The following is a 90676-nucleotide window of genomic DNA, read 5'->3' as shown; positions in this document are numbered from 1 at the left end:
AAAGCCGAATATATGGCAGCAATGAACTTTGAAATTCTATCAATTACTGTCTTGCAATCGGAGATAGTCCATATATGGTATTAAAAAGCCCTGCCTAAAGGTGGCAAGGCTTTTATGGGTATGTTTAATTACAGCTCAAAGTTGTAGCTAAACTTCATACCGATAGTACGAGGCGCGGTGGTGTAGTGGCCATAAACACGCTGTAGCTCAGGTAGCTCTTTATTAAGCTCAGCATATTGCGACATACCAGCCCAAGACTTATCACGACGTACAGAAGTGAATGCATATTTATCGAATAAGTTGTCTACGTAAAGCGTTGCAGACCACATATCGCCAGTAATTTTGGCAGATAAGTTACTTAGTGCATAACCCGGTAATACTTCGCCGTCTGCTTTTAAGCCTACTTTGGTGATCACATCGCTTTGCGCTGTAATACCGTAGTTTACGCTTAATAGTTTATCGCCTAGGATATCTTGCTCGTAACGAAGACCAAATGAGAATTGATGCTCAGGAGCACCCGGTAAACGGTCGCCTTTGGCACCATCATAGTAGCTTTGGTATTGCGCTAGGTCGTCGCCTAATACACCAAATAAGTAAGGCGCATCTTCGGTCAATTCAGCCTTTGCATACGCATATGTTGCATACGCTGCCCAGTTATCACCAATCATTGCGCGAGTAGAAAGTTCAACACCTTTAGAATTAGCAGAGCCTGCGTTCGAGGTAATTAATTCTTGGCCATTTACAGTGCTGCTACCAACTTGCGCATCTTTCCAATCAACATTAAATAGCGCTGCATTGAAGTGTAGGCGGTTACGTAACCATGACGACTTAAAGCCTAGCTCATAGTTGACAGTTGTATCTGGCTTGTAATCTTCTTCGTTTGGTAGAGCACAAACAATTTGTTGTTCAGGTAGTACATCAGGGCAAGGGGCAATACCGTTACCACCACCAATACGGAAACCCTCACTCACGGTAAAGTAAGCAAGCACACCATTATCGAATGTATAGTTAGCATTAAACTTGAATAAGTTTCCGTTATCGCTGGCGCTTACATTTTCCATAACTAGATTATCGAGTGAATCAAAATCCCCTGAGTAAAGCGGTGTTGCAGAACCTGATGTTGTTGATACATCGTATTCGTAAAAACGAGCACCCAAAGTTACATCAAACTGATCTGTGATGCTGTAGCCGATTTCACCAAAAAGTGCTTTTTCAGTGGTTTCACTATCTGAAATTAGAATGTACTCAAGGTCTTGTTCAACATTTGGAATGCCGCCACCCCAGTACTCAGTCAGACCCGGCGTGTACTCACGATCATCTGAGTAGCTTTCTACTTTGTTATAGAAGCCACCTACAATCCAGTTAAAAGCACTACTGCTATTTGAAACTAAACGAAGTTCTTGCGTAAACGTATCACGGTCTGAGGTGTCGTGTGTATAGCCAACAAAAGAAGGGAAGTCGGCATAACCTGACCAAATATCGTAAAGAAGATCAGTTTGATCGCGCTGACCAGACTGTTCATAGCTAGACCAACCAGATGCAGATACCAGCTCAGCAAAACCAAGATCTGCTTTTACTTCTAAGCTTAATAAATCGTTTTCTTCTTCGCCAGGCTCAAGTACACGAGCTACGTTTTCGTACTTTCCTGGGATGCCTTGTAGTGCACTACTATCAGCAAGTGAGCCGTATTGCGATGTCGAGTTACCGCCATTTTCTTGCTTTTGATAAAAGTAGTTTAGCGTTGCATCAACATCTTCGGTTGCAAGCCAACGCAGTGATAGACGTGCTGTGGTGATTTGCTCATCGTTAACATCGCTTACGCTTTTTAAGTTGGCATTTACATCGCTGCTGTCTGAAAAGTCAGGGTTTGGGTTTGATACACCCGGTTCTTGAACCACGTGAGTGTAGTCAATGTAACCAGGGTTATCGTAATAGTTTAAGCTGGCACGAAATGCGAGTTTTTCTTCAATAAGCGGAGTGTTGAATACCACGCCAAACTCACCGCCGGTGCCGTCGCTTTCGTTGATACTAAATACATCGCCTGTAACCTGACCTTCTGTTAGATCTAGATCGGGCTGCTTAAGTAAGTAACGGATCGCACCGCCTAAAGTTCCCGCGCCATAAAGTGTACCTTGTGGACCAATTAACACCTCTACACGGTCAACATCAGTTAAACGTAAGTCGATGCTAAGTGGAATTTCACCAACATAAGTGGCCACTGTGCCACTATCAGAAATACGATCAGAGGTATTTGTGTTTAAACCACGAACGATTATCGGAGAACCTTCACGGCCACCTTGATCAGAAATTGTTAAGCCTGGTACCCAGCGCGCGACATCTTCAAGATCACCAATGTTTTGGTCGCTAATTACATCGCCATTTAGGGCTGTGATATTAAGCGGTGCATCTTGCACTGAACCTGCACGTCGTGTTGCAGTGATTTGAATAGTTTCAATTGATTTATCAACTTCTATAGCATCTTCAGCTGCAAACGCCATATTGCTATTGATTAAAACCGCAGAAATTGCACTTGCAAGTAGAGCAGGCTTAAAGGTGTTCATGATTGATTCCGATTATGTTGTAGTAAATTTATGCTCAAAAATTAAACAAAGTTAATAATTTAAGCGTAATTCTAGAGTGAATTAGTGAATTTATATCCAATTATAATGTATTTTTATTCTTTTCGTCATGTCTTGTTTGCAAAAAAATTCACGTTATTTGAATAAATACTCTAGTGAGGAGTCGTTAGTCATTGAAGGGACAATGAGTACACCCGTTGGTGCAGCATTTACCACGCTTTAAAAAGAACCAGCGGCTAAACACCATATAGTTGTTTTCTAATGTGTAATCGAGATTTTCAATCAAATTACCATGCTGGTAAAAGGGTTTCGCAAAGGCTATTTGTTCAGCCAGAGGCTGTTCATATAGTTTTGATAAAAAGATATTTATCTGTTTTATAGTACACTCACGACATAAGCAGGATGTTGCATTATTAATAGGTAAGATTGCAGGCAGTTCGTTACACCAGCAGGCATTTATATCATCAGCACGACATGTTAATGAGGCACCGCAGTGTGAGCAGGTAAGGGTTGTCATTGAGTCAAGGATTAACCGGTCAGTTTAAAAGGTAAGCATAGCAAATGGATAAATTACACGCATTAAGTCAGTTCGCTTGTTTTGGGGAGCTTTGGGATGAGGCTATCACTGTAATTGCTGTCTGCCCAGATAGCCAAGAGGGTGAATATATATTGACCAAGGCAGTATTTCGCCAAGTTCTAGAGCGAGCCATTAATGGTGAAATTGATTTTGACGATCTGGTGCTTTGGGCCAGTGTTTTAGAGTCTCGACAAGATATAGATGAGAGTGCCGTTGAAGGTGCTGTGTATGCTTTAAGTAATCATGAACAAATGGGTGAACTTACAAAGATGACATTAGTAAGGTTGTTAGCCTTGGTATAAAAATAACTCATCATTAGATGGTAGATTTCTATTACCATTAATTTTAGCTACAATATGCGCCGTTTAATTTTTCGGTAATCACAGTGGCTAATATTTTTAATAACGCAGTTTTAGTGCTTCGCGCACAGCAAATGAGCGAATCAAGGCGCGAATTTAAAGCACGAGGTGCAAAGCTTACTCGTTGTGAGCGTTGTTTATTAGCTGAAAACTATTGCATTTGTGAAGGTGTTGAACAAGCGCAGTGTAATGCTGCAGTGTGTTTACTGATGTATCATAATGAAAGCTTTAAACCATCGAATACAGGGCGTTTGATTGCTGAAATTATTCCTGAAAACTATGCCTTTAAGTGGGACAGAACAGAACCTGATCACGCATTATTAGCCTTATTACAAGACCCACAATATCAGCCTATGGTGATTTTTCCGGCGAGCGATGTTGAAGATGAAACGCGAGTAATCGATGAAGTATCGCCACAGCAAGGTAAGCGCCCATTGTTTATCTTTTTAGATGGTACTTGGCGAGAAGCAAAAAAGATGATTCGCAAAAGCCCTTATTTAGATAACTTACCTGTATTGTCTATTACCCCAGAAAAGCTTTCAGATTATCGTTTACGAGTTGCTCCACATGAGCATCAACTTGGTACAGCTGAGGTCGCGATAATGGTGCTTGCGCTTGCTGGTGAAGTAGATGCTACACAAAAGCTCGAAACGCACTTTATAAAGTTTAGGGATGCATATTTACTAGGAAAGCGAAATAAAGGACGCCCAGAGTAATACTAATTTGCTTAATTAATCCCTCAAAATGATTAAGTATTGTTGCGGATTGGAATAACTATTTTCAGGCAAAAGAAAAGCGCGAACTATTGCTAGTCGCGCTTGCGGAATCTTCTTAATTTTTTGCATCCTGCAATTGAATCTAATCAACTCCCTAAACTTTGCCTATCCATGCGATTGCACTTTACTTTTTGGTTCTATGCAATGTAAGGCTTTCCAGCCTTGTTTCCTTGTCACTCCTTTACATCCATGCGGGTAATTTCTTTACCTATCCTTTACGCGTCGTCCTGACACTATCCATATGTTAGCAATTCCATTGCGATACCTTTCGGCCTGTCCTTTAATCCACTTTTGAAACATCCTGTATAACAACGTCCTGTTGTTATGCCATTTCACATCATCCTGATGTTGTCCTTAGTGTGTCATTCCATTGCGTTACTCTTCCTGAGCCTGTCCTTAGTTCCTTTTTATCCTAATGAACCTTATTCCGCGGTTTTATGAGTAATACTTCCATATCCGTTTACTCATTAAGCTTCTTGCTTAGTTGTTGTATATAAGTATAGGGAATTAGTGAGCATCGAATAGGTCAAAATCGCAATTAAAATAACGGTTACATTATTGTAATTAATAATAAATCACTATTTATCAATGTTTTAAGATTTTTTAGGGGCGGTTTTTCGAGTTTTTTTACTCAATAACTGCCATTTAGGTGAGATATATCTTACAAGTAAGTTCTCAAATGGCAGTACATAAAGTTATAGAGGGAATATAAACGGGTGCACTTTTAGCAGAGTATAGGTAAAATATTTTGATAATTGTTATTATTTAGGTGCCAACAATGAAAAAAACAGCCTTACTGATTTTGACTACTTTAATGAGTACCTCAGCACTTTCTGCCGATGTGGTTAATATTTATTCGTTTCGTCAACCATTCTTAATTCAGCCAATTTTAGATGACTTCACCAAGCAAACTGGTATTAAAACCAATGTGGTGTTTGCGAAAAAAGGTTTAATTGAACGTGTGAAACGTGAAGGTAAGCACAGCAAAGCTGATTTGGTGCTTACTTCAAACTTTAGCGCACTTATTCAATTAGAAGATCTTGGCTTAACTCAATCAATAAAAAGCGATGTTATAGATGAAAATGTTCCTAGCACATTTCGTGATGCTGATGGCCAATGGATCGCTTTAACGAAACGAGTTCGTAATGTTTACTCTTCAAAAGAGCGTGTTGGCGCACTCGCTGATTTAAGTTATGAAGATTTGGCTGATCCCAAATATAAAGGCAAAATCTGTACTCGCTCAGGTAAGCATCCATACAATTTAGGTTTAGTTGCTTCTATGGTTGCGCACCATGGCGAAGCAAAAACTAAACAATGGTTAGAGGGCGTTAAAGCCAATTTAGCACGTAAGCCACAAGGTAACGACAGAGCGCAAGTCAAAGCTGTGAAAGAAGGATTATGTGATCTGGCATTAGGCAACAGCTACTATTTTGGTAAAATGATGCAAGATGAGCAGCAAAAGTCATGGGCCGAAGCAGTTAATATTAACTTTCCAAACCAAACCAATCGTGGCTCACATATTAATGTTTCGGGTGTTGTTATGACGCGATACGCTAAAAATCCGGAAAATGCCTTGAAACTGATTGAGTATATGACCGACAATAAAGCGCAAAATATGTATGCTTCGGTCAATATGGAATACCCAGTAAAGCAAGGGGTTGCATTGTCTGAGATGGTTGCGTCATGGGGTGAGTTTAAAGAAGATAGTCTTGCTCTTGATGAAATAAGTAAATACCGTCCTGTTGCGTTAAAGCTAATTGACGAAGTAAAGTTTGACTTATAACGAGGTTTTTCCTCGTCTTTTATAAAAGCTGTTTTTTAACAGCTTTTATTTTATCTGGTATTAATCCACTTATGCATGTGAAGTTTTCGTTGTCGCGTTGGCAAGTATTGGCTTGGCTAATCGGTTTGCTACTTGTTACGCCGCTAGGTTTTTTATTGTTTGAATCTCTGCAAGGTGGTTCGGATGTCTTTCAGCATTTATTTGATACGGTTTTGTGGGACTACACGCGTAATACCCTTGTACTCATAGCAGGGGTTGGGTTATTGAGCTGTGTTATTGCGCTGCCGCTTGCGTGGTTGACTGCGTACTGTGAATTTCCTGGTCGAAAACACTTTGAATGGGCACTGATGCTGCCTTTGGCAATGCCAACTTATCTCATTGCTTATGTTTATACGGACTTACTTGATTATGCTGGGCCTGTGCAAATTGCGCTCAGGGACTGGTTTGATTGGCAGTCACCCGATGATTATTGGTTTTTTGATATTCGAACTTTGCCGGGGGCAATTATTATGATTGCATTAGTATTGTATCCGTATCTTTATCTTATTTTTAAAACGGCCTTAAGAGAGCAATCTTTTAAATTAGTGCAAGCTAGTCAGTTAATGGGGTTATCGCCATTACAAAGCTTTTTACGGGTAAGTTTACCGCTTGGTCGAGGGGCAATTGTGGCAGGAGTTACGTTAATCAGTATGGAAGCTATGGCTGATTTTGCTACTGTTAATTACTTTGCAGTGAGCACACTAACGACCGCTGTTTACGATACCTGGCTTGGCTATTATTCATTAACCGCTGCGGCAAAAATATCAGGCATTATGCTGCTTATTTTGTTTCTCACTATTATGGTTGAGCGCTTTAGTCGTCGTAATCAAGCTGTGTATGAACGCCAGTCGAGCATTAACAGCGCAACCTTATATCGCTTAAAAGGTAGCACAGCATGGGCTGCAAGTTTAGTCTGCACAGTTGTGTTGGTACTTGCTTTTGTCTTGCCAGTTGGAGTGCTTGTTAAATACGCCATTGTTTATGCGGATGAAGCATGGAATGGGGCATTTTTTAATTATGCTTGGCAGAGCTTTAAAGTCGCCATTGTTGTCAGCCTAGTGACAATCCTTCTTAGCTTGTTGGTATTGTTTTATCAGCGTATTGCTAAACAAGCGTATCCACTCATTCCGGGGCGTTTAGCAAGTACGGGTTATGCGCTACCGGGTACGGTACTGGCGATTGCGGTATTGTTACCACTTACACAAATTGATGATGCACTTAATCAATGGCTTGAACCAATAGGTTTATCGCCGGGTTTACTTCTGAGTGGGACATTATTTGCGATGATTTTTGCGTATATTGTGCGCTTTTACGCGATTGCACATGGCGCCCTTGAAAGCAGCTTTTTACGTATTAGCCCTTCTCTTGATATGGCAAGTCAATCTATGGGTAAAAGTGCATTTCAAACCTTGTATAAAGTACATCTGCCTTTACTTAAACGTGGCATTTTAACCGCTGGGCTTCTGGTATTTATTGAATGTATGAAAGAGCTACCCGCGGCCTTGTTATTACGACCGTTTAATTTTGAAACTCTTGCAACTCATGTTTTTCAATATGTTAGTGATGAGCAGTTAGAGTTAGCGTCTATCTCAGCCCTGTTTATTGTGTTAGTCGGGCTTATTCCTTTGTATTTCGTTAATCGTTCGATGGAGCAAAATCATTCATGAGTCATTTGATAATTAAAAATTTAGCTTATCAATACAATGGCACTAAGGTATTGGATGCGCTTAATTTGAATGTTGAACAAGACGAAATCGTCTGCCTGCTTGGGGCAAGTGGTTGCGGTAAAACAACGACTTTAAAAGCGATTGCCGGAATTATAGAGCCCTCACAAGGTTTTATGAGCATTGATTCGCTTGTCGTTAATGACGACAAGCATTTTGTTGCACCAGAAAAACGTAATATTGGCATGATGTTTCAAGATTACGCGTTATTTCCTCACTTATCGGTGAGCGACAATATTGCATTTGGTTTAACCAATATGAGTAAGTCGCAAAAGCGTGAGCGCGTGGATGAAATGCTGAGCTTAGTTAAGTTAACTGGCTGTGCAGAACGTTATCCGCATCAATTATCAGGTGGTCAACAACAGCGTGTTGCAATTGCTCGTGCGCTTGCTTATAAACCCAGCTTGTTATTACTTGATGAGCCATTTTCTAATATCGATACGCAGGTTCGCTTTGAGTTAATTGCCGACATCCGCCGTATCATTAAAGCTCAGCAAGTATCAGCAGTGTTTGTTACCCATTCGAAGGAAGAGGCGTTTGCGTTTGCTGACACCTTGGCTGTAATGCATGGTGGAAAAATAGCCCAACAAGGCTCATCAGAACAGTTATTTAGCCAACCTAACTCAAAGGAGGTTGCAGAGTTTCTTGGTACAGGCATATACTTAACGGCGAAAGTCTTAACGCCAACTGAATACGAAACGGCGTTTGGTGTAATACATTCACTCACAGTAAATAACAGTGCTCACAAACAAGGGCAAGTTTATGTACGGCCTCATTATATTCAGTTATGTGAAGCTGAACAGAGTGATGAAAATAGCCTGACAATTTTGCACAGACGCTTTATAGGCACACGTTATGTTTATCGTGTGAATATAGCGGGGCAGGAGTGTGAAGTCGCTGCAGAGCAAGACCGCGTGTTTGCAGTTGAGCAGCCTGTAAAAATAAAAATAATGCCGCACACAGTCAATTTTTTTCATGATTAGTACTGCTTAACAATCTTGAATTCTTGGCTAGGTGCAAATAACGAGAAGCTAAGGATTCACTATGGCGCAAGCGCAATCTGGGATTTGTGCTGAAGCAAACTTACATGGTTTGCACCTGTTTTTTAATGTTTATGATGGCCATGACGAGTCATTACGTAAAAAGTTAAAACGCGTGAGCGTCATTCAAGATGAGTTTGCGGATCAGTTCTCAGAAGCCATGCTGTCGTGCGTGGTTGCGCTTGGTGCGCAATATTGGCCGCATATTTTGCCTGAGTTTATTCCAAGTCAATTACAAAGCTTTCCTAATGTGACTCATAGTGAACATGTTATGAGTGCACAGCCATTTGATTTATTTGTACAAATTCGTTCAGACCGTGAAGATGTTAACCATCTTTTTGCCCTACAGATCCTGAAATTATTTACGCCAGATGTAGAGCTTGTGGAGCAAGTGCGTAACTTTCGTTTTTTAGATGGCCGCGACTTTAACGGCTTTATTTATGCGGGTGACACCCCTCATGGTAGACAAAAGCGCAGTACGGCATTGATAGACAGACCGGGGCATTTTGAAGATCAAGGCAGCTACATTCATGTTCAGCGCTTTGTGCACGATTTAAGTGTTTGGCAACATTTGTCGTTATCAGAGCAAGAGCAAATTATGGGGCGTACTCGGCTTGATAACACCTTAATTATGCCTGCACTCGAAACTAGTCATGCAGTGCGTAGTGAACTAAAAGATGAAAATGGCCAGCCGTTGATACTTAATCAGAGCATGCCGTTTGGTGATGTTCATAAGCAGGGTATTTTAATGGTGTCATGTGCCGCGCAAGGTGATGCGTTTGAGCAGGTATTAAAGAGTCGCTTGGGGCAGGGCGATTGCTACGACCATTGGCTTGATTTTACTCAAGCCGATATGGGGTCGGCGTTTTTCGCCCCGTCAGTAAACTTTTTGAAGCAGCTTTAAACTGTATCGAATAAAGTGCGCACGCGATCAAGCGTGACATCTATTTCAGAAATCTTTGCAGGAGCGATAAAAATTGTGTCGTCACCTGCAATTGTACCAAGTACCCCATCGGCTTTACCTAATGAGTCTAGTAAGCGCGCGATAAGTTGTGCTGCACCTGGGCTGGTACGAATAATAATCATCATTTCGTTATGCATAATATCGATAACGAGTTGACGCAATGGGCTTTTCGCTGTTGGTACTCCCATTTCAGCGGGTAAGCAATACACCATTTCTTGTTTTGCATTACGTGTGCGTACCGCGCCAAACTTGCTTAACATGCGAGAGACTTTACTTTGGCTTATGTTGTCGAAGCCTTGATCTTTTAATGCTTCGACAATCTCACCTTGTGAGCCGAAGTTTTCTTCTTTTAATAGCGCTTTGAACGCTTTGATTAGTGCTTCTTGTTTGTCTTGTGGTTGCATGTTGCCGTATCTGTAGTCATAAAACGTGAAGTAATTCTACACAACTCTGCATACTTATGCAGTACTAGTTTACATTTCTCGCCCTAAATGCTGTGTGTTTACAGTATAGTTTACAACTATGGTCGAAATTATACGCGAAATAAGCAGGATAAATTTGTTTTTAGTCGCTAATTTCATTATCTTTAGGGCCACAAATATTTCCTACCTCAAATTACGGAGAATTCCAATGAAAGTTGCTGTTTTAGGCGCAGCTGGCGGTATCGGCCAAGCATTGTCTTTATTATTAAAAACAAGTTTACCTGCAGGTTCTGAATTATCATTATACGATGTTGCCCCTGTTGTTCCTGGTGTAGCGGTTGATCTTTCTCACATCCCAACAGACGTTAAAGTTGAAGGTTTCGGTGCTGATAACCTAGACGATGCTTTAGTTGGTTGTGATATCGTTCTTATCCCAGCGGGTATGCCGCGTAAGCCGGGTATGGACCGTGCGGACCTTTTCAACGTAAACGCAGGTATCATCAAAACATTAGCTGAAGGCATCGTTAAAAACTGTCCTAAAGCGTTAGTTGGTATCATTACTAACCCAGTAAACGGCACTGTGCCAATCGTTGCTGAAGTATTCAAAAAAGCGGGTACTTACGATGCTGGCCGTGTATTCGGTATCACAACACTTGACGTGATCCGTTCAGAAGCATTTGTTGCTGAACTTAAAGGTTTAAGCGCTACTGACGTTAAAGTTCCAGTGATCGGTGGCCACTCAGGCACTACAATCCTTCCTCTTCTATCTCAAGTTGAAGGTGTTACTTTCACTGACGAAGAAGTGGCAGCATTAACTCCACGTATCCAAAACGCAGGTACTGAAGTTGTTAACGCTAAAGCGGGTGGCGGTTCAGCGACTCTTTCAATGGGTGCAGCAGCAGCACGTTTCTGTATGTCTTTAGTTAAAGGCTTACAAGGTGAAGAAGTGGTTGATTACGCATACGTTGCAGTTGAAAACGGTGACGCAGCATACTTTGCACACCCAGTACGTTTAGGTAAGAACGGTGTTGAAGAAATTCTTTCTTACGGTGAATTAAGCGCTTTCGAAGAGCAAGCTAAAAACGACATGCTTGAAACGCTTAATAAAGACATCCAAGAAGGTGTTGATTTCATCAACGGTTAATTCCGATAGATGATAGGTGCTATTAAAGCACCTAAAACAAAAAAGCCTGCATATGCAGGCTTTTTTAATGGCTCGAATAAATAGCGTTTAATGATCGCGGGCAACGGCGATGCGTGCCAAGCTCTCTAATGCTTGCTTGTATGGCGTTTCTGGTAAAAATGCAATACAGGCGATGGCTTTATCTGCCTCTTGCTCTGCCTTTTGCATTGTAAACTCAAGTGCTTTGGTATCAGCTAACGCCTCAAGAATGCTGTCTAGGTGATCCATACCATTGCCAAGTTCAATTGCTTCACGAACGAGCTTGATTTGCTCTGGCGTGCCTTTTTGCATGGCATAAATAAGCGGTAAGGTAGGTTTACCCTCGGCTAAATCATCACCAATATTTTTACCAAGTTGCTCAGCATCGGCGTTGTAATCAAGCACATCATCAACAAGCTGAAAGGCTGTTCCTAAATGCATGCCGTAAAGGTTTAATGCCTCAAGCGTTTTATCATCTTGTTCAGTGATAATTGCTGCAAGGCCTGTTGCTGCTTCAAATAACTTAGCTGTTTTGCTGTAAATGACCTGCATATAGCTTTGTTCTGTAGTGTCAGGATCGTTACAGTTCATTAGCTGTAATACTTCACCTTCAGCAATGACATTCGTTGCATCAGCTAAAATTTCCATGATTGGCATTTTACCAAGACCAACCATCAACTGAAATGAGCGTGTGTAAATAAAATCACCAACTAGCACGCTAGCGGCATTGCCAAACTCAGCATTTGCTGTAGGCGTACCACGACGTAAATGTGACTCATCAACAACATCATCATGCAGTAAAGTTGCAGTGTGAATAAATTCGATGATAGTGGCCAGTGTAATGTGGTCTTTACCTTCATAGCCTAAAGCTTTTGCTGCTAAAATGGCCAACATAGGGCGAACACGCTTACCACCGCTGTTTACTATATATAAACCGAGTTGATTGACCAATGCGACATCTGAGCGCATTTGGGCATGTATAAGTTGATTGACGTCATTCATCTCATGATCGATTAACGTCTGGATAGCTTTTATATCCATTGATCTCCGAGCCAATATTTATGGGTATACGAGGCTGATTGTACAACAAAAAAAGCACTTGCTCGATATTTTGTGCTGATTCAGTAAAAAAACACTGTAAAGTTTTTTATTTTAAATCAAATTTGAACAGTTAATTGTAGTTGTTTGGTTGAATAGTAAACATACTTGCATTTATTTAACGGCGCTTTTGACGTGTTAATTTAATTGTCATGAGATCGTAAAAACCGCTTGGCATACGGTGTTTTTAGGATAGAATAAGGAAAAATATTGAATTGCTCTCAATGCAGCTATTTTTTATTCATTTTATAGCAAAAGAGGCTTGCTAGTTTTTGCGCATTAGCGTAAACTTCGCGCCCTATTGAAGAATATTTTAGTTGCGTCGATTTGAGGGCGCACAGACGGAGTTAATTATGTACGCGGTTTTCCAAAGTGGTGGTAAACAGCACCGTGTGACTGAAGGTCAAACAATTCGTCTTGAAAAATTAGACGTTGAAACTGGTGCAGCAGTTGAATTTGATTCAGTACTTTTAGTTGCTGATGGTGAGAAAATCGAGATCGGTGTACCGTTCGTAAACGGTGGTAAAGTAACAGCTGAGGTTGTTTCACACGGTCGCGGTGAGAAAGTGAAGATTGTTAAATTTAGACGTCGTAAGCATTCTCGTAAGCAAATGGGCCATCGTCAATGGTTCACTGAAGTTAAAATCACTGGCATTAGCGCTTAATTAGAGGTACTGAGAAATGGCACATAAAAAAGCAGCTGGTAGTACTCGTAACGGTCGCGATTCAGAAAGCAAACGCCTAGGTGTTAAGCGTTTTGGTGGCGAATCAGTTCTAGCGGGTAGCATCATTGTTCGTCAACGTGGTACTCGTTTCCACGCTGGCGCAAACGTAGGTATCGGTAAAGACCACACTATCTTCGCAAAAGCAGATGGTAAAGTTCAATTCGAACAGAAAGGTCCTTTAAACCGTAAATACGTAAATATCGTAGCTGAGTAATCATCTCGATATTTGAAAAACCCCGCCTTTGCGGGGTTTTTTGTTTTAAGGCAAATAATAAGGCGTGTAAATATATATCTAAGCTAAGCCTGCAATCAGAAGGGCTTAGGTATATAATAGAGTTATTAACAAGCCAATCTTAAAGTGAGTAATCATGAAGTTTGTAGATGAAGTAGAAATTCGTTGTGACGCGGGTGATGGCGGCAGCGGTGTCGTATCTTTCCGACGTGAAAAATATGTACCAGACGGCGGTCCTGATGGCGGCGATGGCGGCGATGGCGGCAGCGTTTATCTACAAGCCGATGAAAACTTAAATACCTTAATTGACTATCAATTTGAGCGTTTTCATAAAGCAGAGCGCGGCACAAATGGCCAAAGCCGTAACATGACAGGTAAAAAGGGCGCTGATTTGACGCTTAAAGTACCTGTAGGTACGCGTATCACTGACGTTGACACTGAAGAGTCACTAGGTGATTTAACTAAACATGGTCAAAAAATTGTAGTTGCGAAAGGTGGTTTCCATGGCTTGGGAAATGCACGTTTTAAATCAAGTACTAACCGCGCACCACGTCAAAAGACACTAGGTACACCTGGTGAAGTTCGCAGCCTACGTTTAGAGTTAATGTTACTTGCAGATGTTGGCTTACTTGGCTTACCAAATGCCGGAAAATCAACGTTTATTCGCAGTGTTTCAGCAGCGAAACCAAAAGTGGCGGATTATCCGTTTACGACGCTAATTCCTAACTTAGGCGTGGTTCGTCCTGATGCAAATAAATCATTTGTGATTGCTGATATTCCTGGTCTTATTGAAGGGGCTTCAGAAGGTGCAGGCCTTGGTATTCGCTTCTTAAAGCACTTAGAGCGTTGTCGTGTATTACTACACATTATTGATATTATGCCAGTTGATGGCACCAACCCTGTTGATAATGCCTTTGCAATTATTAACGAGCTGCACCAATACAGCCCTAAACTTGCAGAAAAGCCGCGTTGGTTAGTTTTCAATAAGATTGATTTATTGCCGGAAGATGAAGCTGAAGCGCTATGTAATGAGATTGCTCAAGAGCTAGGTGAAGAAACTAATGTTTACCGCATCTCTGCAGCGAATAAGCAAAATACCCAAGCATTATGTCATGACATCATGGCGCTGCTTGATAGTATGCCGAAAGAAAAATTCGCTGAAGAAGAGAAAGAAGAAGTTGAATTTAAGTGGGATACTTACCATCAGAAAGCAACATCTCAAGACGATGATGATTGGGATGACGACTGGGACGATGATGACTACGATGTAGAAGTTATCTACCAACGATAAAATTTGAAACTGAAAAGGAGCCATGCGCTCCTTTTTTATTAATAAGAAAAAAGTATTAAGGTTTAGTGTGAAAATTTCAATGATTGCTGCTATGGCAAATAACCGAGTAATAGGTCAAGACAACCAAATGCCATGGCATTTACCTGCCGATCTGCAACACTTTAAAAAAGTAACCATGGCAAAGCCGGTGATCATGGGGCGTAAAACGTTTGAATCAATTGGTCGTCCATTACCTGGCCGTCAAAACATTATTATTACTCGTAATGCAGATTACAGTGCACAAGGCATTGAGGTAGTCACTTCGCCTGAGGCAGCCTTGGCATTAGTCGCAGATGTTGAAGAAGTCATGATTATTGGTGGCGGAAATATCTACGAACAGTTTTTACCTCAGGCCGAGCGATTGTATTTAACGTTCATCGATCTTGAAGTTGAAGGTGACACTCAGTTTCCAGATTACGAAAGTGTTGCTAATTGGACGGTTGCTGAGCAAGAACAGCATCAGCCTGATAACAAAAACCCTTATTCGTATACCTTTGTAACCCTGTATAAAAATTCGTAACATTATTGCGGTAAAACTAATTGGTTGGTATAATAATGTCCGATATTTCTACGAAGAAAGTATTGCATAAGGGCAAAATATGATGAAGTTATCTAACTTATTACTCGTGGCGGCAGTTGTTTCGGCTTCGGTTGCGTATACCGCACCAGCGAAAGCTGATGACCAATTAGCTGTATCTATCTGTGAATATATCGCGGCAGATGATAAAAACCGTTTACGTGATAAGCTTAAGAGCTCACGTGTTAAAATTCGTAACATTTTTGACGCTGTAAAATGTAATGGTAATAATATGCTTCGTCATGCTATCGAGAGCGGTGCTGCTGATACTGGTGAGTACATTGTTAAGAACTTATCAAAAAGCTCTTTAGAAGATGGTGCTGACATCGCATGGGCTGAAGCAAATGGCCATGGTGGTTCACCACTAATCGCTGTTATTAAGGACCGCGCAGGTCTTTAATACTAAAAGTAAACATATTTTGAAAAAACCGCACAGAGTGCGGTTTTTTTATTTGTATTATGCCAATACGTAATAATGCTTAATCATGCTGAGACAATAAAAAGAGTAAGCCCAGCGATAGGCTAGGCTTTAGTCAACATTCGTGTTTTTAATCGTTAACTAAACTTATCAGTTTCCTTTTCTAAATCAGTTGTTAGACCTTTAATTAGGTCAGTTGCTGTGTGCGCTTGATTAGAAACATCTGCCGTTTGTGATGCTGTATCAGAGATGATAACGATACGTTTGGCAGTGTCTTCGCCTGCATCGAGCTGTTCTTTAGCGGCAATTGCGATTTGGTCGCTCATTTGTGCTATGGCACTTAGTGAGCTGGCAACACGCTTTAACTCATCATTGGCTTTTGTGGATTTTTGCACGGTTTGTTCACTGGTTGAAATACTTAGCGAGACAGCAGATTTGGCATCCTGAGTTGCTGCTTGTAACTTGCCAATCATATTACGTATTTCTTCTGTGCTGGTTTGTGTGCGCTGAGCAAGTCCGCGAACTTCGTCGGCAACCACAGCAAAGCCTCGCCCTTGTTCGCCGGCGCGCGCAGCTTCTATTGCCGCATTAAGCGCAAGTAAGTTAGTTTGCTCAGCAATACCTTGAATAACGCTGAGCACATTTGCGATGTTATTTACTTCATCATCAAGCACTTGAATATTATTACCAGCGCTGTCAATTTGTTGCTCTAAAAGCGCGATAGTGTCAGCAGCCTCGCTGGTTAAGTGGCTGGCACTTTGACCTTGTTGCTCCGCCTCTTGCACTGAGTAAGCCGCTTGTTCTGCATGTTCAACAACTGTTTGCGCCGAAGCTGTTAACTCAGTGATAGCAGAAGCAACCATTTGAGTTTCTTCGTTGAGGCTACGAGTAAGTTTATCGAGCTCAACAGAGCGTGATTCGTTATCAACACTTTGGTTCTTTAGGCTATCTGTAACGCCTTTTATACCGTCCACAACGCCACGTAAGCCTTGCTGCATGTAATGCATAGCAGCAATAATGCTTTCAGGTGGGGCATCTTGGCGAATATGTGAGTTTAAGTTGCCGCGAGAAACGTTTTTAACAATACCAATTACTTCGTCAATTTCGCCGCCTAAGGCATTGGTGAGTGATGAGCCAAAGCGAGCAATAGCAAAAGTAAGTGCAATAGTGATGAGCATTGATAAACCCAGCAACCACTTTGCGGTATTCCAATAACGTTCATCAACTTCCTTGGCGCTAATGCCTGTACCAACATACCAGCCAAACAGCGGTGTTTTTTGTACTACAGAGGTTAAATCAACGGTTTCTCCATCTCGCACTGAATCCCAGTGATAGGTGATGATTTTATTGGTTGTATTACCCACGAGGTTTTCGACCATACGGCCGATGCTGTTGCCACTGGCATCTTTAAAATCGTTAAAGCTGGTGCCGTGCAGTTCAGGGTCGTGAGGAGTCGCAACAAAATCTAAGTTGTTGTCGACAACATAAACATATTCTGATTCGTGGTATTTATTTTCACGAAGCACCTGAATAGCGAGTTGTTTTGCTTGTGCTTCTTCGAGTTGATTGTTTTTAACCATCAACTCAAATTGCTCAACAATATTGGTGGTGCTCTTCATGAGCTGGTTGATACGCGCGATGTTGTCGCTTTCGCTGGCATGGCGTAAAGATTGTAAGCCAAGTAAAGCTATCGCAGATAACGCAATAAACATAGCGATAGCAAATAAGGTGATTTTTGTTTTTAAAGCTAATCCTGATAACACAGTCAGCCTCCTTTATTATTTCCCCTTATTACTTCTACCACGTTTGTATTATTTTATTAAGTAAAAATGACAGCGTTATCATGATATTTGCTCAAGTACCTATTTAGAGCTTCAGTTCGGCTTCTGTAAGCGCTCGATATTCACCGCTTGCAAGGCTTTCGTCGAGGGTGATGTCAGCTATTTTTTCACGATGTAATTCAACAACTTTATTACCTACAGCGGCAAGCATTCGCTTAACTTGATGGTATTTACCTTCGCAAATAGAAAGGCGTAAGCTGTAGCTTGCAAGTTTTTCAACAATAGCAGGGCGAGTTAGCTCTTTTTCGTTGTGCAATTGCACCCCTTGCTCTAACGCCGCAATTGCCTCGTCTTCAATAGGTTCTTGAGTTTCAACTAAATACGTTTTGAATTTGTTATGCTTTGGCGCAGTAATTTTATGCGACCAGTCGCCGTCATTAGTGATCAGCACTAAACCTGTGGTATCGATATCTAATCGACCTGCAACATGAAAGTCGCTCATGTTTGGCTCATCGATTAAATCAAATACAGTAGGGTGAAGGTCATCTTTATTAGCGCATACATAACCTGCAGGCTTATGTAGCATGTAGTAGCGTTTACCTAAAAATACTAGTGGCTCACCTTGCCAGCGAATATCATCATCTTGTGTTACAGACAAATCGAATGAGGTAATCACCTCACCATTAACAGTGGCGTATTTGCGTTTAATACCAGCTCTGGTCTTACTGCGCGGTAACTCAGCAATATGGCTAATAAATTTATCTAAACGGCATGGAAATTTCATTGGGATCACATTTTTAGTCAGCTACAATGGCGGCGAGTATAGCGGATACTAGTTACCTATGACAGTACAGCAAGGACAAATATTACAGCACTACCAAACAGAGATAGCGAATGGCAACTTAACTGAGGATGTCGCTCAAAGAGCAGCTATAACCGCACTGGATCAGTTATCACAATTGCTAACTACGCCAAGTCATTGGTGGCAAAGAGCAAAGCCGATTAAAGGTGTGTATTTGTATGGCTCTGTTGGTCGCGGTAAATCAATGCTAATGGATATATTTTATCAACGAGTTAGCATTGAGGGTAAAATCCGTTTGCATTTTCACCATTTTATGAAGCAAGTGCATGAGCGTTTAAGTGAGTTGCAAGGGCAAAAAAATCCGCTAAATGTGATTGCTAAAGAATGGGCAGAGCACATTCGCTTGATTTGTTTTGATGAGTTTTTTGTGTCTGATATTGGCGATGCCATGATCTTAGGTGGCTTATTTAAAGCCTTGTTTGCGCAGCAAGTCGTGTTAGTGGCAACGTCGAACTGCCAACCGGAACAGTTGTATCGTAATGGTTTACAGCGAGCTCGCTTTTTACCCACTATCGATTTATTAAATAATCATTGCCATATTCTGAGTGTTGAAGGCCATACAGATCATCGCTTTCGCTTTGGTAAACAAACCGAACATTACTTTATTGATAATAAAGAGGCGCTAACAGAGCGCTTTTTAAAACAAGAGCAAGCAATACAGAGGCAAACAACGATAGAGGTTTGCCATCGCAAGCTTAGCTGTGTAATGCAAGCTCAAGACGCCATTATGTTTGATTTTATGACACTTTGCTCAGGACCCAGAAGCACCGCGGATTACATTTATTTGGCAGAGTGTTTTCAGCGTGTTTATTTACTCAATGTGCCGGTAATGGGGCGTGGAGCAACGGGAAAACAAATTGTGCATGGCATTGAAGATAGTTATCAGCGAGAAAAACAGGATTTACAAGAACACTTTTTAGATGATGAAGCACGGCGCTTTATTGCTTTAGTTGATGAGTTTTATGATCGCAACCGATTACTGGTGATCTCGGCCGAGGTCGGTATAAGTGATTTATATCAAGGACAAAAGCTGGCATTTGAGTATGCACGTACCGAGTCTCGACTAGTTGAGATGCAAAGTTGGAAAAGATAAAAGGCGCATTTTAAATGCGCCTTTGTTGTCAGCCTAGCTGGGGATCTTCATATGAAACGGTTAAAAGCTATATTGAGCACCTACATACACGTAGCGACCAGCACCACCGCCGTATGCGCTATAGTAGTTACCACGGCCATATGGATAAAAGTCACCTTTATTATCAAACACGTTATTTACACCACCGAATACGCGCAGTTGGCTCTGTTCACCAAGTGACATGGTGTAAGACGCTGAAAGGCTGTGCTTTAAGAACGAGCCATAATCTTGATAAGCAAGTTTTTCTGGGTTACTGATACAGGTATCTTCACCAGCCTCACAGCGGGCATCGTTTTCGGCAATATACTCTTGATAGTCTTCTTCAAGACTCTGGCTTGCTTTAAACGAGCCTAAGTAATTTGTGCGCCAGCGAATACGTAAGTTATCGTTACGCCATGTAACTGACATTGATGCTTTATCTTTGCTGCTGCCATAACCTGCGTAGTGACTGGTTACCAAGCTGCCATCAAGGCCTTCATAAGTTTGCGAGTTTTCGATTACATGGTTGTAATCTAGTTTAAACGACAACTGACCCAGGTTATCTAAGTCTAATTTGTACTGTGCAACCACGTCATAACCGCGCGCTGTTAGCTCATCGAGGTTATATTGGCGTTGTAAGATTTTAATAATATTACCTTCGCTGTTACGGGTAATGTCATTACAAAATACGTTGTCTTCGCCCCATGCTGCTTCTGAGTTGTAGCACTCACGCATGATGTTTTCATTACTGATCTGCGAAATCGCATCAACAATGGCGATATCATAGTAATCAACGGCAAGATTAAAGTTTTCTAAAAAGGTTGGAGCCACTGTAACCCCAAAGGTATAGGTATCAGCGGTTTCTTCTTTTAGGTTTTCGTTACCAGTACCCGGTGAATAGCTGTTGTTCTCATCGCTAAACTCAAAGTTAGGATCAGCCGCAAGTTGTGCAGCTAATGTAGGCTCCTTACGGCAGTTATCGTGACCTGGTTTAGTCGATGTTGCCGTTAAACCATCACAAATATCATCATAGCTGTCGTAATCGCCACGTGGAGGTGACATAAGCTCGGTGATCGTTGGCGCACGTTGAGCACGGGCGTAGTTTGCTCTAAATGCATAGCCTTCGATTGGCTCCCAAAATACACCTAGCTTGTAGCTGGCAACGGTGTTGACGTTTTCCATGCTGTAGTTAGCTAAACGTAATGAAGTTTCTGCGCTTAAGCTTTTTGCTAAAGGAGCATCTTTTAACAGTGGGATCGCAAGCTCTGCAAAGGCTTCGTAGACTTCAACTTCACCATAAAAATTTGGTACATAGTTAAAGGTAATACCGCCAGCTTTCATGTCATCGCTGGTTGATAAGTCTTGGCTGTCTTTACGGTATTCGCCACCAAATACTGCGGATACTGAGCCTGCTGGTAATTCAAATAAATCACCCGTTATGTAGCCAACCACACCGTATTGCTTTATTTCGGTATCAATAATTGGGTTAGTGCGGATCCAAGCGGCCATCTCTTCGGTGATAGATCCCTCACCAAATAAGTTAATTGGCACACAGCCTTCAGCACGAGCTGCTTCATCAATACATTGAATGGTGCCATCCGCTAACTGTTCAGCTTGCAAAGCTTGATTAAGTTTTACGGTATTTAATTCATTGCTGCGAATTTGGTGCTGGGTAAAACGACCATAACTTGCAGATAGATCCCAGTCCCACTCATCGTTAAATAATGTGCCTTGGAGACCTGCCCAGCTACGAATCGTTTTACGGGTATTATCTGTGCTGATATTACCAACTTCGCTGAAGCGGCGATCCCAATAAATGCGATCTTTATATGGGTTGGCATCGAGGATTTCTTGCGGCACATACGGGTTGTCGATTGGGATATAGCCCGGTGCTACATCTGCAAGGGGCTCGCCAGTAGTAGGGTCGTAACGTGGTACATACGCACCTTCGTATTCATCTTCAGGCGACTTATTGTTAAACGAGCCACTTTCGCTGTATTGAACTTGTGCGTAAAACATCACATCGTCAGTTAAGTCATAATCAATTTTAACTGCCGCAGACACGTTATCGCTTGGAACATCAAGCATGACGTATTGATTTGAGTTAATACCGTAAATTTCTTCATTGCCTTTCCAGTCATCACGTAGAGTTTGACCGTCATACCAAAACTGCGTGTCGTTGCGGCTGTTTTCTAAGAATACACCGCCCGGAATACCATCACTTTTGCTAACCCAGTCAGCTTGTGTGATGTCACGCATACATTGATCGCCATCTGCTGTTTGCATTACATTACACATGCGATCTGGATCGTAATCGTAACTATCTTCAATTTGTGCGCGTTTACGATCGTAAAAAGTCATACCAAAATCACGGTCCCAGTTGGCACTGAAATAAGCGTAGCCACGCTCATTAGCAAACGAGGTACCGTAGTTTAAATCAAGGGTAAATTCTTTACCGCCGCCATCAGTGGTTTCACCTGTGTTCGCTTTAAAATCAAAGCCTTCTTTTTTTGATTGGGTGATAATATTCACCACACCTGCTACGGCATCAGCACCATAGGTTGCCGATGCACCGCCACTGATTATCTCCACGCGCTCTACCATGCCGCTTGGAATGGTATTTAAACTAACATAGTTGCCGCTGTAGCTATTTGATACAACACGACGGCCATCAATCAGTGTTAGAGTGCGGTTAGCACCTAAATCTCGTAGTTCGACGGTAGATAACCCCGTTGCTGAAACACTTGATTGGCTGGTGGTGTTACCTATGCTCTCACTTAGAGCTGGCATGTTATCAACAAGAATATCTGATAAATTGGTTAAACCGGTATCGGCAATGGCTTCACGGTCCATTGTGACCAGTGGTGTAGGAATTGAAAAGCTATCACGCTTAATACGCGAACCCGTTACAACAATTTTTTCAGGCTCTTCAGTTTGTTCATTAGCTGTTGGGGTGGTGTTGGCGGTGCGGGCAATCTCAGCTTCATTGGCAAATGCATGTTGGCTAAAACCACTGGCAACAGCAAGTGCAATAGCACAGGGTTTGGTTAGTAGATTTCTCACAGGTGTTCCTAGTTGTTTTATTTTTAATTTTTAGAACCAGAGTGATGCTCTTTTTAAGGGCAGTTAAAATTTACAGTGAGCAACACTCTGGCTGGTCGGTATTGACGTAAAAATATTTATAGAAATGTGAACTTAACTACAATCTTAGGTGGCTCGTTTATGTCTCTATTTTATATCTACTGAATATCTATTCATTTAAAATCAGCGGCTTAAGAAATGGTCATTGTTAACTGTTTTGCAACGTTAAAGCTGGTGAAAGAAACGCTTTTAAGATAAATTGATAGGGCTTTATACTGCTGTACTTCTAAAATGGGGTTTTATTTAGAGTTAATGGAAACATCTAATCGCGCGTATCGGCTGGGTTCTTGTGTTATTAACCCACTCGAAAACAAACTTAACTGTAATGGTATTGAACAGATACTACAGCCTAAGTTTGTTGAACTATTAGGGTGTTTAGTCGCACGGTATCCTGAGCCCATCACACGCGAAGAGCTTATTAATAATGTGTGGGATGGTAACTTTTATGTTGGTGAAAAAGCCTTAACAAATGCTATTTGGCATCTACGAAAAGCATTTAAAGAACTCGACCCAGAACAAACTTACATAGAGACACTACGTAAAACGGGCTATCGTGTTTTGTTAAAGCCTGAGCCAATAGATACAGCTGATAAAGAAAAGTCAGTGGGTATTAGCATCACTACTGCGCAAATTCGTCAGCTGTTTGTGGCAATGTGTGTAATTAGTCTTGTGGTAATGTATTGGCTGTTCTCTTCGCCTGCAACGCAAACTAAGTCAAGCTTTGTGTTACCGCTTAATAGCATCGAAAGTGTTACTGCAAGCCCAGGTCGCGAGATTTACCCTTCAATTTCTGATGATCAGCACTATTTGGTGTATTCATGGCGACAACTTGGTAAACCAAATAACTTATATTTACGCGATTTACATTTTCCTGAGCATCCAGCCAAGCAACTAACTGACTCTCCTTATACAGAAGGGCGCTCTGTGTTCAGCCCAGATGCAAATACTTTGTACTATTACCGCATGGGGTCTGATGTCTGTGAAATTGTTAAGTTGTCTTTGATTAATGCCACCAGTGTCGTATTAGGGGAGTGTAGTAATAAATATCCGACTGATCTCGATATTAGTAGTGATGGTAAAACCTTAGTCTATATTGCTGATCACACCACGCAATCAGGTGACTATGTCACTCGTATCAAACTGCTCGATTTACAGGCAAAACAAACAAGTGAAACGTTTATTCCTTGTAATGATGACTGCGAAACTGTGTATGAGTCTGTGTCGTTTTCGCCAGATGCACAGCGAGTTGTGGTTACGCGTAATGTTAAAAACAACCAAAAAGCGCTGTTTTTAATTGATGTAAAAACAGGGCAAAGCCAACGCCTAACTCATGATTTTGTTGATATTCATGGTGTAGATTGGCATCCATCTAAAGCGCAATTGGCGTTTAGTGCAGTTGAGGGTGGCAAACGTTATGGCTACTTCTACGATATTGATAATCAAACCCTAATCAACACGCAAATCGCTGGCATGAGCTCACCTAACTACAGTAGCGATGGCAGTGTTTATTATCATCAGTGGGATTTAGATAAGGTGATCACGCGTCTGAAAATAGACGAGCAAGTGGCCAGTTCACCGTTTTCTATGTTATCGACCAATTTTAGCTCGCTATTCCCAGAATATAATCAGCAGCAAAACAAACTGCTGTATGTGTCGAATGAATCGGGCAGTTCACAGCTTTGGATTGTTAACCCCGATAGCAGCTCGCGAAAGCAGCTTACTGACTTTGCACATAACACGGGGGAAGTTCGTGATCCAACCTGGTCAGCCGATGGACGCTATATTTTGTTTTCATTGTATGACAATGGCAGTACCCACTTATATTTTTATGATTTCAAAGTAGAGCAAAGCCAACAAATCAAACTGCCATTTAGTCATGCTGTTAAACCCAAGTTTAGTGCTGATAGCCAGCATATTTTAGTCTCTGATGGAGACTATCTTTACCGTTATGACTTAACAGCAAAAAGCTTCGGTAAAGCAGTTGAAGTGCCAGCGCAGTATGGTGTTGAAACACAAACAGGTGATATTTTATTTACTAACTCGCGCCATGCTATTTGGATTAAACATCATGATACGGGTGTAGAAGAAATGCTGGTGAATGATATTAAATTAGCGCGCAGTTATGCCTGGTTGCTAGTGGCAAAGAATGCTTATCATGAGGGACGTATTTATTACTATAAAGAACGCTTAGGTGATTACCGTATTAGCTACTATGACTTAGCAAGTAAGCAGCATCATGATTTAATTGCTTTACCAGAGCGTGCTTATAGTCGCTCATCGGGCCTGACCTACATACCCAATGAGCGTTGGCTGGTTTACACTGCGTATTTATCGCCTGAGATAGAAATCAAGCGCTTACCCGCAGCCTATTTACCAAAGTAATTAACACTTACGGTAGATATCAGCATCCATATCGTAAATATTAACGCTTAGGCTATAGGAGCGGCGACAGTATGTTCTTAAGCAACTTAGTAATTGCTCACTGAGCATTTGCTTTTGCTCTATGGTTCTGCCTGCCATAATTGATGCGCCGATGTGAATAAAGCCATCTTTGCCTTCACCTAATTCGTAATGCTGATAAGCAATTGCACGAGTCTTTATGGTCGAAAGCTCAAATAAGCCAGAGTCAAAAACGGCTTGGTGAACTTTTTCAACTAACACTTGTGGCAGAATTGGCAAATCTTCTGAGTGTTCTATAACAATGTGCGGCATGGGGTCTTCCTTAAAAGCGGTAACTAAAACCGATGTTTGTCTGAAATTGGTTTAACACATCACCATCAAAGTGCCATAGACATTGATTGTCTTCTGATGTTGGTAAAGTGCACGATACGTTACTTGCATTATTTACAATAGTTGCCAGCCAGCGAGTTTCAACATAAACCCGTGCTTGTTCAGTAAATAAATAATCGACGCCTGCATAAAGGCCCGAGGTAAAATACGTATCTGAGTCGGCAAAGTCAGTGCTTACGTGGTTTGCGCCAATTTGGGCGCCAACAAAGCTAACCACACGATTAGCCAGTGGCACTTCTATGGCACTTTGAAATAGCAGGTATTGCATCTCGACTTGCTTGTTGGTTTGGTCTTTCATATCAAGCTCGGTTGCCGAATAGAAGAAGCCATAGCGAGCATTATCAATGGTTCTATCGAAGCTGACAGTAAAATGGCTGTCATCCTCAAGCTCAATCTTTAGATTTTCTTCGGTTTGCACCGAGTTAGTAAAGTTTTTGCCGAAACCGGCGCTAATTGAGTAGCCAGCTTGAGCTGTACTACTTAAGAACATGAAACACAGTAAACCAAGCGATTTTTTCATTGTTTAGGTGCTCGTTGTTGAAGATATTTTGAGATAGTATTGAAACATAGCAAGCAAATCGTTGTAAACGGACAACTATCGCTTTTTAATAAGGAACACTAGGATGAAGTTACTAAAATTAGCCGGACTTACTGCGTCACTTATTTTGTTGAGTGGCTGCTCGGATGATGCTGCTTCGGTAAGTTTAGGGTTATTTACTACAAAAGACATTAAAGTAGTATCACAACAAGACCCAATTATTAGCGGTGTAACCTGTCACATCAGCCACATTGAAGCCAACCTAGACTTTGCTGATCCTTCTGATATGTCTATTGCCTGTCGTCAAACAGGGCCTATTACAGCGGAACAATTACAAAAAATAGATCGTAGTAAATCGGGTGAGGTGGTTTTTAAATCATCAAAAAGTATTTTATTTAAGTCGTTAAAAGTGCGCCGTATTTATGATGCGCCAACACGTACACTTTTATATTTGTCGTATTCAACAAAAGAATCAAGTGGCAGTCATCATCATGCTTTATCAACAGTGCCTTTGTATAACACTGATGCATGGCAATGGGCACAATCACAAGAGTAATTTATGTTAGCGTTATTTAAATCAAGTCCCCTTATTGATGAGCAAGAGCAGCAGTGGCTAATTGATACCTTTTTGTGGGCTGTTGAGCACTTTGATAGTGATTATTTTTTAAAGCATACGAAAATCATTTTACCTAATGGGCAGTTCTTTCCTGATAGGGTATCGAGTGTAGCCGAAATGGCTGAAAAGGTATTTAGTCGGGTGGTTGATTATGCGGGTATGCAGGCGTGGCCAATTAACTTGGTTGCACCTTCTGGGCTGACACCTCAGGTGTTTCCACACTTCGAATTTTTAGACGCAATACGCGGCGAAAATGTACAGTTGATCGTTCCTGCAAATCATCACGTGAATATTTCATATAACCCGAACCAAATAAATCAGCCACAAGATTTAGTCGCTAGTTTTGCAGGGACATTAGCGACGATTTTGATTCACCATGTGGGTGTGTTACCACCCGGCGGTAAAGAGTATTTACCGCAGGCAAGTGATGCGTTGGCATGTTATTTAGGCTTTGGGGTGATGATGAGCAATACGGTGTATCAATTTAAAGGAGGTTGTGGCTGCGGTTATAACCCATATGCTAATCGTCAAGCGGCGCTGACTGAGCCACAAACGCTGTTTATGCATGCGCTGGTTACGCATTTTAAAGGGGACAGTCAGTCGAAGACGTTTTTAAAGCCACATCTTCGCAGCCAATATAAAAAAGCGCAAAAACAAATTAAAGCTCTCATGCATGACAGTGCTAATCCTATGTTATTGGCATTAGATCAAAAAGCGATAGGGTAAGTAGTTGTGCAGTATCTAGATGAGTTTTTATTGATTGCCATTGCCCATTTTTTTGCGGTAGCCAGTCCTGGACCTGACTTTGCGATAGTGCTTAAGCAAAGTATTCAGCAAGGACGTAAAAATGCACTTTGGACTAGCGCTGGTGTTGGCGCAGCTATTTTGTTGCATATTGCCTACTGTGTATTAGGTGTAGCGTTAATTTTATCGCAGTCGCCTAGCTTATTTATGGCTTTAAAATACGTAGCGGGGGCTTATCTGGCTTACTTAGGCGTACAAGCTTTACGCAGTGCCAAGCCGAGCGATAGTAAACAGCAACCCCTTGCTCAGGCTGAGCCAGAATCGGTGTATAAAGCATTTCGACGCGGGTTTTTTACCAATGCACTTAACCCTAAAGCAACCCTGTTTTTTATGTCGTTATTTACCCTCGTAATTAGCCCTGAGACACCCGTTTTAGTACAAGCTGGTTATGGCTTATATATGGCTATTGCAACTTGGCTATGGTTTTCATTTTTATCTTTGGTGCTATCAAAAGCATCGGTTCGTTCATTTTTCTTAAAAAGCGGGTACTGGTTTGATAGAGGCATAGGTATTGTGCTTATTGCGTTAGCTATTCGCGTTGTTGTGTGAGGTGACTATGACTATTTATAACTTTTCATTTGGGTCAAATATGTCTTCGAGCCGTTTGCTTGCAAGGCTTCCAGAAGCAAAGCGTATTGGCACAGCTATTTTAAAAGGCTATGAGCTTACGTTTGATATGGTCAGTACCGACGGCTCTGCAAAGTGTAGTATTCGCGAAACAGATAATACTGATGCCTTGGTGTATGGCGTGGTATATCAGCTCAATGAGATGGAAAAGTCGATTCTTGATGAAATTGAAGGCCCGCGTTATGACTGTATAGATATCACCGTTGAGCTTATTGATGGCGAGCGTGTATCAGCTCATTGCTACATTGCCAATACCGTTGATGACTCACTTTTACCATTCGACTGGTATCTTCAGCATGTTCATCGCGGAGCGCTTGAAGCGGGCGTACCAAATCATTACAGTGAAGCAATACTCGCAAGACAAAGTTGCGATGATCCAGATAAAACCCGGGCAGCGAGAGAATTCGCTATTCACAACAATAAAAATCACCAAGGGACATTATGATATTCCGTAAATTAGCCGTTGCAGCGGCATTGTTATCAAGCTGTTCATTTTACAGTTATGCCGACATTGATACTAAAAAAATAGAAGACGTTATCGAAACCTCAATGGCGCGTTTTGATGTGCCGGGTATGGCAGTGGCGATTGTTGAAAATGATAAAGTCGTGTTAGCAAAAGGCTTTGGTATCGCAAACCTTGATACTGGTAAAAAAGTGAATAAAGATACCTTATTTGGTATCGCGTCAAACACCAAAGCATTTACTGCCGCAGCGTTAGCTAAATTGATTGATGAAGGTAAGCTCAGCTGGGATGACAAAGTAATCGATCACTTACCTGAGTTTCGTTTATATGACCCTTATGTAACCCGTGAAATGACCATTCGCGATTTATTAAGCCATCGCAGCGGATTAGGTTTAGGGCAAGGCGATTTAATGATTTGGCCTGATACTGACAAATCAATTGATGAAATTATTGCGGGCCTTAAGTATTTAAAACCGGCGAGTAGTTTTCGTAGTAAATACGCGTATAACAACCTGATGTTTGTAACCGCAGGTGAAGTGGTTGCGCGTGTATCTGGTATGAGCTGGAATGATTACATTGAGAAAAATATTCTCGAGCCACTCGATATGAAAAACTCACGTGCAGGTTTTTCACGCATTCCTAGTAGTAATAAAAACTGGGCGACGGGCCATATTCCAATGGATGGTCAATTACATCCATTTTTTGTGAACTACCTTGAAGATTTCCGTGGTGCAGGTGCAATCGCTTCTAGTGTGAGCGATATGAGCCAATGGCTACGCACGCAGCTTGCGCATGGTAAAATGCCAAATGGTCAGCAGTTATTCACTGAAAAGCAGCAACAACAAATGTGGCACCCGCACATTACCTCACTGGCATCAAAAAGCGCTTACGAAGCTTATCATCAACAATTTAGAGGTTATGGTTTAGGCTGGAGCATTGAAGACTTTCACGGTATTAAAAAACTGGGTCACGGTGGCGGCATCTTAGGCATGGTGTCTCAAGTGACGCTACTACCAGAGAAAAACCTTGGTATTGTTATTCTAAGTAACCAGCAAGCATTTAGTGCGCTATCTGCGGTGACCTATGAAGTGCTCGAAGATGCGTTAGATCTTGAAGACAAAGATTGGGTCGAAGAGTTGGCTAAAAAGCATTTCGAAAACAAAGAAAAAGCGTACGCAAATGCAAAACCAGAAACGCCAGCAGATTATCAACCAAAACTGCCAAACATCAACTACACAGGCACACTACATGACAACTGGTATGGTGATGTGGTCATTGAAGAATTAAATGGTCAGTTACGTATTGATTTTACTCATACAAAGCGTTTGAAAGGCCAGCTTGAGCATTACACCGGCAATACCTTTATTGTTAAGTGGGATGAAAAGTTACTTGAGGCCGATGCCTTTATTGAGTTTCAAATGAGCCCAGATAACCGTGTGAGTAGTGCGAAAATGCGGGCTGTCTCTACTGAAGTAACTGACTTTAGTTTCGATTTTAGAAATCTAGAGTTACACGCTAAAAAGTAAACAAAAGTCGCAAAGCCACCATCAGGTGGCTTTGTTATACTGGGGGAAAATAATCCAAGGAGTGTATTATGAGAACGGCTGTAATAACTCACCCATTTTGCCGTAAGCATAAAATGATTGACGATCACCCTGAATGTCCAGCACGCTTAGATGTGATCACAGACCGTTTACTCGCCAGTGGTGTTGATGTTGCAATTACTCACTTACAAGCTCCTAAAGCTACCCGAGACGATTTTTTACGTGCTCATGACGAATCTCTCGTTAACCACGTCGAGCAGACTATTCCTGATGAAGGGCTCGCTGAATTAGACGGCGATACTTGGTTATGCCCAGATTCAATGAAAGCAATTGAACGCGCTGTAGGCGCTGGATTATTAGCGGTTGATGAAATTCTTGCTGATAATCTCGACGCGGCTTTTTGCTCCGTTAGACCGCCAGGCCATCATGCAAACCGCAGCACCTCTGCAGGGTTTTGCGTTTTTAATAATCTAGCCATTGCGGTGAAATACGCGCAAAGCAAAGGCGTTAAGCGCATTGCTATTTTGGATTTTGATGTACACCACGGTAATGGTACCCAAGATATCTTTTTAGATGACGACAATGTGTTGTTTTGCTCTTTGTTTCAACATCCGTTTTATCCTAATACTGCCGTTGAAAATAATGCGACTTTAGTTAATTCGCCGCTGCCGATAGCCAGTGATGGTAATGATCTTAAAGCTGTTTACCTTGAGCAGTGGCTACCAAAACTTAATGATTTTAAACCTGAACTGTTGTTTATTAGCGCCGGTTTTGATGCTCACTTAGAAGATGACATGGCAAGCCTCAAATTTGTTGAAGACGATTACGCATGGCTAACTACGCAACTTGCTGAGTTTTGTCAGCAGCAAGAATGCAAGGGAATTGTTTCGTTTTTAGAGGGGGGCTATGCCTTATCAGCCCTTGGTCGAAGTGCCGTGGCGCATATTAAAGCGCTGGTGGACGCACCTTAATCTGCCAGCATCGCAAAGGCTTGCGTTGCAGTAAGCCTAGTTACTTTACTTAAACAGCACACACCTTCTTGTGCTAGATGCTCAGTCACTTTATTAGCAAGCTCTACGTCAGTTAACGCTTTAACACTTTCTCCCTGCAAGTTGACATAGTGCCCTGTTGCTAAAAGTATCCTCGCTTCTTGTTGCTGCTCTTCACTTAAACCATAAATAAAGCTTTCTATATCGGCTTCATCTTCAACTAATGCCAATTCATTAGATGAAAAAATTATCTTAGGAAAAGATGTGTGCATTTATTGTCCTGCGTCAAAGTTGCCAAGGATGAAATGATTATAATTGTCAGTCCATGCAAGAACTAGGATTATTTACCTATGAATCAACCAAGACGACATCAAAAGGTGTGCGATGTATTTTCGCAAAAGCTCGTTTCATGTCCTGCGCATACGCCTTTGGTTGATGCCGTAAGGTTGATGCATGTGCATGGTGTAACCGCCATTTTTATTAAACATGAAAAGTCGATTGTTGGTATCTGGACTGAAGCTGATTGCTTAAAGGTAGATATAACTAATCCCACTTACAAGAATCTTGCAATTCACGAAGTGATGTCGGCACCGGTTATCTCAGTGCCAAGTCAGTATCCAGTAAGTGATGCAACATTACGTTTTCAACAACACGGTATTCGTCATTTATTGGTAATTGATGATAATAGCCAGCCTTTAGGGATGTTGAACCTTTCTGATATCGTTCACAACCAAGGTTTAGACCACTATTTGCAGTTTAGGCCCATTCATGAGCAGTATTGTACAGAATTAGAAGTGGTTGATGCCGATACGCCTATTGAGAAAGTGGTTGAACTGATGCGCATGAAACACCTTGAAAGTGTATTGGTTTATAATCAATCACTTGAAATTTATGGCATCATTACCCAGCGTGACATCGTTGAGTTGATTTTACAAACAGAGTGGTTAAACCCGTGCTGGGAATACGCGAGTTATCCACTTATTGAAATTGATAATAAAAGTAGTCTTTTTGATGCTTATCGAGTCATGACAGAACGCAATGTGCGTCATTTGGTGGTCAGAGACACCGCTATTTGTGGAGTGATTTCATTTGCTGATTTAATAACAGAGATTGAGTCGGCTTATTGCTGCGAGCTTGAGCGAGCGATTGAACAGCGTGACATTGCTTTGCAAAAATCACAGCGAAACCTTTTTCTTGCAAATAAAATTATTGATGCCTCACTCGATGGCATTATGTTAACCCGTAAAGACGGCACTATTATTCAAGTTAACCCTGCTTTTACTAAACTGACTGGCTTTGCTGAGCATGAAGTTATTGGCAAGCGGCCCAACATTTTAAGTTCAGCAAAACATAGCCGTTCCTTTTATCAAAAAATGTGGCATGCCATTGAATACGAAGGGGTTTGGCAAGGAGAGATCTGTAATCGTAGAAAAGATGGCGAAGAGTATGTTGAGTGGCTAACGATCATTCAGATCAAAGATCCCAATTTTGACGAAGTGCTCTATGCCGCTATTTTTAGTGATATTACAGAGCGCAAACGTGCCGAAGAAAAGATTGCCCAACTTGCCTATTACGATGAGCTGACTGGTCTGCCTAATCGGCGTTTGTTTCATGATAGGTTATCAATTGCATTGAGTGCTGCAAAACGAAATCATGACCTACTGGCGGTGATGTTTATTGACTTAGATCGCTTTAAAGAAGTGAATGATAGTTTAGGGCACGATGCTGGTGATAACTTGCTTGAGCAAGTTGCTGAGCGAATTTTATCGATCCTTCCGGATGGAGATACCTTGGCGCGGTTAGGTGGTGATGAGTTTGTTTTACTATGTGAAGTAAATCGTATTGAAGACTTGCTAAACTTTGCTGAGCAAGTACTTCAACAAGTTAGTATGCCTTTGGCTATTAACGAGCATGTTGTGGCCATTACGGCATCGATTGGCGCAGCGGTTTACCCTGATGATGGTGTGGATAGTGCTACCTTGCTGAAGCACGCCGATATTGCGATGTACCGTGCTAAAGAAGTTGGTCGTAATTCATTTCAATTATTCAAACCTGCGATGAATGCGCGCTCTTTAGAGAGACTTGCAATGATGAGCCGGTTACAAAATGCAATTGAGAGTGATGAGTTTGAGCTGTATTTCCAACCTAAGCAGCAGTTAACTTCAGGCAAAATTTTAGGGGTAGAAGCACTCCTACGTTGGCACGAACCAAGTTTAGGGGTGATTTCTCCAGCAAAGTTTATTCCTTTGGCTGAAGAGTTAGGTCTTATTGTAAAGCTAGACTTGTGGGTGATAGAAGAGGCTTGCAAAGAGTTAGTTAATTGGCAGCAACAAGGCATTGAAGCAGGGCGCTTAGCCATTAATATTTCGGCGAATCATTTACGTCAGGGGCAACTTGCGTCGAATGTAGAGCGGTTACTTGAGCACTATGAGGTTAACCCCTATCAGTTAGAGATAGAGCTCACAGAAAGCTGTTTTATTAGTCACTTTAGTGAAGCGAAACAAGAACTCATGGCACTGAAAAAACTCGGTGTGCATATAACTCTTGATGACTTTGGTACGGGTTACTCTGCGCTTAGCTATTTGACTAAATTGCCAATCGACACACTAAAAATTGATGCCAGTTTTATCGCTAAAGTGCCTGATGAATACGGCAATAGTGAAATTGTAACGGCAATCGTCACATTAGCTAAAAGCCTTAATATGCATGTGGTTGCAGAAGGGGTTGAGAAAATAGAGCAGTTAAATTACTTACGTTCACTTAACTGCGATACCATTCAAGGTTATTACTATTGCCGCCCAATTACGAAGCAGCAATGGTATGCCTTTTACCTCAATACCGAAAAAAGTGCCTAAGCTAGGCTAATTTCGTAAGAAGTAAACTTACGAATATTAATGACGCCAGTATCAAAAATTAAGTACTGGCCTTTAATACCTTTTAAAATGCCCGATACTTCTGGCGCTTTATCAAAATTGAAAGAGCTGATTTTGCTAGGGTATTCACTCACTGGATACTCTAGCTCAACAACATCTTCATCTAGTTTTTCAATGGCTGTGGCCCCAAATAGCTCAGCGAGTTCACTGAGTTTTTCATCAATTTGTGGGATAAGCTCTTTGGCAGCGGCTTTCAAATCAATTGCTTCTGATGGGCCTTTTAGCATGTTTCGCCAATTCGTTTTATCAGCAATAAACTTGGCTAGTGCAACTTCAACTAATCCTGATTGCAAGCGAGTTTGTACTTTAAAAATAGGCAGTGCTTGTGTTGCACCTTGGTCAATCCAACGCGTTGGAATTTGTGTATGGCGAGTAATCCCTACCTTTAACCCTGATGTATTCGCTAAGTATACATAGTGTGGGATCATACAGTTTTCTTCGCCCCATTGTGGCTCGCGGCAGGTACCTTTATCGAAGTGGCAGGTTTCAGGCTTCATAATACACATATCACAGCTAGCTAATTTGCGCATACATACAAAGCAGTGTCCTTGTGAGTAACTCTTTTTGGTTTTTTTCCCACAGTTACAACAAAAAATATTGCCCGTAAACGTAAGTGTTAGTGGCTTACCAATATAGTCATTTAATGAAACTAGCTCATCACCAATAGGTAATTGATATTCGACTGGAGAGGTGAGGGTCGACTTTAATTTTCTGAGCGTACCTTGCATCTTCACTTGGCCCCTAAAGATGTTAAAAGAGGCAAGTGTAACATGGTCTATTTAAATTGTGTGGCAATAAACGTTAGATACTCACTTAATGGTATCGCTTTGCTGTAATAATAGCCTTGGCCTTGATCTGCGCCCATTTTTATAAGCATCTGTTCTGTTTCTTGATCTTCTATGCCTTCAATGGTGATATTCATATCGAGGTTATGGGCCATATCAATGGCTGTTTTCACGATAACTTGGTTGTTGTCGTTAGTTGTTAAATCAAGGGTAAATGATTTATCTACCTTGATAGTGCTAAATGAATAATTAACCAGATAATTGAGCGATGAGTAACCTGTACCAAAGTCATCTAAAACCACTTGGCTACCTAGTTTATTGAGCTCATTGATGAAAGATACCATTTCATTATGGTTTTTAATTAGCGCGAACTCGGTAAGCTCAAACTTTAATTGGCTGGCCATAATGCCATGCTTCATGATGGTATTTTCAACTTTTTCAATAAGCTTTGGAATGGTGAGATTTTTGGCACTTAAATTAACACTGATTGTATGGTCACGATAACCATGCTGATTAAGGCTTGCAACACTTTGACAGGCTTGATCAATTACCCATAAGGTAAGCTCGTTTATTAGCCCTGTGCGCTCAGCTAATAGGATCAGCTGCTCAATATGGATCTCTTTATCGGCGCAAGGCCAGCGTAATAAAGCTTCTGCACCTGCCACTTTGCCTGCATTTAAGTTGATAATTGGTTGCAGGTAGATAGCTAAACTATTGTTTCGAATAGCGTGTTGCAGTGCAGCAGCTAAACTTAGATTCATATCTACATGAGGTTTTGCATGTTCAATATTATATTGAGGTCGTTGAGACAAGCTTAAGTAACCACGCTGTAACCAGGCATCAAATCCGTCGTCAGCAATCGGTTCTGCGACACTGCAGCGATAGTTAAGTTGTAGGTCAAGACCCAAAATGCTGTATTGTTTTGGCAACTGTTTCGATAAGTCGTTAAGCTCTGCATAGAGCTCCTCTGGTGGCTGAATCTTTGTAGAGATAAATGCCAGTATTCCGTTACCTAAGTCTGCTATTTTAGGGCTGTTATCGAGGGCTGATTCAAGGTTAATAAATTGCCTATGTTTACTTACTTGACGTTCTAGTGAATCAGCAACTGTGATGATGATATGACTGCTTTGTGTTGAATTTAGAATATTCATCAGTGCAGTGAATTGCTCTATCTTTATAAGGCACAGGTTAGCTGATCTTTGTTGCTTTCTCAGAACCATATAAGCTTGTTTGAGCATGGCCTGATTTAGAAGTTGTGTTTGTTGAGTATGAGTTGCATGATAGAGAGCTTTCTCTCTTTGATAGCGTACTCTATCTGCTAGAGCCATAGCCATTAATACAATCTCGCATAAAATAGCGACTAAAAATATATGCCTAACGGTAAAGCTATAAGGGATAAAGCCGGTAAGTTCTAACGGTTGAATTGCTGCGCCAACAATCAGAGGGACCCATGACATCACATAAAATTTTGCCCACCGAAAGCCACTCACTAATTTTTTATAAATCATGCAAATACATAAAGTGTACAGCGGTACCATAATGGCAAAGAAAATTTTTGATGAGTGGTATTCGAGCATAAAAAAGCTAATTAAGCTTAAGCTGAACAGTAGGGCTAAAAAGCTGAGACTAAGTTTATATAAGCGGCAATTGTCTTTGTGGTAGCGTAAAAACATGGTGCAAAAAGCAACGGTAAAAAAGGCAATAGCGTAGTTACTAAATACCACCTGTTTATTTAAAAATAACTGCCACGATAATGGCCAGAGATAAAAGCCAAAGCCGAGCACTGAGCCCATCAATAACAGCGCCGAAATAATATAGCCAATGTAAATTAGGTATACACGATCTCGTATGCCAAAAAATAACACTAGGTTATAGAGCGCAGCCATGATCAGCACACCAATAAAAATTCCCCATACACCCACTTGTGCGCGAACTAAGTCTTGAAATTCATTTTTACCATAGATGTTAATAGGCGTTTTACTGATCCCCACGGTATCAACTTTAATAATGATGGATGTTTGCTCATTACTATTAAGAGTGAAAGACGTATGTGGGGTACTGTATTTAAATAGGCTTAGATCAGGTACTTTATCGCCTAACACTGTTTTTTTTATAAGCTGTTGTTGTGTGTTTACACGGTAAACAGTGAGGTAATCAACCATAGGGTTATCAAAGTGAATAATGAGATCAATCGGCTTCGTTTGACGGTTTTCTAAGTCGAGTTTTAACCAGTAATCTTGAGCGCCTAAATGCCACTCAATTTGCGAGAATGGCTTTTTTATAAGTTGTTCTGGCTCTGCAAGAAATTGGTTAAGGGTGAGAGATTTGCTTTGGTCAATACGATAAGCCATTTGAGAATACACTGGCGCTGTCTTATCAATTGTATAGCGAGTTGGACTGGCCAGATGCGCGCACAAATTGGCGATGATAAAAAACAAAGTAGCAAGAATAAAAAAAGAAACAAAATTATATTTCAATGCTTTATTATTCAAAACGCGTTCTTTATCTAGTTAATTATTCTTAATAGTGTAGCATTAAAAAAGCGCAGATAAACTGCGCTTTTAAGAGAAATAAGTTTTAACTTACTTACTTTTGTTCGCGAGCAATAGCGCGGTAAGCGATATCAGTACGATATTCCATGCCTTCCCAGCTGATTTGATCAACGAGTTTATAGGCACGTTGTTGCGCTTCAGTTACTGTGTTACCAAGTGCCGTTGCACAAAGAACACGACCGCCAGCCGTTACTACGTTATCGCCGTCTTGCTTAGTACCTGCGTGGAATACTTTCTCACCTTCAGGGTAAGTAACTTGCAAGCCGTTGATAGTGTCACCTTTCGGGTAGCTATCAGGGTAGCCTTTAGCTGCTAATACAACACCTACTGCTGCGCGCGGGTCGAACTCGATATCTGTTTTATCTAGCTCTTCACGGTTAGCCGCTTCGATTAGCTCAACAAGGTCAGACTTAAGACGAAGCATCATAGGCTGTGTTTCTGGGTCACCAAAACGACAGTTGTATTCAATCACTTTTGGCGTGCCATCAGCGGTGATCATTAAACCTGCATATAAGAAACCAGTGTATGGGTGGCCTTCTTTCGCCATACCTTCAACCGTTGGGTTGATCACTTCGTTCATAATGCGATGGTGAATTTCATCCGTCACCACAGGGGCTGGTGAGTATGCGCCCATGCCGCCAGTATTCGGACCTTGGTCACCATTGTAAGCGCGTTTGTGGTCTTGGCTGGTTGCAAATGGTAGTACGTTTTTGCCATCAACCATGACGATGAAAGAGGCTTCTTCACCTTCTAAGAACTCTTCGATAACTACACGGCTACCCGCTTCACCGAAGCTGTTGCCTGCTAGCATATCGCGAATAGCTTCTTCAGCTTCAAGCTCAGTCATCGCAACGATAACGCCTTTACCTGCTGCTAAGCCGTCAGCTTTAACAACAATTGGCGCACCTTTTTCTTTCAGGTAAGCAAGCGCAGGTTCGATTTGTTCAAACGTTTGGTAATCAGCTGTTGGAATATCGTGGCGTGCTAAGAAGTCTTTGGTGAACGACTTAGAGCCTTCTAACTGTGCTGCACCAGCCGTTGGGCCGAAGATAGCCAGACCGTTTTCACGGAATGTATCAACGACACCTAAAACCAGCGGTACTTCAGGGCCAACAATGGTTAATTCAACGTTGTTTTCTTTTGCAAAAGTAACTAAACCAGCTAGGTCTTCAACATTGATAGCTACGTTTTCAAGTTTTGGCTCAAGTGCAGTACCAGCATTACCTGGAGCGACGAAAACGGTGTTTACTTTACTATTTTGTGCAGCCTTAAACGCAAGAGCGTGTTCGCGGCCGCCACTGCCGATGACAAGTACATTCATGGCGTATAATCCTATTTAAAGCGGTTTTTTAAACTTCAGCGTCATACGATCACTTTCACCAATCGCTTTATACTTCGCGGCATCTTGCTCGCCTAAACGAAGGCTTGGTGGTAGTGTCCACACCCCTTTAGGGTGATCTGCTGTATCAAGAGGGTTTGCATTAATGTCACTGCTTGCCACTAGTTCAAAGCCAGCTTGTTTTGCAATATCAATTACATAGCTTTGCTTCATATAACCTGATGATTTCTGATCTTCATCGCTGCGCGACTCAGGAAGGCGGTGTTCAACTACGCCTAATGTGCCGCCCGGCTTAAGTGCTTTGTAAAATGCTTTAAATGCACTCAACGCGCCTTCTTTATCTTTACCCATGTACCAGTTATGAACATTTCTAAAGGTTAAAACAAGATCTGCGCTACCCGCTGGTGCAATATCTAGATGTGTTACTGGCGCAAATTCAGTCAGTTTAACTTCACTGAAGCGCGCGTCTTCGCTCATCTTTTTCTTAAAGCCAGCTAATGAACGTTGGTAATAACCTACTTCAGAATCTGCTGGGAAATGTGCCGCGTAGTAAACACCATGGCCTTTTACAGCTGGCGCAAGGATTTCGCTGTACCAACCACCGCCTGGTGCAATTTCAACGACTGTCATATTTGGCTTAAAGCCAAAGAAATCAAGTGTTTCAACTGGGTGGCGGTATTGATCGCGAGCGCTATTTTTAGCATCACGTTCGCTTGATTGTACAGCACTTGTAAGCGCTGATTCATGGCTGTGGCTTAAAGCCTGTGCTGATGTTAGTGCAAGGCCTGCAACTAGCAGTGTTTTTACGGCAAATTTCATCATCTATTCCTTCATTATATGGGTCATTATTATTAGTAATCAGAATACGTGAATTTGTGGCAAACAAAAAGGGCTAAACTTTTCGCTTAACCCTTTGTGTTATTAGTGACGGAAATGGCGCATACCTGTAAATACCATTGCCATACCAGCTTCATCAGCTGCAGCGATAACTTCCTCATCGCGCATTGAACCACCTGGTTGAATAACTGCTGTGATGCCAGCCTCTGCTGCTGCATCAATGCCGTCACGGAATGGGAAGAATGCATCAGATGCCATAACAGAACCTTTCACTTCAAGGTTTTCGTCAGCGGCTTTGATACCTGCAATTTTCGCCGAGTAAACACGGCTCATTTGGCCTGCACCAACACCGATAGTCATACCGTCACGTGCATACACAATCGCGTTAGACTTAACGAATTTAGCGACTTTCCAGCAGAATAATAAATCTTTTAATTCTTGCTCAGTTGGTTGACGCTTAGATACAACTTTAAGATCGCTCTGCGTTACCATACCTAAGTCGCGGTCTTGAACCAAGATACCGCCATTAACACGCTTGATGTCGTGACCTGTTGCATTACCAGACCATTCACCACATTCTAATAAACGTACGTTTTGTTTTGCAGAAACGATCTGTGCAGCGGCTTCAGAAACTTTAGGTGCAATGATAACTTCAACGAATTGACGAGAAACAATTGCTTCAGCTGTGTCTGCATCAAGTTCTTTGTTGAATGCGATGATGCCACCAAATGCTGATGTAGGGTCAGTTTTGAATGCACGGTCATACGCTTCAAGAATGTTGTCACCAATTGACACACCACAAGGGTTTGCATGTTTTACGATAACACACGCTGGTACATCGAATTCTTTTACACATTCTAATGCTGCGTCAGTGTCAGCAATGTTGTTGTAAGAAAGTGCTTTACCTTGCAGTTGAACCGCAGTTGCAACAGATGCTTCTGTTAGGTCGTTTTCAACATAAAAAGCGGCGTCTTGGTGTGAGTTTTCACCGTAGCGCATATCTTGCTTTTTAGTAAACTGCATGTTGATAGTGCGTGGGAACTTAGTCTCTTCAGCAGCTTCTTCTGTGTAATCAGGAACCATTTTGCCGAAGTAGTTTGCAATCATGCCATCGTACTGAGCAGTGTGCTCGTAAGCTGCAATTGCAAGGTCAAAACGTGTTTTATACGTTGTTGAACCGTTGTTGTTTTGCATTTCGCTGATTACACGGTCGTAATCTTTTGCATTTACTACGATAGTTACATCTTTATGGTTTTTCGCCGCAGCGCGAACCATAGTAGGACCACCAATATCAATGTTTTCAATCGCATCTTCTAGGCTGCAGTCTTCTTTCGCAACAGTGTTTGCGAAGGGGTATAAGTTAACTACAACGATATCGATAGCAGAGATGTTGTGATCCTCCATTACGTCTTCATCTTGACCGCGACGCGCTAGGATGCCGCCGTGAATTTTTGGATGAAGTGTTTTTACGCGACCATCCATGATCTCAGGGTGACCAGTATGGTCAGATACTTCAGTGACTTTAATGCCGTTATCAGCAAGTAATTTGCAAGTACCGCCAGTTGATAAAATATCTACGCCTTGAGCTTCAAGAGCGCGAGCAAATTCAACGATACCGGTTTTATCTGACACACTTAATAGTGCGCGACGAATTGGACGATGTGTATCCATTGTAGTTTTGATTACCTCAATGTTTGAGCTAGCTTAGAAAGGCGGTATTTTAACTGAATATTGCTGAGAAAACGATGTTTAAAGCGTGAGGATTTTGCATAGTTTTTAACAGCAATAAAAAAAGCACCCTAAGGTGCTTTTTATTCAAAACTTTTATACCAGTTGTAATGGGGGAGTAAGCGTTTATTAGCACAATGAATATGCAGGCTTACTATCAGTCCATTAAGACGGGTATCAGTTCATGCCGTATTTTTTAAGCTTCTTACGTAAAGTACCACGGTTGATACCTAGTAAGATTGCTGCACGAGTTTGGTTACCACGCGTGTACGTCATTACTTCTTCAAGTAATGGTGCTTCTAGCTCAGAAAGAACAAGGTCGTACACGTCTTGAACGTCTTGACCATTAAGTTGCTTTAAGTAGTGATGAACAGCTTTTTTCACTGCATCACGCAACGGCTGTGGTTTCTCGTGTGACTGTACATGAGGGTTTGTGATAAATGGAGAAGTCACGTTTTGTTCGAACATCGTTATATGTCTCTTTCTTTCTTAGTTAGCTGCTAGTGTTTTAAAGTATTCTTCTAATGCGTCGACTTGTGCCTGTGGGTTATCTAACGCATTAAATACTCGCCTAAACTGACCGTCACTGTCATGGGTTTGCAAATACCAAGATACATGCTTTCGAGCGATACGCGCTCCCATTGGCTCCCCGTAAAACTGATGAAGATTGTCTAAATGCTCCATCAAAATGCTACGCACCTCTGCAATTTCAGGTGCTGGCAAATGTTCTCCAGTTCGCAAATAGTGGTCTATCTCCCTGAATATCCAAGGGCGACCTTGGGCGGCTCGACCAATCATAATGGCATCTGCACCCGTATAATCCAAAACCTGCTTTGCTTTTTCTGGTGAAGTAATATCACCATTGGCAACCACAGGGATAGACACTGAACGTTTAATATCCTTAATTGTGGCGTACTCAGCTTCACCTTTATACATACATGCGCGTGTACGCCCATGTACGGCCAATGATGCTATGCCATAACGTTCAGCGATTCTCGCAATCTCGACACCATTACGGTTTTCCTGATCCCATCCGGTACGGATTTTTAATGTGACAGGAACATCTACGGCATTGACTACCGCATCAAGTATCTCTTCCACTAATTCAGGAAACTGTAATAAGGCAGAGCCTGCAAGTTTCTTATTCACTTTTTTAGCTGGGCACCCCATATTGATATCTATGATCTGTGCGCCATTGCTGACATTGAATTGTGCTGCCTGCGCCATAAGCTCAGGATCGGCTCCGGCGATTTGCACCGAGCGAATTCCCGACTCACCGCTGTGATCCATACGGTTCATCGATTTTTCGGTTTTCCATACTTTCGGGTTTGACGAGAGCATTTCAGAAACAGCAAGGCCAGCACCTAAGCGACGGCAAAGTTGTCTAAATGGTCTGTCTGTAATGCCTGCCATTGGCGCGACAATTACGTTGTTCTCAAGTTGGTATGAACCGATACGCACGTTATTCAATTGGCCTCTTTTCAAGGGGCGCTAAGTTTACGGTTTTTTTTGCAAAAATCAAAGGCTATAAATTGAACAAAAGTGACTTTTTTTTGCCCTTTTCGTATTGACTTTTGATAACAGTTTGACGAGTAGGTTGATTTGTTTGTTATTTGAACAAAAATAATTTTGCTTGTACAAAGGCGAGAAACTGCTGACTGTAAAAATAAGGTAAAGCCTGTTAAATACTGGCTTTACCTATTAGCTTAGAGTTAATGCTCTAGAGAGGGTTAAGCCTTCTTCGTGCCACTAACTCGGGTCCATTCACCTTCAATAGCAATCTCATCAAGTGCTAAAAACGGGGCATAAACGTCCGCTACAGACTGAGCTTGCTCTTCTAAAATACCTGACATAGCAATTTTACCATTCGGTTTTAAAAGGCCTAAGATCACTTCATGTAGTTCGCGAAGAGGCTGAGCTAAAATATTTGCAACGACTATATCGGCAGTAAACTCTGGTTGATCCTCTGGTAAATAGACTTCAAGTTTATCTGCGACACCGTTACGCTGCGCATTATCACGGCTTGCTTCAAGTGCTTGAGGATCAATATCGATGCCGATCATACGCTCAGCGCCAAGTTTGATCGCGGCTATTCCTAAAATACCCGATCCACAACCAAAATCGACTACGGTTTTACCTGTTAAATCTTGGCTTTCAAGCCATTTTAGGCAAAGAGCCGTGGTTGCGTGCGTCCCTGTACCAAAGGCAAGGCCTGGGTCGAGTAATACATTAACAGCATTAGGATCGGGAATATCACGCCAGCTTGGACAGATCCATAAGCGCTCACCAAATTGGATAGGGTGGAAGTTATCCATCCATTCACGTTCCCAATCTTTATCTTCAAGCTGTTCTATTTTATAAACGAGCTTATCGGCAAGGGTTGCTTCAGCTTTTAGAGTTTCTACCACGCTGTCCATGTCATGGTTAGCGTCATAAAGACCAATTACAGTCGTATCGGCCCATAGTTGAACAGTGCCAAGCTTAGGTTCATAAATAGGGGTATCTTTGGCGTCAACATAAGTTACTGACGCGCTGCCAGTGTCCATTAATAAGTCGCTGATTAATTCTGCGTTGTCAGCATTTGCGTTGATGCGAATTTGGATCCAAGCCATGAATATCTCTCGAATAGAAAAAAGGCCGCAACAGCGGCCTTTTAGTTAATAATGCGATACTAAGTTACTTAGCATCTAAGAAGCTTTTCAGTAAGTCTGAGCGAGAAGGGTGACGTAATTTACGTAACGCTTTCGCTTCGATTTGACGAATACGCTCACGTGTTACGTCAAACTGTTTACCTACTTCTTCTAATGTATGGTCAGTGTTCATATCGATACCAAAACGCATACGTAGTACTTTAGCTTCACGTGCTGTTAAGCCCGCTAGTACATCGTTTGTTGCGCCACGTAATGATTCCATTGTTGCAGAATCAATAGGCGAATCGATTGTGGTATCTTCAATGAAGTCACCTAAGTGCGAATCTTCATCATCACCGATTGGTGTTTCCATCGAAATTGGCTCTTTCGCGATTTTAAGTACCTTACGGATCTTATCTTCAGGCATTAACATACGCTCAGCTAATTCTTCTGGGCTCGGCTCACGACCCATCTCTTGTAGCATTTGACGAGAGATACGATTTAGTTTGTTGATCGTCTCAATCATGTGCACAGGGATACGGATGGTACGTGCTTGGTCAGCAATCGAACGTGTAATTGCTTGACGGATCCACCATGTTGCATAAGTTGAGAACTTATAACCACGGCGGTATTCGAACTTATCAACCGCTTTCATTAGACCAATGTTACCCTCTTGGATAAGGTCTAAGAATTGTAAACCACGGTTGGTGTATTTTTTCGCAATCGAGATTACAAGACGTAAGTTCGCTTCAACCATTTCTTTTTTCGCACGGCGAGCTTTCGCTTCACCAATACTCATACGACGGTTGATGTCTTTAATTCGCTCAATACTTAAACCCGTGCTTTCTTCAATTGCGCGTAACTTGCTAATGCAACGGATGATTTCTGGTTTAACTTCTTCAAGTGCAACCGAGTATTTCTCGTTTGCAGCAATTTCAAGGTCAATCCAGCTAGTATCTGTTTCGTTGTTAGCAAAATGCTTAATGAAGTTCTTTTTCGGTAACTTCGCAATTTGTACAGCTTGTTTCATGATGATACGTTCTTGTACGCGAACGCGGTCCATCATTTCACGCATGTTGTTTACCATGCGGTCAAACTGTTTAGGAACTAACTTAAAGGTTTTAAATAGTTCGCCAATTTCTGCAATAGCTGCTTGTGAATCTGGGTGAGCACGGCCTTTTGCTTCAAACGTATCACGTGCTTTGTTGTAAAGCTCACGTAAGTTTTCGAAGTGAATACGTGCTTCTTCAGGATCTGGACCCGTATCACCATCGCTATCATCATCGCTATCGTCATCGTCGTCTTCATCGTCAGCTTCGTCGTCTTCGTCGTCAAGCTGCTCTTCGTTTAGCTCTGAACCGATGTGTGTAGCAGAAATTTGTGATTCGTCTTCATTATTAGGATCAAAGAAACCAGAGATAATGTCGCTTAAACGCATTTCTTCGGCTTCAAACTTATCCCATTGCTCTAGTAGATAAGTAATTGCTTCTGGGTATTCAGCAACAGAAATCTGAACTTGGTTGATACCTTCTTCAATACGCTTAGCGATAACAATTTCGCCTTCACGTGTAAGGAGTTCAACAGTACCCATTTCACGCATATACATGCGCACAGGGTCGGTTGTTCGACCGATCTCTTTTTCTACAGTCGCAAGTGCAGCGGCCGCGGCTTCTGCTGCGTCTTCGTCTGTCGTTGTTTCTTGCATCATTAATTCATCAGCATCAGGCGCATTTTCGCTAACCTTGATACCCATGTCATTAATCATGCTAATGATATCTTCTACCTGATCTGAGTCGATAATGTCTTGTGGAAGGTGATCATTAACTTCTGCAAAAGTTAAATAACCTTGCTCTTTACCTTTTTGAATCAGAAGCTTTAATTGTGACTGAGGAGTTGGATCCATAGAGATTTATTCTTCCACTCTGAAAGTTGATACAACAGGCGCCAGCTCGCTTACTAAATAAGCGACACGAAAACTAACTAGACGCAGTGAATAGCACAGTATAACAGAATTATTCAGTTCTGACTAGCTGTTGCTACCTTTTAACGCTTGTGTTAGTAACAGACATTCTAGCCTTTCTTCGCTGCTTAAGCCTTGGGTCTTGTCTTTTATTAATAGGGTCTCTAGTCGATAATTTAAACACTGGTCTTCAATAAATTTAAAAGTATTTTTAAAAACTGTCTCTAAACGATCGTCATTTATTTGGTGCTGCCAAGTCGCTAATTTAATCAACGCATCGTACTCTTGGCTTCCTCGGAACGATTCTAAAATTTGTGCCGTGGTGATACCTTGTCGCTCAAGCGCTAAGTGCTGAATGCGTAAAAATAACTCAATACCGGCAATTTTCATTTCAGCAAGTTCTGGCATATAAGCAATGCTTGTCGCGAGATTTGGATGCTGCAATAAAATTCCGATAGCTTGGCGCATTGGCGTTATTTTAAATTTACGCTCAATAGCATGCTGTTGCTTTGGAGTCTTAACACGGTTGTTTAATTGTTCTCTTGTTCGACCAATTAAACGGCCTAAATGTTCCAAAATATTTTCTTGATAAAAATCACTTGGGATTTTTTCAATTAATGGTAAGGCATCACTGAGTAGCTTTGCTTTACCTGCATCTTGAGTTAGGTCCACTTCTTGGCTGAGCTTATTAAATAATACTTTACTAAAGTCGTCGGCATCGCTCAATCTTGCTTCAAAGGCATCTTTACCTTCTTTTTGTACTAGTGAATCTGGGTCTTCACCGTCAGGTAAAAATACAAATTTTAATGATTTGCCATCGCCAAGATAAGGTAGTGCATTCTCAAGTGCACGCCATGCTGCATCACGACCAGCACGGTCACCATCGTAACAACAAATCACTTTATCTGTGGTTCTAAATAAAGTGTGCATATGTTCTGCGGTTGTTGCTGTACCAAGTGCTGCAACGGCATATTCGATACCTTGCTCAGCCAAAGCAACCACATCCATATAACCTTCAACAATCAAAATATGGTCAAGTTTTTTATGTGCTTGTTTTGCTTCGTATAAACCATAAAGTTCAAAGCCTTTATGGAAGATACGTGTTTCTGGTGAGTTGAGGTATTTAGGCCCTTGATCGGCTTGCATGACTCGGCCACCAAAGGCGATAACCCGACCGCGTTTATCGCGAATAGGAAACATGAGTCGATCACGGAAAAAGTCAAATTGGCGACCAGGCGACTTTTCAGAAGCAAGCTTCAGCTCTACTAACTGCTCTTTTTGTTCTTTGTTACGGCCTAGTTGCTGGCATAACGCCTCCCATTCACTAGGCGCATAACCAATCATGAATTTTTTCGCTGTTTCACCGCTTAAACCACGCCCTTTGATATAGTCGATGACCATTTTAGAATTAGCATGATGCTTTAATTGATGTTGATAAAAGCGAGCAGCGTGTAACATTAAATCGTAATCAGAGCGCTTTTGTTCTGCAGTGCGTTGAGGACCTGAGCTGCCACCTTGTTCACGAGGCACGTCTAAGTTGAGCATACTCGCTAGCTCTTCAATGGCATCAACAAATTCTAGTTTGTCGTATTCCATAACAAACGAAATAGCATTACCATTAGCGCCACAACCAAAGCAGTGATAAAACTGTTTATCCTGGGAGACAGTAAAAGAAGGGGTCTTCTCGTTATGAAAAGGACAACATGCTTGGTAGTCTTTTCCCGCTTTTTTTAAGCCAACTTTTGAATCAATTAGCTCCACAATATCTGTACGAGCGAGTAAATCATCAATAAATTGTCTAGGGATTTTTCCGGCCATAGCTGTTGTTTTTTCCTGCGCTATCTATGCGTTTTAAAATAAGATTTGAACACAAATACGGTGTTTATGAAAGACTAAAAGCAAGAAACCGAGCACTAGGCTCGGTTTGCTTGAATCATACATCTGTATGTGGGGGTTAGGCAGTTAATCGTTGCTTGATTAAGCCAGAAATCTTACCTAAATCGGCACGACCTTCAGCTTTGCTTTTGATAACTCCCATTACCTTACCCATGTCTTGCATACCCGCTGCATTTGTATCAGCAATAGCCGAGTCAATAAGAGCAATGATTTCTTCTTCACTCAATTGTTGAGGCAAGAATTCTTCAAGTGCTTTAATCTCATTGGCTTCAATTTCAGCTAAATCTTCACGACCCGCATCAATGTACTGGGTGTAAGAATCGCGACGTTGTTTTACAAGCTTTACTAAGACAGCGGTGATACCGTCGTCATCAAGTGTAATTTGCTCGTCAATTTCACGTTGCTTGATTGCTGCAAGTACCATGCGGATTGGCTTAAGACGTTCTTTGTCTTTTGCCTTCATCGCATCTTTTTGCGCATCTTTTAGCGTTAATAAAAGGCTCATTTATACAAGACCAAATACTGATTAGTATAATTTAACGCGACGTGCGTTATCGCGAGAAAGCTTCTTCATGTGACGCTTTACTGCAGCAGCTTTTTTACGCTTACGCTCAGCTGTTGGTTTTTCATAGTGCTCGCGACGACGAACTTCTGAAAGGATACCTGCTTTTTCACATGAACGCTTGAAGCGACGAAGTGCTACGTCAAACGGTTCGTTCTCTCTTACTTTAATTACTGGCATTAAAAATTCACCTACCTAAATAATGAGCGTTGCTCAAGTTGATCGAATAACGATCAAGTGGTTCAAAAATGGTGCGGTATTGTAATCCGAAGCAACACCACATGTAAAGGATAATATTAACAGAATCTGAGTCGGCAAAACAGTGCTAATTTGTTTCGCGTTGATACAATCTACAAATGACTTGGCCTGCAGTTTTTTCTTTTAAAAGCAGCCAGTTATCAGGAGTGTCTAAATTACTAAGCTCACTTTCAACCTCTACATAGATAAGAGCTTGCTCAGTTAACCAGTGATTTGATTCGAGCAAAAAACAACTTTTTTCGGCTAAATTCTGACGGAATGGTGGGTCAACAAAAACCAAATCAAATTTATCGTTCTCAGCATTATTATTTAAGAGTGTTAGGCTGTCCCCATGCTTTACTGTGGCATTTTTAAGTTGCAAAGTAGCGATATTGCTATTCAACTGCGCCGTTGCGCTTTTGTCGAGTTCGAAAAATACCGCGCTGGCTGCAAAACGAGAAAGAGCCTCAAAACCAAGCCCTCCAGAGCCGGCAAAGCAATCGAGTACGGCTGCGTCACGTGTATCTTGCATTAGCCAGTTAAATACAGTCTCTTTAATACGATCTGTGGTCGGACGTAAGCCCTGCACATCTTTTACGGGCAGTTTTCTGCCACGGAATTGACCACTTATGATACGAATAAAGCCATTGGCTGCTTTATTGTTAGCGGCTTTAACTGGGCGTTTAGCTGTTGATTTTTTTCTCATTTAACTCACTAATCATTGGTAACTGACCACTTGCTCAGATAATATTGTAAGCAATGGCTAGCGTGTCATTTTTCTAAAGCGCTAAAAGTGTTAGTATTGCGACCCTAGCGATAGATGGTATCCGTTTTAGTTTGGCTAAATTAGCTGGACTACCACCAAACTATTATTCATGTAAGTTTATCAGATTTTTATAAGTGGTTATTAGCAAGTATGGCAAAAAAAAGTAAATTCTTGTCTTGGTTTGGTTTTGGCAAATCAGAAAAACAAAAAGCAGAGCAAACAGCGACTGAGGCTGATAACCAGAAGCAATTAGAAGAGCAACAGCGCATCGCTGCTGAAAAAGCAGAAGCTGAACGTTTAGAACAAGAACGTATTGCTGCAGAAAGACGTGATGCTGAACGTTTAGAGCAAGAGCGCATCGCTGCTGAAAAGGCTGAGGCTGAACGTTTAGAGCAAGAGCGTATTGCTGCCGAAAAGGCTGAGGCTGAACGTTTAGAGCAAGAGCGTATTGCTGCCGAAAAGGCCGAGGCGGAACGCTTAGAACAAGAGCGCATCGCTGCTGAAAAAGCAGAGGCTGAACGTTTAGAGCAAGAGCGCATCGCTGCTGAAAAAGCAGAGGCGGAACGTTTAGCTCAAGAGCAGCAAGCGGCAGAACAACAACGCCAAGAACAACAAGCTCGTCTTGCTGAGCAAGAAGCAGCTATGAAATTAGAGCAAGAACGTGCTGCAGCAGAACAGGCGCAGCGTGAAGCTGAGCAACTCGCAGCAGAAAAACGCGATGCTGAACGTTTAGAGCAAGAGCGCATCGCTGCTGAAAAGGCAGAGGCGGAGCGCCTAGAACAAGAACGTATCGCTGCCGAAAAAGCACAAGCAGAGCGTTTAGAGCAAGAACGTATCGCGGCAGAAAAGGCAGAAGCTGAGCGCTTAGAACAAGAGCGTATCGCTGCAGAAAAGGCGGAAGCTGAGCGCTTAGAACAAGAGCGTATCGCTGCAGAAAAGGCGGAAGCTGAGCGCTTAGAACAAGAGCGTATCGCTGCAGAAAAAGCAGAGGCTGAACGTTTAGAGCAAGAACGTATCGCTGCAGAAAAGGCAGAAGCGGAACGTTTAGAACAAGAGCGTGTTGCTGCCGAAAAGGCAGAGGCGGAACGTTTAGAACAACAGCGCATCGCTGCCGAAAAGGCAGAGGCGGAACGTTTAGAACAAGAACGCATTGCTGCAGAACAAGCAGAGGCGGAACGTTTAGAACAACAACGAATCGCTGAAGAACAAGCAGAGGCGGAACGTTTAGAGCAAGAAAAAGCTGCTCAAGCTGCGGCTGAAAAACCAAAGAAAGAAGGTTTCTTCGCACGCCTTAAAAAAGGCCTATTAAAAACTCGCGTTAATATAGGTTCAGGCTTTGCGTCTATTTTTAGTGGTAAGAAAATAGATGATGAGTTATTTGAAGAACTAGAAACACAATTACTGACTGCTGATTTAGGTGTTGATACAACAATGAAGTTGATTGATAACCTAACTGATGCAGCAGACCGTAAGCAATTAAAAGACGGTGATGCGCTTTACGAGCTGATGAAGCAAGAAATGGCAAGCATGCTCAAAACGGCTGAGCAGCCGCTGGTTATTCCTAGTGACAAAAAACCATTTGTTATCTTAATGGTAGGTGTAAATGGTGTTGGTAAAACCACCACTATTGGTAAATTAGCGAAGCAGTTCCAAAACGAAGGTAAGTCAGTGATGCTTGCAGCTGGTGATACTTTCCGAGCTGCAGCGGTTGAGCAGCTACAAGTGTGGGGCGAGCGTAATAGCATTCCGGTTATTGCCCAGCACACAGGTGCAGACAGTGCGTCAGTGGTATTTGATGCATTTCAAGCTGCAAAAGCACGTAACATTGATGTGTTAATCGCCGATACAGCAGGGCGCTTGCAAAATAAAGACAACTTAATGCAAGAGCTTGAAAAAATTGCTCGTGTAATGAAAAAAATCGACCCAGATGCGCCACATGAAGTCATGTTAACTATTGATGCTGGCACAGGGCAAAATGCAATTAGCCAAGTTAAACTATTTAATGAATGTGTTGGTTTAACTGGGATCACCTTATCTAAGCTTGATGGTACAGCTAAAGGTGGTGTGATCTTCGCTGTTGCAGATAAATTTAATATTCCAATTCGTTACATTGGTGTTGGTGAGAGTATTGATGATTTACGTACATTTAATAGTAATGACTTCATTGATGCACTATTCAGCCAAGATGAGGACGATGCATAATTAATTAAAAGGGAGCGTGCTCCCTTTTTCGCTGCAAGATGATTGATAATTAAAATGATAAATTTTCAGCAAGTCAGTAAAACATACCCAGGTGGCCACCGTGCCCTTGAGAAAGTTAGTTTTCATATAAAGCCTGGCGAGTTAGCCTTTTTAACGGGTCACAGTGGCGCAGGTAAAAGTACCTTGCTAAAGCTCATAAGTTTGATGGAGCGACCATCGGCAGGGCAGGTACTTATTAATGGTGTAGACTTAAACGCTGTTAAATCGCGGCAAATACCTTATGTGCGCCGCGATATAGGGATCATCTTTCAGAATCACCGCTTATTAGAACGTTACTCTGTGTTTGATAATGTTGCTTTGCCTTTAATAATCGAAGGGACGCATCATAAACAAATTGCAAAACGAGTAAATGGTGCGCTTGATAAAGTGGGCTTACTTGATAAAGCCAAATGTAATCCTGCGACACTATCGGGTGGTGAGCAACAACGTGTTGGTATAGCCAGAGCAATCGTCAACTCCCCCCCGATTCTACTTGCCGATGAGCCAACGGGTAACTTAGATCCTGAGCTTTCTATGGACATTCTGCGTTTGTTTGAAGATTTTAATAACCACGGTACTACAGTGCTTATTGCGACTCACGATATAGGTCTTATTGCACGCATGCGCTATCGCAGTTTAACGCTCAAAGATGGTCGTATGATCGAAGACCCGTTAGCTGAGGGGGCACTATGAGTTTATTATTTAAAAGCCGGCCTAGCCAAAATGAGCGCCAAAAAAAATCACTTTTAGCAGCGCCGTACTTCTTTATTCTTAACCTTATTCGTCAAGGTATTCACAGTTTGGGTGAAATGTGGCGAACGCCTCTTGCCTCGTTAATGACCATTGCGGTATTGGGGTTAAGTTTAACGCTCCCTGCGACACTTTATTTAGTAGTCAAAAATGTCTCACAAGTAAGCAGTGGCTTTGAAGATGCAGCAGAGATCTCATTGTTTGTTAAAGAAACTATGACAGAGCAACAAACGCAAACTTTAGTTAAGCGTTTAGCACTCTACCCAGAAGTTGATAAAGTGGAGTTCATCTCAAAAGGTGATGCCCTCACTGAATTCAAACAAGTATCAGGATTTGGTCAAGCACTTGAGTATTTAGACGCTAATCCGTTGCCAGATGTTGTGATTGTTACGCCTACAGCACGATACCGTCAGCCGAATACAGCCAAGCAATTACTGCAAAAGCTGGAAGCCGAAAGAGAAGTTGATTTTGGTAAGCTCGATATTGCTTGGCTTGAACGCTTAAATGCACTATTAAGTTTATTAAAAGAAAGCGTTATTACCATTGCTCTACTATTATTAACTTCCGTCACTTTGATCATCGGTAACACTATCCGTTTATCAATTATGGATAAGAAAGATGAAATTCAAGTGATGAAATTAGTTGGCGCAACGAACACCTTTATTCATGCGCCATTTTTATGGACAGGGATTTGGTACGGCATTATTGGTGGTTTGTTCTCTTTTATTTGTGTTGCTTTAATGATGTGGTGGCTAGGAGCTGCGGTGAGTGAAGTGGCTGGCGTATATGAAACAAGCTTTGATTTAATCGGATTAACTTTGGCTGAGTTTGCTATTTTAGTTGCTCTTGCAACTGGATTAGGATTTGTTGGTTCTTACTTATCTGTAAACCGTTATATAAAAGAAATAGAACCTGATAAAGTTTAGCTAGTCGTATTGAGCGCTATAATTTTAGCGCTTTTTACTGTCGTTAATTTGTCATATTTAGCCGTTATGCTGTTTATTTAGGTTTTGAAGGGATACTCTATTTACCTTTCAAAACGCCTAAAAAGCTAGAATTCATCGCTTATTCAGCGCCTTAAAGTAAAATAAAATTATCTTAAAAAAACCACTTGATTTGAACTTTAAAAAAGTTTTTAATTCAAGTTAGCACTCTCGCTTAAAGAGTGCTAAGATGGTTTCAAATGTTTATCACTGAGGTGAAAAATGAGTAAAGATTTATACGCAATGGCACTTACTGCAGGTCAACAGAGCGCAAGTATGGACGGCTACCTTCAAGCGGTTAGCACTATTCCTATGCTTGATGCAGAGAAAGAAAAGCAGTTGGCGACACGTCTTCAGGAAGAAGGTGATCTTGAAGCTGCGAAGCAACTCATTATGTCGCATCTACGCTTTGTTGCTCATATTGCGAAAAGCTATTCAGGTTATGGCTTACCGCAAGCTGATTTAATTCAGGAAGGTAACATCGGTCTGATGAAAGCGGTAAAACGTTTCGACCCAAGTGTAGGTGTTCGCTTAGTCTCATTCGCAGTACATTGGATTAAAGCTGAAATTCATGAGTACGTACTGAAAAACTGGCGTATCGTGAAAGTTGCAACAACAAAAGCGCAACGTAAATTATTCTTCAACCTACGCAAAAACAAAAAGCGTCTAGGTTGGTTTAACCAAGCTGAGGTTAGCACTGTTGCTAATGAGCTAGGTGTAAGCGAAAAAGAAGTACGTGAGATGGAATCACGTATGAGTGGCCAAGATATGGGCTTTGACTTAACGGGCGACGACAATGACGATGCACCGACAAGCACATACTCGCCAGTACAATATTTAACAGATGGCAGTGCTGACCTTGCTGACGATATCGAAGAGCAGCAATGGCAAGAGCAATCTCATGCTCGTTTATTCAGTGCGTTAAAAACCCTTGATGAACGTTCACAAGACATTGTAAGTGCACGTTGGTTAGCTGATGACAAAGCAACACTGCAAGAACTTGCTGAGAAATATAACGTTTCAGCAGAGCGTGTTCGGCAGCTAGAAAAAACAGCGATGAAAAAACTGCAATCAGCAATGAGCTAATAGCAATCGCTATAGCAAACCATCTTTAGTAGACTACAAAGCCTCGCAAATGCGGGGCTTTTTGTTTTAAGGACGCGGTATGTCACAGATTGATTATCAACATGTATTAGATGAAATCACAAAAGAAGTTCAGCCATTACTGAGTCAAGGTAAGGTTGCTGATTATATCCCTGCACTTGCAGAGGTTGAGCCCAACCAGTTCGCTATTGCGATTCATACCGTGGATGGGAAAACCTACTGTGCGGGTGATTGTGGTGCACGTTTTACTATTCAATCTGTTTCTAAAGTAATGACCTTAACCTTAGCACTTCAGCGTTATGGTGATGAGCTGTGGCAACGAGTCGGAAAAGAGCCTTCAGGTACAGCCTTTAACTCACTAACACAGCTTGAATTTGAACAGGGTATACCACGCAACCCATTTATTAACGCCGGTGCTATTGTCACCTGTGATGCTTTATATAGTCGTTTATCAGCACCGATGCATTCAATGCTTGAGTCATTTCGTCAGTTATCAGGGAATCCTCAGGTTGTTATAGATAAGAAAGTCGCAAATTCTGAATATGAATTTCGTCACCGTAATGCCGCCATGGCGCATTTAATGAAATCATTTGGCAACTTTAATAATGAGGTTGATGATGTGTTATGGGCCTACTTTAACTTCTGTGCCATTGAACTTAACTGCATAGAATTAGCAAAAGCTTACAATTACTTAGCGAATCAAGGTAAAGATGCCAGCGGCAATAAAGTGCTCAGCGCCAGACAAAATAAGCAGTTAAACTCGTTACTGTTTACCAGTGGTTTGTACGATGCTGCGGGAGATTTTGGCTACCGTGTTGGTATGCCGGGTAAATCAGGGGTATCGGGTACCATATTAGCTGTGTTACCGAATCAATTTACTGTGGCTGTTTGGGCGCCAAGGCTTAATTCGTATGGTAACTCAGTAGCTGGGATAGCCGCTCTTGAGCGTTTATCCCAGAAACTGGATATTTCGATTTTCTAAAAGCGGTTACTGATCCCAGTAAACTTGCTCTAAACAATCTTCACGTTCAGGTAAACCACGCGATAAACGTGGAGAGTGCTGAACAAGTACTTCATAACTTGCACGGTTAGCGTATTTACTAATTTGTGCAAGTGATGAGTAAGTCATTGCAGGTTGCTGATGCTTCGCTGAGTTTGCCACATTAAGTTTGTGGTAAACGTTTGCTGATAAGTCATGTAATACCGCAGCAAGAGCACAATCGCCAGCACCATTGGTGTTTTTAATGCTGTCTGGGCCACCCATAAATGGTGCTGTGTGGCTATAAGCACGAATAGGGTTTTGGCAATCGTCTTTACGCATAGCGCGCGAAAATTCATAGCGGTTAAAGTCAGCAATCGCACCCGGTAATAGTGGATATTCTGTTTCACGCTTGAATGAATCGTCTACATAACCTGCCATAAATAAGCCTTTTTCGCCGGCAGTGCAAATAACTAAGTCTGTCCAGTCTAGTGCTTTGTCGGCAGCTAGAAGTGGGTCTTCAAAGCCAGTAATAGCAAGCCCTTCTTCTTCGTTCATCGCAAGAATATCAACATGTTCTTTAACGAAATCAGCCCACCAGGTAGGGTCTTGTTCAATTAAGAACTTAGTTCCAAGGGTTAAAACCACAGGTACGCCTGCATCATTGGCATATTTTACTGCCTGCATGGTGGCTTCTGTCATGGTTTCATCACCTTGCGTACGCATTAGGTATGCGCTGATCACCAGTGCTGAAGAGTTCTCAATAAGTTCTTGATCGATAGATTCAGGGCGAAGATGATTCATAAGTCCAGCGCTGATCGCAAAGGTACGTTCACCTGTTTCGTCAATCAAGGTAAAGCAGCGACCAATTGGGCCGTCTACAGGCTGAAGATAATCAAGATCAACACGGCTAGAGGTATTACATAAAAAGCGGTATGCATAGCTACCAATTTTAATGTTTTCACTCATGACTCCTAATAACACTGAACGGTCGTCAGCTAGTGTTGAGTAGTTGTGCATGGTGTTACCTACTGTACCGCCGGCAAACTCATAGTCGATCATGTTGTCGAGTTTCAGTCTGTCGTATAACGCATTGGTAATATCGCTATCGATTACTTGCGACATGCCACGGCGCAATTGAAATTCATCTAGGAAAGCTTGATCAACTTTCGCTTCAATATCCACCACAATTTGGTCGATACCCGTAATATAACTACGTTGTAGTCGTTCGGTTGAGTTAAGTTGATTCGTCAGTGGATCTTTGGCTTCCACCGGAAAATAATGTTTATGCCTGCGGCGTCCAGGAAATTTCATTTGCTACCCGTGTTGTAAGCTAAATAAAAAAAGCGCGAGATTATAGCGCAATATGAGGCTGTTGAGCCATGAAAAAGCCACTAAATTTTGCGTTAATTTTTAAGTGTAGCAGTATTTATTGCCGACATTTTTCACTAACTAGGTATAATTACTCACAGTTTTACAAGATTTGTGTGATATATGAGCGAACAATTTAGCGACCAGTATTGGATGGAAAAAGCATTGAGCTTTGCCAATGAAGCGGCAGCGATTAATGAAATTCCGGTTGGTGCAGTGCTCGTAAAAGACAATCAACTAATAGCTTTTGGCTATAACCGCTCAATTACCGATAACGACCCATCCGCTCACGCAGAAATGATGGCAATCCGCGAAGCAGGCAAAGTACTTAATAATTATCGCCTAATAGATTGCACCTTGTATGTAACCCTCGAGCCGTGTTCGATGTGTGCAGGACTATTGGTTCATAGCCGTATCAAGCGACTCGTATACGGTGCTAAAGATGCCAAGACGGGCTCTGCGGGTTCTATTATGAATCTATTACAAGAACCAAGGCTTAATCATCAAGTTGAAGTAACCGGTGAAGTTATGAGTGAGCAGTGTGGGGCGGTGATATCTAAGTTTTTTAAGCGTCGTAGAGAAGAGAAAAAGGCGGCTAAGCTTGCAGCTCGCAACGCCTAGTTATACAACCGGCGTTGCAGGAACTTGAGCTTCCATTAACTGCATCGCAAATAAGCGGCGACGCCAAATAACTTTTTTGTGTGTATTACGCAGCATGATACGACGGCGTGTCGCTGTTGAGTAAATAACATTACGCTTGAACTTATGTGTCTTGCGTCTTCTTTTTAACATGTGTGCTCCTTAAGTGAGAGAAAAGCATGGCATGGTCCATTCCATTTCTACTAAAAGATAATGATCATTTGATGACAAGTAAACAGATTTCTGGTGCTTTAGGTTAGTTGTTTTCTAACGTCTGCTGCTCTTGGGAGTCTGGTTGTGTTGTGTCGTTTGGCTTTTCGCTCGTTTCTGTGGAAGTGTTAACCTCTTCAATGGCTTGCTCTTCTTCACTTGGGTCAGCAATTGCATCATTTTCATCAAGCCAAACCAACGCATCGTAATAACGACGAATATTGTCAACATACTGCACGGCAACATCGCCACGTGCATAACCATATTTGGTTTTACGATAATAACGCTTTTTAATTAAAAGCGGTAAGCGTTTTTTTACATCCGCCCACTTATCGGGGCTTGCCCCTTCTCTCTCGGTAATAATTCGCGCGTCATTTACGTGGCCCCAGCCAACATTATAAGAGGCTAAGGCAAACCAAGTTCTATCGGGTTGTGGAATACGTTCAGGGATCCACGAAATAACCTTCGCTAAATATTCGGCACCGCCTTTGATATTTTGCTCAGGCTCTAAACGGTTAGTAACGCCAACTTGTTTTGCTGTAGTTTGCGTAAGCATCATGATCCCGCGAACACCTGTCGGTGACTTGGCTTTAGGGTTCCACATTGACTCTTGATAGCTCAAGGCGGCCAGTAAGCGCCAATCAATATTCCCTGAATACTGCTCAAACCAAGGCTGATATTTGGGGAGTGTTTCTTTGATAGCTTCGATATAGGCTAAGGTATTAACATAATTAAACTGACGAACGTGGCCAAAATACTTTTCTTCTAATACATAAAGTTGGTTATTTTGTTTTACATCACCAAAAAAGGGCACCATCAAGGCATATAAAGAATCGTCACCATCCTTTCTTAGTAACCAAGCGATAGGGTCGTTACGAGTCACTGAAAAGCCGATACTTAAATTAGGGTGGTAGCGGCGAAATAATGACAAGGTGTGAGAGTCAGCGAGAGTGTAATCAATTTCACCGTCTATAACTGCTTGCAGAAGTTCTTCTTCATCCATATCTTCTGTTTCATGCCATGTTAAGTCTGGATGAAGCTGTTTAAGTTGCTGTAATGCAAGTGAGTGACTACTTTTCGCAAGAACCGTTAGGTTCCCCGTTAAATCGGCAAATTCTCGAGGGCGAGTGCGGCCTTGCTTGTATACTAGCTTTTGGCTAATGGTGCGGTAAGTTGGCCCAAAACGATAATGTTCAGCCCGAATGGTATTATAAGTAAGTCCAGAGGCAATAATGTCTAAATCACCACTTTCGAGGCGAGAGAACATATCTGTAAGATTAAAAAAAGGCACCATCTCGAGCTCTACGCCAACATAATCGGCAAACTCTTGTGCTAATTCGTACTCAAAACCCTGCACACCTTGCGGTGCTTGATAGTAATTACTCGCGCCGGCTAAGGTGCCGACTCTTATCTTATTCTGTGCTTTGATATGAGCAAGTTGTGATGGTTGTTGTTGCATATCGCATGCACACAACATGAGCACAAGCGTAAATATAGCGAGTATTTTTTGCATAAATTAGAAATGCCCCTTAAACCATTACGTTACCGTTATAGCAAAACTTCACTGCCACGTCACTTCGCATATAGTTTTATATCTCTATTTAAAAATTAATAACTGTAATAGTAGCGGTAATAGATAAGTCATACAGAACAACAGCCTGCGGGAAAATAAAGAGTACTAAGATAGTTAATTGTTGCAACCATAATCGCGGTTATGAAGATTATTTAAATAAAAGCGCAATTTTGAGTTAAATCTAGACGTTATTTGCACTATAATACGCGCCTAAAATATCGTTCAATCCCTAACCCCGGATGAAAATACCTATGTTGATCCTTCGTGGTGCACCAGCACTTTCCGATTTTAGAGTTCAGAAAATTTTAGCGCGTTGCCAACAGGCACAACTTCCAGTCACTAACGTTTATGCTGAGTTCATGCATTTTGCTGATCTTACTGCTGAGCTTTCAGCAGATGAGCAAACAAAGCTTGAAAAGCTGCTTACTTATGGTCCAACGATTGCAGAGCACAGCCCTGCAGGCACGTTAATTCTTGTAACGCCGCGTCCTGGTACTATCTCGCCTTGGGCATCAAAAGCAACTGATATCGCACATAACTGTGGCTTAAGCCAAGTTCACCGTGTTGAACGTGGTATTGCATACTACGTTGAAGGTAATTTATCAGCTGAGCAAACAGCTGAAGTTGCAGCGTTATTACATGACCGTATGACTGAAGCAACGCATGCGGATATGGCTGATGCAGCTAAGTTATTCCGTCACGATGAACCGCGTCCAATGTCATCAGTTGACATTTTAGGTGGTGGCCGTGAAGCACTTGCTAAAGCGAATGTTGAGCAAGGTTTTGCGCTTGCAGATGACGAAATCGATTACTTGGTAGAAAATTTCCAAAAGTTAGGGCGTAACCCGAACGACATCGAATTATTTATGTTTGCACAAGCAAACTCTGAGCATTGTCGTCATAAAATCTTTAATGCTGATTGGACAATTGATGGCATCGAACAGCCAAAATCATTGTTCAAAATGATCAAAAACACTTACGAGCAACACCCTGAAAATGTGTTATCTGCATACAAAGATAACGCAGCGGTAATGAAGGGCTCAGTAGCGGGTCGTTTCTTCCCGAACAGTGAAGGCGAGTACGCATACCATCAAGAAAACATCGAAATCTTGATGAAAGTTGAAACTCACAATCACCCAACAGCGATTGCACCATTTTCGGGTGCATCAACAGGTTCTGGTGGTGAGATTCGTGACGAAGGTGCTACAGGTCGTGGTTCTAAACCAAAAGCTGGTTTAGTGGGCTTCACTGTATCTAACCTTCGTATTCCTGGTTACGAGCAACCATGGGAAACCGACTTTGGTAAGCCTGGTCGTATCGTTAATGCACTAGATATCATGACTGAAGGTCCATTAGGTGGCGCGGCATTCAATAACGAATTTGGTCGCCCTAACTTACTTGGTTACTTCCGTACCTACGAAGAAAAAGTATCAAGCCACAACGGTGAAGAAGTACGTGGTTACCACAAGCCAATTATGCTTGCAGGTGGTTTAGGTAACATTCGTTCTGAACATGTTCAAAAAGGTGAAATCCCAGTTGGTGCAAAACTTATCGCACTAGGTGGTCCGGCAATGAACATCGGCCTTGGTGGTGGTGCTGCGTCTAGTATGACATCAGGTCAATCGAACGAAGATTTAGACTTTGCATCGGTACAACGTGAAAACCCAGAAATGGAACGTCGTTGTCAGGAAGTTATCGATAAATGTTGGCAGTTAGGTGATGCAAATCCAATCGCTTTCATTCACGATGTGGGTGCAGGTGGTCTTTCAAACGCATTCCCTGAGCTTGTAGACGACGGTGGTCGTGGTGGTAAATTCCAACTTCGTGATATTCCAAACGATGAGCCGGGTATGGCACCACACGAAATTTGGTGTAACGAATCTCAAGAGCGTTACGTATTAGCAGTTGCAGCTGAAGACTTCGCGCGCTTTGAAGCAATCTGTAAACGTGAACGTGCACAATACGCGGTTATCGGTGAAGCAACAGAAGAGCGCCACTTAACGGTTGAAGATAGCCACTTTGGTAACAACCCTGTTGACCTACCGCTTGATGTTTTACTTGGTAAAGCACCAAAAATGCACCGCGAAGTTGAGTCTAAAAAAGCACAATCGCAACCATTAGACGTTGCAAACATTGATGCTGCAGATGCTGCACAACGTTTATTACGCTTACCAACGATTGCTGAAAAAACATTCTTAATCACCATTGGTGACCGTACCGTAACGGGTTTAGTTGCGCGTGACCAAATGGTAGGTCCTTGGCAGGTGCCAGTAGCAAACTGTGCGGTAACAGCCGCTGCGTTTGATACTTATCACGGTGAAGCAATGTCACTAGGTGAGCGTACACCAGCTGCACTGTTAAACTATGGAGCTTCTGCTCGTTTAGCTGTGGCGGAGTCATTAACGAACATCGCGTGTGCTAACATCGGTGGCCTTGAAAATATCAAGCTATCTGCAAACTGGATGGCCGCAGCTGGTCACCCTGGCGAAGATGCAGGTCTTTACGAAGCTGTTAAAGCGGTAGGTGAAGAGCTTTGTCCGGCACTTGGTTTAACAATCCCTGTGGGTAAAGACTCAATGTCGATGAAAACTCAATGGGATGAAAACGGTGAGCAAAAATCGGTTACTGCACCATTATCACTAATCATCACTGCCTTTGGTCGTGTTGAAGACGTGCGTAAAACAGTAACGCCACAGCTACGCACTGATAAAGGTGAGTCATCACTATTATTAGTTGATTTAGGTGCGGGTCAAAACCGTATGGGTGCATCAAGCCTTGCACAGGTTTATAAGCAATTAGGTGATGTAACACCTGATGTTGATAGCCCTGAGTTATTAAAAGGTTTCTATGAAGCAATGCAAGCGCTTGTTGCTGATAACAAGTTACTTGCCTACCATGACCGTTCAGACGGTGGTTTATTCACAACTATCGCTGAAATGGCATTTGCGGGCCATACAGGTGTAACTGTTGACCTTGCAGGCCTTACAGGTTCAGACATCGAAGCGCTTTATAATGAAGAGCTAGGTGCGGTTATCCAAGTGGCAAACGCTGATTTAGATGCAGTTAAAGCCGTTCTTGCTGATCACGGCTTAGCAGCTATCAGCCATGAAATTGGTGCATTAAACGCTGATGACCGTGTGGTATTCACTCGTGGTGATGATGTGGTGCTTAACCACACGCGTACTGAGCTTCGCACTATTTGGGCTGAAACAACTTACCAAATGCAAGCACGTCGCGATAACCCAGAGTGTGCTAAGCAAGAATTTGACGCTAAGTTTGACGCAAAAGACCCAGGTCTTAACGTAAAACTAAGCTTTGACTTAAACGAAGACGTTGCTGCGCCTTACATTGCAACTGGTGCGAAGCCGAAAATGGCGATTCTACGTGAGCAAGGTGTTAACTCTCATTTAGAAATGGCTGCGGCATTTAACCGTGCTGGCTTTGCAGCGGTTGACGTACACATGAGTGACATCCTTGAAGGTCGTTTAACACTTGAGCAATTTAAAGGCTTAGTGGCATGTGGTGGCTTCTCTTACGGTGACGTATTAGGCGCAGGTGAAGGCTGGGCTAAGTCAATCTTATTTAATGAGATGGCGCGTGAGCAGTTCCAAAGCTTCTTCCACCGCGAAGATACATTCAGCCTAGGTGTGTGTAATGGCTGTCAAATGCTTTCAACATTGAAAGAGTTGATCCCAGGCACTGAGCACTGGCCACGTTTTGTAACCAACAAGTCAGAGCGCTTTGAAGCTCGCTTTAGCCTTGTAGAAGTGCAAGAAAACCCATCAGTATTCTTTAACGGTATGGCTGGTTCTCGTATGCCTATCGCTGTTTCTCATGGTGAAGGTCATGCTGAATTCGCTAACAGCGATGCAGTTAAAGCTGCGCTTGAGTCAGGCACTGTGGCAGTGAAGTTTGTTGATAACTACGGTAACCCAACAACGCAATACCCAGCTAACCCGAACGGCTCGCCTGAAGGTATCACAGGTATTACCTCTACTGATGGTCGTGCCACGGTTATGATGCCGCACCCAGAGCGTGTTTTCCGTACTGTTGCTAACTCATGGCACCCAGATGAGTGGCGTGAAGATAGCCCATGGATGCGTATGTTCCGCAACGCACGTAAAAACGTTGGCTAGAACTTAGCTATATACCTAGCTATACAAGCTAGGTTCATACAAGCCGTTTAAACTAAAAAGGCTGCACTATTAAGTGCAGCCTTTTTGTTTATAATGGTGCTAGTAAGTGTAAGTTCAAAGGCAAGGAGAGTTTTTTGAGTTTTAAGCGGGTAAGCGTAGGGTTGCTAGGTATCGTGCTAAGCATGCTGCTGTTGGCGTATCTGTTCAGGCTACCACTGACATCGTGGTACTTAACGCCTATGCTTAGTAAAAATGGCGCTGAGCTTCACTGCATTGATTGGTCATTGACCAGCCAGCTTGATTTAAATATCGAGAAATTATGCTTAACTTATCAAGGGCAGCAAATAGAGTTAGCTGGCATCCTTGCTAACAAGCAACAGGTTAGGGTTTCTCGCGCTAATCTCATCGTTAGCGACCTTGCAAATAAAAAACAACCAGAATCAGCACAGACTGAATTTAAAAAGCTCGCTTTAGTATTACCAGAGCAAAGACCGCTAATAAGCATTGAGCAGCTTGATGTAGTCTCACCGTTTACCGATAGCCCTGTTAGGTTGGCAATACAAGAAAAACGCTTAAACCATTTTACGATTTCACGTGATCTTAATGCAGATGTTGAAATATCTAATTATGAAATAAAAGCCGATCTCACCCTTGATGAGCAAGTAGCTAGGCGGTTCATAACATTGCCAGCAAGCAGCCATTTTAGCACTCAATCGCAGGTTAAGTTTGATGGTATTACGATTGCAATTGAAAGCACCGTCAATGCAAGTTATCAGCATGCTCTAGCGCAATGCGACCTAGGTTTTACCACTGAAGGGCAACTGAGTGCGAAGTATCAATTAAACCAACAGCATTTATATGCGGATTTATCAGCTTTACAAAATCAGCTTAGCGCAAACCGAGATTGCTTGAACACCATAGCAGATCAACAGCATCAATCATTTATTGAAGCGCAGTTACCGCTTACTTGGCAGTTACACATTGAAAAACCAGTTAGTGTAGAAGCCGAGCAGCTATCAGTCCCAATCGTAAAACTGCTAGCAACTGAAGGGCAAAGTGAAGTGACAGTCAATAATACGACCTTTTCTTTACAGGATCCGCTCACATCACTGAATAGCCAAGTTAGTATTGATTTTAACAGTAAAGATATTGATGAGCTTAAGCTCAATGCGCATTTGCATGAAAGTGACGTTAGCGCTGATTTTCAACTGTCACTTGATTCACTCCCTGCATATTTAGATTTTCAGGCTGACGGTGTTCTGGTTGAGGGTATTGGGGCTAAAGGAAAGCTAAAAATTGATGAGTTATTTTCTAGCCCGATAGCTGCTAGATTGAACGCAAATGTCAGTGTTAAAAACGCGCTTATATCGGGTGCTCAGATAGCCGACTTTACCAGCACGATTGAGGCAGAGCATAATGCCGAGCAACACTTAATTGTTAAAGCCAACAGTAAGGTTAAATCATTAAATTATAATGATATTAACGCAGCAAAAATCAGTAATGAGCTAACCCTTAGTACAGATCTCAGTGTGGGGGAATTATTTGCTGATATTGATGCCAAAACCACGGCTGCTAAATTATCAACACCTGAATTTACTTTAAATAAGTTGTCTGTCGTTACAAATGCCCTACAAAGCCGCGCTTTGCAGGCAACGCATCATGTTTTTGCAGATGGCTTTGAAGCGCTTGTTAGCCATCATATGTCTAAGGTTGCGCACCCATTTGAATTGGTGATACCTGAGCAGGCAGTATCCAAGCTTAATCCGATAATTGCTCAGTTTGAGCCCCTTGCAACCATCACTGATGGGGTGGTTTCAGGGATTATTAAAGGTGATGTAAATCTTCAGCAAGCAGAAGGTAGTGTTCACATTAATAAGCTCAGTGCGCTTTATAATGACTACCTAGCAAATGATTTTGCCGTGGATTTGGATGGGACGTTTAATTCAGGGCAGCTTAATATTGCAGCGACTAAATTTACACTCAATGAACTGCGCGCAGGTGCTGTGGTCAAAAATATGCAGGGTCAGTTGCAGGTAACGGCTAATCAGCCTTGCGCAGCTGATCTAACCGGTCAGGTTATGGGTGGCAAATTTGTGGTGAATAAATACTGCCCACTGAGTGACAACCAAACCGCGACCGTTAAGTTTGAAAATATTGATGCTAGCAAATTGGTCACCCTTGATGCCGAGTCTGGAATTAGTTTAAGCGGGCGCTTAGCGGGCACCTTACCTGTTGTTATAAGCAAACAGGGAATAGAGGTAAAGCAAGGGCAGCTAGTTAATCAAGGTGATGGTAAATTACTGATCACTAATAATGCGGGTTTTGAAGCTGTAAAAGCGCAGCAACAGGAGCTGAGTACAACGCTGAGTTTGCTCGAGAATTTAGATATTAAAAAACTACGCAGCAGTGTTAACCTCAAACCAGATGGTTGGTTACATTTAGGTGTTAATTTAGAAGGTTATAATGAAGCGCAGCAGCAAGCAGTGAACTTTAATTATAACCATGAAGAGAATGTATTTACTTTACTTAGAGCGCTGCGTTTAAGTGATGAAATTACTCAAAAAGTTGAGAAAGAGTATGCAAAAAAAGGAAGCAATGATGGCTAAGTGGTTAGTAATGCTGACGGCAGTAGGCATGCTGAGTGCCTGTACTCACCGTGTTGAGGTGGCAGCAAAAGAGCCGATTACAATCAACTTAAATGTAAAAGTTGACCATGAGATCCGCGTAAAAGTGGATAAAGAACTTGATACCTTATTCAGTGATGACAGCGAATTATTCTAAGGAGCACACATGCGTAAATTACAACTTAAAAAACTAAATGTGATCACCTTGATCAGTGCTGTTTGTTTCTCTTTTTCTGCGTGGGCTATTAGCCTTGATGACGCAAAGAGCCAAGGATTAGTGGGTGAAGATAGCTCAGGCTATTTAGGTTTAGTGGTTAATAATAGTGAAGCAAAAGCAGTCGTTGATGAAATTAATGCAAAGCGCAAAGAGCAGTACTTAAAGCTAGCGAAAAAGAATAACCTTTCGTTAGCGCAGGTAGAAGCACTTGCAGCTGCTAAAACTATCGAAAAAACGAAGCCGGGTCACTACATTGAAGTGAACGGTGAGTGGGTAAAAAAATAACTCACTAAGTTAAATTAGAAAAGCCAGCATTGCTGGCTTTTTATCTTTATAACGCCGGCAGGTGTTAGCGTTTATCGATGCAGCTTTGTAATAGCTGCAGCCAAAAGTCGATGCCTTTACGTCTTGCAAGTTTAATGTTGTGCTCTGGGATAGACTCAGGTTCATTGTAGTTATCTAACGCTTCGCTCATACTGGCTTCACGGATCAAATGTAGTGTTGGATAAGGTGCGCGGTTAGTATAGTTTGCAGCATCGCTGTCATCGCTATCGGCAAACACATAGTCAGGATGAAAGTTAGCTATTTGATACTTACCCTCATAACCTTGCGCAGCTAAAAGCGCATTAGCTAAATCGACTAAATCTAAAAACTCTTCAAAATTCTTAAAGCCTTGCTCAAACATCAACAGGGTTGTTTCACGCTGTGCTTGTTGGTCTAATTCGCTACACTGCTCAAGCATATCCATTACCGCATCATCAAGTGTAATAGACTGGCTGATTTGATAATGAATGCAATTGCTTTCAACTTCTTTGCGGGCAAACGGGCAGAAATTGTATTTCACGATTACACTTGATACCCATTCGCGCATTTGCTTTTCTGGGCGATTCATCACTTGCTTTGAAGTCACGTTATTTCTCTATTCTATGTCTCTATTTTACTTTTCTAAGTAAAGCTCAATTAAATTAACCGTTTTACTGATAGCACCTTGATTATTAGCCACGCATTTTGCAGCTTGTTGACCAAGCTTTATGGTCTGTTCTGCATCATTACTCAAAGCGATAAGCGTGTCAGCAAGTTGGTTTTCATCAGTGACAATTTTAGCTCCTTGAGCACTAATCAGCTCAGGGTATATATGGTCAAAGTTATAGGTATGAGGGCCTGCTAATACGCCAACCGAAAACGCTGCTGACTCTAACGGATTATGGCCGCCTCGCTCTATTAAACTACCGCCAATATAGCTGATGTTTGCCACTCCATATAAGCATTGTAGCTCGCCTAACGTATCCGCTAGCACAACTTGCTGGTTGTTATAGTTATCTGCACTGCGACGGCTAAAGCTCATATCTGAGTTTTTTAATATCTCCGCGACTTTATCAAATTGCTCGGGGTGACGCGGAGCAATAATCAAAAGAGCGTTGGGCAAGGCTTTTAACAGCTTTTTATGAGCACTTAAAATAAGCTCATGTTCAACAGGGTGAGTGGAGCCTGCAACCCAGATAAAGCGCTCGTTGTTATACTGATTTTTAAGTGCTGCGACTTTATTTAATTGCTCATCTGTCGGCGTGATATCAAATTTAATTGAGCCAAACACGCGAGCCTTTTCAGGTTTTAAACCTAGTTCAATAAAACGTTTCGCATCATCTTGATTATGACTTGCAAGGTCGCTAATTGATTGCATGATCAGCTTAGTTAATGGCATCACCTTTTGGTAGCCTTGCTGTGATTTAGCTGAAAGCCGGGCATTTAAAACAAGTACTTTTGTGTCGTAGTTGTTGCTTTGAGCCATAAGGTTAGGCCACAGCTCTGTTTCTAAAATACACAGTACCTTTGGCTTGATACGCTTTAAAAAACGCTGTGTAGCGAAGAAAAAATCAATCGGTAAATAACAGCAGCTAACAGTATCGTTAAAGTTGTTTTTTATTTGCTCGCGGCCAGTTGGGGTATTGCAGGTTACTAAAATCGTAAGCGCAGGGTGTTCGGATTGAACTGCCTTAATAAGCGGGGTTGCCGCTAGCACTTCACCTACAGAGGCACAATGAAAAACAATATCGTGGCGCGATAAATCTGCATAGCCAAAGCGTTCAGCAAAATGCATTCGGTAGCCTTGGTTTTTCTTACCTCGCAAAACATATAAGTAAAAAACAATTAGCGGACTCAAAATGTATAGGAGTAAAGAATATATAATACGCGCCATTGGTTAGCCTATATGAATAAAACCCTATGATAGCGTGGAACATACGCTATCTAAATATAAAATGTTAAAAAGGGTTATCTATGAGAGTTTTAAGTGTTTAGTTTCAGGTAATTTGGTAGTATTTCGATTACTTATTAAATAAACGAAGCAGTTATGAAATTTAAAATGATAAAAGCCTCGGTAGTAGGTGCTCTCTTAAGTTGCGCTATGCCTTTATATGCAACACCCACCGCTTATTTACCTGTTGGCATGGACGCACAGCTTGATCATCAATTAGATACTTTGTTTGCACTAACAATTGGCACTCCTATGGCTAAACCATATCGTTTAGCAGAAGTCGAGAAAGCACTTCTTGTACTTGAAAAGGAAGAGCCTGGGTTAGCTGCTGCTATTCGTTCAAAAATAAAGCCATATCAAAGTGATGATGCAGTGACTCGTGTCGGTGTAAAACTACAAGTAGATACGGATAATGCAAAGAAAATAGCGAATCAAAGAGGCCTAAGCTCGGATGAATGGGGGCAAGGTTTTTTTGAAGGTATTTGGCGTGCTAATGATTATACCTTGGTACAAGTGGGTGTAGATTACCGAGCCAAAGCTAATAAATTTGTAAATTATAATTCGTTTATAAGTTTTGCTGGCGAAGATTTACAGTTAAATCTTGGTTATAAAGAACACTGGTTCTCGCCGTTTAAACATTCTGCGCAGATTATTTCTACCAATGCTAAAACAGCACCTTCGATTTCATTGGGTATGGTAAAACCAGCCCACAATTGGTGGAATTTTGATTTTGAGCTTTATTATTCTGAGCTTGAGCATGTCGATAATGGTATTCTTTATCAAAATGAGCTCCATAGCGGCACACCAAAGCTCGCTGGGACGCATTTTAGTATTGAGCCGCTTGATGGTTGGAAGCTGGGCCTTAATCGTATGATGCAGTTTGGTGGGGGCCCCCGCAAAGTCGATGTTGGTGATGTGGTCGATGCATTTTTTGATCCTGCGGGTAATGACAACTCAGGGCTCACTGGTAGTAAAGATAATGAGTTAGGTGACCAATACGTAACAATTACCAGTACGGTGAATTTTAATTGGGGAATGCCAGTTGAACTTTACTTTGAATATGGTGGTGAAGACACAAAAGACCACAAAAACTACCAATTTGGTAATACTGTTAGCAATTTTGGCTTCTTCTTGCCAAAACTGAGTAATACAATGTCGCTTAGGTATGAATATACCAACATGCACAGCCTGTGGTACGTCAATGAGATTTATCCAGTATATGGTAATACAGTGGGTGGTTTTGTAACGGGTCATTATGCGGCTGATCAACGTTATACTGAGTTACATGCCAATGGTGTTGCGAGGGTTTATGCAGATGCGCCACCGACGCAAGTGCACAGCATGGAGTTAACTTATAGTGAAAACTACCGTTCACTTTGGCGCAGTAAGCTCACACTGATAGAAAACGAAAGTAATTACCTAAATGAGTGGGGTCAAACGACCGGAGACTATGAGCGTGCCGTTGAACTGCAATTAAGCAATACACGCCAATTAAACGAGCATACATTAGAGACAACTCTTACCTATGGCGAAGATGTATTTGGCGATAACTATACGTGGTTATCTGTTGCCTATTTTTGGTAAGTAAGCCGTTAATACTTTTTAAGGAATTTATATGTCTAATCTTGATTCTGTAGCGGCAAGCTACCTCGAAAGTTTAAATCGCCATCAAATGTTGTTTGAAACGATGGAGACCTACCACCCAGAAGTGATGCAATTACTTGAAGCATGTCACAGTGCTTTACAAGCGGGTGGCAAAGTCATTTGGTTTGGTAACGGCGGAAGTGCGGCAGATGCACAGCACTTAGCTGCTGAGTTTGTGGTGCGTTATAAATTAGAGCGCGGTCCACTTGCTTCAATCGCACTGACTACTGATACCTCAATTTTAACAGCGCACAGCAATGACTATCACTTTGATACTGTATTCGAGCGCCAAGTTCAGGCCCTGTGTAAGCCCGATGATTTGGTTATTGGCTTAACCACCTCGGGTACTAGCCCTAATATTAATTTAGCGCTTGCTGCTGCTAATGAAATCGGCGCTTTTACCGTAGCATTAACAGGCCGAGATGGTGGCAAAGTAAAAGACATCGCTAAGTTACCTATTATTATTAAAAATGATGAAACCGCACGTATTCAAGAAGCCCACATGTTCATCGGGCATTGGCTATGTGAAGCCATCGATATGGTTGTAGCGGAGCAAAAGTAATGGATTTAGCGTTACTAAAAAACCTTTCAAAGGCACGTATTTTAGTTGTTGGTGATGTCATGCTAGATAGATACTGGCATGGCGACTCTGGGCGAATTTCACCTGAAGCACCAGTCCCGGTTGTGAAAGTGAGTAAATTTGAAGACAAAGCCGGTGGTGCAGCAAACGTCGCAAAAAATATTGCTCGTTTAGACGGTAAAGTTGGCCTATTAGGTTTAGTCGGTGAAGATGAAAGCGGGCAAATTCTTGAAACTATCTTAAGTTCAGAAAAAATTGATTCGCAACTTGTAAGTGTGTGTGACTTACCGACAATTTCTAAAATGCGTGTTATTAGTCGTCATCAGCAAGTTGTTCGTTTAGACCTTGAAGAAACCTTCACTGACCAGCACAGTCAACTATTACTTAATCGCCTAGAGCTAGTATTGGATGATTATGATTTTGTGTTGTTCTCTGATTACAACAAAGGCTCACTGAGCTTAATTCAACAAATGGTTCAGGTTGCAAAGAAAGCAGGCAAAACAGTGCTTATTGACCCTAAATCATCAGACTTAAGCTTATACCGTGGTGCTGATTACATTACGCCTAATCTAAATGAGTTTAAGCTTGCTGGTGGTTTGACGGACTCTGAGCAAAACTTGACTGACAGTGCTCGTAAATTAATTAGTGAAGCGGGCATAGCTGCGATGCTATTAACGCGCTCAGAGCATGGTATGTCGTTAATTAGTCAGACAGAAAAACATGATTTTGCAGCCCAACAGCTTGAAGTTAGCGATGTAACCGGTGCCGGCGATACTGTAATTGCGACATTAGCAGTGATGCTAGGCGCTGGTATGGCAGCAAAAGATGCGGTTGAAATTGCCAACCTTGCAGCAGGTATTGCTGTAAGCAAGCTTGGAGCTGCCACTGTTTCGCCTGAAGAACTAAGCCGTAAGCTTGGTCAATATTTACAGCAAACTGGCGAGCATTATCAAACACCGTTTGAAGATGTACTTCAGCATATAGAGTTTGCCAAACAAAATGGTGAAAAAATTGTTTTCACTAATGGCTGTTTTGATATTCTTCATGCAGGTCACGTACGCTACCTTGCACAGGCAAAAGCTCGTGGTGACAGGCTTGTTGTTGGCTTAAATAATGACGAGTCTATCACTCGCTTAAAAGGCCCACAAAGACCAATTAACCCACTCGATGAGCGTGCCATGGTTTTAAGTGCGCTGGCGTCTGTTGACTGGGTTATTCCATTTGGTAGCGTTGAAGAGAATGACACGCCAGCTAAGCTCATTGAGCAAATTAGCCCCGATGTACTAGTAAAAGGCGGCGATTACACTGTTGACCAAATTGCCGGAGCTGATCATGTATTACGCCATGGCGGTAAAGTCGAAGTGCTTGAGTTTCTTAATGGTTGCTCAACATCTAACGTAATTAGCAAGATTAAGTCTTAAGTAAAGCTTGGTAGTCGCATATTAGTGACTGCCAATCACTTTGTCGCCAATGCATCTGTTCGTTACGGCCTTGCTCTTTTGCAAATGAACGAGCAAGGCGTTTAATATTCTCTGTTTGCCAGCTAGGGTGCGGCTTTTTGATTTCACCGCGGTCAAAGTCGATGATAAACACCTTGCCTGTATCATCGAACAAGATGTTATTGATGTTTAAATCTGCGTGGTATACCCCGTGATTGTGAAAATCGCTGAGGGTGGCTGCAATCGCTTTGAGTTCAGACTGGCTTAGTGGGCGCGTGATTAAAATATCTAATACACTTTTTGCGCCTGTCACTGCCTCGGTGATGATATCGCCCCGATAGATAAAGCCGCTGGTTTTAATTTTGGCCCCAATCGGTGTGGGCACATTCAGGCCAAGCTCACGCAAACGCATCATTAGTGTAAATTCTTTATAAACTCGGGTTTGTTTTAAGCCAAAGTATAGGTACTGATCGCTGAGTAACTTACCAACGAGTCCTCCTCGCCAATAGTGGCGCAGAACACCTGTGAGCTGTTGATGTTTAAAAAACCACGCTGTTGCTCGGCCTTTTTTTGCGCCAACTATTTTTTCTTGTTGTTGCCAGTAGCTGGCATCAAACCACTGTTGCGTGAGCTCATCTTTGTAGTCAGGGTGACACAAAAGGGTGGTGTTTTGTAGATGCTGAGTTTCGAACATAACAACTTCAAGATTAAATAGAATTAGTGCTATCTTACCGTATTTTTAGCTTTTCGCATAAGTGCTTGCATTAGCATCAAGTTAATTTAAGATCGCATATTATTTGCTGTAGCTAAGGGCGCACGTGACTCAATCAACCTCCTATTCAGATATTTGTATTTTAAGGCTTTCGGCTATTGGTGATGTATGTCACGCCGTATCCGCAGTGCAAGCAATTCAAAAGGCACATCCGAAGGCAAAAATTACCTGGGTGATAGGTAAAGTTGAGGCTATGTTGTTGGCTGATTTACCGGGCGTTGAATTTGTTGTATTTGATAAAAAACAGGGTAAACAGGCCTATCAGCAACTAAAAGATACTTTCAAAGGTCGTAAATTTGATGTGCTCTTACACATGCAAGTAGCACTAAGAGCAAATTTAGCAGCTCGTTGTATTCCGGCAAAAGTCAAAGTAGGGTTTGATTGGGCTCGTTCAAAAGAGTTACATAGTTTATTCATTAATAAGCGTATTGCCCCGCAATCTGAGGCACATGTCCTTGAGGGCTTTAAGGGCTTTGCTCAAGCAATTGGTGTACCTGACTATGCGCCTCACTGGCAAATGCCAATCACAGATGAACATCAACAAGCTGCTGATGCCTTATTGGGTGAAGAACGTTTAGCTGGGCGTATTTTTGTTATCTCACCTGCGGCAAGTAAAAAAGAGCGTAATTGGTTGCCCGAGCGTTATGCGGCACTTGCAGAGCATGCTTATCAGCAAGGTTTTTCGGTGGTTATCACAGGAGGACCAACACCTTTAGAAATAGAGTTGTCTGAACAAATAATTTCGCAAACGAATGCGCCTGTGCTTAACTTAGTAGGTAAAACTAAGCTTAAAGAGTTGTTGTGTGTATTAAAGCGCGCTTCTTTAGTTTTAGCTCCTGATACGGGACCTGCACACATGGCTGTAACTGTTGGTATACCTGTAATAGGTTTGTATGCCCATTCAAACCCGAAACGTACAGGTCCATACTTGTATCTAGATTACGTGGTTGAGGTGTACCACCAAAACTTACGTGAACAAACAGGCAAAACAGCTCAAGAGCTACCTTGGGGAACACGCGTTAAAGGAGCTGATTTAATGACGCAAATAAGCATTGATGAGGTTATAGCTATGTTTAACCGTGTTGTAGATAAAGAGCAATTGTCATGAGTAAAGTACTGTTTTTAGACCGCGATGGTGTGGTTAATGCTGATCACGGTTATGTATATAAACCGGATGAGTTTGAGTTTTTACCCGGTGTGTTTGATGCGTGCAAAAAGTTTATTGATGCAGGTTATGAAATTGTCATTGTGACTAATCAGTCAGGTATTGGGCGTGGCTACTATTCAGAACAAGACTTTTTAAACCTTACAGACTGGATGAAAGCTGAGTTTATGCGTCATGACGTGCCAATTCTTGATGTGTACTTTTGCCCGCATCATCCGACTAAAGCAGAGCCTGCCTATTTACAGGATTGTCATTGTCGTAAGCCTGCTCCAGGCATGCTGTTACAAGCCATTGAAGAGCATAGTATTACTCCCTCACAAAGTATTATGGTCGGCGATAAGCTGGGCGACTTAATTGCAGCAGAAAGAGTGCAAATCGCGACCCGTGTGCTGGTTCGTTCAGGGCAAAGTTATGCTGAATCAACAGAACAACATGCTGATTACGTATGTGAGTCTTTAGCTGATTTACCTGCTTTAATTTTACAGTCTTAGCAGGTAAGACCAGTTTTATTTCTTTAGCCTCAAGGTTTGCGACGAACTGCAAACAGTGCAATTGTTCGTCTAAGCTTTTACAATAGGCGCAAATTTTACAGTCATGCTAATCATTTCTGGTTAGATACAAGAATATTTGGAGATTACAGATGAGAGCATCTGCGTTTTTTAATCAGCTGCAACAGCAAATCGACGAAGTAAAAGCTGAAGGTTTATACAAAAGTGAACGTGTTATTACATCGCAGCAGCAAGCTCAAATTGAAGTTGCCTCAGGTGATAAGGTAATCAATTTTTGTGCGAACAACTATTTAGGTTTAGCCAATAGCCCTGAGCTGATCAAAGCCGCGCAACAAGGTTTAGATGACCATGGTTTTGGTGTTGCTTCTGTGCGTTTTATTTGTGGTACTCAAGATATTCATAAAACATTAGAGCAAAAGATTTCTGAGTTTTTAGAAACCGAAGATACGATTCTTTACTCATCTTGTTTTGATGCAAACGCTGGTTTATTCGAAACAATTCTCGGCCCAGATGATGCAATTATCTCTGATGCGCTAAACCACGCCTCAATTATTGATGGTGTTCGCCTTTGTAAAGCAAAGCGCTTCCGTTACGCTAATAACGACATGAGCGACCTTGAAAAGCAACTTATTGCTGCTGATGAAGCGGGTGCTAAAACAAAACTAATCGCAACTGACGGCGTTTTCTCAATGGACGGTGTGATTTGTAATCTTAAAGCGGTTTGTGACCTTGCTGACAAATACGATGCCTTAGTTATGGTTGATGACTCTCACGCTGTTGGTTTTGTCGGTGAAAATGGTAAAGGTACGCCGGAGTACTGTGGTGTTCTAGACCGTGTTGATATCATCACAGGTACACTTGGTAAAGCACTTGGTGGCGCATCAGGCGGTTACACATCTGGTAAAAAAGAAATTGTAGAGTGGTTACGTCAGCGTTCTCGTCCTTATCTTTTCTCAAACTCACTTGCGCCATCAATTGTTACTGCATCGATTAAAGTACTTGAGATGCTAAGCAATGGCGGTGAGTTACGCGCAAAACTTTGGGATAACGCAAAATATTTCCGTGAACAAATGGAAGCGGCAGGATTTACCTGTGCAGGTAAAGACCATGCAATTATCCCAGTTATGTTAGGCGATGCAAAAGTCGCTTCTATGATGGCAGACAAATTACTTGCCGAAGGTATTTATGTAACAGGTTTCTCATTCCCTGTTGTACCTAAAGGCCAAGCACGTATCCGTACGCAGATCTCTGCGGCGCATACAAAAGAGCAATTAGATACCGCTATTGCTGCCTTTACCCGTATTGGTAAAGAAATGGGTGTTATCTAATTTTATTTCCTAAACCGAAGCTTTTGCTTCGGTTTTGTTTAATTGAGTGTAAATCATGAAAGCATTATCTAAATTAAAAGCAGAACCAGGGATCTGGATGACTGATGCGCCAAAGCCTGAAGTTGGCCATAACGATCTGCTTATTAAAATCCGCAAAACAGCAATTTGTGGAACAGATGTCCATATTTATAAATGGGATGAGTGGGCACAAAATACAATTCCAACTCCTATGGTTGTTGGCCACGAGTATGTTGGTGAAGTAATTGATATGGGTCAGGAAGTACGTGGTTTCCAAGTAGGTGACCGTGTATCTGGCGAAGGCCATATTACTTGTGGTCATTGCCGTAACTGCCGTGCTGGTCGTGTGCATTTATGTCGTAATACAACTGGTGTTGGTGTTAATCGTGAAGGCGCATTTGCAGAATACCTTGTGATCCCTGCTTTTAATGCATTTAAAATTCCAGATAATATCTCAGATGAATTAGCCTCAATTTTTGACCCATTTGGTAATGCAGTTCACACCGCATTGTCGTTCGATTTAGTGGGTGAAGATGTATTAATTACAGGTGCAGGCCCAATTGGTATCATGGCAGCTGCGGTTGCTAAACATGTTGGTGCGCGTCATGTAGTTATCACAGACGTAAACGAATACCGCCTAGATTTAGCACGTAAAATGGGTGCGACTCGTGCAGTAAATGTAGCAAATGAAAAGCTTGAAGATGTAATGAAAGAGCTTGGCATGACAGAAGGCTTTGATATTGGTCTTGAAATGTCAGGCGTACCCGTTGCATTTAATAGCATGCTAAATAACATGAACCACGGCGGAAAAATCGCTATGCTAGGTATTCCACCTTCAGATATGGCGGTTGATTGGAACCAAGTTATTTTTAAAGGCCTTATCATTAAAGGTATTTATGGTCGCGAAATGTTTGAAACTTGGTATAAGATGGCGAGTCTAATTCAGTCTGGTCTTGATCTTAACCCAATTATCACGCATCAATTTTCGGTAGATGACTTCCAAAAAGGCTTTGATACAATGATTTCAGGCCAGTCTGGTAAAGTTATCCTGAATTGGGATTAAATGAAGGTCTAAAAGCCTCAAAATTAAGGCGGCTTTAGGCCGCCTTTTTAGTTTAGAGAGTATTATGTCGTATAAACATATTTCAGTTAGCGAAACCTTTTCGCTGTTAGAAAAAGACGATGTCGTGATTGCCGATATTCGCGATCCGAATTCATTTCAAAGCGGACATATTCCAGGCGCTGAGCATTTATCGAATGCAAATATCAGCGAGTTTATGATGAACAAAGAGTTTGATCAGCCAATCGTCATTGTTTGTTATCATGGAGTTAGTTCTCAAGGTGCTGCGAGCTATTTAGTTGAACAAGGCTTTGAAGATGTTTACAGCATGGATGGTGGCTTTACTGCGTGGCAAACGCAACTTCCGGAGCATATAGAACGATGATTGAACTGGGCAGCATAAATAATCCGCGCGCCGCACAAGGCTTTATTGACTACATTAAAAGTAAAGGATTACAAGGTGAGCTGCGCTCGCAAGATGGACAAACTGTGATTATTTGTGTTGCTCCAGAGCATTTTCATCAAGCTCAACCTTTATGGCAAGAGTTTGCTGAAAATCCCAACGATGAAAAGTACTTACAAGCTTCATGGCAGGTAGGAAGTACACAATCGCCGTTATCATATCAAGGCCAATCACTTGATTTAAAAGCGCGATTTAAGGCTTTAAGTTGGCTTAATCGTACCGTAACCTTAGTATCTATAGTCATCTTTGTTGCTTTTCTGATGGGCGGCTTTGAAACTATTTATGGCATGCTCCAATTTAACCCTGCCAAGCCAATTACTTGGCTTACTCCTGCCATTGTGCATTTTAGCTCTATACATCTTATTTTTAATTTGATCTGGTGGATGACGCTGGGTAACGATATTGAAAAGCGCAGCGGTAAATTAACCTTAGTAGGGTTATTTTTAGTTACGGCGTTTATTAGTAATTGGGCGCAGTTTTTACTTGTCGGGCCTAACTTTGGTGGCTTAAGCGGCGTTGTGTATGGTTTGCTTGGGTTTTGCTGGATTTATAGTGCAATGCGCCCTAACGAACCACCTTTAGTCAGCAATAGTATTGTTGGTTTTATGTTGGTTTGGCTTATTCTAGGCTTTGTAGATATGTTGCCAGTGAGTATGGCGAATTGGGCTCACTTAGCAGGTTTGCTGGCTGGTATGGCATATGCGGTGTCTGATAAGCTGCTTACACGTAAATAAAAAAGGCGGTTAAACCGCCTTTTTTATTAAACAAACTATTAATGGTACAAATACTTAGTAAATAACACTTCTCTGACAATTTCTTGGCCAGTTTCTTGTTTAAGTAGTGACTTTAATTTTGCAGTACAGCGTTTTCTGATTTCTTCTCGACCAGTAAGCGATTTAATGTTTTCTTCAGGCTCTTTTGAGAGTATTTCAACAATCGCATCACGCAGTAGAGGGGTGTGATGTTCAACAACGCTGATATCGGCTGTATCATTTAGCATAAGGTCAACGGTAATGCGCACGTAGCCTAGCTTCTTATTACCTTGGCCTATGTAGTTGGTGATGATATCAGGCTCAAAACCAAAGTAGCCAACTTTTGACTCAGCCTGTGCAGACAGACTGGTCATTGCGCCAATTAGTAGCATACTGACTAAGTAAATTGATAACACTGATGTTTTCATAATTAAAAATATTCCACCCTTTCAATGGTTTTAGTCTATACCCAAATTCGCTTGAGATACAGGCTGTTCTGTGATTTTTAACCGTGCTTGAGATTAAATCATGACTTTTGCCAAACGTGCAGCAGTGATATCATTTGCACGGTTTTTAAAAATAATGAGTCGTTGTGATCACATTCCCAGTTTCATTAGCTGCAAATTGGCAGCCTGCTTCAGCATTTCCAGATTTGACGCAACAACAGCAAGGTTGGCTGCTTGAAGCCGGTTCATTAACAGCTAAGCTCAAAAGTCACTGTCAGGCTTTTTCAGTTGAGGTACTAAACGAAGCGCCTTTTGATTTAACTGCCGAGCAACAAGCGCTACTAAATACCTCTTTAAGTCAGGCATTAAACCGCGAGGTGCTATTATTGTGCGATGGTAAACCTATGGTTTATGCGCAGAGTTGGCTACCAGCAGACGATACTTTAAAGAAACAGCAGTTGTTAAATATGGGGACGAGGCCGCTTGGCGATGTTATTTTTCAAGACCCCAGCTTGCAGCGAACAGAAATCGAGGTGGCTGAATTTTCTCAGCAGCATACTATTCAAGCGTTAACAGCTCACCTTGGCTTACCGTCAAATTCATTGTGGGGCCGACGCAGCGTGTTCGCATTATCAAATGCTCACTTTCTTGTGGCTGAAGTGTTCTTACCTGAGGCATATATCTACTTATGAAATTAGCTGCATTACATCGCGCAAACATTCCTTATTACAAACAACTGATGCGAACGGATAAGCCAATCGGTACTTTGTTGCTATTGTGGCCAACATATTGGGCTTTATGGCTTGCTAATCAAGGCACGCCTAGTTTGTTAAATTTTGTAGTGTTTAGCTTAGGTGTCTTTGTGATGCGAAGTGCAGGTTGTGTGATCAATGACTTTGCCGATCGTAAAATCGATGGTTCAGTAAAGCGAACTGCTCAGCGCCCTCTGGCTGCAGGACTGGTTTCTAGTGCAGAGGCAATGAGTTTGTTTGTGTTACTTATTGCAGTGGCATTCGGATTGGTTATGTTACTTAGCTGGTCAACTATTTTGCTTTCATTTGGTGCTTTAGCACTGGCGTTTTGTTACCCATTTATGAAGCGTTATACCCAATTACCGCAAGTAGTGCTTGGTGCTGCATTTAGTTGGGCAATTCCGATGGCCTATATGGCATCAATTGGTTCAGTACCATTAGAAGCCTGGCTACTATTTACCGCTAATCTTGTTTGGACTGTGGCTTATGACACCATGTATGCCATGGTTGATAGAGATGACGATTTAAAAATAGGGGTTAAGTCAACGGCAATCTTGTTTGCCAGCTATGACAGACACATCATCTTTTTACTCAATGCCTTATTTATCGCGATTCTTGTTTTCATCGGCATGAGTAACCATCTTGGTTTGCCTTATTGGTTGGGTTTAGTGGCAGCGGTTGGGTTTTTACTTTATCAACAAATGCTTATTCATAAACGAGAGCGAGATCCTTGCTTCAAAGCATTTTTGAATAATCACTATGTGGGGTTAGTGATTTTTATCGGTTTAGCAGCATCCTTGCCACTGCCATTTTAATTATCTAGGTGGGTCGATAATGCCGCTGATCGAGGCATTTTTTCTGAACCAACCCGCAATAGAGTAGCGAACATCATTTGCGGGTAATACCTCATGCATAAAGCGTTCGCTTTCAAACATTACCAGCATGCCAGCTTGAGGTTTTACGACAATCTCGATATCTTTACTTTTCGGCTTGTAAATCACCAACTCACCGCCAGATTCTGGCGTATTTAAGTAACAAACTGTTGTGAAAATACGGTTCGAACGGCCTTTGAAGGCATCATAGTGCTTTTTATAAAAGTCACCTTGTTGATACTTTGCATAATGGCATTCGTAGTCAAATAACCCTAAATAAAAACTACGATTTAACTGCGTTTTTATTGCTTCCATGGTCGCCAGATAAGTAATTTGTGCTTGGCTTGAACTATCAAACCAAAAGGTCTTATCTTTACGGACATTTTTATCAATTTGTTGGTCGTTTAAACGACCAATACCCGCTGTGTGAAAATGCGGATTTATACGATAGCAGTCGGCGATTAAATCATTGATTAATGTTTCATCAATCGCGTTTTCAACAATAGCATAACCAGCTTGTTCAATTGCATCTAAATAAGTGTCAGAAATCAGCTGAGCGTTCATTTATATACACAATAAAAAAAAGGTGCGTAAGTGTATCTGAAAAATAATGCGATGCACGCTTTTTATGCAATAAATAAGTGATCAGTAAAAGACGGGAGAGCTAGCCTGTTTAATTCAGGCTAGCAGATATAAGAGACGACTAGTGCTGGCTTGCTAAGGCCATTTTTTCAATAAGATCAAGCAAGTGACTTACATGAGAGTTGTCGTTGATTTTTTGGTTTGTTTGTATAACAAGCTGCTCTTGAGCAACACCTTTGTTGGTTTTTAAAAGCTGTAAGGCAGGATCAGAAGCAACATTGTTTGCGTGTTCAATGCTAGCTATTGCAATATGGTTCGATCGTTTTAGTCCTTCCATAACTTGTTCAATACTACCTACTTTAACACTGGCTGACTTATCGAATGAATCAATGGCGTCGTTTAGCATCTGTTGTACTTGTTTCGATTGTGAAAAGCAGCTGTACATAGGGTAGTCGGCAAAATCGCGTTTGCTGATATCACTCTTATTCGCTAATGGATGATCTTTAGCAACAAATAAAATCAGTTGGTCAGGTAAATGGATATCGCTTCCTATACTATTCATTGCTTGCGAACAAACACTAATATCAATTTCACCAAGCTGTAGCTTACGCATTAGCTCGCTTTGCTCTTGTAGTTGCATCTCGATTTTTACATGTGGATACTGCGCTAAAAATTGCCCGCAAGATACAGGAACGACAGCACTGGCTTTATTAGTGTAACCAATAACAAGCTTTTCGCTTGCGCAGCCATTTAGTGATTCGAAAAGATGTTGTTTTGTTTCTTCTAGATTGTCGAGGGTTTGTTGCGCATATTCTAAGAAAATTTCACCTTCTTTGGTTAACTTAACGGAGCGGGTTGAGCGAGTTACCAGCTCATAACCAATTTCGTCTTCAAGAGTTTGAATACTCCGGGTTAACGCTGAAGTGCTTATTTGTGTTTTTTCAGCAGCTTGGCGAAAATGCCTTAATACGCCTAATGCTACAAACTGTTCAAGTTGTTCAAATCTCACTTTATATAGTCCCTTGTTATAAGTAAGCCCTACATCCAGGCAATATAATTATAATCTACAGAGGCATAGTAAATTATAGTACCTGTTTTGGGAAGTTCGTTTTACAGAAAAGTTACATCTAGTCAGGGTAACGATCTTTAATCTCAAGGAAAAGTGGTAAATTTTCAAGTAACAAGTCAACAAGATTTGGATCAAAATGTTTCGAACGTTGCTCTTTTATCAATGACAGTGCTTCATCTAAGGGCCAAGCAAGCTTGTAGCAACGGTCGCTACATAGCGCATCAAACACATCGGCAAGGGCGGTTATGCGACCAACAATGTTGATTTCATTGCCAATTAAACCTTGCGGATAACCTGAACCATCCCATTTTTCGTGATGCTGATATGAAATCAAAGCGCCGCAAGTCAGAATTTCGTTACTTGAATTTTTTAAAATTTCGTAACCCACTTCTGCATGAGTTTGCATTATTTTCCATTCTTCATCAGTTAATTTACCTGGCTTATTTAAGATGCTATCAGGAATACTAATTTTACCAATGTCATGTAGTGGTGAAGCGAGCTTGATAATTTCACATTGAAATGGACTGAGTTGTGATAGTTTAGCAAGTAATTCACTATATAAAGCAACGCGCTTAACATGCGAGCCTGTTTCTTTAGAGCGTTTTTCAACGGCTTCACCTAAAATGTAAGACAACTCTTTTTGTGATTCTTTAACCATTTCTCTAAGCTTAAGGTTGTCGTAGGCTAGGGCAATATTGTTCGCGTAAAACTCTAATAGTTGATGATCGGTTGTTTGCAGTTTACTTCCTTTATGAACATATAACATGGTCTCAAGGCCTGCTTTTGTCGGAAAGTAACCAATATAGTCGGTGCTCGTTTTTAATGATGATTTACGCTCATGGGCGTCAATAAATAAACTTTTCACCTCATCTGGAATAGTATTTTGATTCGGCGTTGGTCCAACTCCCGACGCGGCTAATAGTTGAAAATCTTTCGCCGGCGAGGACTGAAAATTAACTGCTGCAGCGCAATAGATTTGTGCGTCATTAATCCCCATTACATTCGTGACGTGACTCAAAATAGTGGATGCAAATTCGTTAACACTATCGCATTTTAAGAAATTCGCAGACGCATTAATAATTTGCTCTAGGCCACTTTTATGGCGATCAATAATTTGTATATCGCGATGCCCTCTGAGTGCAGAATAAAGAAGCGTCTTAATTTTTATAGCCGTTAGTTCGGTTTTATTCTTGTAATCGTTTATATCATAATCACGGATAATCGACTCTTCAGGTGCCTCTCCAGGCTGACCTGTACGCAGAATTAAGCGAATATCATGGTTTTCTATTTCATCGCGAATGTATTGGATAAGCTCAAGACCTGCATGGTTTGTTTCCATGACAACATCGACAAGCGCGACTGAAAAAGGAATATTTTGCTTTAATAACTCTTTTGCTTCGGCTGCTGAATAGGCGTCATAAAAGCGCAGACCTTTATTTTCGAAAGTGAAGCCAGCTAGCACTAATTTCGTAACTTGGTGAATATCTTCTTCATCGTCAACAACAAGAATATGCCAACATTCTGATTCATCAATAGGAACGTTATTTTCTTCTAGCTGCTCATCAGAAAATAAAAAATCTTCCACAAACACACCACTTATTGTTGCATCTCGTAACAATAAGTATAGAGGCAGAAATTTACTCTGCCTTATCAGCTACTGGTTTTTTTTCGATATTTTTTAATTCGATTTCGATGGCATCGCATGAAATGTGGATCTCATACAAAGAGGTTAAAAGTGACATCGCTAAGCAAGCTAGGCTAATCCCAAATAAGATGATGCCTGTGGTATTAAATTCTATAAATAAAGCGAACATTGATAAGGTGCACATTAAAAATGAGGCAACGCCGTATACTTGCATCACTCTTATTAACTTAATGCGCTTTCTTAAGTTGGTAATTTGTGCGACAACAAGAGGGCGAATACTTTCCCCTTCGCGCGCATTCAGTTCACGAATAAGTTGGGCGAGCACCAAAAAACGATTGGTGTAAGCGAGTAAAAGTAAAGAAATCGCAGGAAATAGTAGTCCTGGTGTCGTTAATGTCATGTAGTTACCTTGAAATAAGCATTGCGGCAAAGCTTTTGTAGTTTAGGTTTTATATTTAGAAAAGTAAAAGAGAAGTAATTTGCAAAATAAGAAATTAAATCAAACCGCTAGCTCAGAACCGTTCAAATGGGTACGAGTATTTCAGGCTGAAAACAGCCTTGAAGCAAATATTATTAAAGGGCTGTTAAACAGCAAAGGCATTGAGTGTCAGTTACAAGGTGAGCTCTTACAAGGGGCATTGGGAGAGATACCCTTTGAACAGACGGGAGTTGATATGCTTGTTTACGCATTAAAAGAGCGCCAGGCGCAAGAAATATTGTTAAACTATCGGCAAGTAAAACAATCGGCTCCTGATTGGGTGTGCCCAAAGTGTCAAGAGCTTAACGGATCAACATTTGAACTTTGTTGGTCTTGCGGGACTGTTAAAAATGACGAAAGCGAATAATTTTCAACGCATTAGAGAATTAAACTATTTACAAAAAGCAGTATTAGGTGGTGCTTTGTTAGAACGCATGTTGCCTAATTACAGTTTATTCTGTGAAGCCACAGGGTTTGGTGATGCTGCGGTTTTTCGTAGTGCTTTGAATGTTTGTTGGGAGAAGATTTTACTGCCAAAAAGTAAAATTAGCCTCGAAAAACAAATCGAAAAAATAGAGCCTAATGTGCCTGAACTAACTGATTTTGATATGTTTGGCACTTACCCTGCTATTGATACAGCAACAGCTTTACTAGGCATGTTACACGGTTTAATGGCAAAAGATGACCAAGAGTTTTTGAACATTAGTAAAATTTCACAGGCATCGGTGGCACGTTACATTGAATATCAACTTACCGTTGATGGTGAAGTAGCTGACAATAAAGCAGTTCGTGAACACCCATTAATGCAATATGAAATTGAAGTACTGGCTGAGTTAATTGATTTTGTAGAGCAAATGGGCCGAATTAGCTCTGAAAACGTAAAAGAACTTAAACAGCTTGCGGTATCAGACGGTCAAACCAACATTGGTATTGCAATTTAATATTCAGTAATGCGTATTTTCACTGTAAAATACGCGTTTATTTTTTCTTGGCGGAGTAATTGATGCGAATTTTAGGTATTGAATCATCATGTGATGAAACAGGTATTGCCATTTACGATGATGAACAAGGCTTATTAGCACATCAACTGTATAGCCAAGTAAAAGTGCATGCTGACTACGGCGGTGTGGTACCTGAACTTGCGTCACGTGACCACGTGCGTAAAACCTTACCTTTAATTGATGCCGCCTTTGCACAAGCGGGCTGTGGCCCAGAAGATTTAGATGGCATTGCTTATACTGCGGGCCCTGGATTGGTTGGCGCACTCCTTGTGGGTACTTCTATTGGTCGTTCTTTAGCCTATGGTTGGAATATACCAGCGGTAGCGGTTCATCATATGGAAGGGCATCTTCTTGCGCCAATGCTTGAAGAAGACAAACCTGAATTTCCGTTTATCGCGTTATTAGTATCTGGCGGCCACACCATGATGGTTAAAGTATCTGGAATTGGTGAATATGAAGTATTAGGTGAGTCAGTTGATGACGCCGCAGGTGAGGCATTCGATAAAACGGCGAAATTACTTGGGCTTGATTACCCAGGAGGCCCGCGTTTGGCAAAACTTGCTGAGCAAGGTACACCTGAGCGCTTTGTATTCCCGCGTCCGATGACTGACAAACCCGGCTTAGATTTTAGTTTCAGTGGTTTAAAAACAGCTGCGTCACTCGCTATTCGTGATACCGATGATGATGAACAAACCAAAGCGGATATTGCTCATGCATTCCAAACAGCGGTTATTGATACCTTAATTATCAAGTGTAAACGTGCATTAAAGCAAACCGGTATCAAGCGCTTAGTGATTGCTGGGGGCGTGAGTGCAAACGTGCAATTGCGTGCGCAACTTGAGCGAGTAATGCAAGGTATGAAAGGGCGTGTGTACTACCCGCGCACAGAGTTTTGTACAGATAACGGTGCGATGATCGCTTATGCTGGTATGCAGCGCTTAAAAGCAGGACAGTTTGCTAGCCTTGATATGAAAACAAAGCCGCGCTGGCCAATAGACTCGTTAGAGGCTATTTAACATCAACCTTCTTCATGTTCAGGGGCTTTTTTCTTAGCCCCTACTTTTGGCTCTTCACCGGCGAGTAAGCGAGTGATATTTGCTCTATGACGGAAAATTATCAGTACCGTTAAAAAGGTAACGGGCAAGGTATATAAAGGTTTTATCCACCAAGTATATAGAGGTGCTAACGAAACCGTGACTAACGCTGCAAGAGATGAGTAGCGCGTGATAGCAACAATTAAGATCCAAGTTGCAATTAACATCCCACCTAACGATAAACCAATCGGTAATAACGTGCCAAAAGCGGTCGCGACAGCCTTACCGCCTTTAAAACTGAAAAACAGCGGGTACATATGGCCTAAACAGGCTGCTACACCAATCAAGCCGAGCATAAGTGGTTCTATTTTTAAGAAGTAAGCACCCCAAACCGGAATGGTTCCTTTTAAAATATCAAAGACAAGTACAAGTACAGCAGGGACTTTTCCACCTAAGCGATAGACATTCGTTGCACCTGGGTTGTTCGATCCGTGACTGCGTGGGTCCGGTAGTTTAAACAGCCGAGAGACAAGGATTGCGGATGAGACCGATCCCAGTAAATAGGCTAAAACTAACATTAGGGCTGTTAACACGCGCTTCCTTATTTTTAAATCTGCACTTTTGGGCTATCATTGGCGGCAAAACCATCTGCCACTATTTTTGAGTAGAACATGTGAGCAATAATGCATCGCATCTACCCGTTATTGTAGGGGTAATTTTTATATATTAAAACAGTATGACAACTTATAGCGCGGATTATTCAAATCAATAAGCGTTTAGTATGAGAGGTGTTTTAATATTTATGTCACTTGGAGTATCAATGGACAAGGTATATATATCACAATTGCATGTAGACACCATTATCGGTGTGTATGATTTTGAAAAAGAAAGTAAACAAAGCCTGTATTTTGATATTGAAATGCTATGTGATATTTCTGCGGCAGCTGCAACTGATGATATTAACCTTGCACTTGATTATGCAAAAGTCAGCGAGCGGGTTATCGCTCATACAACAGCAAAACCAGTAGAGCTGCTTGAAACCTTAGTTGAACAATTAGCGGCCATTATCTTAACTGAGTTTGCAACTGAGCAAGTGACCATTCGCGTGAGTAAACCTGCAGCAGTGCCACAAGCCAAAACGGTGGGAGTCGAAATCACCCGTCGCAAGGCATATTAACATGGCGCAAATTTTTATTAGTTTAGGCTCTAACGTTAATAAAGAGCATTATATTCGCCAGGCGCTTGATGCTCTAAAAGTACATTTTCCTGATTTTATTCACTCATCAGTTTTTGAGAGTGAAGCGGTCGGTTTTGCAGGCAGTAACTTTTATAACTCAGTATTAGGGGCGCAAACCGATATGCCACTACCTGAACTGTGTAAGTTATTGAAAGAAATTGAGCTTGAAAATGGCCGTACCCGTGATGACAAAAAGTTTAGTCCACGAACGCTTGACCTAGATCTTTTATTTTATGATGACGTAATTTGTGATTCGCCTGCACAGTTACCTCGCGATGAAATTACCAAAAATGCATTTGTTCTTCAGCCTTTAGCTGAAATAGCCCCTGATTTTTTTCACCCTGTAGCAAAATGCACGCTAGCAGAGCTATGGGATAATTATAATAATCAGCAACAAAAACTATGGAAGGTGGAGTTTTCTTACCCATGAGTATTATTGAGATAATTGTTTTAGCCTTAATTCAAGGATTGACTGAGTTTTTACCTATTTCGAGCTCAGCACATTTAATTTTACCTTCGCAAGTTCTAGGTTGGCACGACCAAGGTTTAGCATTTGATGTAGCCGTTCATGTCGGTACTTTAGGTGCAGTGGTATTGTATTTCCGTAAAGAAGTGGTAGACATTCTAGGTGCGTGGTTTAAATCGTTTGGCTCTCAAGGTGCCACCGATGACAGCCGCTTAGGCTGGTGGATTATTGTCGCAACCATTCCTGCATTATTAATTGGTTATTTGTTTAAAGATTTCGTTGAAAGTTACTCGCGAAATGCGTGGGTTATTGCCACCTCTACCATCGTGTTTGGTTTGTTACTTTGGTATGCCGATGTAAAAGCAAAGCAAGTTAAGAACATTTACCAAATCAATTTTTTCAGTGCGCTATTGTTAGGCTTTTCACAAGTGCTGGCTATGGTATTCCCTGGGACATCGCGTTCAGGTATTACCATCACCGTAGGTTTAATGCTGGGCCTTAACAAGCAAAGTGCTGCGCGTTTTTCATTTTTAATGTCAATTCCGGTCATTGCAGCAGCGGGTTCCTATTATGTGTATCAGCTTGCAACAGCGGGCGAGGCGATTGATTGGCATGCGATTTTACTCGGCGCAGGCTTATCATTTGTATCAGCTTATGCGTGTATTTTCTTTTTCTTAAAAGTTATTGAGCGCATGGGTATGATGCCATTTGTTATCTACCGCTTGTTACTTGGTGTTGGTTTGTTTGCATTCTTAATGCTGTAAATAACCATTCAACTTAATTCGAAAAACACCTCAAATTTGAGGTGTTTTTTATGATGGCTATTTGGCAATACTCTATTGACCGCTAGTCATGGTAAGTAAAGCTTATATTTGGCATTATAACGCCTTAGTTTATCTCTCATTCATTTTGCTCAGGACAGTAGATGCATATTCATATTCTTGGAATTTGTGGCACCTTTATGGGTGGTATTGCCGCAATCGCTAAATCGTTAGGTCATACAGTGACAGGCTCTGATCAAAATGTGTACCCACCGATGAGCACGCAATTAGAAGAGCTAGGTATTACGCTCACCCAAGGTTATGACGTTGCTCAACTAGAGCCTGCGCCAGATATGGTAGTAATTGGTAACGCTATGAGCCGAGGCAACCCTTGCGTTGAATACGTACTTGATAAAGGCTTGCCTTATACTTCTGGTCCAGAATGGTTAAAGCATAATCTGTTGCAAAATTCGTGGGTGTTAGCTGTCGCTGGTACACACGGCAAAACAACAACAGCGAGTATGTTAGCCTGGTTATTAGAGTATGCAGGAATGAAGCCTGGCTTTTTAATTGGTGGCATTGTGCAAAATTTTGGCGTGTCAGCACGGGTTGGTGAAACGCCATTTTTTGTTATCGAAGCCGATGAGTACGACACGGCATTTTTTGATAAACGCAGTAAATTTGTTCATTACTTACCACGTACCTTAATTCTTAATAACCTTGAATTTGATCACGCTGATATTTTTGAAGATTTAAACGCAATAAAGAAACAATTTCATCACTTGATGCGTACATTACCCTGTAGCGGTAAGGTTATTTGGCCAAGCCAAGATGAAGCCTTACAAGATGTGATTGAGCGTGGTCTTTGGAGCGAAAGTGAAACGCTGGCAGGTGATTGGGATTACCGTTTACTGAAAGCTGATGGTAGCGAATTTGAAGTGCTACTTGAGGGAGAAGTTCAAGGCGTTGTTAGTTGGCAAGCGATGGGCGAGCATAATGTGAAAAATGCTATCATGGCTATTGCAGCAGCGCGCCATGTCGGGATTGCCGTACCAGTCAGTATTGCGGGCTTGGCTGAGTTTATTTCTCCTAAGCGCCGTATGGAGCTTAAAGCCGATATTAACTCGATTAAGGTGTATGACGATTTTGCCCATCACCCAACGGCAATTAAAACAACTTTGGCAGGGCTTCGTGCAAAAGTGGGCGATGAGAAGATTATTGCCATTTTAGAGCCTCGTTCAAATACCATGAAAATGGGCGTGCATCAGCAAACCTTGATTGACTCACTTGAAGCTGCCGATGAGGTGTATTTATTTGAACCAGACAATTTAAGCTGGTCACTCAAAGAATACGCCGCTGCGGCAGGTATGCATTGTAGCTCTAGCACTGAAGAAATTATTAAACACGTGGTTGCAGGTAAAGCGCCTAAGCAGCATGTTTTAATAATGAGTAATGGCGGCTTTGAGGGGATTCATCAGCGCTTAATTACCGCTCTTGAACACAACTAACCGGTATATGGAGCGTCAAAATATGCAATTTAAAGATAAAATAACCTTAGCTTTTAGCGGTGCCTCTGGTGCGCCATACGGTTTACGGTTATTAGAAGTGTTACTTCAGCAGCAGTTTCAAGTTTATGTGTTGATCTCAAGTGCTGCTCGAGTGGTTTTTGATACAGAATCGAATATCAAGCTATCGGGTAACGAAGATAAAGCGACAGAACAGTTAAGCACGCTTTTTAATGCTGCGCCTGAACAACTAAAGGTGTTTGGTAAAGACAATTGGTTTAGTCCTGTTGCGTCGGGCTCTGCTGCGCCGAAAAAAATGGTGGTTTGTCCGTGTAGTGCAGGTTCAGTGTCTGCAATTGCGGTCGGTGCGTCAGATAACTTACTTGAACGCGCTGCTGACGTGGTGATTAAAGAACGTGGGCAATTAATTTTAGTCCCGCGTGAAACGCCATTTAGCGAAATTCACCTTGAAAACATGTTGAAACTAGCAAGGCTAGGCGTAACGATTATGCCTGCGGCACCGGGTTTTTATCATCAGCCAGAGCAGATTTCAGACTTGGTTGATTTTATGGTGGCGCGAATTTTAGATCATTTAAACATTGAACATACTCTGACCAAGCGTTGGGGTTATGGAGAGGGCAAACAGTGAGCGAAAAAACGATCGCATTAAATATTGAAGGCCTAAAAAAGGTTTATAAAAATGGTGTTGAAGCCGTAAAGG

At 41.7% G+C, this 90676-nt stretch carries 86 protein-coding genes (1 of these 86 cut by a window edge); 51 read left to right on the top strand and 35 right to left on the bottom strand.

Going from position 1 to position 90676, the window contains the following annotated elements:
• Window positions 1-128: 128 nt before the first annotated feature.
• Both QL229_RS01470 and QL229_RS01465 read right to left on the bottom strand, forming a co-directional pair.
• Complete coding sequence (locus QL229_RS01470) at window positions 129-2561, bottom strand: TonB-dependent receptor (RefSeq protein ID WP_138557019.1); 2433 nt, start codon at window positions 2559-2561, stop codon at window positions 129-131.
• Window positions 2562-2745: 184 nt separating this feature from the next.
• Window positions 2746-3096, bottom strand: a complete 351-nt coding sequence (locus tag QL229_RS01465; protein WP_135926133.1) for a DUF5522 domain-containing protein — start codon at window positions 3094-3096, stop codon at window positions 2746-2748.
• Between the two features lie 44 nt (window positions 3097-3140).
• Here QL229_RS01465 and QL229_RS01460 point away from each other — a divergent pair, with 44 nt between their 5' ends.
• The 6 genes from QL229_RS01460 (at window position 3141) to QL229_RS01435 (ending at window position 9781) form a co-directional block, all read left to right on the top strand.
• The gene (locus QL229_RS01460) at window positions 3141-3458 is read left to right on the top strand and encodes a hypothetical protein (RefSeq protein WP_281546429.1); all 318 of its coding nucleotides are present in this window, start codon (window positions 3141-3143) and stop codon (window positions 3456-3458) included.
• Between the two features lie 131 nt (window positions 3459-3589).
• Entirely contained in the window at window positions 3590-4231 is a 642-nt protein-coding gene (locus tag QL229_RS01455) for a tRNA-uridine aminocarboxypropyltransferase (protein WP_135926318.1), read from the top strand.
• Window positions 4232-5069: 838 nt separating this feature from the next.
• Complete coding sequence (locus tag QL229_RS01450) at window positions 5070-6074, top strand: Fe(3+) ABC transporter substrate-binding protein (RefSeq protein ID WP_281546428.1); 1005 nt, start codon at window positions 5070-5072, stop codon at window positions 6072-6074.
• Window positions 6075-6145: 71 nt separating this feature from the next.
• Window positions 6146-7780 (top strand): iron ABC transporter permease, encoded by a 1635-nt coding sequence (locus QL229_RS01445; protein ID WP_135926130.1) that lies wholly within the window; start codon window positions 6146-6148, stop codon window positions 7778-7780.
• Window positions 7777-8820: an ABC transporter ATP-binding protein gene (locus tag QL229_RS01440; RefSeq protein ID WP_281546427.1), complete on the top strand. Its 1044-nt coding sequence runs from the start codon at window positions 7777-7779 to the stop codon at window positions 8818-8820. Before QL229_RS01445 ends, QL229_RS01440 begins: the two co-directional genes overlap by 4 nt.
• A 61-nt stretch (window positions 8821-8881) precedes the next feature.
• Window positions 8882-9781 carry a Dyp-type peroxidase gene (locus tag QL229_RS01435; RefSeq protein ID WP_135926128.1) on the top strand — a complete coding sequence of 300 codons (900 nt, stop codon included), beginning with the start codon at window positions 8882-8884 and terminating at the stop codon, window positions 9779-9781.
• On the opposite strand, the gene argR is transcribed toward QL229_RS01435, so the two are convergent.
• The gene (argR, locus tag QL229_RS01430) at window positions 9778-10245 is read right to left on the bottom strand and encodes a transcriptional regulator ArgR (protein ID WP_138557014.1); all 468 of its coding nucleotides are present in this window, start codon (window positions 10243-10245) and stop codon (window positions 9778-9780) included. The genes QL229_RS01435 and argR overlap by 4 nt on opposite strands.
• A gap of 226 nt (window positions 10246-10471) precedes the next feature.
• On the opposite strand from argR, the gene mdh reads away from it, so the two are divergent.
• Window positions 10472-11407 (top strand): malate dehydrogenase, encoded by a 936-nt coding sequence (mdh, locus tag QL229_RS01425; protein ID WP_138557013.1) that lies wholly within the window; start codon window positions 10472-10474, stop codon window positions 11405-11407.
• 87 nt (window positions 11408-11494) lie between these two features.
• Here mdh and ispB read toward each other — a convergent pair whose 3' ends face one another.
• Complete coding sequence (gene ispB / locus QL229_RS01420) at window positions 11495-12466, bottom strand: octaprenyl diphosphate synthase (RefSeq protein WP_135926126.1); 972 nt, start codon at window positions 12464-12466, stop codon at window positions 11495-11497.
• A 410-nt stretch (window positions 12467-12876) separates the two neighbouring features.
• On the opposite strand from ispB, the gene rplU reads away from it, so the two are divergent.
• From rplU to QL229_RS01395, 5 genes are all read left to right on the top strand, one after another.
• The gene (gene rplU / locus QL229_RS01415; protein ID WP_036965957.1) at window positions 12877-13188 is read left to right on the top strand and encodes a 50S ribosomal protein L21; all 312 of its coding nucleotides are present in this window, start codon (window positions 12877-12879) and stop codon (window positions 13186-13188) included.
• A 16-nt stretch (window positions 13189-13204) separates the two neighbouring features.
• Window positions 13205-13462, top strand: coding sequence for a 50S ribosomal protein L27 (gene rpmA, locus QL229_RS01410; RefSeq protein WP_054551015.1), 258 nt, complete (start codon window positions 13205-13207; stop codon window positions 13460-13462).
• Window positions 13463-13616: 154 nt separating this feature from the next.
• Window positions 13617-14771 (top strand): Obg family GTPase CgtA, encoded by a 1155-nt coding sequence (gene cgtA / locus QL229_RS01405; RefSeq protein ID WP_135926125.1) that lies wholly within the window; start codon window positions 13617-13619, stop codon window positions 14769-14771.
• A gap of 67 nt (window positions 14772-14838) precedes the next feature.
• The gene (gene folA / locus QL229_RS01400; RefSeq protein WP_168246750.1) at window positions 14839-15330 is read left to right on the top strand and encodes a type 3 dihydrofolate reductase; all 492 of its coding nucleotides are present in this window, start codon (window positions 14839-14841) and stop codon (window positions 15328-15330) included.
• 79 nt (window positions 15331-15409) lie between these two features.
• Complete coding sequence (locus tag QL229_RS01395) at window positions 15410-15787, top strand: DUF3718 domain-containing protein (protein ID WP_135926124.1); 378 nt, start codon at window positions 15410-15412, stop codon at window positions 15785-15787.
• A gap of 155 nt (window positions 15788-15942) precedes the next feature.
• On the opposite strand, the gene QL229_RS01390 is transcribed toward QL229_RS01395, so the two are convergent.
• Together QL229_RS01390 and rsuA are read right to left on the bottom strand one after the other, a co-directional pair.
• Window positions 15943-17517, bottom strand: a complete 1575-nt coding sequence (locus QL229_RS01390; RefSeq protein ID WP_199527379.1) for a methyl-accepting chemotaxis protein — start codon at window positions 17515-17517, stop codon at window positions 15943-15945.
• Between the two features lie 154 nt (window positions 17518-17671).
• The gene (gene rsuA, locus QL229_RS01385; protein ID WP_235383326.1) at window positions 17672-18370 is read right to left on the bottom strand and encodes a 16S rRNA pseudouridine(516) synthase RsuA; all 699 of its coding nucleotides are present in this window, start codon (window positions 18368-18370) and stop codon (window positions 17672-17674) included.
• A gap of 58 nt (window positions 18371-18428) precedes the next feature.
• On the opposite strand from rsuA, the gene zapE reads away from it, so the two are divergent.
• Window positions 18429-19541 carry a cell division protein ZapE gene (gene zapE / locus QL229_RS01380; RefSeq protein ID WP_281546426.1) on the top strand — a complete coding sequence of 371 codons (1113 nt, stop codon included), beginning with the start codon at window positions 18429-18431 and terminating at the stop codon, window positions 19539-19541.
• A gap of 60 nt (window positions 19542-19601) precedes the next feature.
• On the opposite strand, the gene QL229_RS01375 is transcribed toward zapE, so the two are convergent.
• Window positions 19602-22622 (bottom strand): TonB-dependent receptor, encoded by a 3021-nt coding sequence (locus tag QL229_RS01375; protein ID WP_253038237.1) that lies wholly within the window; start codon window positions 22620-22622, stop codon window positions 19602-19604.
• A gap of 330 nt (window positions 22623-22952) precedes the next feature.
• Between QL229_RS01375 and QL229_RS01370 the strand changes: the two genes are divergently transcribed.
• Window positions 22953-25082 carry a winged helix-turn-helix domain-containing protein gene (locus QL229_RS01370; protein ID WP_281546425.1) on the top strand — a complete coding sequence of 710 codons (2130 nt, stop codon included), beginning with the start codon at window positions 22953-22955 and terminating at the stop codon, window positions 25080-25082.
• On the opposite strand, the gene QL229_RS01365 is transcribed toward QL229_RS01370, so the two are convergent.
• Together QL229_RS01365 and QL229_RS01360 are read right to left on the bottom strand one after the other, a co-directional pair.
• Window positions 25083-25412, bottom strand: a complete 330-nt coding sequence (locus QL229_RS01365; RefSeq protein ID WP_054560998.1) for a 5-carboxymethyl-2-hydroxymuconate Delta-isomerase — start codon at window positions 25410-25412, stop codon at window positions 25083-25085.
• 10 nt (window positions 25413-25422) lie between these two features.
• Window positions 25423-26010 (bottom strand): outer membrane beta-barrel protein, encoded by a 588-nt coding sequence (locus QL229_RS01360; RefSeq protein ID WP_135926119.1) that lies wholly within the window; start codon window positions 26008-26010, stop codon window positions 25423-25425.
• A 103-nt stretch (window positions 26011-26113) separates the two neighbouring features.
• Here QL229_RS01360 and QL229_RS01355 point away from each other — a divergent pair, with 103 nt between their 5' ends.
• From QL229_RS01355 to QL229_RS01330, 6 genes are all read left to right on the top strand, one after another.
• Window positions 26114-26584, top strand: a complete 471-nt coding sequence (locus QL229_RS01355; RefSeq protein WP_135926118.1) for a CreA family protein — start codon at window positions 26114-26116, stop codon at window positions 26582-26584.
• A 3-nt stretch (window positions 26585-26587) separates the two neighbouring features.
• Window positions 26588-27370, top strand: a complete 783-nt coding sequence (locus tag QL229_RS01350) for a hypothetical protein (protein ID WP_135926117.1) — start codon at window positions 26588-26590, stop codon at window positions 27368-27370.
• Window positions 27371-27376: 6 nt separating this feature from the next.
• Window positions 27377-27997 (top strand): LysE family transporter, encoded by a 621-nt coding sequence (locus QL229_RS01345; RefSeq protein WP_138557008.1) that lies wholly within the window; start codon window positions 27377-27379, stop codon window positions 27995-27997.
• 7 nt (window positions 27998-28004) lie between these two features.
• Window positions 28005-28520, top strand: coding sequence for a gamma-glutamylcyclotransferase family protein (locus QL229_RS01340; RefSeq protein WP_235383330.1), 516 nt, complete (start codon window positions 28005-28007; stop codon window positions 28518-28520).
• Window positions 28517-30064: a serine hydrolase gene (locus QL229_RS01335; RefSeq protein WP_135926114.1), complete on the top strand. Its 1548-nt coding sequence runs from the start codon at window positions 28517-28519 to the stop codon at window positions 30062-30064. The genes QL229_RS01340 and QL229_RS01335 overlap by 4 nt, the downstream gene beginning before the upstream one ends.
• Window positions 30065-30132: 68 nt before the next feature.
• The gene (locus tag QL229_RS01330; RefSeq protein ID WP_135926113.1) at window positions 30133-31053 is read left to right on the top strand and encodes a histone deacetylase family protein; all 921 of its coding nucleotides are present in this window, start codon (window positions 30133-30135) and stop codon (window positions 31051-31053) included.
• On the opposite strand, the gene QL229_RS01325 is transcribed toward QL229_RS01330, so the two are convergent.
• Entirely contained in the window at window positions 31050-31343 is a 294-nt protein-coding gene (locus tag QL229_RS01325; RefSeq protein ID WP_135926112.1) for a hypothetical protein, read from the bottom strand. The two genes, QL229_RS01330 and QL229_RS01325, sit on opposite strands and share 4 nt — an antisense overlap.
• Window positions 31344-31421: 78 nt before the next feature.
• Between QL229_RS01325 and QL229_RS01320 the strand changes: the two genes are divergently transcribed.
• Window positions 31422-33926 (top strand): EAL domain-containing protein, encoded by a 2505-nt coding sequence (locus tag QL229_RS01320; RefSeq protein ID WP_135926111.1) that lies wholly within the window; start codon window positions 31422-31424, stop codon window positions 33924-33926.
• Here QL229_RS01320 and QL229_RS01315 read toward each other — a convergent pair.
• The 13 genes from QL229_RS01315 to rsmD form a co-directional block, all read right to left on the bottom strand.
• A complete protein-coding gene (locus QL229_RS01315; protein WP_135926110.1) occupies window positions 33923-34732 on the bottom strand; it encodes a DUF2797 domain-containing protein in 810 nt (269 codons plus the stop codon). The two genes, QL229_RS01320 and QL229_RS01315, sit on opposite strands and share 4 nt — an antisense overlap.
• Window positions 34733-34779: 47 nt before the next feature.
• Window positions 34780-37281, bottom strand: coding sequence for an EAL domain-containing protein (locus tag QL229_RS01310; protein ID WP_281546424.1), 2502 nt, complete (start codon window positions 37279-37281; stop codon window positions 34780-34782).
• Window positions 37282-37375: 94 nt separating this feature from the next.
• Window positions 37376-38662 carry a phosphoribosylamine--glycine ligase gene (gene purD, locus QL229_RS01305; RefSeq protein ID WP_235383332.1) on the bottom strand — a complete coding sequence of 429 codons (1287 nt, stop codon included), beginning with the start codon at window positions 38660-38662 and terminating at the stop codon, window positions 37376-37378.
• 15 nt (window positions 38663-38677) lie between these two features.
• Window positions 38678-39499, bottom strand: coding sequence for a class I SAM-dependent methyltransferase (locus tag QL229_RS01300; RefSeq protein ID WP_135926107.1), 822 nt, complete (start codon window positions 39497-39499; stop codon window positions 38678-38680).
• Window positions 39500-39601: 102 nt separating this feature from the next.
• A complete protein-coding gene (purH, locus tag QL229_RS01295; RefSeq protein WP_135926106.1) occupies window positions 39602-41188 on the bottom strand; it encodes a bifunctional phosphoribosylaminoimidazolecarboxamide formyltransferase/IMP cyclohydrolase in 1587 nt (528 codons plus the stop codon).
• A gap of 234 nt (window positions 41189-41422) precedes the next feature.
• The gene (fis, locus tag QL229_RS01290) at window positions 41423-41713 is read right to left on the bottom strand and encodes a DNA-binding transcriptional regulator Fis (RefSeq protein WP_002957804.1); all 291 of its coding nucleotides are present in this window, start codon (window positions 41711-41713) and stop codon (window positions 41423-41425) included.
• Between the two features lie 21 nt (window positions 41714-41734).
• On the bottom strand, window positions 41735-42706 hold the full coding sequence (dusB, locus tag QL229_RS01285) for a tRNA dihydrouridine synthase DusB (protein ID WP_171040393.1): 972 nt from the start codon (window positions 42704-42706) through the stop codon (window positions 41735-41737).
• A 269-nt stretch (window positions 42707-42975) separates the two neighbouring features.
• The gene (prmA, locus tag QL229_RS01280; protein WP_135926104.1) at window positions 42976-43857 is read right to left on the bottom strand and encodes a 50S ribosomal protein L11 methyltransferase; all 882 of its coding nucleotides are present in this window, start codon (window positions 43855-43857) and stop codon (window positions 42976-42978) included.
• 64 nt (window positions 43858-43921) lie between these two features.
• The gene (gene rpoD, locus QL229_RS01275; RefSeq protein ID WP_135926103.1) at window positions 43922-45778 is read right to left on the bottom strand and encodes an RNA polymerase sigma factor RpoD; all 1857 of its coding nucleotides are present in this window, start codon (window positions 45776-45778) and stop codon (window positions 43922-43924) included.
• A gap of 123 nt (window positions 45779-45901) precedes the next feature.
• Window positions 45902-47653: a DNA primase gene (dnaG, locus tag QL229_RS01270; protein ID WP_135926102.1), complete on the bottom strand. Its 1752-nt coding sequence runs from the start codon at window positions 47651-47653 to the stop codon at window positions 45902-45904.
• Window positions 47654-47789: 136 nt separating this feature from the next.
• The gene (locus QL229_RS01265) at window positions 47790-48236 is read right to left on the bottom strand and encodes a GatB/YqeY domain-containing protein (protein WP_062568695.1); all 447 of its coding nucleotides are present in this window, start codon (window positions 48234-48236) and stop codon (window positions 47790-47792) included.
• A 21-nt stretch (window positions 48237-48257) separates the two neighbouring features.
• Window positions 48258-48473: a 30S ribosomal protein S21 gene (gene rpsU, locus QL229_RS01260; protein WP_002957797.1), complete on the bottom strand. Its 216-nt coding sequence runs from the start codon at window positions 48471-48473 to the stop codon at window positions 48258-48260.
• 145 nt (window positions 48474-48618) lie between these two features.
• Window positions 48619-49236 (bottom strand): 16S rRNA (guanine(966)-N(2))-methyltransferase RsmD, encoded by a 618-nt coding sequence (gene rsmD / locus QL229_RS01255; protein WP_253038255.1) that lies wholly within the window; start codon window positions 49234-49236, stop codon window positions 48619-48621.
• Between the two features lie 210 nt (window positions 49237-49446).
• On the opposite strand from rsmD, the gene ftsY reads away from it, so the two are divergent.
• The 5 genes from ftsY (at window position 49447) to glsB (ending at window position 55356) form a co-directional block, all read left to right on the top strand.
• Window positions 49447-51498 (top strand): signal recognition particle-docking protein FtsY, encoded by a 2052-nt coding sequence (ftsY, locus tag QL229_RS01250; protein WP_281546423.1) that lies wholly within the window; start codon window positions 49447-49449, stop codon window positions 51496-51498.
• 54 nt (window positions 51499-51552) lie between these two features.
• Window positions 51553-52230, top strand: coding sequence for a cell division ATP-binding protein FtsE (gene ftsE, locus QL229_RS01245; protein WP_135926099.1), 678 nt, complete (start codon window positions 51553-51555; stop codon window positions 52228-52230).
• A complete protein-coding gene (ftsX, locus tag QL229_RS01240; RefSeq protein WP_135926098.1) occupies window positions 52227-53213 on the top strand; it encodes a permease-like cell division protein FtsX in 987 nt (328 codons plus the stop codon). The genes ftsE and ftsX overlap by 4 nt, the downstream gene beginning before the upstream one ends.
• A gap of 279 nt (window positions 53214-53492) precedes the next feature.
• The gene (rpoH, locus tag QL229_RS01235; protein WP_054551048.1) at window positions 53493-54356 is read left to right on the top strand and encodes an RNA polymerase sigma factor RpoH; all 864 of its coding nucleotides are present in this window, start codon (window positions 53493-53495) and stop codon (window positions 54354-54356) included.
• A 79-nt stretch (window positions 54357-54435) separates the two neighbouring features.
• Window positions 54436-55356, top strand: a complete 921-nt coding sequence (glsB, locus tag QL229_RS01230; protein WP_138557227.1) for a glutaminase B — start codon at window positions 54436-54438, stop codon at window positions 55354-55356.
• A gap of 6 nt (window positions 55357-55362) precedes the next feature.
• Here the strand turns inward: glsB and QL229_RS01225 are convergent, their stop codons facing one another.
• Window positions 55363-56667 carry an inosine/guanosine kinase gene (locus QL229_RS01225; protein ID WP_135926096.1) on the bottom strand — a complete coding sequence of 435 codons (1305 nt, stop codon included), beginning with the start codon at window positions 56665-56667 and terminating at the stop codon, window positions 55363-55365.
• A 180-nt stretch (window positions 56668-56847) separates the two neighbouring features.
• Here QL229_RS01225 and tadA point away from each other — a divergent pair, with 180 nt between their 5' ends.
• Complete coding sequence (gene tadA, locus QL229_RS01220; RefSeq protein WP_135926095.1) at window positions 56848-57345, top strand: tRNA adenosine(34) deaminase TadA; 498 nt, start codon at window positions 56848-56850, stop codon at window positions 57343-57345.
• On the opposite strand, the gene QL229_RS01215 is transcribed toward tadA, so the two are convergent.
• Both QL229_RS01215 and mltF read right to left on the bottom strand, forming a co-directional pair.
• Window positions 57346-57516: a hypothetical protein gene (locus QL229_RS01215; RefSeq protein WP_167658517.1), complete on the bottom strand. Its 171-nt coding sequence runs from the start codon at window positions 57514-57516 to the stop codon at window positions 57346-57348. It lies immediately after the preceding gene.
• A 103-nt stretch (window positions 57517-57619) separates the two neighbouring features.
• Window positions 57620-59086, bottom strand: coding sequence for a membrane-bound lytic murein transglycosylase MltF (gene mltF / locus QL229_RS01210; protein ID WP_138557228.1), 1467 nt, complete (start codon window positions 59084-59086; stop codon window positions 57620-57622).
• Window positions 59087-59397: 311 nt separating this feature from the next.
• Between mltF and purL the strand changes: the two genes are divergently transcribed.
• The 4 genes from purL (at window position 59398) to QL229_RS01190 (ending at window position 66408) form a co-directional block, all read left to right on the top strand.
• Window positions 59398-63282 (top strand): phosphoribosylformylglycinamidine synthase, encoded by a 3885-nt coding sequence (gene purL / locus QL229_RS01205; RefSeq protein WP_281546422.1) that lies wholly within the window; start codon window positions 59398-59400, stop codon window positions 63280-63282.
• 134 nt (window positions 63283-63416) lie between these two features.
• The gene (locus QL229_RS01200; RefSeq protein WP_281546421.1) at window positions 63417-65888 is read left to right on the top strand and encodes a YdbH domain-containing protein; all 2472 of its coding nucleotides are present in this window, start codon (window positions 63417-63419) and stop codon (window positions 65886-65888) included.
• Window positions 65881-66063, top strand: coding sequence for a YnbE family lipoprotein (locus QL229_RS01195; protein ID WP_054551055.1), 183 nt, complete (start codon window positions 65881-65883; stop codon window positions 66061-66063). Before QL229_RS01200 ends, QL229_RS01195 begins: the two co-directional genes overlap by 8 nt.
• A 9-nt stretch (window positions 66064-66072) precedes the next feature.
• Window positions 66073-66408: a YdbL family protein gene (locus tag QL229_RS01190; RefSeq protein ID WP_135926091.1), complete on the top strand. Its 336-nt coding sequence runs from the start codon at window positions 66073-66075 to the stop codon at window positions 66406-66408.
• 64 nt (window positions 66409-66472) lie between these two features.
• Here QL229_RS01190 and QL229_RS01185 read toward each other — a convergent pair whose 3' ends face one another.
• Together QL229_RS01185 and waaA are read right to left on the bottom strand one after the other, a co-directional pair.
• Complete coding sequence (locus QL229_RS01185; protein WP_281546433.1) at window positions 66473-67015, bottom strand: DUF1415 domain-containing protein; 543 nt, start codon at window positions 67013-67015, stop codon at window positions 66473-66475.
• A 45-nt stretch (window positions 67016-67060) separates the two neighbouring features.
• Entirely contained in the window at window positions 67061-68320 is a 1260-nt protein-coding gene (gene waaA, locus QL229_RS01180) for a lipid IV(A) 3-deoxy-D-manno-octulosonic acid transferase (protein WP_138557231.1), read from the bottom strand.
• 153 nt (window positions 68321-68473) lie between these two features.
• Here waaA and QL229_RS01175 point away from each other — a divergent pair, with 153 nt between their 5' ends.
• Genes QL229_RS01175 through hldE form a run of 3 tightly spaced genes read left to right on the top strand, consistent with a single transcriptional unit; the run spans window position 68474 to window position 72022 of the window.
• On the top strand, window positions 68474-69961 hold the full coding sequence (locus QL229_RS01175) for a capsule assembly Wzi family protein (protein WP_138557232.1): 1488 nt from the start codon (window positions 68474-68476) through the stop codon (window positions 69959-69961).
• A gap of 31 nt (window positions 69962-69992) precedes the next feature.
• Window positions 69993-70583, top strand: a complete 591-nt coding sequence (locus QL229_RS01170) for an SIS domain-containing protein (RefSeq protein ID WP_135926088.1) — start codon at window positions 69993-69995, stop codon at window positions 70581-70583.
• The gene (gene hldE, locus QL229_RS01165) at window positions 70583-72022 is read left to right on the top strand and encodes a bifunctional D-glycero-beta-D-manno-heptose-7-phosphate kinase/D-glycero-beta-D-manno-heptose 1-phosphate adenylyltransferase HldE (RefSeq protein ID WP_135926087.1); all 1440 of its coding nucleotides are present in this window, start codon (window positions 70583-70585) and stop codon (window positions 72020-72022) included. Before QL229_RS01170 ends, hldE begins: the two co-directional genes overlap by 1 nt.
• On the opposite strand, the gene QL229_RS01160 is transcribed toward hldE, so the two are convergent.
• A complete protein-coding gene (locus QL229_RS01160; protein ID WP_253038267.1) occupies window positions 72012-72734 on the bottom strand; it encodes a 3-deoxy-D-manno-octulosonic acid kinase in 723 nt (240 codons plus the stop codon). The genes hldE and QL229_RS01160 overlap by 11 nt on opposite strands.
• A gap of 124 nt (window positions 72735-72858) precedes the next feature.
• Here QL229_RS01160 and QL229_RS01155 point away from each other — a divergent pair, with 124 nt between their 5' ends.
• The 6 genes from QL229_RS01155 (at window position 72859) to glpG (ending at window position 78089) form a co-directional block, all read left to right on the top strand.
• Window positions 72859-73920 carry a glycosyltransferase family 9 protein gene (locus QL229_RS01155; RefSeq protein WP_138557233.1) on the top strand — a complete coding sequence of 354 codons (1062 nt, stop codon included), beginning with the start codon at window positions 72859-72861 and terminating at the stop codon, window positions 73918-73920.
• The gene (gmhB, locus tag QL229_RS01150; protein WP_235383304.1) at window positions 73917-74468 is read left to right on the top strand and encodes a D-glycero-beta-D-manno-heptose 1,7-bisphosphate 7-phosphatase; all 552 of its coding nucleotides are present in this window, start codon (window positions 73917-73919) and stop codon (window positions 74466-74468) included. Before QL229_RS01155 ends, gmhB begins: the two co-directional genes overlap by 4 nt.
• A gap of 149 nt (window positions 74469-74617) precedes the next feature.
• Window positions 74618-75814, top strand: a complete 1197-nt coding sequence (locus QL229_RS01145; protein ID WP_135926083.1) for a glycine C-acetyltransferase — start codon at window positions 74618-74620, stop codon at window positions 75812-75814.
• 55 nt (window positions 75815-75869) lie between these two features.
• The gene (tdh, locus tag QL229_RS01140; protein WP_135926082.1) at window positions 75870-76895 is read left to right on the top strand and encodes an L-threonine 3-dehydrogenase; all 1026 of its coding nucleotides are present in this window, start codon (window positions 75870-75872) and stop codon (window positions 76893-76895) included.
• A gap of 64 nt (window positions 76896-76959) precedes the next feature.
• The gene (glpE, locus tag QL229_RS01135; RefSeq protein ID WP_235383305.1) at window positions 76960-77277 is read left to right on the top strand and encodes a thiosulfate sulfurtransferase GlpE; all 318 of its coding nucleotides are present in this window, start codon (window positions 76960-76962) and stop codon (window positions 77275-77277) included.
• Window positions 77274-78089 (top strand): rhomboid family intramembrane serine protease GlpG, encoded by an 816-nt coding sequence (gene glpG / locus QL229_RS01130; protein WP_235383315.1) that lies wholly within the window; start codon window positions 77274-77276, stop codon window positions 78087-78089. Before glpE ends, glpG begins: the two co-directional genes overlap by 4 nt.
• A 38-nt stretch (window positions 78090-78127) precedes the next feature.
• On the opposite strand, the gene QL229_RS01125 is transcribed toward glpG, so the two are convergent.
• Window positions 78128-78499, bottom strand: a complete 372-nt coding sequence (locus QL229_RS01125) for a flagellar basal body-associated protein FliL (RefSeq protein ID WP_235383316.1) — start codon at window positions 78497-78499, stop codon at window positions 78128-78130.
• 200 nt (window positions 78500-78699) lie between these two features.
• On the opposite strand from QL229_RS01125, the gene QL229_RS01120 reads away from it, so the two are divergent.
• Both QL229_RS01120 and ubiA read left to right on the top strand, forming a co-directional pair.
• Window positions 78700-79245 (top strand): chorismate lyase, encoded by a 546-nt coding sequence (locus QL229_RS01120; RefSeq protein WP_235383306.1) that lies wholly within the window; start codon window positions 78700-78702, stop codon window positions 79243-79245.
• Window positions 79242-80120: a 4-hydroxybenzoate octaprenyltransferase gene (gene ubiA, locus QL229_RS01115; RefSeq protein ID WP_135926077.1), complete on the top strand. Its 879-nt coding sequence runs from the start codon at window positions 79242-79244 to the stop codon at window positions 80118-80120. Before QL229_RS01120 ends, ubiA begins: the two co-directional genes overlap by 4 nt.
• On the opposite strand, the gene QL229_RS01110 is transcribed toward ubiA, so the two are convergent.
• The 4 genes from QL229_RS01110 to QL229_RS01095 form a co-directional block, all read right to left on the bottom strand.
• The gene (locus QL229_RS01110; RefSeq protein ID WP_135926076.1) at window positions 80121-80741 is read right to left on the bottom strand and encodes a 2OG-Fe(II) oxygenase; all 621 of its coding nucleotides are present in this window, start codon (window positions 80739-80741) and stop codon (window positions 80121-80123) included. It abuts the gene before it with no gap.
• Between the two features lie 139 nt (window positions 80742-80880).
• Window positions 80881-81768, bottom strand: a complete 888-nt coding sequence (locus tag QL229_RS01105) for a LysR family transcriptional regulator (protein WP_135926075.1) — start codon at window positions 81766-81768, stop codon at window positions 80881-80883.
• Between the two features lie 118 nt (window positions 81769-81886).
• Complete coding sequence (locus QL229_RS01100; protein ID WP_135926074.1) at window positions 81887-83413, bottom strand: DUF3369 domain-containing protein; 1527 nt, start codon at window positions 83411-83413, stop codon at window positions 81887-81889.
• 52 nt (window positions 83414-83465) lie between these two features.
• A complete protein-coding gene (locus tag QL229_RS01095) occupies window positions 83466-83873 on the bottom strand; it encodes a DUF2721 domain-containing protein (RefSeq protein WP_135926073.1) in 408 nt (135 codons plus the stop codon).
• 79 nt (window positions 83874-83952) lie between these two features.
• Here QL229_RS01095 and QL229_RS01090 point away from each other — a divergent pair, with 79 nt between their 5' ends.
• The 3 genes from QL229_RS01090 (at window position 83953) to tsaD (ending at window position 85968) form a co-directional block, all read left to right on the top strand.
• On the top strand, window positions 83953-84318 hold the full coding sequence (locus QL229_RS01090; protein ID WP_138557236.1) for a DUF2007 domain-containing protein: 366 nt from the start codon (window positions 83953-83955) through the stop codon (window positions 84316-84318).
• Window positions 84302-84892: a YjaG family protein gene (locus QL229_RS01085; protein WP_135926071.1), complete on the top strand. Its 591-nt coding sequence runs from the start codon at window positions 84302-84304 to the stop codon at window positions 84890-84892. The genes QL229_RS01090 and QL229_RS01085 overlap by 17 nt, the downstream gene beginning before the upstream one ends.
• A gap of 62 nt (window positions 84893-84954) precedes the next feature.
• The gene (gene tsaD, locus QL229_RS01080; protein WP_281546420.1) at window positions 84955-85968 is read left to right on the top strand and encodes a tRNA (adenosine(37)-N6)-threonylcarbamoyltransferase complex transferase subunit TsaD; all 1014 of its coding nucleotides are present in this window, start codon (window positions 84955-84957) and stop codon (window positions 85966-85968) included.
• A 2-nt stretch (window positions 85969-85970) separates the two neighbouring features.
• Here the strand turns inward: tsaD and plsY are convergent, their stop codons facing one another.
• On the bottom strand, window positions 85971-86579 hold the full coding sequence (gene plsY / locus QL229_RS01075) for a glycerol-3-phosphate 1-O-acyltransferase PlsY (protein ID WP_135926069.1): 609 nt from the start codon (window positions 86577-86579) through the stop codon (window positions 85971-85973).
• A 227-nt stretch (window positions 86580-86806) separates the two neighbouring features.
• Here plsY and folB point away from each other — a divergent pair, with 227 nt between their 5' ends.
• From folB to QL229_RS01045, 6 genes are all read left to right on the top strand, one after another.
• The gene (gene folB / locus QL229_RS01070) at window positions 86807-87163 is read left to right on the top strand and encodes a dihydroneopterin aldolase (RefSeq protein ID WP_135926068.1); all 357 of its coding nucleotides are present in this window, start codon (window positions 86807-86809) and stop codon (window positions 87161-87163) included.
• Window position 87164: 1 nt separating this feature from the next.
• Window positions 87165-87653, top strand: a complete 489-nt coding sequence (folK, locus tag QL229_RS01065; protein ID WP_281546419.1) for a 2-amino-4-hydroxy-6-hydroxymethyldihydropteridine diphosphokinase — start codon at window positions 87165-87167, stop codon at window positions 87651-87653.
• On the top strand, window positions 87650-88453 hold the full coding sequence (locus QL229_RS01060) for an undecaprenyl-diphosphate phosphatase (protein ID WP_063703109.1): 804 nt from the start codon (window positions 87650-87652) through the stop codon (window positions 88451-88453). Before folK ends, QL229_RS01060 begins: the two co-directional genes overlap by 4 nt.
• Before the next feature lie 161 nt (window positions 88454-88614).
• Window positions 88615-89958, top strand: coding sequence for a UDP-N-acetylmuramate:L-alanyl-gamma-D-glutamyl-meso-diaminopimelate ligase (gene mpl, locus QL229_RS01055; RefSeq protein ID WP_138557238.1), 1344 nt, complete (start codon window positions 88615-88617; stop codon window positions 89956-89958).
• Window positions 89959-89980: 22 nt separating this feature from the next.
• Window positions 89981-90604 carry a flavin prenyltransferase UbiX gene (locus QL229_RS01050; protein ID WP_135926065.1) on the top strand — a complete coding sequence of 208 codons (624 nt, stop codon included), beginning with the start codon at window positions 89981-89983 and terminating at the stop codon, window positions 90602-90604.
• Window positions 90601-90676, top strand: the beginning of a protein-coding gene (locus QL229_RS01045) for an ABC transporter ATP-binding protein (RefSeq protein WP_055021568.1). Its footprint extends 854 nt past the window's final position; only the first 76 of its 930 coding nucleotides appear in the window; it begins with the start codon at window positions 90601-90603; its stop codon lies off the right edge, out of view. The genes QL229_RS01050 and QL229_RS01045 overlap by 4 nt, the downstream gene beginning before the upstream one ends.

This window comes from Pseudoalteromonas sp. PAR1 (genome assembly GCF_947311895.1).
GTDB lineage: Bacteria > Pseudomonadota > Gammaproteobacteria > Enterobacterales > Alteromonadaceae > Pseudoalteromonas > Pseudoalteromonas lipolytica_C.
Note: the sequence above shows the minus strand (reverse complement) of the source record. Positions and strands in the feature narration are given on the sequence as shown.

Coding starts and splice junctions, on each gene's coding strand:
- QL229_RS01470 (WP_138557019.1), bottom strand. CDS start 2,561: ATGAACACCTTTAAGCCTGCTCTACTTGCAAGTGCAATTTCTGCGGTT.
- QL229_RS01465 (WP_135926133.1), bottom strand. CDS start 3,096: ATGACAACCCTTACCTGCTCACACTGCGGTGCCTCATTAACATGTCGT.
- QL229_RS01460 (WP_281546429.1), top strand. CDS start 3,141: ATGGATAAATTACACGCATTAAGTCAGTTCGCTTGTTTTGGGGAGCTT.
- QL229_RS01455 (WP_135926318.1), top strand. CDS start 3,590: ATGAGCGAATCAAGGCGCGAATTTAAAGCACGAGGTGCAAAGCTTACT.
- QL229_RS01450 (WP_281546428.1), top strand. CDS start 5,070: ATGAAAAAAACAGCCTTACTGATTTTGACTACTTTAATGAGTACCTCA.
- QL229_RS01445 (WP_135926130.1), top strand. CDS start 6,146: ATGCATGTGAAGTTTTCGTTGTCGCGTTGGCAAGTATTGGCTTGGCTA.
- QL229_RS01440 (WP_281546427.1), top strand. CDS start 7,777: ATGAGTCATTTGATAATTAAAAATTTAGCTTATCAATACAATGGCACT.
- QL229_RS01435 (WP_135926128.1), top strand. CDS start 8,882: ATGGCGCAAGCGCAATCTGGGATTTGTGCTGAAGCAAACTTACATGGT.
- argR (WP_138557014.1), bottom strand. CDS start 10,245: ATGCAACCACAAGACAAACAAGAAGCACTAATCAAAGCGTTCAAAGCG.
- mdh (WP_138557013.1), top strand. CDS start 10,472: ATGAAAGTTGCTGTTTTAGGCGCAGCTGGCGGTATCGGCCAAGCATTG.
- ispB (WP_135926126.1), bottom strand. CDS start 12,466: ATGGATATAAAAGCTATCCAGACGTTAATCGATCATGAGATGAATGAC.
- rplU (WP_036965957.1), top strand. CDS start 12,877: ATGTACGCGGTTTTCCAAAGTGGTGGTAAACAGCACCGTGTGACTGAA.
- rpmA (WP_054551015.1), top strand. CDS start 13,205: ATGGCACATAAAAAAGCAGCTGGTAGTACTCGTAACGGTCGCGATTCA.
- cgtA (WP_135926125.1), top strand. CDS start 13,617: ATGAAGTTTGTAGATGAAGTAGAAATTCGTTGTGACGCGGGTGATGGC.
- QL229_RS01395 (WP_135926124.1), top strand. CDS start 15,410: ATGATGAAGTTATCTAACTTATTACTCGTGGCGGCAGTTGTTTCGGCT.
- QL229_RS01390 (WP_199527379.1), bottom strand. CDS start 17,517: ATGTTTATTGCGTTATCTGCGATAGCTTTACTTGGCTTACAATCTTTA.
- rsuA (WP_235383326.1), bottom strand. CDS start 18,370: ATGAAATTTCCATGCCGTTTAGATAAATTTATTAGCCATATTGCTGAG.
- zapE (WP_281546426.1), top strand. CDS start 18,429: ATGACAGTACAGCAAGGACAAATATTACAGCACTACCAAACAGAGATA.
- QL229_RS01370 (WP_281546425.1), top strand. CDS start 22,953: ATGGAAACATCTAATCGCGCGTATCGGCTGGGTTCTTGTGTTATTAAC.
- QL229_RS01365 (WP_054560998.1), bottom strand. CDS start 25,412: ATGCCGCACATTGTTATAGAACACTCAGAAGATTTGCCAATTCTGCCA.
- QL229_RS01360 (WP_135926119.1), bottom strand. CDS start 26,010: ATGAAAAAATCGCTTGGTTTACTGTGTTTCATGTTCTTAAGTAGTACA.
- QL229_RS01355 (WP_135926118.1), top strand. CDS start 26,114: ATGAAGTTACTAAAATTAGCCGGACTTACTGCGTCACTTATTTTGTTG.
- QL229_RS01350 (WP_135926117.1), top strand. CDS start 26,588: ATGTTAGCGTTATTTAAATCAAGTCCCCTTATTGATGAGCAAGAGCAG.
- QL229_RS01340 (WP_235383330.1), top strand. CDS start 28,005: ATGACTATTTATAACTTTTCATTTGGGTCAAATATGTCTTCGAGCCGT.
- QL229_RS01335 (WP_135926114.1), top strand. CDS start 28,517: ATGATATTCCGTAAATTAGCCGTTGCAGCGGCATTGTTATCAAGCTGT.
- QL229_RS01330 (WP_135926113.1), top strand. CDS start 30,133: ATGAGAACGGCTGTAATAACTCACCCATTTTGCCGTAAGCATAAAATG.
- QL229_RS01325 (WP_135926112.1), bottom strand. CDS start 31,343: ATGCACACATCTTTTCCTAAGATAATTTTTTCATCTAATGAATTGGCA.
- QL229_RS01320 (WP_135926111.1), top strand. CDS start 31,422: ATGAATCAACCAAGACGACATCAAAAGGTGTGCGATGTATTTTCGCAA.
- QL229_RS01315 (WP_135926110.1), bottom strand. CDS start 34,732: ATGCAAGGTACGCTCAGAAAATTAAAGTCGACCCTCACCTCTCCAGTC.
- purD (WP_235383332.1), bottom strand. CDS start 38,662: ATGAATGTACTTGTCATCGGCAGTGGCGGCCGCGAACACGCTCTTGCG.
- QL229_RS01300 (WP_135926107.1), bottom strand. CDS start 39,499: ATGAAATTTGCCGTAAAAACACTGCTAGTTGCAGGCCTTGCACTAACA.
- purH (WP_135926106.1), bottom strand. CDS start 41,188: ATGGATACACATCGTCCAATTCGTCGCGCACTATTAAGTGTGTCAGAT.
- fis (WP_002957804.1), bottom strand. CDS start 41,713: ATGTTCGAACAAAACGTGACTTCTCCATTTATCACAAACCCTCATGTA.
- prmA (WP_135926104.1), bottom strand. CDS start 43,857: ATGGCTTGGATCCAAATTCGCATCAACGCAAATGCTGACAACGCAGAA.
- rpoD (WP_135926103.1), bottom strand. CDS start 45,778: ATGGATCCAACTCCTCAGTCACAATTAAAGCTTCTGATTCAAAAAGGT.
- dnaG (WP_135926102.1), bottom strand. CDS start 47,653: ATGGCCGGAAAAATCCCTAGACAATTTATTGATGATTTACTCGCTCGT.
- QL229_RS01265 (WP_062568695.1), bottom strand. CDS start 48,236: ATGAGCCTTTTATTAACGCTAAAAGATGCGCAAAAAGATGCGATGAAG.
- rpsU (WP_002957797.1), bottom strand. CDS start 48,473: ATGCCAGTAATTAAAGTAAGAGAGAACGAACCGTTTGACGTAGCACTT.
- rsmD (WP_253038255.1), bottom strand. CDS start 49,236: ATGAGAAAAAAATCAACAGCTAAACGCCCAGTTAAAGCCGCTAACAAT.
- ftsY (WP_281546423.1), top strand. CDS start 49,447: ATGGCAAAAAAAAGTAAATTCTTGTCTTGGTTTGGTTTTGGCAAATCA.
- ftsE (WP_135926099.1), top strand. CDS start 51,553: ATGATAAATTTTCAGCAAGTCAGTAAAACATACCCAGGTGGCCACCGT.
- ftsX (WP_135926098.1), top strand. CDS start 52,227: ATGAGTTTATTATTTAAAAGCCGGCCTAGCCAAAATGAGCGCCAAAAA.
- rpoH (WP_054551048.1), top strand. CDS start 53,493: ATGAGTAAAGATTTATACGCAATGGCACTTACTGCAGGTCAACAGAGC.
- glsB (WP_138557227.1), top strand. CDS start 54,436: ATGTCACAGATTGATTATCAACATGTATTAGATGAAATCACAAAAGAA.
- QL229_RS01225 (WP_135926096.1), bottom strand. CDS start 56,667: ATGAAATTTCCTGGACGCCGCAGGCATAAACATTATTTTCCGGTGGAA.
- tadA (WP_135926095.1), top strand. CDS start 56,848: ATGAGCGAACAATTTAGCGACCAGTATTGGATGGAAAAAGCATTGAGC.
- QL229_RS01215 (WP_167658517.1), bottom strand. CDS start 57,516: ATGTTAAAAAGAAGACGCAAGACACATAAGTTCAAGCGTAATGTTATT.
- mltF (WP_138557228.1), bottom strand. CDS start 59,086: ATGCAAAAAATACTCGCTATATTTACGCTTGTGCTCATGTTGTGTGCA.
- purL (WP_281546422.1), top strand. CDS start 59,398: ATGTTGATCCTTCGTGGTGCACCAGCACTTTCCGATTTTAGAGTTCAG.
- QL229_RS01195 (WP_054551055.1), top strand. CDS start 65,881: ATGGCTAAGTGGTTAGTAATGCTGACGGCAGTAGGCATGCTGAGTGCC.
- QL229_RS01190 (WP_135926091.1), top strand. CDS start 66,073: ATGCGTAAATTACAACTTAAAAAACTAAATGTGATCACCTTGATCAGT.
- QL229_RS01185 (WP_281546433.1), bottom strand. CDS start 67,015: ATGAATCGCCCAGAAAAGCAAATGCGCGAATGGGTATCAAGTGTAATC.
- waaA (WP_138557231.1), bottom strand. CDS start 68,320: ATGGCGCGTATTATATATTCTTTACTCCTATACATTTTGAGTCCGCTA.
- QL229_RS01175 (WP_138557232.1), top strand. CDS start 68,474: ATGAAATTTAAAATGATAAAAGCCTCGGTAGTAGGTGCTCTCTTAAGT.
- QL229_RS01170 (WP_135926088.1), top strand. CDS start 69,993: ATGTCTAATCTTGATTCTGTAGCGGCAAGCTACCTCGAAAGTTTAAAT.
- hldE (WP_135926087.1), top strand. CDS start 70,583: ATGGATTTAGCGTTACTAAAAAACCTTTCAAAGGCACGTATTTTAGTT.
- QL229_RS01160 (WP_253038267.1), bottom strand. CDS start 72,734: ATGTTCGAAACTCAGCATCTACAAAACACCACCCTTTTGTGTCACCCT.
- gmhB (WP_235383304.1), top strand. CDS start 73,917: ATGAGTAAAGTACTGTTTTTAGACCGCGATGGTGTGGTTAATGCTGAT.
- QL229_RS01145 (WP_135926083.1), top strand. CDS start 74,618: ATGAGAGCATCTGCGTTTTTTAATCAGCTGCAACAGCAAATCGACGAA.
- tdh (WP_135926082.1), top strand. CDS start 75,870: ATGAAAGCATTATCTAAATTAAAAGCAGAACCAGGGATCTGGATGACT.
- glpE (WP_235383305.1), top strand. CDS start 76,960: ATGTCGTATAAACATATTTCAGTTAGCGAAACCTTTTCGCTGTTAGAA.
- glpG (WP_235383315.1), top strand. CDS start 77,274: ATGATTGAACTGGGCAGCATAAATAATCCGCGCGCCGCACAAGGCTTT.
- QL229_RS01125 (WP_235383316.1), bottom strand. CDS start 78,499: ATGCTACTAATTGGCGCAATGACCAGTCTGTCTGCACAGGCTGAGTCA.
- ubiA (WP_135926077.1), top strand. CDS start 79,242: ATGAAATTAGCTGCATTACATCGCGCAAACATTCCTTATTACAAACAA.
- QL229_RS01110 (WP_135926076.1), bottom strand. CDS start 80,741: ATGAACGCTCAGCTGATTTCTGACACTTATTTAGATGCAATTGAACAA.
- QL229_RS01095 (WP_135926073.1), bottom strand. CDS start 83,873: ATGACATTAACGACACCAGGACTACTATTTCCTGCGATTTCTTTACTT.
- QL229_RS01085 (WP_135926071.1), top strand. CDS start 84,302: ATGACGAAAGCGAATAATTTTCAACGCATTAGAGAATTAAACTATTTA.
- tsaD (WP_281546420.1), top strand. CDS start 84,955: ATGCGAATTTTAGGTATTGAATCATCATGTGATGAAACAGGTATTGCC.
- folB (WP_135926068.1), top strand. CDS start 86,807: ATGGACAAGGTATATATATCACAATTGCATGTAGACACCATTATCGGT.
- folK (WP_281546419.1), top strand. CDS start 87,165: ATGGCGCAAATTTTTATTAGTTTAGGCTCTAACGTTAATAAAGAGCAT.
- QL229_RS01060 (WP_063703109.1), top strand. CDS start 87,650: ATGAGTATTATTGAGATAATTGTTTTAGCCTTAATTCAAGGATTGACT.
- mpl (WP_138557238.1), top strand. CDS start 88,615: ATGCATATTCATATTCTTGGAATTTGTGGCACCTTTATGGGTGGTATT.
- QL229_RS01050 (WP_135926065.1), top strand. CDS start 89,981: ATGCAATTTAAAGATAAAATAACCTTAGCTTTTAGCGGTGCCTCTGGT.